This window comes from Pseudomonas sp. FSL R10-2964 (assembly GCF_009600035.1).
Taxonomy (GTDB): Bacteria; Pseudomonadota; Gammaproteobacteria; order Pseudomonadales; family Pseudomonadaceae; genus Aquipseudomonas; species Aquipseudomonas bubulae.
The window spans coordinates 1-96737 of record NZ_WIWH01000022.1; the positions used below are offsets into that span (position 1 = coordinate 1).

Consider the following 96737-nt stretch of genomic DNA (forward strand, 5'->3'; position numbering starts at 1 on the left):
TAAGGGGTCAATGTGTCGTATTAAAAGTGTTCGCGATGTCTCCGAACATTGTGTTCGCTATGTCCCCGGTCCATACACTCCCGGAGGGAGAGGGGACGGATTGATGGTGTTCTTGAAACCGCGTGCGGTCTGCTCCCTCTCCCTCCGGGAGAGGTACGCACGGGCTCAAGGCGCGAACGGCATCTCACGCTTGTGGTGGGTCTTTTCGTACGTCTTGCAGATGATATTGAACGCTTCTTCGCTCACCGGCTCGCCATGCAAGAAGGCATCGATCTCGGCATAGGTCACGCCGTGGGACGCTTCGTCCGGTTTGCCGGGCTCTAGGTCTTCGAGGTCGGCAGTCGGGACTTTCTCCACCAGCGATTCCGGCGCACCAAAATGCCGAGCAATGGCCCGCACCTGATTTTTCACCAGCCCGCTGAGCGGTGCCAGGTCGCAGGAACCATCACCGAACTTGGTGAAGAAGCCCATCACCGCTTCCGCCGCATGGTCGGTGCCGATCACCAGCCCGCCAGTCGCCCCGGCAATAGTGTATTGCGCCACCATGCGCATACGCGCCTTGGTGTTACCCAGTACAAAGTCCACGGTGGCGGCAGGCTTGCCTTCAAACGCGGTCACTTCAGCCGCCAGGGCCTTGACCGCAGGGCCGATGTTCACGGTCTGGCGCTCGTCCGGGTTGATAAAGTCGACCGCCGCCGTGGCGTCCGCTTCGTCATGCTGCACACCGTAAGGCAGGCGCACGGCAATAAAGCGATAGGCCTGGTCACCGGTCTGTTCGCGCAATTGCTGCACCGCACGTTGTGCCATCAGGCCTGCGGTCAGGGAGTCGACCCCGCCGCTGATGCCCAGTACCAAGGTCTTGAGCCTGGCGTTGTGCAGGCAGCACTGAATGAAAGTGATACGCCGGGCAATCTCGGCCTCAAGGGCTGCGGTGTCTTTGAACGGCGGCTGGACCTTGAGGTCTGCAGCAATCTGACGCTGTACGGCCTGCATGATTCACTCCTTGGGAGAATGTTCAGGAACTTGGAAAACGTGGCGTAAATAGGCGGCGAAATTGGGGTCGGAGCAATGGGTCTTGCCCGGTTCATCGGAAATCTTGGCCACCGGCGAGCCATTGCAGGCGTTCATTTTAAGCACGATGCTCATTGGCTCAACCCCCGGAATGTCGCAGGTCAGGTTAGTCCCGATACCGAAGCTGACGTTGATCCGGCCGCGCAGTGACCGGAAAATCTCCAGCGCCCGGGGCAGGGTCAGGCTGTCGGAGAACACCAGAGTCTTGCTCATGGGGTCGATGCCCAGCTTGTGGTAATGAGCTATGCATTTTTCGGCCCACACCACAGGGTCGCCGGAGTCGTGGCGCAGGCCGTCGAACAGCTTGGCAAAGTACAGATCGAAATCTTTCAGGAAGGCATCGGTAGTAATGCAGTCCGTCAGCGCGATGCCCAGCAAGCCGCGGTACTCGCGCACCCAGCAGTCGAGCGCGGCACTCTGGCTGTCGATCAGCCGTGGGCCCAGTTGCTGGTGCGCCATGATCCATTCGTGGGCCATGGTCCCTAGCGGCTTCATGTCCAGCTCGCGGGACAGGTTGACGTTGCTGGTGCCGACAAAACGCCCGGGGAAGTCGTGCTTGAGCACACTGACGACTTCTTCTTGCACGCGGTACGAAAACCGTCGACGAGTGCCGAAATCGGCGACTTGCAGTTCAGACAACTCTTCAGCGCTGGCATTGGCCTGCAGCCAGTCAAACTTGCGATACAGCTGCTCCCGGGCCTGTGACAGCACGGTATCGGCATAGCGCGAACGGTTGCGTACTTCGCTGACAATCGCCAGTAACGGCACTTCAAACAGGATCACATGCAGCCACGGCCCGCGCAGGCGGATAACCAGTTCGCCGTTTTCGATGCCGGTGTGTACATAGCGCATATTGAAGCGAAACAGCCCCAAAAAGCGGATGAAGTCGGGCTTCATAAAGGTGATGCGTTCCAGAAACCCCAGCTGGTCCTGAGTCATGCTCAGTTCGCACAGGCGTTCGATCTGGTGACGAATTTCGTTGAGGTATGGGCGCAGATCCTCACTGTTGCGGCAGCGGAATTCCCATTCGACTTCGACGTTGGGGTAGTTGTGCAGCACCGCCTGCATCATGGTCAATTTGTAGAAGTCGGTGTCGAGCAGGTTCTGCACGATGCGATCGGCAAATACACTCTCGCTCATAGCGGCAATCTCCATGCTGCCCGTGCCTGATAGCCACGGCGTTCAGCTTTTTCAATGAATGGCGCTAGTGGCGCATATCTGCAGGCGGTTTTGCCAGCGGTTTTTGTGGTCGTGGCCTGTTTCTGCCCGCTCCCACAGGTGTTATCGCGCATCCAGCTGCTCCATGAACCAGCTCACGAATGCCTTTACCTTGGGTACGCCTGCCGTATGTTCAGGATAGGCCAGGTAGTAGGCATCGCGGCTCGGCATCAAGTGCTGCCAGGCGATGACCAGTTTGCCGTCGGCCAATTCCTCTTCCACCAGGAACCTCGGCAGCAGTGCCACGCCACAGCCAACCTGGGCTGCGCGGATGCACATGTAGAAGGTGTCGAAGCGCGGCCCATGGTAGCTGTGATCGGTATGAAACCCCTGATGCTCAAACCACTCGTGCCAGGCCTGTGGCCGCGAAGCGTTCTGCAGCAACACCAGACCTGTGAGTTGGGTCGGGTCGGTCAGTGCCGTGCCCGGCAAGCTTGCTGGCGAACATACGGCGACCAGTTCTTCACTGAACAGCTTCAGGCTCTCGGTGCCGGGCCGTGAGCCCTGGCCGAAGTAAAACGCCAGATCGCTGCGCCCTTGCAGCAAATCGTCGCCTTGCTGCTCATTGCACAGATCCAGATGAATATGCGGATGGCGTATGCCCCAACCCTTGAGGCGCGGCACCAGCCAGCGGGCGCCAAAAGTGGAAGGGGTGGAGACCCGTAGCACTTCTGTTTCGCCGCCATAGGAACGCAGGGTGTGGGTCGACATCTCTACCTGGGTCAGGATTTTTCGGACTTCTACCAGATACAAATCCCCTGCAGGCGTCAGTTGCAAACGGCGGCGCACCCGGCGAAACAGCAAGTGCTGCAACAGCTCCTCGAGCTGTGCGACCTGTTTGCTGACCGCGCTCTGGGTCAGATTCAGCTCTTCGGCCGCGCGGGTGAAACTCAGATGACGGGTCACCGCTTCAAAACACTGCAACGCCGTGATCGAAGGTAGATGGCGCTTGTTGAGCATAGAAGGCCTCTGATTGTTGTTGTCAGGCAACGTTACCAGTGCAGCATGAATTTTCGGAATGATATCTCGCTTAAAGGTCGTTTGTTGCCGCCATGCCAGCCAGCTACAACTAAAGGCCTGTGAATCATTTTTTAAAGCTCAAGGAGTGCCTTCAATGGTTGCTGCATTACTGGATCGTCTTGGTGTGAACCCCGCGCTGTACCAGCAGGGCAATCAGCCGGTGTATACGCCGATTGACGGTAGCCAGATCGGTGCGGTGCACTGGGAAGGGGCTGCCGAGGCCGAGCAGCACGTGACCCGCGCCGAACACGCATTCGAGGCATGGCGCAAGGTGCCTGCCCCGCGTCGTGGGGAACTGGTGCGCCAGTTCGGCGATTTGCTGCGTGAGTACAAGGCCGATCTGGGCGAGCTGGTGTCATGGGAAGCGGGCAAGATCACCCAGGAAGGGTTGGGCGAAGTGCAGGAAATGATCGACATCTGCGACTTTGCAGTTGGCCTGTCGCGTCAGCTCTACGGCTTGACCATCGCCTCGGAGCGACCAGGCCACCATATGCGTGAAACCTGGCACCCGCTGGGTGTGGTGGGTGTGATCAGCGCATTCAACTTTCCGGTGGCCGTGTGGGCGTGGAATACCGCGTTGGCGCTGGTATGCGGCAACGCGGTGATCTGGAAACCATCGGAAAAAACCCCGCTGACGGCGCTGGCCTGTCAGGCCTTGTTTGATCGTGTGTTGAGCTCGTTTGAGGGCGCGCCCAAGTACCTGGCCCAGGTGGTGATTGGTGGTCGTGAAGCGGGCGAAGCCCTGGTTGACGATCCGCGAGTCGCGCTGATCAGTGCCACCGGCAGCACGCGCATGGGCCGCGAAGTGGCACCTAAAATCGCCGCACGCTTTGCCCGCAGTATTCTGGAGCTGGGCGGCAACAATGCGATGATTTTGGCGCCGAGTGCCGACCTGGACATGGCCGTGCGTGCCATCCTGTTCAGTGCTGTCGGTACTGCCGGGCAGCGCTGCACCAGCCTGCGCCGGCTGATTGCCCACGACTCGGTCAAGGAAGAAATTGTCACCCGGCTCAAGGCGGCCTATTCCAAAGTGCGTATCGGTCATCCGCTGGAAGGCAATCTGGTGGGGCCGCTGATCGACAAAAGCAGCTTTGAAAACATGCGTGATGCGCTGGAGCAGGCCCTTAGCGAAGGCGGGCGGGTATTTGGTGGCGAGCGGCAATTGGCGGGCCAGTACCCTGGCGCTTACTACGTGGCCCCGGCGATTGTGGAAATGCCCGAGCAAAGCGACGTGGTGTGCAGCGAGACCTTCGCGCCGATTTTGTATGTGGTCGGTTACAGCGACTTTGCCGAGGCCTTGCGCCTGAACAACGCGGTGCCGCAGGGGCTGTCATCGTGCATCTTCACCACCGATGTGCGCGAGGCCGAGCAATTCATGTCGGCCACTGGCAGTGATTGCGGGATTGCCAACGTCAATATCGGGCCCAGCGGTGCGGAAATCGGGGGTGCCTTTGGTGGTGAGAAAGAAACCGGGGGCGGTCGCGAGTCGGGGTCAGATGCATGGCGTGGATATATGCGCCGGCAGACCAATACCGTCAACTACTCGCTGGAATTGCCGTTGGCGCAAGGGATTACGTTCGATTGAGGTGATGCAAGCCCTCACCCCCAACCCTCTCCCGGAGGGAGAGGGAGCTGATCTGCTTTTGCCTTTAGTCCCCTCTCCCTCCGGGAGAGGGCCAGGGTGAGGGGCTTTGATTTTGGTTGGGTTTCATTTCTGGAGCTTGGCAATGCCTTTACAAGAACAATGTCTGTGGGAAACCCTTACCCCCCAACGCCCCCAAGCGCCAACCTTCAAGGGCGAGTTGAGCGTTGATGTGTGTGTGATCGGTGCCGGCATCACCGGTTTGTCCGCCACCATCCATTTGCTCGAGCAGGGCAAAAGTGTCTGTGTGCTCGAAGCCTATCGCACCGGTCATGGCGGCTCAGGCCGCAACGTAGGATTGGTTAATGCCGGGATGTGGATACCGCCCGACGATATCGAAGCCGGTTTCGGCGAGGCTGTCGGCAGCCAGCTCAACCGCATGCTCGGTGCCGCCCCGGGACTGGTGTTCAGCCTGATCGACAAATACCGCATCGACTGCCAGTTGCGCCGTGAAGGCACCCTGCACATGGCCCATAATGCCCGTGGCGAAGCCGATTTGCGCAGCCGTGAAGAACAATGGAAGCGCCGTGGCGCCCCGGTTGAACTGCTCACCGGCGCCGCCTGCGAAGCCGCTACCGGCACCACAAAAATCGCCGCCGCCTTGCTCGACCGTCGCGCCGGCACCCTCAACCCTATGGCCTACACCTCGGGCCTGGCCAAGGCAGCCTGTGATCTGGGCGGGCAGCTGTTCGATCATTCCCCGGTCACCGGACTTGAACGCCAAGGCCCACGCTGGTCAGTGCAAACGGCCCACGGTGCGGTAAGTGCAGAGCAGGTGGTGCTGGCGTCCAATGCCTACACCGAAGGCGAGTGGACTGACTTGCGACGTAACTTTTTCCCCGGTTATTACTACCAGGTCGCCTCCAAACCTCTGACCGACGCCAGCGCAGCGCGAATCTTGCCAGGCGGCCAAGGGTCGTGGGACACCCGCCAGGTATTGAGCAGTATCCGTCGCGATGCCGACGGCCGTTTACTGCTCGGCAGCCTGGGCAACGGCAATCAGAAGCCTGCGTGGTTTCTCAAGGCCTGGGCCGACCGCGTGCAGCAGCATTATTTCCCGTACCTCAAGGGCGTGGAATGGGAGTGCACCTGGACGGGCTGCATCGCATTTACGCCCGATCATCTGATGCGCTTATTTGAACCGGCGCCCGGTTTGGTGGCAGTCACCGGCTATAACGGTCGCGGTGTAACCACAGGCAGCGTGGTCGGCAAGGCCTTTGCCGACTATTTGTGCAGTGGCGATGCCAAGGCCTTGCCAATCCCCTTTGCACCGATGCGGCCGCTGTCTGGCACGGGGTTGCGCAGTTGTTTATACGAAGCCGGTTTTTCGCTGTATCACGCCGGCCAATGTTTAAGAATTGTGATCTGACGCGGTTTTTTCCTGGGCGCCCCGACGTTTTGCCTGGCAGCGGCTAGCCTTAAGTGGTGCGGCCTGTAGCAGTCCTGCACCGAGAGTGTGCAGTTCGGTGACGCAAGTGGTTACAGGACGTTTGCGCAACCCGGGGCAACCTGGTTGCAATACCGGCTGCGGCAGGGGGCGCCTGTAGAAACATAGCGGTTTTACCTTCCTCGGTTTAGACGGTTGCACGCCCAATGAAAATGGGCTCGAAACAGTCGATATAACAACAATAGAACGACTTTTTTAAGAATAAAAAGCCAATGGCACGCGGCTTGCTCAGCGCTTTAGGTGAAGTCGAAGTGCCATCTAATAAAACCTCAGGAGCACCACCTCATGTCGCAGACGTTCTACAAGAAAGGTTTTCTGGCCCTCGCCGTAGCAGCTGCATTGGGCGTTTCTTCGTTTGTTCAGGCTGATCTGAAAATTGGTGTTGCGGGCCCGATGACTGGCGCCAACGCAGCTTTTGGCGAGCAGTACATGAAGGGTGCCAAGGCAGCGGCAGACAAGATCAACGCCGCCGGTGGGGTCAACGGCGAGAAGATCGTTCTGGTGGCCGGGGACGATGCCTGCGAGCCGAAACAGGCCGTAGCCGTCGCCAACCGTTTGGTCGACCAGGACAAAGTGGCCGGTGTAGTAGGGCACTTCTGTTCTTCATCGACCATTCCGGCGTCTGAGGTGTACGCCGATGCCGGTGTGATTGCGATCACTCCTGGCTCCACCAACCCGGCGGTGACCGAGCGTGGCCTGAGCGCGATGTTCCGCATGTGTGGTCGTGATGACCAGCAGGGCATTGTGGCGGCGGATTACATTGTTGATGTGCTCAAAGGCAAGAAAGTGGCCGTTTTGCACGACAAGGACACCTATGGCCAGGGCCTGGCGGACGCCACCAAGGCGCAACTGATCAAGCGCGGCGTGACCCCTGTGTTGTACGAAGGCCTGACCCGAGGCGAAAAAGACTTCAGTGCCGTGGTGACCAAAATCCGCTCCAACGGGGCCGACGTGTTGTATTTCGGTGGCCTGCACCCGGAAGCCGGCCCGCTGGTACGCCAACTGCGTGAGCAAGGCCTCAAGGATGTGAAGTTCATGTCCGATGATGGTGTGGTCACCGACGAACTGGTTACCACCGCAGGCGGCCCGCAGTACGTTGACGGCGTTTATATGACCTTCGGTGCCGACCCGCGCCTGTTGCCAGACAGCAAGGTGGTGGTTGAAGAGTTCCGTAAGGCTGGCACCGAACCAGAGGGCTACACCCTGTACGCCTATGCTTCGGTCCAGGCCCTGGCTGACGCCTTTGCCGGCGCCAAATCCAACAAGGGTGAAGATGCTGCCAAGTGGCTCAAGGCCAACCCGGTTAAAACCGTGATGGGTGAGAAAGCCTGGGACAGCAAAGGTGACCTTAAAGTCTCCGACTACGTTATGTACCAGTGGGACAAAGACGGTAAATATCACCAACTGGAAAAACAGAAGTGAGATGAGTCACCTACCTGATGCCAGCTTCGGCGGGCATCAGGTAGGGATGGATCTGCACCACCTGTCTTCTTTTCCAGGAGTCGCGCACACCCTGCCAGCCAAGCTGTCCTGTGACGGCGTGGATGGCTTGCGTCTGCGCAAAGGCTCCAGTGCGTGAGATTGCGTTATGGATGGTATTTTCCTACAGCAACTGCTGAACGGCCTGACCCTCGGGTCTGTCTACGGCCTGATCGCCATCGGCTACACAATGGTCTACGGCATCATCGGCATGATCAACTTCGCCCACGGCGAGGTGTACATGATCTCTGCTTACCTCGCGGCGATCAGTCTGGCTCTGTTGGCATACTTCGGTATCGAATCCTTCCCGTTGTTGATGTTGGGCACCCTTATTTTCACGGTGGTGGTCACGGGCGTGTATGGCTGGGTGATCGAGCGCGTGGCCTACAAGCCGCTGCGCAATTCCACACGGTTGGCGCCGCTGATTAGCGCCATTGGTATCTCCCTTATCCTGCAGAACTATGTGCAAATCGCCCAAGGCTCACGTCAGCAGGGCGTGCCGACGTTACTTAGCGGGGCGTGTCGGGTCGATATCGGCTCAGGCTTCGTACAGCTGACCTACACCAAAGTCTTTATTCTGCTCGCCGCCTTTGTGGGCATGGGCCTGCTTACTTACATCATCAAGTACACCAAGCTGGGCCGCATGTGCCGCGCCACCCAGCAGGATCGCAAGATGGCGTCGATCCTGGGGATCAATACCGACCGGGTGATTTCCTACGTGTTCGTGATCGGTGCCGCCATGGCCGCGCTGGCCGGTGTGCTGATTACCATGAACTACGGCACGTTCGACTTCTATGCCGGTTTCATCATCGGGATCAAGGCCTTCACCGCAGCGGTGCTCGGCGGCATCGGTTCACTGCCGGGGGCCATGCTCGGCGGGATCATCCTGGGTATTTCCGAGTCGCTTTTTGCCGGGTTGATTAACTCGGATTACAAGGATGTATTCAGTTTCTCACTGCTGGTGCTGATTCTGATTTTCCGTCCTCAAGGCCTGCTGGGTCGTCCTCTCGTGGCGAAGGTGTAAGTATGTCTGTAGCCATTAATAAACCGATTGATATCAAAAAAAGCGTAGTCGACTCGATCCTGGCCGGGTTGATTTCATTGATTGTGTTCGGGCCCATCGTAGGGGTGGTGCTCGACGGTTACAGCTTCAACCTGCAACCGGCCCGGGTAGGCTGGCTGGTGGCTATCGTTATGGTCGGGCGCTTTGCCCTGAGCCTGTTTTTACAGACTGCCAAAGGGCTGAAAATCCTGCAGGGCTTTGAGTCCACAGGCTCGGGCGTGCATGTGCTGGCACCGGACTACAAGTCGCGGCTGCGCTGGATCGTGCCGTTGCTGATCGTGATTGCCATCGTGTTTCCGTTTTTCGCCAATAAATACATTCTGACCGTGGTCATCCTTGGGCTGATTTACGTGCTGCTGGGCCTGGGGCTGAATATCGTGGTTGGCCTGGCGGGGTTGCTCGACCTGGGGTATGTGGCGTTCTATGCCATCGGCGCTTATGGTCTGGCGCTGGGCTATCAATACCTGGGGCTGGGTTTCTGGACGGTGCTGCCGCTGGCGGCCATTGCGGCGGCGATGGCGGGATGCATTCTGGGGTTTCCGGTGTTGCGCATGCACGGTGACTACCTGGCCATCGTGACCCTGGGCTTTGGTGAAATCATCCGTCTGATCCTCAACAACTGGCTGTCGTTTACCGGCGGGCCAAATGGCATGCCGGTGCCATCGCCGACCTTTTTCGGCCTGGAGTTCGGCCGGCGCGCGAAAGATGGCGGGGTGCCATTTCATGAGTTCTTCGGCCTGGAATACAACCCCAATATCAAGTTCCTGTTTATCTATATCGTGCTGTTTCTGGTGGTGCTGCTGGTGTTGTACATCAAGCACCGCCTGACCCGCATGCCGATCGGCCGCGCCTGGGAAGCGCTGCGCGAAGACGAAATTGCCTGCCGTTCCATGGGCCTCAACCATGTGCTGGTCAAGCTGTCGGCGTTCACCATTGGTGCCTCCACGGCTGGCCTGGCCGGGGTGTTCTTTGCCAGCTACCAGGGTTTTGTTAACCCTTCCTCGTTCACCTTCTTCGAGTCGGCGCTGATCCTCGCCATTGTGGTGCTCGGCGGCATGGGCTCGACAGTGGGCGTGGTGATCGCCGCATTCGTGCTGACGGTGGCTCCTGAACTGTTGCGCAGCTTTGCCGAGTACCGGGTGCTGCTGTTTGGTGTGTTGATGGTGTTGATGATGATCTGGCGACCGCGAGGCCTGATCCGCATCAGCCGTGTCGGAGTTGCGCCACGCAAGGGGGTTGCGCCATGAGCGAATTGTCAAAAGACGACGTGGTGCTCTCGGTCGACAAACTGATGATGCACTTTGGCGGGATCAAGGCCCTGAGTGATGTCAGCCTCAAGGTCAAACGCAACTCGATCTTTGCCCTGATCGGCCCCAACGGTGCCGGTAAAACCACAGTGTTCAACTGCTTGACCGGCTTTTACAAAGCCAGCGGCGGCAGGATCGAACTCAATGCCCGCGGTACTCGTACCAACGTGATCAAGCTACTGGGGGAGCCGTTCAGGCTGAGCGACTTTGTATCGCCCAAGGCGTTTGCCAGCCGGCTGTATTACAAAATGTTCGGCGGAACACATCTGGTCAACCGCTCGGGTCTGGCGCGCACGTTCCAGAATATCCGCCTGTTCAAGGAAATGTCGGTACTGGAAAACCTGCTGGTGGCCCAGCATATGTGGGTCAACCGCAACATGCTCGCCGGCATCCTCAATACCAAGGGCTATCGCAAGGCTGAAAGCGATGCGCTGGATCATGCCTTCTACTGGCTGGAGGTGGTTGACCTGGTGGACTGTGCCAATCGCCTGGCCGGTGAATTGTCCTATGGCCAGCAGCGACGCCTGGAGATTGCCCGGGCCATGTGTACGCGGCCGCAAATCATCTGCCTGGACGAACCGGCGGCAGGCCTCAACCCGCAGGAAACCGAAGCGTTGAGCGGGATGATCCGCCTGCTGCGCGACGAACACGACCTGACGGTGGTGTTGATCGAGCACGACATGGGCATGGTCATGAGCATTTCCGATCACATCGTGGTGCTCGACCACGGCAACGTGATTGCCGAAGGCGGGCCTGAGGCCATCCGCAACGACCCCAAAGTGATTGCGGCCTACCTTGGCGCAGACGAAGAGGAGCTGATATGACGGGCACGATCCTCGAGCTCAAGGAACTGGACGTTCACTACGGGCCGATCCAGGCCCTGAAAAAAGTCTCGATGCATATTGAGGAGGGCGAAACGGTAAGCCTGATCGGCTCCAACGGCGCGGGCAAATCCACGTTGCTGATGTCGATTTTTGGCCAGCCCCGGGCCAGCGGCGGGCAAATTATCTACCAGGGTGTGGACATTACCCACAAGTCCTCGCACTACATCGCCTCCAACGGTATCGCCCAGTCGCCGGAAGGCCGTCGCGTGTTTCCGGACATGTCGGTGGAAGAAAACCTGCTGATGGGCACCATCCCCATTGGCGACAAATATGCCGACGAAGACATGCAGCGCATGTTCGAGTTGTTCCCCAGGCTCCTGGAACGGCGCAATCAGCGGGCCATGACCATGTCGGGTGGCGAACAGCAAATGCTCGCCATTGCCCGAGCGCTGATGAGCCGGCCCAAGCTGCTGTTGCTGGATGAGCCCAGCCTGGGGTTGGCACCGATTGTGGTGAAGCAGATTTTTGCCACGCTGCGGGAGCTGGCAGGCACTGGCATGACCATCTTTCTGGTGGAGCAGAACGCCAACCACGCCCTGCGGTTGTCGGACCGGGCCTATGTGATGGTCAACGGTGAAATCCGTCTGACCGGCACCGGCAAGGAACTGCTGAGTAACGAGGAGGTGCGTAACGCTTATTTGGGCGGGCATTAACAGGCATTTCACATCTCTCTGTGTGGGAGCGAGCCTGCTCGCGATGGCATCACTGCGGTTTGTTTGAATCACCGCGTCGATCCCATCGCGAGCAGGCTCGCTCCCACATGTCTTTTTGTCAGACAATTCCACCCCGCCCGTCCTCGCCGCAAATTGTGGAAAACAATATTACAACGCTGTGAAAGCGCGACATAAAGCCGCTGCAATTACCTGTTTTGTCATCATTTTGACTTGTCCCCGTTTGCTGTGGAGGTGGCTGTGGGTAACGTGGGAGTAGTTGGCTGTAGCCCTTTATTTACAAGGTGTCCAGCTGGGTGGTTATTTTTCGACCAGCGGCTTTTGCGCAGCCGTTGCGCCGATTTGTCAACAGGTTTGTACGGGTGTAAAGAGCGTCTGGAAATAATGACTAACCTGTGGATAAGTCTGTGGTTAAACTCTGGAAAGAATGCTCCAGGCAGCGTAATTACTGGCCTCTGGCTATCTGGCGGATTTTCCACGGTTGCACCTTTTTGGGGCGTCTGCATGCGGGGTGTGCCCGGGTCAAGTAAAAAAGTCTTACCGATGCTCTCTATCCCTTGTGGATCGGGGCTTTGCGCTTTTTGGAGTTGCCCCCAAAGACTGTGGACGGGCCTGTGGATAAGGTGAGCGCATATGGCTCCAGCCCTTGTTCGTCGTGGCTTGTCGCGTGCTGGTTGTTTTTTGTACAGACTTGTTTTGAAAACACCGCAGGTTGCCGCTGAACGCTAGCCGGGGCATTCTGCTCAACGTCCAATTCAACGGCGGCCGATGCCCGCCAGCCAAGGAGAACATGATGACTTCCACCCTGTTTATTACGGGCGCGACTTCCGGATTTGGTGAAGCATGTGCACGCAAGTTTGCACAGGCAGGCTGGAAACTGGTGTTGACGGGGCGACGCGAAGACCGTTTGAAAGCATTGTGCGAAGAGTTATCCAAGCAAACCGAAGTACACGGCCTGGTGGTGGATGTGCGCGACCGTGCCGCGATGGAAGCGGCGATTGCCGGTTTGCCACCTTCGTTCAGCACATTGCGTGGGCTTATCAACAACGCGGGCCTGGCCCTGGGTACCGACCCAGCGCCCAAATGCGACCTCGACGATTGGGAGACCATGGTCGACACCAATATCAAGGGCCTGCTCTACACCACCCGCCTGCTGTTGCCACGACTGATTGCCTACGGCCGTGGTGCCGGGATCGTTAACCTGGGTTCCATCGCGGGTAGTTATCCTTACCCCGGCAGCCATGTGTATGGCGGTACCAAGGCGTTTGTAAAACAGTTCTCCCTGAACCTGCGCTGCGATTTGCAGGGCACGGGCGTGCGGGTCAGCAACGTTGAGCCGGGCCTGTGCGAGAGCGAGTTCTCGATGGTGCGCTTTGGCGGCGACAAGGCTCGCTACGACGCGACCTATCAGGGCGCCGAACCGATTCAGCCAGAAGACATCGCCGAGACCATTTTCTGGGTGCTCAATACTCCGGCCCACGTCAACATCAACCGCCTTGAGCTGATGCCCGTCACGCAGTCCTGGAGCGGTTTTGCCATCGAACGCCACGCCAAGGAGTAAACTCACCCCTGGCAGCCCACCTGCGACCTCCTGAGGGGGTCGCATTCAATCGGGCTGAAAAGGAGTTTGTGTGAGTAACCGTGGTGAGCAGAAACTGCTCAAGCAATCGACCGTTCTAATGTTCGCGGTGGCCATTGCCGGCATCGTGACGGGTTTTATTTCGGGTTCCGAATCCATCATGTTCGATGGGTTTTTCTCTCTGATCGCGACTTTTATCAAAGTGCTGATGCTGATTACGGCGCAACTGATCGCCAAGGAAAGCAACCAGCGTTTCCAGTTCGGTTTTTGGCACCTTGAGCCCATGGTGCTGCTGATTGAAGGCAGCTTCCTGTTGTTGATTGCGATCTACGCCTTTCTCAATGGCGTGTTCGGCATTATCAATGGCGGGCGCGATATCGAGCTGGGGCTGGTGATCGTCTATGCGGCGGTGTTCACCGTTGTTGAATTTGCCTACTACTTCTGGGTAAAGCGCAAAAATCGCAAGCTCAAGTCAACCCTGATCCAGTTCGATAATGTCAGCTGGCTGGTGGATGCCATGTTGTCGGTGGGGCTGTTGATAAGTTTTGTCACGGCGTTGCTGTTGAAGCAGCAGGGTTATGCACAGTGGGCTGCTTATGTTGACCCGGCGATCCTGATTTTGCTGGCGCTGAGCATGCTTGCGCCGGCGTTCAAGATCCTCAAGCCGGCCTTGCGTGATGTGCTCGGGATTGTCCCGGATGCGCTGGATGACAAGGTGCGGGATGTGCTCGAGGAAATGTCGGCGCGGCATGGTTTTGAAGGCTACAAAACCTATGTGCAGAAGCACGGGCGGGCACGGTTTATAGAGATTCATATCGTGTTGCCGGCAGGTTATCCACTGACCAGCGTGAAGACCCTTGATGCACTGCGCGAAGAGATCTCCGGGTTGCTGGGTGCCGCGGACAGTGCGCGCTGGCTGACCATCAGCTTTACCGGTGATCGTAAGTGGATTGCCTGAGCCAGCCTTGAGTGGTGGGAGCGGGCTTGCTCGCGATTCAGGCGGCGCGGTTTGTCAGGACTATTTCGGTGATGCCATCGCGAGCAAGCCCGCTCCCACAGCTGTTGGTGTTAGCTGAGGTATTGCACCAAACCGCTGTAACAGGTGGCCAGATGATAAGGCGTGGTCGACGGCATATCCTCGCGGCTGACCTTGCCCGCGCCATCGCGGCATTCGTACCAGCCACCGGCATGTAGAAACTTCTGCTGCAGCGCCAGCAATTGACGCTGCACCTGTGCCTGGCTGTTCGGGCGCAAGGTCAGGGCGCGCAGGTACTCGGCCTGTGCCCAGATACGCTGGGTACCATCGCGCAGGCTGCCATCAGGGGCCAGCATGCCGCACACCGCGCCGCTCTGCGGATCGACCCCCACCTGCTCGGCAAACCCGAACGCCCGTTCCAGCGAACCGTGCAACGGCGTCTGGCGCAGCAGTGGCGAAGACTCCAGCAAAAAGAACCACTCGAATTGATGCCCCGGTTCAAACCAGTTATCCACAGCTCCGAGCGGCTTTTCCAGCATGACGTTATGCACAGGCTCGATAAAGCGTTGTTGCATACCCTCGGCCAGGGCCAGCAAGGCCGTCTGCACTGGCTTATCGTCACGTACCGACAAAGTGGCCAGGAACGCTTCGGCCAAGTGCATCAACGGGTTTTGCAGCGGGCCGCTGCCCAGTGGCGACCAATCCCGCTCCAGGCTGGCTTCATACAGGCCGTTGCCGTCATTGAAACGTTCAGCCACCACTGCCAGTGCGCCATTGAGCGCCGACGCCACTTGTGGTTCGCGCACTTTCGCCCAGTAATGGGCACAGGCAAAGATGATAAAGGCGTGGGTGTAGAGGTCTTTGCGTTGATCCAGCGGCGCGCCATCGGGGCCGATGCTGTAGAACCAGCCACCGTGCTCGGCGTCATGAAAATGCAGGTGCAGCGAGCGGAACAGTTCAGCAGCGCGTTCGGCGGCACCGGGGAACGCCGGGTCGTCGATCAGGCTGGCGAACAGGTACAGCTGCCGTGCGCAAGCCATGGCGCGATAGCGCTGGGGTGGCAGCGGCTGGTGCGTGGGGCTCAAGGCTTCGAAGGGCAGTGCGAGTTCGGCATTCCAGCCGGGGCCTTGCCAGAGCGGCACGATGACCTGGCGAAAATGCTGCTGTACTGCCGCAAATTGGGCGGTCAGTTCAAGCGGGAAGTCGGAGCTGGCTACATCAGGCATCGGTGGGTGTCGTCACGGCTGGGGCGATTGCGCGACATGATACACCGTGATTCCCCGGATGATCTCAACTCTGTGGGAGCGAGCCTGCTCGCGATGGCATCGCTGCGTTTTTCTGATGTACCCCGTCGCGGCCATCGCGAGCAGGCTCGCTCCCACAGATGATTTCACCGCTATTGGATCAACAATCCCTGACGCTCGATAAACGCCACGATGGTGTCCAGGCCATGTCCGGTCTTCTGGTTGCTGAACACAAAGGGTTTTGCACCGCGCATGCGCTTGGTGTCGCTGTCCATCAGTTCCAGCGATGCGCCCACCAGCGGCGCAAGGTCGATTTTGTTGATCACCAGCAGGTCCGATTTGCAGATCCCCGGCCCGCCCTTGCGCGGCAACTTGTCCCCGGCGGACACGTCGATCACGTAAATCGTCAAATCGGACAGCTCCGGGCTGAAGGTGGCCGACAAGTTATCCCCACCCGATTCCACCAGAATCAGGTCAAGGCCGGGAAAGCGTCGGTTCAACTGATCCACAGCCTCCAGGTTGATCGAAGCATCTTCACGAATCGCTGTGTGCGGGCAGCCGCCGGTTTCTACACCGATGATCCGCTCTGGCGCCAGCGCCTCATTGCGCACCAGAAAGTCAGCATCTTCACGGGTGTAGATATCGTTGGTGACGACGGCCAGGTTGTACTTTTCCCGCAGGGCCAGGCACAGGGCCAGGGTGAGCGCAGTTTTGCCGGAGCCTACCGGGCCACCGATGCCAACACGCAAAGGCTGTGTGTTCATTGCTTTCTCCTAGGAACGAAACAGGCGGCTGTACTGGCGCTCGTGGGCCATGCTCGCCAAAGACAGGCCGAAAGCGGCACTGCCAATGTGGGATAAGTGGAGGCTACTGGCGTGTTGCTGGGCCTGCTGCAACGCAGCCGACAGTTCGCTGGTCATGCGCTGGGCCGCTTGCTGGCCCAGGGGCAGGGTTTTCATCAGCACTGCCAATTGGTTTTCCAGCCAGCTCCAGAGCCAGGCGGCCAATGCGTCCTGTGGGTCGATGCCCCAGGCGCGGGCGGCCAATGCCCAGCCCAGCGCCAGATGGGGCTCGGCCTGTTGTGCGAGAAACTCGCGTGCGGGGTCATCCAGCTCCGGTAAGCCGGTGAGTAACTGTTGCAGGGAATACCCCATTTGCCGGCTTTCCTGATGCAGTTCGCGGGTTTCACGGCTGGCGCGATGCTCGTCACACAAACGCTGCAAAGCGTTCCAGTCTTGATCCGCTGCGGCCTGACAGTGGGCGAGCAACAAGGGCGCCTCGAAGCGGGCGAGGTTGAGCAGCAATTGATCGCGGATCCAGCGCGCTGCCGTGGCCGGGTCAGCCACGCGGCCGTTTTCAACGGCCATTTCCAGCCCCTGGGAATAGCTGTAGCCGCCAATGGGCAGCTGCGGGCTGGCCAGGCGCAAGAGCGCCCAGGCCGGGTTCACAAGCGCACACCAAACTGATGCAACCGCGGGGCGTAGTTGAAGTCCTCTTCGCCCGCACGGGAGTGGTGATGGCCACCGCCATAGGCGCCGTGTTCGGGCTGAAACGGTGCTTCGATGGCCTCGATATGGGCACCCAGTTGCTCCAGCATGGCCTTGAGCACGTAGTCGTCAAGCAGGCGTAACCAGCCATCACCCACTTGCAGGGCGACGTGGCGGTTGCCCAGGTGATAAGCGGCGCGGGTCAGTTCAAAAGCATTGCAGCAGGTGACATGCAGGAGCTTTTCGGGGCTGGCACAGACGCGCACGATGCGCCCGTCCTGAGCCTGCAGAAATTCGCCATCAACCAGCGGTGACTGGCCACGGTCAAGGAACAGGCCGACATCTTCGCCGCTGCTGCTGAAACAACGCAGGCGACTTTTGCTGCGGGCTTCGAAGTTCAGGTGTAACTCGGCGCTCCACACGGGGTGGGACTGGACTCTGCGATGAATCACCAGCATCGGAAGGCTTCCTGCAATGGACATTACTCCAACCACAGCAAGGGGCTTGCCAACCCGGTCGGAGGCTGCAAATGCAGGCCCAAAAAGGGTGCAGAAAGATGAAGATGTTCTATATAAGTGCGCAATCTGCGCATCGGCGCACCAATAGGGTGCGCTTGCGATTATTCGGTACTGCCCAGGCCTTTCCAGTGCTTGAGCCCGATAAAAATAAAGCGCAGTTGCTGACTGATCTTGGCCTGGGGCTGCAGGTGATCGGGCAGTGAATCTGCAGGCGGGTCGATCACGTCGGGCAAGGCGGCAAATACGCTTTTGACCACCAGATCGGCGATCACGGTAAGGCCGGCATGATTCAGGTGCGCTAACTTGGGCTTGGAGCCAAGGTCGGCCGCCAGATCCGAAGTGATGTCTTCGCGCAGGGCGCCAATGGCCTGGCGAACCGGTTGCGAACCGCCGTATTGCTCGCGGGCCAGAAACAGAAACTGCGAGCGGTTGGCTTCTACCACGTCGAGAAAAATTCGTACCGAGGCGTTGATCACACCGCCCATAAACAGTTCGTTGTGACGCACCAGACGAATGGTTTCACGAAAGGTCTGGCCGACTTCACTGACCAGGGCCAGGCCCAGTTGGTCCATGTCGCTGAAGTGGCGATAAAAACCGGTCGGCACGATGCCAGCGGTCTTTGCGACTTCGCGCAGGCTCAGGCTGCCAAAGCCGCGACCCGACTCCATCAAGTGGCGGGCAGCATCCATCAGCGCAAGGCGGGTTTGTTGCTTCTGTTCGGCACGAGGCAGCATCGGGGCTGGTATTCCAGACAAGTACAGCGGCGCACTCTAGCAAATCGGCTTTGATGACGTCGAACGGTGTACTGCACAAAGTGTGGGGGCGGGCTTGCTCGCGATGCAGGTTACGCGGGCTAGCGGATCAGCGGCAGGGATGCATTGGCGAGCAAGCCCGCTCCCACACCTGCGAAAGGCTTAGCTCGCATGCTTGTTGCGTTCTGCCAGACGATCGGCGCCACCTTCGGCGACAAACTGGCTGCCCGGAGTGCGATCGTAGCCATCTTCGGCATAGCTGTTTTGTTGGTCCAGGGTACGTTGTGCGCCGTCTTCGGCAACCGGGTTGAGCGGCTGGCTCAAGGAGCTCGATGCTGGTTGGGCCATTGGGGTCGGCTCTTCATCGGCAGGCATGGCGAAGGCGTTGAAGGCCATCAGTGAAAGGGAAAGACCAAACAGGACTGGGCGTTTCATGGTGTGTGCTCCGTAGCAATGCAACTAAGTAGGTGTGATGGCAATGCTACGCTTGGCTGCCGGATATCAAAGTTCATACGGCCAATGGTGATAATCGACAAAATTGATTGTTCAGGCTGGGAGGCTCTAGCCCGGGGCTTTTGAAATTTTTTATACGAAAGCCGTACCGGGGTTAAACCTTCCGGCGTCTTTGCCAGTCGTACATTTATGGCGTCGTAACTGGGACGTTCTGTGGAATTCAAGGAGCCGTGACATGACGCGCACCCGTAAGACCCTTGCCTGGGCAGGCGGTATTTTCGTTCTGCTGGTGGCCGTGCTGGTGGTGATCCTCGCTACCTTCGACTGGAACCGCATCAAGCCGACCATCAACAGCAAAGTGTCTGAAATTCTCCACCGCCCGTTTGCTATTAACGGCGACCTGGCTGTGCGCTGGCAGCGCGAAGAGGATCAGGGCGGCTGGCGGGCCTGGGTGCCGTGGCCCCATGTGATTGCTCAGGACCTGACCCTGGGCAACCCCGAGTGGGCGAAAACTGCGCAAATGGCCAGCCTGAAAAAAGTCGAGCTGCGCCTGTCGCCGCTGGCGCTGTTGACCCAAACCGTGGATATCCCGCGCATCAATCTGACAGAGCCCAGCGCCAGTCTTGAGCGCCTGGCTGATGGCCGGGCGAACTGGATCTTTACCTTCGACCCCAAGGACCCGGACGCCGAGCCTTCAGCCTGGACGCTGGACATCGGTGCTATCGGCTTCGACAAGGGGCATGTGACCCTCAATGACCAGACCCTGAAAACCCGACTGGACGTGTTGATCGACTCGTTGGGCAAACCCATCCCGTTTAGCGAGATCGTCGGCGAAACAGACGCGAAAAAGGCCCTGGAGAAGGGCGGCAAACCGCAAGACTATGCGTTCGCCCTCAAGGTCAAAGGCCAGTACCACGGTCAGCAGCTCAACGGCAGCGGTAAAATTGGCGGTCTGCTGGCATTGCAGGACGCGACTCAGCCTTTCCCGTTGCAAGCCCGGGTCAGCATTGCCGACAGCCATGTCGAGCTGGCCGGGACCTTGACCGATCCGCTCAATCTGGGTGCCCTGGACCTGCGCCTGAAATTGGCCGGCACCAGCCTGAGTAACCTCTACCCGTTGACCGGCGTGACCTTGCCGGATTCGCCGCCGTACTCCACCGACGGCCATTTGACCGCCAAACTGCGTGAAGCCAGTGGCGCGACCTTCAGCTATGAAAATTTCAACGGCAAAATCGGCAGCAGTGATATCCATGGCGATTTGAAATATGTGGCCAGCCAGCCGCGGCCCAAGCTGTCCGGCAAGCTGGTGTCCAACCAGTTGCTGATGGCTGACCTGGGGCCGTTGATCGGTGCCGACTCCAACACCCAGCAAAAAGCCCGGGGCAGCGAGAGCAAGCAGCCTGCGGGCAAGGTGCTGCCGGTGGAAGAGTTTCGCACCGAGCGCTGGCGCGATATGGACGCAGACGTAGAACTCACCGGCAAACGTATTGTGCAAAGCGCCGAGCTGCCGTTTACCGACCTCTACACCCATGTGGTGCTCAATGATGGCGAACTGAGTCTTGAGCCGCTGCGTTTTGGCGTGGCAGGTGGCAAGCTGGATGCGCAGATTCGTCTCAACGGCCGTGCTGCGCCCCTGAAAGGCAGCGCCAGGCTGACCGCGCGCAACTTTAAACTCAAGCAACTGTTTCCCACCTTTGAGCCGATGAAAACCAGCTTCGGCGAACTCAATGGTGATGCCACGATTACCGGTACCGGCAATTCGGTGGCCAAGTTGTTGGGCACCTCCAACGGTGATCTGAAGATGATCATCAATGACGGCGCTATCAGTCGCAGCCTTATGGAAATTGCCGGCCTGAACGTAGGCAACTATGTAGTGGGCAAGATTTTTGGCGACGAGGACGTGAAGATCAACTGCGCGGCAGCGGACCTGGGGATCAAGAACGGGCTGGCCAGTACCCGATTGTTTGTGTTCGATACCGAGAACGCGATTATCTATATCGATGGCACGATCAACCTTGCCACCGAACAGCTGGACTTGAAGATCACTCCAGAGTCCAAGGGCTTGCGTCTGTTTTCGTTGCGTTCACCGCTGTATGTACGCGGTACCTTTGCCAACCCGTCAGCGGGTGTGCAAGCCGTGCCGCTGCTGTTGCGTGGTGCGGGCATGGTGGCATTGGGTGTGATTGCGGGGCCGGCGGCGGGATTACTGGCGTTGGTCGCCCCAAGCGGTGGCGAACCCAACCAGTGCGCGCCGCTGCTGCAACAAATGCAGCAGGGCAAGGTGCCGAAGACGGTGAAGTAGATCAAAAGTCCCTCACCCTCACCCTCTCCCGGAGGGAGAGGGGACTCAAGGCAAAAGTGGATCCGGGCAACGCCACCAGTTGACTCCCTCTCCCTGCGAAGGCTTGAGCCGGACATCGAAAGCGGGCAGGGAGAGGGCTGGGGTGAGGGCTAAATCACGCCACCCGCAACGGCGTAGTCCAGCGCTCCGACAGAATCACTCCGCCCAAGGTCAACGCCCCGCCAATCAGGTGATAGGCATGTAGTTGCTCTTTGAGCACCACCGCTGCGATCAGCGCGGTAATCAACGGCAGCAGGTTGAAGAACAGCGTGGTACGGCTCGGGCCAAGGCTGGCCACGGCTTTCATCCAGGCCAGCGGTGCGATCATCGACGCCAGCACGCAGGCGTAAAGCACCAGCCCCATGTTATGCACCGTCGGGCCGACCTTAGGTGAGGCCAGATACAGCGGAAACAACACCACAATCGCCACCAGCACCTGCATATACAGCATCTGCAGCGGCGGCAGGCGCAGTTGCCACTTTTTCAGCAAGGTGCTGTAAATCGCATAGGCCAGGGTGGCGACCAGCATCATCGCGTCACCCAGGTTGAGGCCGTGATCAAGCAAGGCTGCCAGGCTGCCGCTCGACACCACCACCAGTACCCCGACAAACGATACGACCGCGCCCACCAAGGCCCCGGCAGTCAGGCGCTGCCCCAGGCTGATAATCGACATGCTCAGCACCATCAGCGGCATCAATGACAGGATAATGCCCATATTGGTCGCCGACGTACGGGCCGCCGCGTAATAGGCCAGGCTCTGGTACACCGCCATGCCGAGCACGCCGAGAATGAAAATCTTGCCCAGGTTGGGGCGGATGATCGGCCAGTTGCTCATCACCGGCTTGAGCATAAAGGGGGTAAACAGCAGGCCAGCCAGCAGCCAGCGATAAAAGCCGATCTCGGACGGGAAGATCGCTCCCACCGCAAGCTTGTTGATAACGGTATTGCCGGCCCAGATCAAAATGGCCAGTAGCGGGTAAGCGTATTGCATCGGTGACAACCACAGGGTTAATGAGCGGCGATTATCCGCTTGTCTGTCTGCGAGCCTATACTGCGATCCAGCCAACCTCACCCCGTATCCAGACAGCATGCATAAGAATCTGATCAACGTCCCCGAGTTCGACGGTCTGCCAGCGCCGGTTTACTTTCGCTATGCCGAGATTGAGGCCCACAGCCATGCCGTGCCCCATACCCATGCCTGGGGCTCACTGGATTATGTGGCCCACGGTGTGATGCGCTTTGAAGTCGATGGCCGGCGCTTTATGTCGCCGCCGCAATACGCGGTCTGGGTGCCGCCCAACACCGAGCACAGTGCCTACAACGCCCAGGCGATTGTTTATCGCTCTGTGTATCTGGATGCCGTGCATTGCCAGCACTTGCCGACCACCCCGGTCACCCTGGCTATCAGCGATATTCTCAAGGCCATCCTCAGCGACTTTGCCCGCCGCGATATCAATATCCCGCAAAGCGAAGCCGATATAAGGCTGGCCCGGGTGCTGGTCGACCAATTGCGCCAGGCACCGGCGCATCAGTGCTTCTTGCCTTATGCCAGCCATCCGGGCCTGTTGCTGGTGTTGGAAGCGCTGCAACAGAGCCCAGGCGACAACCGCCCGTTGGGCCAGTGGGCGCAGCAGGTGCATGTCAGCGAACGTACATTGGCGCGGGTGTTTGTTCGGGAACTGGGCATGAGCTTTGGCGAGTGGCGTCAGCGTCTGCGGTTTCTGGCAGCGATTGAGGCGCTGGAATCGGCGCGCAGCGTGCAGGAAGTGGGCTTCGACCTGGGTTACAGCACCTCGTCGGCGTTTATCGCAATGTTCCAGCGCCAGGCCGGATGTACCCCGGAGCAGTATCGACGTCAGGCACGAGTGCTGTAACAGAGTTTGTCTACACTTCAGGAATCGCGCTGCCCGTTGGCGCGCCAACAAGGAGAAAACTCCATGAAGATGCTGCGTGTTCCTTTGCTGATGATAGGTCTGATCCTGTGTTCCCAGGGCTTTGCGGCCACGGCCCAACAAAACAAAATGACCACCTGTAACGCTGACGCCAGTGCCAAGGCCCTCAAGGGCGATGAGCGCAAAGCCTTTATGAGTACCTGCCTCAAAGCCAAGCCGGCGACGCAGCAGGACAAGATGAAAACCTGCAATGCCACCGCAGGCACCCAGGCCCTCAAGGGCGATGCGCGCAAAGCCTTTATGAGTGATTGCCTGAAGAAAAAATGATCGGCACTGTGGGAGCGGGCTTGCTCGCGATGGCCTCACTGCGGTTTAACTGACATACCGCAGCGCTTGATTCGCGAGCAAGCCCGCTCCCACAGGGTGTATGCCGTCCCGCCAGTCACAAATTCTAGTGCTCGCAGCTGAAGGCTGGCAGACTGCTAGTCCTTTCACGCTGTCAGTTTTGAGGCTGTATGCCATCGTTTTCTCAGCGTCACATCGTCTTGGCCAGCTACATCATTATTGCTGGCGGCCTGCTATTGGTTTTCCCGTTGCGTTTGTTGCCCAGCCTGCTGGCGGGCTTGTTGGTGTTCGAACTGGTCAATATGCTCACCCCGCAATTGCAGCGTCTGATTGCCGGGCGCCGTGCGCGCTGGCTGGCGGTGGCTTTGCTAGGTACGGTGATTGTCAGCGTACTGGCGCTGATCTTTGCCGGTGCCATCAGTTTTCTGTTGCATGAGGCGGAAAACCCCGGCGCTTCACTGAATAAATTCATGGCCGTAGTCGATCGGGCCCGCGGCCAGTTGCCGCCGTTCCTGGACAGCTACCTGCCAGCCAGTGCTGCCGAGTTCCGGATTGCCATCGGGCAATGGATGAACAAGCACCTCAGCGATCTGCAACTGGTGGGCAAAGACGCCGCGCATATGTTCGTGACCCTGCTGATCGGCATGGTGCTGGGGGCCATCATGGCCTTGCAGACCATTCCTGATATCAGCCGCCGCAAGCCGCTGTCGGCTGCGCTGTTCGAGCGTCTGCACCTGCTGGTACAAGCCTTTCGCAATATCGTTTTTGCGCAAATCAAGATCGCGCTGCTCAACACGGTATTTACCGGGATCTTTCTGGCTGTAGTCCTGCCGCTGCTGGGCGTGCATCTGCCGCTGACCAAAACCCTGATCGTGCTGACCTTCCTGCTGGGTTTGCTGCCGGTGATTGGCAACCTGATTTCCAACACCCTGATCACTATCGTCGGTTTGTCGCTATCGATCTGGGTGGCGATCGGGGCGCTGGGTTATCTGATTGTTATCCACAAGCTGGAATACTTCCTCAACGCCAAGATCGTCGGCGGGCAAATCAGTGCCAAGTCGTGGGAATTGCTGCTGGCGATGCTGGTCTTTGAAGCAGCCTTCGGCCTGCCGGGCGTGGTGGCGGGGCCGATCTACTATGCATATTTGAAGAGTGAGCTGAAGCAGGTGGGGTTGGTGTAACGGCTTGCCCCAACCCTCTCCCGGACGGAGAGGGTTGGGGCGAGGGTATTAGCCGTAACGCTTTTTAGCCTCAATCGCCAGACCGCTGCCGATGCTGCCGAAGATGTTGCCTTCAACATGCTGCGCATTCGGCAACATGGCCGCGACGCTCTGGCGCAAGGCCGGAATCCCGCTCGAACCACCGGTGAAGAACACCGTATCCACCTGCTCGACACCCACGCCGGCATTGCCCAGCAATTGCGTCACGCTGTTGCGGATGCGTTCCAGCTGGTTGTCGATGGACTCTTCAAACATCGCACGGCTCAGGTTTACGCTCAACCCCGCTTCAACCCGGTCCAGTGGCACATGGCGGCTGTCGTTGTGGGTCAGTTCGATCTTGGTCTGCTCGATTTCCATCGCCAGCCAGTGTCCGGCACGCTGCTCGATCAGTTTGAACAGACGGTCGATACCGCCGGTATCCTCAATGTCGTAACGCATGCTGCCCAGCGACAGCTGGGATTTTTGCGAGTACACGGAGTTGATGGTGTGCCAGGTCGCCAGGTTCATATGATGGCTGGTAGGCATGTAGGCACCGCTTTTCATGCGGCTGCCGTAGCCGAACAATGGCATCACGCCTTGCAGGCTCAGCTGTTTGTCGAAATCCGTACCGCCCACGTGTACGCCGCCGGTGGCCAGAATATCGTCCTGGCGGTTGTCCAGGCCACGGCGCTCGGGCGACAGGCGCACCAGGGAGAAGTCGGACGTACCACCGCCGATATCGACAATCAGCACCAGCTCTTCGCGCTCGATGGTGGACTCATAGTCAAATGCCGCGGCGATCGGTTCGTACTGGAAGGACACTTCCTTGAAGCCGATGGCGCGGGCCACGTCAGTCAGGGTGTTTTCGGCTTCCTGGTCGGCCAGGGGGTCGTCGTCGACGAAAAATACCGGGCGACCGAGTACCACTTCTTCGAATTCACGACCGGCGGTCGCTTCGGCGCGCTTTTTCAGCTGGGCGATAAACAGCCCCAGCAAGTCCTTGAACGGCATCGCCGTGCCCAGAACGCTGGTGTCGTGCTTGATCAGCTTGGAACCCAGCAGGCTTTTGAGCGAGCGCATCAGGCGGCCTTCGTAGCCTTCCAGGTACTCATGCAGCGCCAGACGGCCGTACACCGGGCGGCGTTCTTCCATATTGAAGAACACCACCGAGGGCAGGGTGATCTTGTCGTCCTCCAGCGCAATGAGGGTTTCCACGCCTGGACGCAGCCAGCCGACGGTGGAGTTTGACGTGCCGAAGTCGATACCGCAGGCACGTGCTGGAGAGGCGCTTTTCATGTCTTTCGTGTTCCGGTCAAAAAACGGCCGCGCAGTGTATGTCAGACCGCCGCAGAATCGAAGCACGACTAATCGTTAAATCGCAGGTTTTAATCCACTTGAAAGACTATCCTTGATCCCCAAACTTCCAGTCATTGGCGTGGCAGTCTTTAGGCTGCCGATAAACATTGGCAGCGCTGTTCTTGAGGCCGGTCAAATGACAGGCCGGGCAACCAGAGCATTCTGGTGACCTGAGCTGCGCGATATTGATAACGGATGGTGATCCTTACATGGACTTCAAAGACTATTACAAGATCCTGGGTGTCGAGCCCACGGCGGACGATAAGGCGATCAAGACCGCCTATCGCAAGCTGGCGCGCAAGTATCACCCGGATGTGAGCAAGGAAAAGGACGCCGAGAGCAAGTTCAAGGATGTCAACGAGGCGTATGAAGCCCTTAAAAGCGCCGAAAAACGCGCTGAATACGACGAAATTCGCAAATACGGCCAGCATGGCCAGCCGTTCCAGGGGCCGCCGGGCTGGCAAGGCCGTTCCAGCGGCGGTTTCGAAGACAATGGCGATTTTTCGGACTTCTTCAGCTCGATCTTCGGTTCGCGTGGTGGCGGTTTTGGTGGGCAATCAGGCCGCAGTGCGGGCCGTCGCGGGCAGGATGTTGAAATGGAATTGCCGATTTTCCTTGAAGAAACCCTGTCGGGTGAGTCCAAGCCCATCAGCTTTCAGATAGGCGGGGTCAGCAAGACCCTGAACGTGAAGATCCCGGCCGGTGTGACCGACGGTGAACGCATTCGCCTTAAAGGCCAGGGTGGCCCTGGCGTGGGTGGCGGGGCCAACGGTGATCTGTACCTGATCATCCGTTTTGCACCGCATCCGAAGTTCGATGTTGAAGGCCATGACCTGGTTATCACGGTTCCTCTGGCGCCGTGGGAAGCTGCGCTGGGCACCAAGGTGGCGATACCGACCCTGACCAGCAAGGTGATGATGACCATTCGCCCTGACAGCCAGAGCGGTCAGCGCATGCGCATCAAGGGCCACGGCCTGGTGGACAAGCAAGGCCAGCGTGGTGATTTGTATGCGCAACTGAAAGTGGTCATGCCGACCCATGGCGACGAGGCCACCAAGGCCCTGTGGCAAGAACTTGCCGACAAAGCAGCATTTGATCCGAGAGCCCAATGGAGTAACTGATCATGAGCAGCACCCTGATCGTTCAGCTGGACATGGAAAGGTTCTGCGAAGAGGCCAATATCCCGGCCACTTACGTGATAGAGATTGTCGAACACGGAATTATCGAACCTCAGGGCCGCACGCCTGACGTGTGGCGTTTTGAAGACTACGAACTGGTCATCGCCAGACGCGCGGCCAAGCTGCGTGATGATCTGCAGATGGAATGGGAGGGCGTGGCGCTGGCGCTGGACCTGCTCGAGGAAGTGCAGCAATTGCGTGCTGAAAATCAGCGATTGAAGCAGCAGTTGGGGCGGTTTGTGACGCAATAGATGAAGCCTGCCTAAAGGCTCTGTGGGAGCTGGCTTGCCTGCGATGGCCTCGGTGCGGTGTTCCTGATAGACCGCGGCGACTGCATCGCGAGCAAGCCCCTCCCACAGATGGCGTTTGCCCAGGGCTCAGGCGTTTTTGGGCAACACCACCGTAAACGTCGTGCCCTCGGCTTCGGTCGAGGTCACGTCGATGCTGCCCTGGTGGGCGTCCACCACTTCCTTGATGATAAACAACCCCAGGCCCAGGCTGGTGGATGTACCCGGCTGGGTCAGGTCTTCGCTCGGGCTGCGCACCAGCGGGTCGAACAGGGTGCCCAGGGCGTCTTCGGCGATGGGCATGCCCAGGTTGTGCACGCGCAAGGTCACCGCTTCGCTGTCCCCGCTCAGGTGCAATGTCACCTTGCCCCGGCGCGCACCGTGCTGCAGGGCATTGCCGATCAGGTTTTGCAGCAGTTGCCCCAACCGGCGCGGATCCCAGTGCCCTTGCACATCACCTTCGACCTGCAGTGCCGGCGCGCAATCCGGTTGCCCGGCGCAGGCTTCATCCAGCGCCGCCTGGCAGGCCTGGGCAAGGTCCATCGGCTCGGGCTCGATCGGCAGGCTGGTGCCCAGACGGCTGCGCACAAACTCCAGCAGGTCATTGACCATCGCGCCCATATGCCGCGTGCCGTTTCTGATGGCCAGCAGATAAGGCTGCGCCGCAGGGTCAAGGCTGGTTTTGCGCTCCAGCATTTCACTGGACATGCTCACTGCTTGCAACGGTGCGCGCAGGTCATGACCCAGGATGGCAAGGAAGATGTCGCGTGAGCGATTGACCTGTTCGGCATAGGCCGCGGTGGACTCGGCCAGGGCCTGGTCAATGGCTTCGTTGAAGCGGATCATGTCGAGCAGGTGCTCGTGGGCCGGGGCCTGGATGCTGGCGACCCACAGGCGGATGACGCAGGCGCGCAGGTGGCGGAACTCCGAAGTCATCTGCACCAGATCAAAACCCACGGTATGGCGCAGTTCGCCGTGGCTGGCAGCTGCTTCATCCAGCGCAGGGCTCGTTTCGGGGCCTTCACCCTCGGCCTTGGCCTGCTGCTCGCTGGCCGTTTGCGCGGTGTTCATGTCCCGCGAAGCAGCCAGCAGGATTTCCCTGGCATGGTCGCGCAGCGCGACGCTGTTCATGGATTCGGCTGCCGGGGTAATGGTTTCGGCAAACTGCTCCCATTCATCGACGATGCGATCTACATTGAGCACGATGAATTCAGATAGGCCCATGGCCACACGCCTTGCTGCAAGAGCGGTTGTAAAAAATGGAGCCGCATCTTAACGCCAAATGCAGCGTTCCAGTACAACCGCCAATCCCCCTGCAAATACGGGGTGTCAGAACAGGAAGTAGCGCTGTGCCATCGGCAGGACCTCGGCCGGTTCACACCACAGCAATACACCGTCGGCCTTGACCTGATAGGTCTGCGGGTCGACTTCGATCGCGGGCAGATAGCCGTTGTGGATCAGATCCTTTTTCTGCACATCCCGGCAGCCCTTTACCACCGCGATTTGCTTTTGCAAACTCAGCGCTGCGGGGACGCCCGCGTCAAACGCGGCCTGGCTGATAAAGGTCAGGCAGGTGGCGTGGCGCGAGCCGCCGTAGCTGGCGAACATCGGGCGATAGTGAACCGGTTGCGGCGTGGGGATCGAGGCGTTGGCATCGCCCATCAGGCTTGCCGCAATGGCCCCGCCCTTGATGATCAACGTCGGTTTGACGCCGAAAAACGCCGGGCGCCACAGCACCAGGTCGGCCCACTTGCCGACTTCGATCGAGCCCACTTCATGGCTTACGCCATGGGTGATCGCCGGGTTGATGGTGTATTTGGCGATATAGCGCTTGGCGCGGAAGTTATCGTTGCCCGGTGCATCCTCAGGCAGCGGCCCGCGCTGTTTTTTCATCTTGTCGGCAGTTTGCCAGGTGCGCGTGATCACTTCACCCACCCGGCCCATGGCCTGGCTGTCGGAGCTGATCATCGAGAACGCGCCCAGGTCATGGAGGATGTCTTCGGCGGCGATGGTCTCGCGGCGGATCCGGCTTTCGGCGAAAGCCACGTCCTCGGCGATGCTCGGGTCGAGGTGATGGCAGACCATCAGCATGTCGAGGTGTTCGTCGATGGTGTTGCGCGTAAAAGGCCGCGTCGGGTTGGTGGAGCTGGGCAGCACGTTGGTCAGGCCGCAGGCCTTGATGATGTCCGGCGCATGCCCGCCACCGGCACCTTCGGTGTGATAGGTGTGGATGGTGCGGCCCTTGAAGGCGGCGAGGGTGGTTTCGACAAAGCCCGACTCGTTCAGGGTGTCGCTGTGGATCGCCACTTGCACGTCATAGAGGTCGGCAACGGTCAGGCAGTTGTCGATGGACGCCGGGGTGGTGCCCCAGTCTTCGTGCAGCTTGAGGCCGATGGCTCCGGCTTCGACCTGTTCGATCAGCGGTTGCGGCAGGCTGGCGTTGCCCTTACCGGTAAAGCCCATGTTCATCGGGAACGAATCGGCGGCCTGAAGCATGCGCGCCATGTGCCACGGCCCCGAAGTGCAGGTGGTGGCATTGGTGCCGGTGGCCGGGCCGGTACCGCCGCCGATCATGGTGGTCACGCCGCTGTTGAGCGCTTCTTCGATCTGTTGCGGGCAGATAAAGTGGATATGGGTGTCGATGCCGCCTGCGGTGAGGATCATGCCTTCGCCGGCGATCACTTCGGTGCTGGCGCCGATGGCGATGGTGACGTTGGGCTGGATATCCGGGTTGCCGGCCTTGCCGATGGCGTGGATGCGCCCGTTCTTGAGGCCCACATCGGCTTTGACAATGCCCCAGTGATCGATAATCAGCGCATTGGTGATCAGCGTGTCGACCACTTCACTGGCGAGCAGTTGGCTCTGCCCCATGCCGTCACGAATCACCTTGCCACCGCCGAACTTCACTTCTTCGCCGTAGGTGGTGAAGTCGTGCTCGACCTCAATCCACAACTCGGTGTCGGCCAGGCGGATCTTGTCGCCGACGGTGGGGCCGAACATGTCGGCGTAAGCCTGACGGGAGATTTTCATGGTGAGTTCCTAAAAATTGGTCCGGACCCTGTGGGTCAATCCAGATTGCCCATCACCCGCCCGGCGAAGCCGAACACCCGGCGCAGACCGGCCAGCTCCACCAGTTCCACTTCACGGGTTTGCCCCGGCTCGAAGCGCACGGCGGTGCCAGCCGGAATGTTCAGGCGCATGCCGCGACTGTCGCCACGGTCAAACATCAGGGCGTCGTTGGTTTCAAAAAAGTGATAATGCGAGCCGACCTGGATCGGGCGGTCGCCACGATTGGCTACGCTCAGGACCAGGGTGCGGCGGCCGACGTTCAGTTCGATCTCGCCCGACTCAATGCGGTATTCGCCCGGGATCATTGCGGCTCACTCAGGGTCTTGAAGTAGATGGCCGTGGGGCTGTAGTGGCCGTCGGGGCTTTGGCAGTAGTTGGGCAACTCGCCCACGCGGGTGTAGCCCAGGGCACTGTAGAAGTTCTCCGCCGGGGAGCCGGCTTCGGTGTCCAGGTGCAACAGGCCGCGCTTTTGCTCGCGGGCGCCTTGCTCCAGGGCGTGGATCAGTACCTGGCCCAGGCCGCGGCGACGCACTTCATTGAGCACCAGCAGTTTTTGCACCTCGGCACGGTTCAGGCCGTTGGCCTTCTGGCACAGCACCAGTTGCACGCTGGCCAGCACGCGCTGGTCTTCGACCAGTACCCACAGCAGCAGATTGCCTTGTTCCAGTTGCCCGTGAACTTCGTTGAAGTAACGGCTGGCCTGAGGCTGATCCAGGTCGTTCATGAAACCCACCGATGCACCGTGCCCGACCGCATCGAGCAGCAGCACAATCAAGTCATCGCGGTATTGAGCAAAGCTCTGCGCCGTCACGCGTACCACCTGTTCGGCGTTCATTGTGCGAGCTCCTTGGGCGGCAGGGCGCCGGGGTTAAGCATCAGTTGCATAAAAGTCAGGTCTAGCCAGCGGCCGAACTTGATCCCCACTTGCGGCATGCGCCCGCTGGTGACAAAGCCCAGTTGCCTGTGGACATGGATCGAGGCCGCGTTGGCGCCTTCGATGGCGGCGACCATCACATGCTTGTCACAGGCACGGGCGCGTTTGATCAACTCGGCCAGCAACTGTGGCCCGAGTTTTTTGCCGCGCTGCTCGGGGTGGATATACACCGAGTGCTCAACGGTATGGCGAAAGCCCTCGAACGGCCGCCAGTCGCCGAACGAGGCATAGCCCAGGGCGATATTGGTGTCGTCGACGATCACCAGAATCGGGTAACCCTGGGCCTGGCGTGCGTCGAACCACTGCTGGCGGTTGTCCAGGTCTACGGTGCTTTCGTTCCATATGGCCAGGGTGTTGAGCACCGCATCGTTGTAGATATCGCGAATCGCCGGCAGATCCGCCGCGACTGCATCACGAATGACATAAGACATGCTCGGCCTCAGGCGATGGGTTGGTGGACGGTGACCAGCTTGGTGCCATCCGGGAAGGTGGCTTCGACCTGGATATCGGGGATCATTTCCGGAATGCCTTCCATCACCTGGTCGCGGGTCAGCAGGGTGGTGCCGTAGTGCATCAGCTCGGCGACGGTGCGGCCATCGCGGGCACCTTCGAGCAGGGCTGCGGAGATATAGGCGATGGTTTCCGGGTAGTTGAGAATCACACCGCGGGCCAACCGCCGCTCGGCCAGCAGGCCGGCGGTGAAGATCAGCATCTTGTCTTTTTCGCGTGGAGTCAGGTCCATGGTCGGGTCCGTGTTCGGCAGTTAAAAATGAGTCGGGCCTTGGCCCTCACCCTAACCCTCTCCCAGAGGGTGAGGGGCTCTTCAGGTACTCCAGATGCGTGGCGCCAACGCCTCGCGCCCCAGCAATGCCGGGCGCAGCAAGCGCCATAAATCGATCAGCCAGCTGCGCGCCTGCAAGGCTTCACTGGCCAGGCAGCGCGCTACCAGTAAACCCGGTAATTGAGTCAAATCACCGCGTACCGGGTTGGCCAGCGCGCGGCAGCGTTCCAGCAGCTCGGCACTGACTTCACCCGTTACCAGCAAGGTGGCAAACACCGGGTTGCCATCCAGGCCGATGGGCGAGTCCAGCAGCCCGTCGCCGCCTGCAATGCGCTGGCGTTCATGCCAGAGCAACTGGCCGTCGCGGCGGATATCCAGGCGTGACTGAAAATGCCCATGTTCAAAACGCTCGCCGCTGGCCAGCCGCCCCAACGCCACCATGTCCCAGTAAAACAGCCGTGCATCGCCTGCAAGTTCGATACGGGTGGTGAGTTCGGCCTGGGCTGCGCTGAACACGATGGTTTCTTGCGGCAGCCATTCCAGGGTCGCGCCGGCAGCCACGTTCAATTCGACTGTCTGGTAAGCAGGGCCCGCCGCGCGATACCACTTGGCCGCGCCGGGGCTGGTCAATTGCGCCCAGGCATCGGGGCCGACGCTGGCGCTGATATTCAGTTGGTCACCCCCGGCAATCCCCCCCGGCGGGTGGACGATGATGTGCTGGCACACCTCGGGGCCTTCGGCGTACAAATGCTTTTGCACCCGCAACGGGCCGAGGTGGCGCCGCAGGGTAGGGCGGGTGCTGTCGCCAAAACGGCCATAGCCCAGCTCCAGCTCGGCGAGCCAGCTGGGGGTGAACAATGCGGTATTGGCCGGCAGGTTCATATGTAGGACTTCTTTGTAAGAAAAGCACCAGGAAAGAGGGACAGATTAAATCGTCACCAGCCCGCGCACACCCTCTGTTTGCATATTTTCGCCACGCCCCTGTTGCACGATTTCACCTCGCGACATCACCAGATACTGATCGGCCAGTTCTTCGGCAAAGTCATAAAACTGCTCCACCAGCAAAATCGCCATATCGCCGCGGGCGGCGAGCATTTTGATCACTGCGCCGATCTCCTTGATCACCGAGGGCTGGATGCCTTCGGTGGGCTCGTCGAGGATCAGCAGACGCGGGCGGCTGGCCAGTGCGCGACCGATGGCCAGCTGTTGCTGCTGGCCGCCGGACAAATCTCCGCCGCGCCGGTGTTTCATTTGCAGCAGCACCGGGAACAGTTCGTAGATAAACGCCGGCACTTCCCTGGCCTCGGCGCCGGGAAAGCGCGACAGGCCCATCAGCAGGTTTTCTTCCACTGTCAGGCGCCCGAAAATCTCCCGGCCCTGGGGCACATAGGCGATCCCGGCGTGGACCCGCTGATGAGGCTTGAGCGTGGTGATGGGCTGGCCCTCCCACTGCACGCTGCCTTCCTTGACCGGCAACAGGCCCATCAGGCATTTGAGCAGGGTGGTCTTGCCCACGCCATTACGGCCGAGCAGGCAGGTGACTTCACCGACTTTGACCTCGAAGGACAGGCCGCGAAGGATATGGCTGCCGCCGTAGTATTGGTGCAGTTTTTCGACGTTAAGCATGTTCAGTTCTCTCCATGCCCCTGTGGGAGCGGGCAGTTTTCAGCGACCCAGGTAGACTTCGATCACCCGTTCATCCGCCTGCACCTGCTCCAGCGAGCCTTCGGCCAATACGCTGCCCTGGTGCAGCACGGTGACGTGGTCGGCAATCGAGCCGACAAAGCCCATGTCATGCTCCACCACCATCAGCGAATGTTTGCCCGCCAGACTCTTGAACAGCTCGGCGGTGAATTCGGTTTCGGCATCGGTCATGCCCGCCACCGGCTCGTCGAGCAACAGCAGTTGCGGGTCCTGCATCAACAACATGCCGATTTCCAGAAACTGTTTCTGCCCGTGGGACAACAGCCCCGCAGGCCGCAGGGCCGAGCCGGTCAGGCGGATGGTATGCAGCACTTCGCCGATACGGTCCTTTTGCTCTCCTGTCAGTTTCGCGCGCAGGCTGGCCCACACCGACTTGTCGGTCTTCTGCGCCAGCTCCAGGTTCTCGAACACGCTCAGGGCCTCGAATACCGTGGGCTTCTGGAACTTGCGGCCAATCCCGGCCTGGGCGATCTGTACTTCGCTCATCTGGCGCAGGTCGAGGGTTTCGCCAAACCAGGCCTGGCCTTCGCTGGGCCGGGTCTTGCCGGTGATCACATCCATCATGGTGGTCTTGCCCGCACCATTGGGGCCGATGATGCAGCGCAGTTCACCGACGCCGATATACAGGTTGAGGTTGTTCAGGGCCTTGAAGCCATCGAAGCTGACGCTGATGTCTTCCAGGGTCAGGAGGGTGCCGTGGCGGGTGTTCAGGCCCGGCCCGGCGGCTTGTCCCAGGCCGATGGCGTCGCGACTGCTGCCAGCGTCCAGCACCGGTTCGAGCATGAATTCGGCGGTCGGTGTGATTCTCATTGTTCGCCCCTTTTCTTCAGCAGGCCGATCACGCCTTTTGGCAGGTACAGGGTCACGACGATAAACAGCGCCCCGAGAAAGAACAGCCAGTATTCGGGGAAGGCCACGGTAAACCAGCTTTTCATGCCATTGACCACGCCTGCCCCCAGCAGCGGGCCGATCAGGGTGCCGCGCCCGCCGAGGGCGACCCATACGGCGGCTTCGATGGAGTTGGTCGGCGACATTTCACCCGGGTTGATAATGCCCACCTGGGGCACATACAAGGCCCCGGCCAGGCCGCACAGCACGGCGCTCAGTACCCAGACGAACAGCTTGAAACCGCGTGGGTCGTAGCCGCAGAACATCAGGCGGTTTTCCGCGTCGCGCAGTGCGGTCAATACCCGGCCGAACTTGCTGCGCGCCAGTCGCCAGCCAAGGAACAGGCTGGTCACCAGCAGCAGCACGGTGGCCAAAAACAGCGCCGCGCGCGTGCCCGGCTCGGTGATGCCAAAGCCCAGAATACTGCGAAAATTGGTGAAGCCGTTGTTGCCGCCAAAGCCGGTTTCGTTGCGGAAAAACAGCAGCATTCCGGCGAAGGTCAGGGCCTGGGTCATGATCGAGAAGTACACGCCCTTGATCCGCGAGCGAAAGGCGAAAAAGCCGAACACCAGGGCCAGCAGGCCGGGGGCCAATACCACCAGACACATTGCCCACCAGAAATGCTCGGTACCGACCCAGTACCATGGCAGCTCGGTCCACGACAAAAAGGTCATAAAGGCCGGCAACTCGTCGCCCGAGGCCTGGCGCATCAGGTACATACCCATTGCGTAACCGCCCAGGGCGAAGAACAGGCCATGGCCGAGCGACAGCAGCCCGGCGTAGCCCCAGACCAGATCCAGGGCCAGGGCGACAATGGCGTAGCAGAGAATCTTGCCCACCAGCGTCAGCGTGTAGGCCGAGACCTGCAACGGGCTGTCGGCGGGCAACAGCGAGAGCAGCGGCAGGGCCAGCAATACCAGCAGGACCAGAACGCCCACCAGTGTAGTGACCGCAGGTCCGGCCTTTTGTGCAGCAGTGACCATCAGAGGCTGATTCATCAGTCGATCACCCGTCCTTTAAGCGCGAAGAGCCCCTGCGGACGCTTCTGGATAAACAGAATGATCAGTCCCAGGATCAGGATTTTGCCCAGCACGGCACCGATCTGCGGTTCGAGGATCTTGTTGGCGATACCCAGGCCAAAGGCCGCATACACAGTACCGGCCAATTGGCCGACGCCGCCCAGCACCACCACCAGAAACGAGTCGATGATGTAGCCCTGTCCCAGATCCGGGCCCACGTTGCCGACCTGGCTCAAGGCCACGCCGCCAAGTCCGGCAATCCCCGAGCCCAGGCCGAAGGCGAGCATGTCCACGCGCCCGGTGGGTACACCGCAGCAGGCAGCCATGTTGCGGTTCTGGGTAACGGCGCGCACGTTGAGGCCCAAACGGGTCTTGTTCAGCAGCAGCCAGGTCAGTACCACCACGGCCAGGGCGAAGACGATGATCACCAGACGGTTATACGGCAACACCAGGTTGGGCAGCACTTGCAGCCCGCCCGACAGCCAGGCCGGGTTGGCCACTTCGACGTTTTGCGCGCCGAACAGCACACGTACCAGCTGGATCAGGATCAGGCTGATGCCCCAGGTGGCAAGCAATGTCTCCAGCGGGCGGCCGTAGAGGTGACGGATGATGGTGCGCTCCAGCAGCATGCCCACGGCTGCGGTAACGAAGAACGCCACGGGCAGGGCCAGCAGCGGGTAGAACTCGATGGCGCCGGGAGCAAAGCGCTGGAACAGCAACTGCACGCAGTAGGTGGAATAGGCGCCGAGCATCAGCATTTCGCCGTGGGCCATATTGATCACCCCCAGCAGGCCAAAGGTGATGGCCAGGCCGAGTGCAGCCAGCAGCAGGATCGATCCGAGGGACAAACCGCTGAACGCCTGCCCCAGCAGGTCGCCGATCAGCAGCTTGCGTTTGATTTGCACCAGGCTGGTTTCGGCGGCGGTGTGCACGCTGGCATCGGTTTCTACCCCTGGTTGCAGCAGGTTTTCGAGGCGGGTGCGGGCCAGCGGTTCGCCAGTTTCGCCCAGCAGGTGCACGGCGGCCAGACGCACGGCAGGGTTGGGGTCGACCAATTGCAGATTGGCCAGCGCCAGGCTTAATGCGCTGTGCACATCGCTGTCCTTTTCAGCGGCCAGTTGTTGGTCGAGGAAATTGAGTTGCGCCGGTTTGGCGGATTTCTGCAATTGTTGCGCTGCGCTCAAGCGCAGCTTGGGGTCGGCTGCCAGCAGTTGATGGCTGGCCAGTGCGGTATCGATCAAGCCGCGCAAGCGGTTGTTCAGGCGCAGGGTTTTAACCTGGCCGTCTACGGTGACCTGGCCCTGTTGCAGGCTGTTGATCAGTTCGATGCGGGCGGGCGCGGGTTGTGCGGCCCAGCTTTCCAGGAGTTGGGCTTGCTGGGCGTTATTGGCTGCGGCGAAGTCGCTGGCGTCGTCGGCGTGGGCGGCCAGGGGCAGCAACAGCAGTAGCGCGACGATAACGCGGTAAAGGGCAGTGGGCATAGTTATGGCCTTGCACAGATAGAAGCAATTCAACACACCTGTGGGAGCGGGCTTGCTCGCGATGCAGGCAACGCGGTCTTTCAGTCAAACCGTGTTGACTGCATCGCGAGCAAGCCCGCTCCCACAAAAGCACAACGATGAGGCTGGCCTCAGTTACTCTTCACCGCGTAATCCGGCTTCTTGTCATTGCCCGGGATGTAAGGGCTCCACGGCTGGGCGCGGATCGGCCCTTCGGTCTGCCATACCACGCTGAACTGCCCGTCCGGCTGGATCTCGCCGATCATTACCGGCTTGTGCAGGTGATGGTTGGTCTTGTCCATCGTCAGGGTGTAGCCCGAAGGCGCGGCAAAGGTCTGGCCCGCCAGGGCTTCGCGCACCTTGTCGACATCGGTGGACTTGGCTTTTTCGGCCGCCTGGGCCCACATGTGAATGCCCACGTAGGTGGCTTCCATCGGGTCGTTGGTCACGGCCTTGTCGGCGCCCGGCAGGTTGTGTTTTTTGGCGTAGGCTTTCCAGTCAGCCACGAATTTGGCGTTGACCGGGTTCTCTACCGACTGGAAGTAGTTCCACGCCGCCAGGTTACCCACCAGCGGTTTGGTGTCGATGCCGCGCAGCTCCTCTTCACCCACCGAGAACGCGATCACCGGCACGTCGGTCGCTTTCAGGCCCTGGTTGGCCAGCTCTTTATAGAAGGGCACGTTGGAGTCACCGTTGACCGTGGAGATCACCGCTGTCTTGCCGCCCGCCGAGAACTTTTTGATATTGGCCACGATGGTCTGGTAGTCGCTGTGCCCAAACGGGGTGTAGACCTCTTCGATGTCCTTGTCGGCCACGCCTTTGGAATGCAGGAATGCGCGCAGGATCTTGTTGGTGGTGCGCGGGTACACGTAGTCGGTGCCCAGCAGCACAAAACGTTTGGCGCTGCCGCCGTCTTCGCTCATCAGGTATTCCACCGCTGGAATCGCTTGCTGGTTCGGCGCCGCGCCGGTGTAGAAGACGTTGGGCGACATCTCTTCGCCTTCGTATTGCACCGGGTAGAACAGCAGGCCGTTGAGTTCTTCAAACACCGGCAGTACCGATTTGCGCGACACCGATGTCCAGCAGCCGAACACCACCGCAACCTTGTCCTGAGTCAGCAACTGGCGGCCCTTTTCGGCAAACAGTGGCCAGTTGGAGGCCGGGTCGACCACTACGGGTTCGAGCATCTTGCCGTTGACACCGCCCTTGGCGTTGATCTCGTCAATGGTCATCAGGGCCATGTCTTTGAGCGAGGTTTCGGAGATCGCCATGGTTCCGGACAACGAATGCAAAATCCCTACTTTGATGGTCTCGGCGGCTTGCACCGTCCAGGTCATGCCCATGGCTGCGATGGAGGCGCTCAGGGTGAAAGCCTTGATCAAGCTACGACGCTTCATGGTGCGATCTCCAGGTCTCTGATTTTTTAGTGATGAATTCAATGACTGGAGAGGTCTTTAGCAAAGGCTGTGCCTATACCTGAAAAGGGCTCTGGAACAGTATTTTGCGCGAAGAGTGGGCGCGACGACGCACCCGTTTGGTGCCGCCGGGAAGGGGTGGTGCGGGGTTGTGCTTCACCTTGGTGCTTTGCGGGTTTGACTCACTACCGCCCTGTCAGGCGGTGTTAGCGTTTGCGCATCAACCCGATAAAAAACAGCCCGCCAATCGCCGCCGTGGCCACGCCTATGGGCAGGTCTTCGGGGGCGATCAGGGTGCGTGCCGCCACGTCGACCCAGACCAGGAACACACTGCCCAGCAAGGCGGATACCGGCAGCAGACGTCGATGCTCCGCGCCCACCAGGCGGCGGGCGATATGCGGAATCATCAGCCCGACAAAACCAATGGAGCCACTGATGGCCACCAGCACGCCGGTCATCAGCGAGGCGATCAAAAATACTCGCAGGCGCACATTGCGCGCATTCAAGCCCAGGGTCACGGCGGTTTGTTCGCCGGCCATCAGGGCATTCAGCGGGCGTGCCATACCCAGCAGCAACACCAGCCCCAGCAGCACGCTGGCGCTGGGGATGGCCAGCAGCTCCCAGCGCGCCAGTCCCAGCCCGCCGAGCATCCAGAACAGCACCGCGGAACTGGCCCGGTGGTCGCCCAGAAACAGCAGGGTATTGGCCACGGCCATCATCACAAAGGATACGGCCACGCCGCACAGCAGCAAACGGTCGCTGTCGAGCCGGCCGTGTCGGCTGGCGATGGCCAGTACCAGAGCCATGCTCAACAGCGCCCCGATAAATGCGGCAATGGGCAGGGTCAGCAGCCCGACGATTTCGCCCACATGCAGCACCACAATCACCGCCCCCAGCGTGGCGCCGCTGGTCACACCCAGCAGGTGCGGGTCGGCCAGGGGGTTGCGGGTCACGGCCTGCAACACCGCGCCGATCAGTGCCAGCCCTGCGCCCACCAGCGCCCCCAGCAACATGCGCGGCACGCGGATCAGCCACACGATATGTTCCTGGCCCGCGCTCCAGTTAACGTCGCCGATGCCAAACAGCTTGTGCAGCAGAATCTGCCACACCACGTCCACTGGCACCCGCGCCGGGCCAAAACCCAGCGAAACCACACACGACACCAGCAGCAATGCGCCAAGACCAGTCAGCAACAGGGCGTAGCGGCTGGCCATCATTGCGGGTGAAAGCCTTTAGCCAGGGTTTCGATGGCGAGCACGTTGTCGATGCCCGGCGTGGCCTGCACATAAGGGATAACGATAAAGCGCTTGTTACGGATCGCGTCTACCGATTGCAGCGCCGGGTTGGTTTCCAGGAAGCGTTGTTTCTGCTCGGCGGTGACCTCGCTGTAATCAACGATCACGATGACTTCGGGGTTGCGCTCGACCACGGTTTCCCAATTGATACGGGTCCAGCTGGCGTCGATATCGCTGAGGATATCGTTGCCACCGGCGGCTTCGATCAATGCGTGGGGGATACCCAGTTTGCCCGAAGTCATGGCCCGGTCTTCACCGCTGTCATACAGGAAAACCCGGGGCTTCGAGGTGGGCAGGGTGTTTTGGACGTCTGCAATTTTTGCCTGCATCTGGGCGATCAACGCACTGGCGCGATCCTGCACGTCGAAGATCCTGCCCAGGTTGCGCAGGTCGTTATAGGTGTCTTCCATGCTGGCGGGCGGGCGCTTCATCACAAATGCGCAGGACTCGGTCAGCTCATACACATTGATGCCCAGCGGGGTCAGGGTTTGCGGCGTGAGGTCGCCGCCCACGCGCATGCCGTAGTCCCAGCCGGCGAAGAAGAAATCGACGTTGGCATTGAGCAGGGTTTCCACTGACGGGTATTTGCTCGCCAGTTCCGGCAGACCATCGAGGATCACTTTCATCTGCGGGGTCACGGCCTTCCACCCGCTGATCCCGCTGTAGCCGGCCATGTGTGGCTTGAGACCGAGGGCGAGCATCATCTGGGTCATGTTGATGTCATGGCTGACCGCGTGTTTGGGGGCCTGGTCGAAGGTCACGTCGCGATTGCAACTCTTGATAGTCAGCGGGTACTGCGTGGCCTCGGCAAAGGCCAGGGGCGAGGCGAGCACTGCGCCCAGGCAGAGGGCGAAACGAATCAGGTTCATGCGTGGGTTATCCAGGTTATGCGCGGGTAGCCGGACAGCGGATGGTCGTCGATCAGGGCCGCCACGCCAAACACGTCGCGCAACAGCTCCACAGTCAAGACTTCACGGGGCGTGCCGCTGGCGATGATCTTGCCGTGGTCAATGACGTACAGCCGGTCACAAAAGGCAGCGGCCAGATTGAGGTCGTGGATGCTGGCCAGGGTGCCGATGTTCAGGCGCTTGACCAGTTGCAGCAACTCCAGCTGATAGCGCGGGTCGAGGTGATTGGTGGGCTCGTCGAGGATCAGCAGTTCGGGTTGCTGGGTCAGGGCACGGGCCAGGATCACCCGTTGTTTTTCGCCGCCCGAGAGGGTAGCGAAAGCGTGGTCTTCAAAACCCTGCAGGCCGACGGATGCGAGGGCGTTTGTGGCCAGTTGGCGATCAGCTTGGGTGTCGCCATCGAACAGGCCTTTGTGCGGGGTACGGCCCATGGCGACCACTTCATCGACGGTCAGGCCGAAAGTGTCGGGGAATTCTTGCAACACCACGGCGATGCGTTGCGCGCACCAGCGGGGTGATTGCTGCCAGAGATTGTGGCGGTCGAGCTGGACAGTGCCCGATTGCGGCTTGCTGAAACGGTAGGCGCAGCGCAACAGGCTGGTCTTGCCGCTGCCGTTGGGCCCGATCAGCCCCACAAACTCACCCGCCGCGACATGCAGGTTGGCATCACGCAGCTGGAACTGGTGATGGCAATGGCCGTGGCCCAGAGGGCTCCAGGCGAGCTGGGTGAGGGTGAGGCGGGTCATAAAAGTCCGGTTGTTCTTTAAAGTCAAAAGCCCCTCACCCTAGCCCTCTCCCTCCGGGAGAGGGTTGGGGTGAGGGCCAGCGGTTAAAAGGTGTAATCAGCCGTCACGAAAAACGAACGCGGTTCGCCCATGATCCATTGCTGGCCGCCATTGTATTGGGTTACGGCGTACTGGCGGTCGAACAAATTGTTCAAACGCAAACCCAGGGTGGTTTTGGGCATCGCTTTCCAGCTCACGCTGGCGTCTACCACGGTGTAGCTCGGCAGCTCGACGTTGTTGGCCATGTCGGCATAACGCGAGTCGACATAGCGCACGCCGGCACCGGCACTTACATCATCGTTGATGGCCTTGCTCAACCACAGATTGGCGGTGCGACGGGGTACGTCGGTGGGACGGTTGCCTTTGCGCGATACGCCTTCATCGTCGAACTTGTCGTACTGCGCGCGCACCACCGAGGCGTTGGCTTGCAACGCCCAGCGCTGCGGCAGTTGCAGGTCAAGGCTGGCTTCCAGGCCGCTGGAGGACTGCTCGCCCACTTGCAGCGTATTGCCCGGGATATTCGGGTCGGAGGTCAGCAGGTCTTTTTTGACGATGTGATAGGCCGCCAGGGTCCATTCGCCGCGCTGATCCCAGAACATCTGCTTGAAGCCGATTTCGGTCTGGCGCGCATGGGCCAGTTCGAAGTTTTGCTGCTTCTCGCTCAGGCTGATCAAGCCGCCCACGCCATCAACGCTGGTGGCTTGCTGGGCATAGATCGACATGTCCGGGGTCAGTTCGTATACCAACCCGACTTTCCAGCTGTTGGCCGACAGGCTGCGGTCAGTTCGAGTGGCGTCGCCATTGACCGCGAAGTCATCGCGGTCCAGATGCACGATATCGCGGCGCACCCCGGTGACCAGCGACAGTTGATCGTTCAGCTCGGTGCGGTTTTCGGCGAACAGCGAAACCTGTTGCGTGGTGGTGGTGTATTGATCGCGGTACGGCGAGTCACTTTCAAATTCGCCACGATCCGGGTGGTACAGGTCAATCGGCTGACCGTTTTCATTCACGTCTTTATACGGCGAGTTGCTGTGCAGGTTGAAGTGGATGCGGTTGTAATCCGCGCCCACCAGGGTTCTGCTTTCAAGGCCGAACAGGTCGTGGTTGAGGGTGAAGGTCTGGCGGTCGCCGACCTGTTCCTGCTCGTGCTTGATGCTGAAGTAGCCCCTGCGCAGCAAGGTCTGCTGGCTTTCATTCCAGGCGTGGTTTTCGGCGTTCTGCCAGCGGCGTTGGGCCTTGAGGTAATACAGCTCGTTGTTGGCACTGAGGGCGTCGTTGATCTGCCATTCAGTATTGAGGCGCGTCCACTGGTCGTTGTAATGCAGTTTTGCATCGCGCACGTTGTAGTTCTTGTCCCGCAGGCTCTCGTGATACCGGCCATTGATCAGGGGTACGCCGAAATCGTTTTGCGGCTCCTGATCGCCATAGTCGTGGCTCAGGGTAAACGCCAGGTCATCGCTGGCCTGCCAGCGCAGAGCGGCGCTGACAAAGGTGTTTTCGGAGTCGCCGTGGTCGATCCAGCCATTGCTCTGGACGTGGTTGATATTCAACCGATAGCTCAGGGTATCGGTCAGCGAGCCGCCGCTGTCGAGTGCCTGCTGGCGGGTGTCGTACGAGCCGTAGCCCACACGGACATGGTTTTCTATGGCACCGGAGAAGGGTTTTTTCGGGATTACGTTAATCACTGCGCCGGTAGCGCCTTCGCCATACAGCACCGAGGCCGGGCCGCGCAGCACGTCGATGCGTTCCACCGACCAGTCGTCCACCGGGAAGGTCACGGTGCCCGCGCCGCTGTACATGCGTACGCCGTCATAGAGCTGCATCACCGAGCCTTCGCCGACAAAGCCCCGGGCCGAATAGGCGGAGCCGCCGTTGCCCGGTGTGCCGGTGTTGCTGATGCCGGTGGTGCGGGTCACGGCGTCCTGCACGCTGCGGTCGCCACGGGCGCGGATTTGCGCGCCGGTCAGGCTTTCAACGCTGGCAGGCGTTTCGAGGCCGGTAAGGTTCAGGCGTGAACCGGCGCTGGTGGCGGTCTTGAGGTCGATGCTTTCAATCTCGACTTCAGGCGCGGTAACGCTCGCGGCAGGCAGCATCAGAGAGGGGGCGGCGTCATCGGCCTGGGCGCTGTTCAGCGCCAGCAGGCAGAGACTGGACAAAAAGTACTTGTTCATCAGGGCAGTGAGTCGCTTATTTCAGAGGGTGTCCCCGCTGCCTCCTGGCGGCGGGTGATGGAGCTTAAATGGTTTTGTTATACAGTAACACTTATTTCGCGCATGATATTGGCGTGCCATTATAGGGGTGGCTCTGCAATGCGCCTCTCGGATGGTTCATGCTGGTTATGAAAGGCGCTCATCCGGCCGTAGTTTGCGCACCATCAGCCATAACCGGTCGAGCCCCCACACTGCGATCAACGAGGCGCCCACCAGCGGGAATACGATAGCCAGAGCGAGCATGATGGCAACGCCGGCCTTCCAGGTCGGCAGGTCGTGACGCAGCGGCGGAACCCCCAAACCGCCTTGCGGGCGACGCTTCCACCAGATCACCAGGCCGCTTACGGAACTGAGCAGGATCATCAGGCACACCAGCAGCATCACGATCTGGTTGAGCGGGCCGAACAGCTTGCCTTCGTGCAGCATCACGCCCATTTCGGTGGCGCGGGCGACATTGCTGTAATGCTGCCAACGCACGTCGGCCAGTACCGTGCCGGTGTATTGATCGACATGCAGGGTGGCGTCGTTACGCGGGTCGTCGGCGAATACGGCAATGGTGAATACGCCGGTGGCGGTGGTCGGCAGGGTGATGCTGTAGCCGGCCTCGACCTGGCGGGCCGTGGCGGTGTCGACCACCGCTTGCAGGGTGATGCCGGGGGCGGCGGGGCCTGAGGTGTGCGCGGCGTGGGCCATATGTTCGGCGTGGGCGCCGGAGACCGGCATCGGTGTGTTTTCCATTGCCCAGGGCACGGTCTGGCGATTGGCGGTATTGAGGCTGCGGGCCTCGATATCAGACTTCGGCACGTCGTTCCACATGGCTACCGGGAAACGGTTCCACAGGTCGGCATATTGCTTGCCCCAGAAGCCGGTCCAGGTCATGCCGCTGATCAACATGAACAGCAGCAAGGCGGCCCCCCAGAACCCTGTGACAACGTGAAGGTCGCGCCATAGCACGCGCCCGCGCCTGCTCAGGCGCGGCCATAGAATTCCGGCAGCCGATTGCCCCCGCGGCCACCACAGGAACAGGCCGGACACCACCAGCACCACGCCCCAGCCAGCGGCCAGTTCCACCAGCCGGTCGCCGAGGGTGCCGATCATCAATTCGCCGTGCAGGGCGCGCGCCACGGCTTGCAGGTTGAGCTTGGCATCCTGCTCGCCCAGCACCTGGCCGGTGTAGGGGTTGATAAACACATTGAGCTCGTGCCCGTCGTTGTGAACCACGAACTGGCCGCTGCGTTGCGGATTGATCGGCGGCAGGTACTGGCTGATATGGCCCTGTGGATAAGTGGCCTGCACACGGCTGAGTTGCTCATCGGCGCTGAGGCTGTGATGGGCCGGGGTGACGTTGAGCAGATGGTCGTACAGCAGTGGATCAAGCTGGGGTTTGAACAGGTAAATGATCCCGGTCAGGGCAAGCAGGATCATAAACGGGGCGACAAACAACCCGGCGTAGAAATGCCAGCGCCAGGCCAGGTTGTAGAAAGACGGTGTTGGTCGGCTCATGTGAGCGGCTCCGCAAGGTTGAAATTGTTGTCGTCAGCAAAGACCCTCACCCTAGCCCTCTCCCAGAGGGAGAGGGGACTGACCGCTGCGGGTTCAAGCACGGCGCAAATCAGCTCCCTCTCCCTCCGGAGAGGGTTGGGGTGAGGGCTAGCGGTTTGTCAGAAACTCACATCCACCTTGGTCCACAGCGTGCGGCCTGGTTCATTGATGGCGCGCGGGTCATTGGCCGGGTAGCCGTACCCGGCGTTGCCCGCCATGTTCAGGTGCTCGCTGTAGTTTTTGTCCAGCAGGTTGTCGACCCCGGCGCTGACCTTGAGGTTTTTGTTGATGCGGTATGCACCGTTCAACGAGAACACGCCAAAGCCGGCACTTTTGCCGAAATCCTTGCCGACCACATTGCCCGCGTTGCGGTCTATGCGGTCCTGGCGCGCCACGACGCGCCACAGGGCGCCGGCACTCCAGTCGTCCTCGCTGTAGGTCAGGCCCAGGCGGGTGTCCAGCGGCGGCATTTGCGGCAGGGCCTTGCCATCGCTGGTGTTCTTGCCCCAGGCGTAGGCCAGGGTGGCGTCGGCTTTCCAGTTTGACGTCAACTGATACGCCGCGCCCAACTCGCCGCCCATGACCCGGGCGTTGATGTTTTGCGCTTGGGATGAGCCCTTGGCATAGTCGAACAGGATGTAGTCGCGAATCTCGCCGGCGTACACCGAGGCCCAGGCCTCCAGGGTGTCGGTCTTGTATTGCAGGCCCGCATCGAGCTGCGTGGTTTTCTCGGGCTTGATGGCGTCGAATGCATTCACCGAACCGGTCGGGCCGGAGCTCGGCGAAAACAGCTCCCAGTAATCGGGGAAGCGCTGAGTGTGGCCCAGCCCGGCGTACAGGGTGGTCGGGCTGTCGCTCAGGTCATGCTCGTAACGCACAAAACCGCTGGGCAGGGTGTCGGCGCGGGTCTTGTCCAGGGTCGGGTTGGGCTTGCTCATCATCCCCGAGCCGAGTCGGGCGCGGTAATCCTTGGCGGATGCGCGGTCAAGACGAGCACCGGTAATCAGCCGGTCGCGCTCGGCGGCGTACCAGGTCAACTCGCCAAAGGCGCCGTAGTTGTGGAAATCGGCGTCCTTGCTCCAGTTCTGGTCCTTGTAGGTATCGATGCCCATGCCCATGCGTTTGCGGTGTTCGTTGGTCTGCGCATCGATGCCGCTGATCAACTGGTAATCGGCCCAACGCCAGGTGGCCTTGATCCGCGCACCGAGGGTGCGGCGGTCGACGTTGGACGCCATCGGCCCGGCCATCATGCCGGTGCCCGACGGGGTACGCAGTGTGTAGTTGTCCATCACATGGTCGGCGTAGTTGTAGTAGACCTGGGCTTCGATCTTGTCGAGAACGTCGCCGATATTGGACTTTTCAAAACGCAGTCCCAGGCTTTCGCGCTTGTACTGGCTGCCGTCCATGCCGCGTCCGGCCGAGCGCGCTTCACCGTCGCCCTTGCCGGCGGTGAGTTCCAGCAGGGTGTCGGCGTCCGGGGTCCAGCCCAGGGCAATGTCGCCGTTCCATTTGTCGTAACGCGACGGCACGGTGTCGCCGTTGCCGTCCTTGTAGTCATCGGCATGGGCGGTGTTGCCGATGACCCGCACATAGCCCAGCGGGCCACCGGCGGCGGCATCGATGGTTTTGTCGAAACGGCCGTTGGAACCCGCCAGCAGGCTGGCATTGACCCGTGTGCCCAGTTCGCCGAAGTGCTCGGGCTCGCGTTCGAAGAGGATGGTGCCCGCCGAGGCGCCCGGGCCCCAGAGCACGGTTTGCGGGCCTTTGATCACCGTGAGCTGGTCGTAGGTTTCCGGCGAGATGTAGGAGGTGGGTGCGTCCATGCGCCCGGGACAGGCGCCGAGCATCATGCCGCCGTTGGTAAGGATATTCAGGCGCGAGCCGAACATGCCGCGCAGCACCGGGTCGCCGTTGGTGCCGCCATTGCGGATCAGGGCGAAGCCGGGGATGGTCTTGAGGTAGTCGCCGCCGTCACTGGCAGGCACGGGCTGGCGCGGGTCCTTGGGGTTGGTGACGATGGTCAGCGGTGAGCTGGGGGCGATGGCGGTGATCACCAGCGGGCTCAGCTCATTGCTGTGCCCGGCATGTTCGTCGGCCACAGCGGTGGTTGCCAGAATCGCACAGCACAGGGTGCTGAGGGTAAAGGGCAAACGGGAGGCAGCAGTAAAGCGGGACATAGACATTCCAATAGTCAGACGAATACAACTCGGCCACGCACCTGCGACTGTCTGAAACAGTGCATGCAGGTCGGCCAGATGATGTGTTGTGGTGTCGGTAGCTAAAGGAATACGGGAGGCGCGCGGGAGCGGGAGCCGGGGAAGACCGGTTGCCGGGCATGGCCCAGGCGGGGATTGGCGGCCAGGTAACTGCGGGGTTCTGGTGAGTTATAGAGGGTCAGGCCCGGGGTGCCGGGCAAGGCCGGGCAACTGAACAGCAGTGTGCAGTAGCCGCACTTTTCCCAGATGGCATGGTGGTCGGCTGAAGGCTGTTCATGTTCGGCATGCGCAGACATGCCCATGCCCATATCCATCGACATGGGCATGGAGGCGTGATGATCCATCGGCATCGCCTGGGAAATCAGCGGGCCGATAAAAATCATCAACATGGCAAACAGGCTCAGCCAACTGCCGCGAATGTGCGACATGGAGTGCCTGGCGCGAGGTTCGCGCACGGGGATCAGCAACCTTGGCCGTTAGTGGGCGTGCATGTGTTCCATGCTGTCTTCAGGTGCCTGCTTCTGCACATTGACCTCAACCGGCACGGCGCCGGCTTTTTCAAAATGCAGGGTCAGCGGGAAGTGCTTGCCGTCCTGCAGCAGGCTGCGGTCCTTGAGACCGAACATCATCACGTGGTACGCCATGGGCGCAAAGGTGGCGGTGCCGCCGGGCGGCACTTCGACGCTGGCCACGGGCAGCATCTTCATCAAGTCGCCTTCCATGATGTGCTGGTGCAGTTCGGCCTTATCGGCAATCGGCGTGTCGACACTGACCAGCCGATCGGCCGTGCTGCCGGTGTTGTGAATGATGAAATACGCGGCCACGGTGGGCGCATTGGGCGGCAGCTCCTGGGACCACGGGTGGGCGATTTCGAGGTCGCCGCTTTTGTATTCGTGGGCGTTGGCAAAACAGGCAGGCAGCAACACAGCCGCCGCAATCACGACGTGCTTGAACAGGGAAAGGTTCAACATGGCAATTCTCCGGAACGATTCAAAACGCAAAGGGGTTGCGAGGAAGAATCAGACCAGGGGCGATGCGCGGGGGTTGAGGCTCGGCCATTGCTGTCGCGGGGTGGGGCGCTTGAGGTGATCCGGGACCAGGCTGTGGCCCCGCTCGATGGCGGCAAAGTAGAGCTTGGGAATATGCGCGGGCAGCGCCACCACCGGCGCGGCGCCCGAGCAGCACCAGCAATGCTGCATGGTGGAATGATCGTCATGCTGGTTGTCGGCGGGCTCGAACGTGCCCAACGATACGGCGACCATCTTGGTGCCGGTGGAGGAGCAGAAGCTGCTCCACATGAACTGCTCGGTGGGCCCTCGCTCAACGGATTGGGTCGCTCCGGCCATCGACATGGCGAGCATGTTGAACAGCACTGCAAAGCAGGCGATCCAGGCAAATGCAAACCGTTGTCGGGACATGACGAATTCCGTGAGTGGAGCGATCAAGGGGCTATTTAGCCTGAATGCTCGGCGTAAGTAAAAAGTGCGGGTGTGGCGAAGTGTCGCGATCGGCCAGTACGCGCAAATTTCAGGCTGCTGTGGCATGCAGCTTGAGCCCCAGCGCCTTCATCACTTTGATGATAGTCGCGAACTCGGGGTTGCCCTTGCTGCCCAGGGCCTTGTACAGGCTTTCACGGCCCAGCCCGGCTTCGCGGGCGATTTGAGTCATGCCTTGGGCGCGGGCGATATCGTTGAGCGCCGCTCGGATCAGACTGCCGTCGCCGGGGTCCTCTTCGAAACAGGCGTCCAGGTAAGCCGCCATATCCTCCGGGGACTTCAGGTAGTCAACGGTATCGAAACGGGTAAGTTGCTCGGTCATGCGTCAGTCCTCATTACCCAGTGTGTGTGCCATTTGTTTTGCGCGTTTTATATCTCGTGTCTGGGTGGTTTTATCGCCGCCAACAAGCAGCAGGTAGAACACTTCGCCTTTGCGGGTGTAATAGACTCGATAACCGGGCCCGCAGTGAATCCGCATTTCGTAAACACCGCCACCGACGCACTCGCAGTCGGCGAAGTGACCCAAACCGGCTGCTTTCAGGCGAGCAAGAATGCGGGCTTGCCCGGTTTTGTCTTTAAGTGCGCCCAACCATTTGGCGAATTCGCGTGTTTGTTCGAAAGTGATCATGGGGCATGATCGTATTCTGAAGGATACACCATCGCCAGCTTTTACACATTCACAAATAATTCCCCTGCGCCAACCCTTCCATCAGCTCCTCGACCGTCCGGAACTCCCGATCCACCTGCGCCAGCGTCGGCCGCTTGAGGATCAACACCGGCACTGCGCGCTCGCGGGCAACTTGCAGCTTGGGTTCGGTGGCGCTGCTGCCGCTGTTTTTGCTGATCAATACGTCGATGCGCCGTTGTGCAAACAACAGGCGTTCGTCATCGATGAGGAACGGCCCGCGTGCGCCAATCACGTCGCAGCGTGCAGTGCCGGGGTAAGCGTCGAGGGCGCGCAGGGTCCAGAACTGCTCTGGCGGAATTTCGTGCAGGTGCTCCAGCGGCTCACGGCCCAAGGTGAACAAGGGGCGCTGGAAGGTGGCGAGCGCTTCCACCAGTTCGCTCCAATCTGCCACTTCACGCCAGTCATCGCCCGTCTGCGCCACCCAGGCCTGGCGGCGCAGCGCCCAGCACGGGATGCCACTGGCAGCAGCAGCGAGGGCCGCGTTATGGCTGATTTTCGCCGCGTAGGGGTGGGTGGCGTCCAGCAGCATGTCGATGCGCTGTTCGCGGATGTACTGCGCCAAACCTTCAGCGCCGCCATATCCGCCCACCCGTACCTCGCAGGTCAGGTCCGTCGGCACCCGGCCAACCCCGGCCAGGCTGTAGACATGCTGCGGGCCCAGGGTACGGGCAATGGCCAGCGCCTCGGTGACGCCGCCCAATAACAAAATACGTTTCATGCAAAGGCTCCGGCGTGACCGACAATCCCGCCCTGGCGGTCGATGGCAAACACTTCGACCTGTACCTGGGCCGGCACCACGCTGCGGGCAAAGTCCAGAGCGTGCTGGCACACCACATCGCCCAACGCGATACCGGCCGCACTGGCCATCGCCAGGGCTTGCTGGCTGGTGTTGGCCTGGCGGATGGCCTCCTGGAGTGGATGGTCGGCCCCGATATCCGCTGCCCATTGGGCCAGTTGCGGCAGGTCGATGCTGGAATGGCGACTGTGCAGGTCCATATGCCCGGCGGCCAGTTTGCTGATCTTGCCGAAACCGCCGCAAATGCTCAGTTTATCCACAGGCACTTTGCGCAGATGCTTGAGCACTGCGCCGACAAAGTCGCCCATTTCGATCAGGGCGATTTCCGGCAAGTTGTAGACCCGGCGCATGGTGTCTTCGCTGGCATTGCCGGTGCAGGCGGCAATATGCAGGTAACCGTTGGTCTTGGCGACGTCTATGCCCTGGTGGATAGAGGCGATATAAGCCGCGCAGGAAAACGGCCGCACGATGCCGCTGGTGCCCAGGATCGACAGCCCGCCGAGAATCCCCAGGCGCGGGTTCATGGTTTTCAGGGCCAGGGCTTCGCCGTCCTGTACGTTGACAGTCACTTCAAAGCCACCGCCGTAACCCAGTTCGGTTGCCAGTTGCTGCAGGTGCTCGGTGATCATTTTGCGTGGCACCGGGTTGATCGCCGGCTCGCCTACGTTCAATACCAGACCCGGGCGGGTTACGGTGCCGACACCTTGCCCGGCAACAAAGCCAATACCCGGTTCAGGTCGCAAGCGCACCCGTGAATAGAGCAGTGCGCCGTGGGTCACGTCGGGATCGTCGCCGGCGTCCTTGATGGTGCCCGCTTCGGCGCCGTCTTCCCACAGACGGCAGAACTCCAGGCGCATTTGCACCTGTTTACCCTTGGGCAAAGTGATTTGCACGGCGTCGTTACACACGCCGCCCAGCAGCAGGCGGGCAGCGGCCAGGCTGGTGGCGGTGGCGCAGCTGCCGGTGGTCAGGCCGCTGCGCAGGGGGGCGGGTTGTTCGGCAGTTTCGTCACGCATCGAGAGGCTTGGTCATGTCCAGAAGGGTAATCGGCAACGCCTGACGCCAGGTGTCGAATTCACCCAGGGGCTGGGCCTGGGCAATATGGATGCGGGTCAGTTCGCCGCCGTGGCGCTCGCGCCAGCTCATCAGCAGCATTTCGCTTTGCAGGGTGACGGCATTGGCCACCAGCCGCCCGCCGGGCTTGAGTCGCTGCCAGCAGGTGTCGAGCACGCCTTCGCGGGTTACGCCGCCACCGATAAAAATCGCGTCCGGGGGCTCCAGACCGTCAAGAGCCTGGGGTGCCTTGCCGCGAATCAGTTGCAGGCCGGGCACACCAAGGGTATCGCGGTTACGTTCGATCAGTTGCTGGCGGCCTTCGTCGGCTTCAATCGCCAAGGTGCGGCAACTCGGCCAGGTACGCATCCACTCGATGCCGATCGAACCGCTGCCCGCGCCTACGTCCCACAGCAATTGGCCTGGCAGTGGCGCGAGGCGGGCGAGGGTTACGGCGCGCACATCGCGCTTGGTCAACTGGCCATCATGCTCGAACGCGCTGTCGGGCAGCCCACCGATACGTGACAGCGGCCGGGCGCTGGCGTCGGCCAGGCAATCGATGGCGACCAGGTTAAGCGCCGCGACGGGCGGGTCACTCCAGTCGCAGGCGCGGGTGTCGATCCTGCGTTCAGCCTGGCCGCCCAGGTGTTCCAGCACCGTCATGCGGCTGGGACCAAATCCCTGCGCGCTCAGCAGACGGGCGATGATGGACGGGCTGCTGCCATCGTTGCTCAGTACCAGCAGACGTACACCGCTGTGCAGGTGGGCATTGAGGGCGACGACGGGGCGTGCCACTACCGACAGCGTGACTACGTCCTGCAGGGCCCAGCCCATGCGTGCTGCGGCCAGGGAAAAGGACGATGGCGCTGGCAGCACCTGCATTTCATCCCGCGCTACCCGTCGCGCCAGGCTGGCGCCGACACCAAACAGCATGGGGTCGCCGCTGGCCAGTACGCAGGTCGGCGTGTTGCGCAGGGCCAGCACTGGGGCCAGTGAAAACGGGCTCGGCCAGGTCTGGCGCTCGGAGCGAATGCAGGCGGGCAGCAGGTCGAGCTGGCGCTGGCTGCCGATTACGCGGGTCGCGCCCAACAAGGCGCGGCGCGCATTTTTGCCCAGCCCGGCAAAACCGTCCTCACCGATTCCCACAACTGTTAGCCAGGGCGACATGCCGATCCTCTTGATAAACGCCGGGTTGTTCCTCCGCTACCGGGCGAAGGCCCTGCGGATACAGGTGCGCATGATAACGCGCCTTGCCCTGCACCAGAGTTCATCTTTACAGGTGGTAGCCGGTTAATGCCGTTGTACCGGAGATTCGGGCCAAGATTTGCCTTCCGTGGGTTCTGAGGCAGTCGCCAGTGACAGATGATCAGCTTGAGCCGGATGACTGGCTCGCCGCCATGCAAACAGGGTATCTGGACAACCTGGCGCGGCTCGATGCCGCGGGGCAACTCACGGCGCAAGAGTTTATCTGTCTGCAGCAGGTCATTGCGGTGCAACCGCAGCATGTCTATGCCCTTGAGCTTGGCGCGGACAACGGCCCGGCCGCCGATCTTGCCGGCCATTTCATCGTAACCCGGGCAGACAGCAACCCGCCGGGCGCATTCCTGTATTCCCCTCTCGGTGGATTGGAGCGCATCGCCAATTCAACCGCGCTGCGCACAACCCTCAAGCGGCGTCTGGCCGACCCGCTGGTACGTGACACCTTGCTGCGCTTTATGCCGATCGAGGTGCGTGAAGACCTGAAAAAACTGCGCTCCCTGAGGATCAGGCGGTGCTTGATTGAGGGTCGGGTATTTGAGCATCGCACACGCTCGTTGCAGGATCTGCGTTTGCACAACCTTGAGTTGTTGAGGGCGCGCCTGCTCGATCTTCCGTCCCTGCGCGGGGTGCTCAATGCACAGCTCACGCTGGCCCTGGAGCACGAGTTCCAGGGGTTGGGCCTGTCTGCTCAGACGCTGCAGGTCAACAGCTATGCGATGGCGACGGCTGGCAGCCAGCCACCGTTGTCGAGCATGAGCCTTCTGGATCTGGCACTGGCGTACCTGGGCAAAGGCGAGTGGCCGGGTAATCACATCCGCGAGTATCTGAGCCCGACCGTAGCCTTCGATGCAGCTCAAGCACGATCACCCACGCTGGATGTGCGCATGTACCAGTTGGTCAGGGAAATTGTCGGGGGCATTCAGGCCGTGATGCAGCAGCAACTCGAAGCCTGGTGGTATCTGGACATAAAAGGGTTGAGCCTGAGGGTGCTGGCTGTTCAGTTTATGGGCGACCGGTTTTTCAATGGGTTGTTACAGGCTCGTCACGAGGGGCGGATTGATCCCGTGCAGTTCGATGCACTGCTGGCTGTGGGGCGCTCGCGCCTGAATGATGATCGATATGCCCATGGGCAATGGCGGCCCGCCCGGCTGTCATTGCTGGGGCAGGGGGGCGCCAGGGTAGAACTGGCCGGGCTGTTCAGTGTGTCTGTACCGGTCTCCACTCCCGAGCTGTTTTTGTTCAGCGAACAGGCTGCACTTGAGCGCTTTGACAATGACGAGACGCTCAAGGGTCAGGTGCTCGCACGGCTCAAGGAGCCCCGCGACAGAGACAACCTGCTCGGTCATGTGTCACGGGATCAGCGGCCGGTATTGCGCCTTATGCTTGACCCGGTCCTGAGTGTCGAGACCATCGAGGGTGATCTGTTCGAAAACCGTGTGCGCTCCATCATCGACAAGCAGGCGCGGGATTTTACCTTTCTGCTCGGTGCCATACGTGGCAAGGACTGTAATGTGAATGCCGTGGTGGATCACGGGCTGGATGTGCGTGCGCTGCTCGACCCACGCTTGACGGAGCCCAACCAGCAAGGGCGCTGGAGTACCCGGCTGGCGCTTGATGGCCCGGCGACAGCTGCGGCTACGGCAGGTGACAGCGCTACGTTACCTTTGATCCAAAGCAAACTGCAGGTGCTCAACGGGCAGGTAGCCCTGATGCTGCTGGGCCGGCCCGAGCTCAGGGGCTTTGCCCACCGACGGCTCAAGCAGCATCTGGCGTCGCCTGGTTTGAGCCATTTGATCCCCGGGGATCTGGTGCTGCGTATTTATGGCACCGCGGCTTTGCGCAAGCAGTTGGAGCCGTTGCGGGTTATCCCGCTGGTCGATGCGTTGCTGGATCGGGTCACAGGCTGGAGTCCGCTCCCGGTCGATGGCGCGCGAATACGTCTTGGCGTGCAAAAAAACAGCCCGGACATCAAGCCGATCCATTACCCCGATGGCGCAGCCGTCCTGGCCTTGCTCGACCGCGCTTCTGTGGGCCTCGTTGCGCAATTCATGCAGCAACTGCACGGTTTTTACTATATGGGGATGGCCGCATTGGCGGGTTCGACCGTGATTAGCCGACTGGCCCGGTTCCGGGGCTCGGCGCTGCGTTACGAGGCATTCGTCAGGCAGATGGACGGACGCCTGGACAGTAACGGGAGTGCCATTGTCAGGGCTGTGCTGGAGCATTCGACTTACCTTGCACGACGGGCGCTCAACGGGTTTATCCCCGATGTCTGCGAGCTGGCGTTAACCCTGCCCGGCAGACGCCCAAGCATCACGCTGCGCAACTGCCTTGTGATGACCGGGCGCGGTGGCACTGACAGCGTCAACTCCGGGCAAGCCGTCTTGTGGACGGCAGCCTGGAGCCTGGAATGTTTCGATTCACTGGCATCATGCCTTGAGACCTTGCAGGCCCGCTTGCGGGATCGTGTTGAACAATGGCATCTGTTGCGCTGTATCAGCTTGCGTGAGCGCGAAAGGGTGCAGGCCGCCGTTGATGTGAAATGGACTGCCAGCGTGATCGACACCGACTGGCTTGAAGCCTGCCAGCGCCGGGAGACAGAAAAACACCTCAGTGATATCGGCTTCCTGCTGGAGCGAGGTGTGGTGCAGCAGGTGTCGGCACCGGAACTGGTCAACCAGGTGGATTGCTACTGGTCGGAGCAGGCGCAGTTCAATGTTGACGCAACGCTCGCCGCCGCCCGCCAATGGCAGTTCCGTGAGGGTTTGCCTGACTGGCTCAAGCACGCGGCGACCAGTGACCAGCAAGCCTACGGTCGGATCCTGCTGCGAATTCAACAGGCCGGGAGCGAGGGGTATTCGCAAGACGTGCCCGAGCTGCTCGACTATGCCCGCGAGCGGTTGTTGGCACGCTTGAAGGCTGACTTTCCGGGCGTGGCAATTGACCCGGACAAGGTCGAAATCAGCGTGGTGCAATACAGCGGACCGGCTGGCGGAGAGATCGCCGGAGGCGCAGCAGTCTCCAGGCTGAGGCGATCGCTGACGTATTTTGCCCTGAGTCATTTTTTCAATGTGCACTCTGGCGTGCGCAGCTATCGCTCACTGGGCGAAGAACCTTTGCCTGCGGGGCTGGATGACCACTATGTGAGTGAGCTGGTGCGTTCGCTGGATCTTGGCGAAAGCTATCAGGCCCTGCTGGTCGAAAAACTCACCCCGGGCCATGAGGGTGCTGCACGGCGTCAGGGCTTGTTCTGTCAGCAGCTGCCTGCGCAGGTGCTCGAATACGCGCTGCAAGCCCGAATCAAGGGCGCATTGAGCCAGACGGCCCATGATTTCGTTGAGCATGTACTGAACAGCCCGGACGCCAAAGCCCGCGAACGCTTCAAGGGCATCGAGCTGGTTGTGCGGCCACTGGCTTTTCGCGCCGTAACCGGTCGTCATCCCGACCGGGCGCAGGGCATGTACCTGATTGGTCCGGCTGCTCTGGATAGCGGGCCGCAGGTGTTGTATGTGCTCTACGGCAAGGGGCCTGCGCTTCGAGAGTACAGCAGCCAGTCCGATTTTCTGCATCGGTTGCACGGTTCTGGAGCCTTGCAGGACGAGGTGCTGGAGCGGCTGGAACCCCGGGTTCGTAAAATTTATGAATATGGGGGATTTCGCGAGCCGCATATCGGCTATGTCGATCCGACCTTGAGCTCGCCGCAGGTGGCCAATCCTCCCGCCAGCCTCGATCCCGGCCAGTTGACCGGTAACTGCCTGAACAGGTTGTACGTCGATACCCTCAATGTGCGGCTGGCCCTGGCTCGTACCCAGGCCCGCAGCGCAGCGCAGGCGGACTGGGCTTCCCTTGTGTATCTGCTGTCGCTGCTGGCGGACACTGCTTTGCTGATTCTGCCGGGCAAGCTGAGTGTGCCCTTGATGATCTGGCAGGCCCAGACCAGTGCACAGTCAGCTGTTCAGGCCGTGGCAGATGATCGCTGGGGGCAGGCTGTGTTTGATTTTGCCACGGCGTTGTTGATGATCGCGGGTAGCCATGGCGCACTGAGGCGCACAACCGGGGAACCTCACGTCGTTGCTGCCTTCGAGGCCCCCTTTGGAGACCATGACCCGTGAGCAGCAGGCCAGCTTGCGGCCCTATGCGGCCAATCATGTGTCGTTGGATAGTCTGCATGAAGACACTGGCTCCGGGTTGTTTACTGACCCCGAGTCAGGCCACCGCTTTATCGTTCTGGACGGGCAGGTGTTTCAAGTCGCAGCCTGGCAGGATCGATGGCGTATTCATATTGGTGAAGACCGCGATGGCCCTCTGGTCAAACGCAGCCCCCATCAGCGCTGGGTACTCGATCTCAAGGAACCGTTGCCAGGCGGTGGTCAGGCACTGGGCACGCGGTCGGGTACATCGGGGAGCGTTTCGTTTGGCCGGGAGCACACAGTTACGGTCCTGGGCATGCCTGCCATCGAACGTCTGCAGCCACGCAAGGCCCAGGTGATTCGGGAGGCGCACGAACAGGCTATTCGCTATCTGACTGATTGCAGGGCGCATCTGCAATCAGTCGGCTCCGCCAGCCAGCTGAATGCCCAGACCCGGCGCTTTCTTGCCAGGGTGTTCAGTGTGAGCCAAGTCGACGACCCCTTGCTCGACAAGCTCAAACGCATCGTCGACAAACTGCTGACGGCCCTGCAATCCACCGAGTTTTCACCACAGCACTCCAGCCGCTACGGCTTGTACTCACCGCCCAACCCGCGAGAAGTGGCGCGAGTTTCTTCGCTGGGCAGCGTGATCAAACGCAAGACCGTGCTTTTTTCTCAGGGTTACTTCGCCTCGGCCGACGAGATTTTCAGCCTGTCAGTGATGGGGGTGGACGGCCGCGAGTTCGACCGGGTCAAGCATTCGACGGCCACCATTCTGCTCCATGAATTCAGCCACCTGGTCATGGGCACCATTGATATCAATTATCTGGGTGTAAGCCATCCCTTCGAAGAGTTGCTGGTTCCCGAGCGTGACTGGGATGGTCAGATACGTACGCTTAAAAGGCAGATGCAGGATCACCGTTATCGTCAACTGACCACCGAAATTCGCAAGGCAGATCTTTTCAAGGAGAAGTACAGCAACCGGCGCAGTTACCTGCCCCTCCCTTTCAAGCTGGCACACAGCTTGATCCACAAGACTCGCAGCAAAAACATCGAAGAGGTGCGTGACCGGTTTTTCAGTGACCCGGTGTTTCGCGAGAGGGTGATCCTGATGAATGCCGACTCTCAGACGTTGTTGATTACCTGGCTCGGGTACTTCAAACCGGCAACTGTCGCTGTCGTTTGATCCCCCGGAAAGTGCCCGGGTATCTATGTAGTGCCGTTGTCGTCCGGGGGCGCGATAGCGTGTTGTGCATTGTCCGCAAGCGAAGAGAGATCACCCATGAAGGCAATCACTTCCACATTTAATTCCGGCTCTGCATCGAACGAAACCTTCAATGTCCGCCCGATGGCTGCTGGCAACGGCGGGCAGGCCGAGGGGCTGGTGATGCAGTTAATGAACATCGCTTCCCAGGTTGATGAATTGTTGCGGCCATGGCCTGCACCGTTTTCGTATGCGTATTCAAGGCTGGTGAAAGCGCTGGCCCGCGCGGGGCATGACGTGCTGGAGCTCGACCGTATGCGGTTACGGGTCGCTGGCTTGCGTGAGCCGGTGTCGCTGATGGAAGCATTGTTGCAACAGGTCACCGGACTACAGCCGCTGCCGCGTGATCCCGAAAGAATAGAGGCGGGCCTGCACTTGCTGGATACCCCGGATCTCAATCCACCCAAGCCACTTTCAGGCAGTGAACTAATCAACGTCATGGATCAGGCCGCAGCGGGGTTTTTCCAGGGGTATGTCAATCAGCTCCGTGCGTTTTTCTATACCCCGGCCCCACCGCCGAGGGCCGATACGTTGATCGACAGGCTGTGTACCCTGAGGTTGGCGATGCTACGGGCCGAATTGCAGCTGATGCAATCGGGCAACCGGCTTTCAGCGGCGGACCTGGCGGTGCTGGGCGCGGTGCTGAGCCAGCCGGTGAGCGCCCGGCGTCGAGCATTGGCAGGGTTTGTTCCCGATGTGTTTGCCATTGCACTATCAATCAATGGCGCACAGGCCGGGCTGGATATCGTCAACTGTCTGTTGTTCACCGAGCGCGGTGGTCAGCAGCCTGCAACTGCCGGCCGGGCCATATTCTGGAGCCCGGGTTCGGGGTTCGAAGGCTTTGCGTCGGTGGGCGAGTGCACCACCCAACTGCAAGCTCGCCTGGCGGACAAGGCACGGCGCTGGGAACTGCTGAGCCATGTCAGCACGGGCACGCAGCCGCAGGTTACGGCCTGGCTGGACAGCACCGCTAACGGGAAAATTGGCGGGCTTCAATTCGAACGTGTTGAACACGACTTTGTCCGAGAGACCCAGCTACGGGCTATTGCCAAGGTGCTGGCGGACGCCGGCTTTGCCTGCCGTACGGCTCAAGCCATCCCCTTGTCGGCGCAAGCCTTTGAAAATCTTATCCACAGTGAACTGGTACAAGGTCGGGCAGGGCTGGTGTTGGAGCCTGTGGTTGAAATGGCGCGCCTGCAAGCGTTTGAGGCGGCAATACCGCAGTGGTTGAAAAACGCCTCGAAGGCAGACAAGTTGGCTTATGCCGGGTTGTTGCAGCGCTATCCAGGGGCAGGGCAGGAACAGCAAAACTACCTGCATGATATCCCGCCGCTTGCCGAGTACGCCCGCGCGTTACTGAAACTGCGTCTGGAGCTCGACTTCGCGGGGCAGGCGCCAGACCCGGATGCGATCGAGGTGGTGATCGACACCTATGTGCCTTCCCCGGTACCGGTTGGTAGCACGCCCTCTTTTTTGCCAGCGGCGACGACGCGCACTGTTCAGACCCTCACGCAATTTTCGCTTAACGGTTTTTACCGGCTCAATGCAGGCGCGATTTCCCTGCGAGCCCCTAATGGCAGTGCGTTGCCGACGGCCTTGAATGCGACGTATGTAAAACGACTGACCCGACAACTGGAAATCGGCGCGCATTACCGTGCTTTGTTGCAAGACAAGCTGGCGCCCGGAAAACCGGGGGTGACCTTGCGCCAACAACAATTCTCCGAGCAGCTCTCGCTGCAGGTGATGGAACAGGCCCTGCGGGAAAAACTGATCGACCCTGGCCAGGAGATGGCGTATCGGTACATACAGCAGGTCATCAACATGCCAGATGGAGCGGCCCGCCTGACGTTGGACAGAATGCCGATCATCGTCCGGCCATTTGAGCTGGTAGCCGAGCCCGAAGCCGATCCTGATCGGGCCAGGGGGCTCTACATCATTGGGCCTGTGGAGTCAGGCGCCGGGCCGCAGATCCTGTGGGTCAACTACAGCGAGCGCTTTACATTCAAAGCGTACAACAACGAAGCCGCCTTGCTCGACGACCTGCGTATCAACACGGACCTGCAGGCGCTGGTGCTCCAGCGTCTTGAGCCCGAGGCCCGTAAAACCTACAACTATGGCGGTTTTGTGGAGCCCCATATCCCGCAGTATGTGGACGCGTCCCTCGGCAGTTTCATGCTCAGGCCGGCCCCCCCGACCCTGGCGCCAAGGCCCATCGCGGGCAATCTGTTTGAACAGTTGTATGTCGACAACTACCACCTGTTGCTGGACATGGCCGCCGCCCAGTCGAAGACCTCCGCCGAAGCCGACTGGGAGTCATTCAAATACCTGTTTTCGTTGATTGCATCGACTGCGTTGATGTTTTTGCCTGCCAGGCTGAGTATTTCCATGGTGGTCTGGCAAACGGCGGGTTTTGTGCAGCAGGGTTTCGAGGCCGCGCAAAAAGGCGAGTGGGGTGAAGCCGTGGCTGATTTTGCCTCGTCGCTGGCACAGATAGGCAGTGGTTATCTGACACTGCGCCAACTGAAAACAGTGACTCCGACAGTCTTGCGTCAGCCGCAGTCCGAAGTGGCGGTGCACCTCACGCCTGAGCAGGAGATCGGCTTGCAACCCTTTCAGGCCAATGATGTGGCCTTGCTGGAGCTCAAGCAGGACAGCCTGACCCGGTTGTACCGTCACCCGGGCACAGGTCTTCACTATGTGCTGCTGGGCGGGCATGTTTTTCAGGTGCAGGCCTGGCGCGAGCGCTGGCGCATTTTTATCGGAGAAGGCCGCGAAGGGCCGCTGGTAAAAATCAACGAACGTGAGCATTGGGAGCTTGATCTCAAGGAACCGCTACTGGGGGGCGGCCCTGTGCTGTCGACCACGGCTTCGATATCCGACCGCCTGACCCATGAGATGCAGGCCATCGGCATGGCCAGCATTGAGCGGCGTTTTCCTGACAAGGCACAGGCCATTCGCGAGGCCCATGCCCAGGCCGTCACCTACCTGCAGCGCAGTCAAAGCGCCCTGCACACCTTGCTCGAACCGGGGACGCAGAATGCCCGGAACCGAGCGTTGATACAGACGTTCTTTGATGTGGAACACGTTGATCAGCCGTTGCTTGACCGACTCAATGAAACGGTCGGGCCCCTGCTTGCGAGGTTTTTGCATCCCGATCTGTCGCCGCTGACTTCCAGTAAATACGTGGTCTGCCGCTCCCGGTTCAACGACAAGGCCGTCGCCTGGATACACCGCTGGGATTTGCACAAGCGCCTGTACTTGAGTGAGCATTTTTTCAGCACTCTATTTGAAACACCCTACGCCTTGAGCCAGGCGTTTGTGAAAGCCACCCAGCCACCTTTCAGGACCAACGTGCATTATCGGGCGGCCTTTATGCTGCATGAGATCAGCCATCAGGCGCTTGATACCGAGGACATCAACTATCTGAATCCCGGCTTTCCTTACGAGGACCTGCTGGATGAATCAACCCCCCTGGGCAGCCAGATCAAGTCGTTTAACCAGATCGTCCAGAGTTGCCATTCACCCTATATCTCGACCGAGCACCTGTTTCAGCAATTTGATCCTGAAGAGCGCACCTGGGCGGATATACCCGCTAACCCGGGCAAGGCCAAAATCAAGGCGCTTAGCGGTGTCAGGACCCTTGAGCAAGCGCGGCCGATCTTTAAACACGATGCTCGTAAACGCATTGACCTCATGCTGGCCAATGCCGATTCCGTGGTGTTGTTGATCACCCGTCTGGGCCGGGATCATCCACAACTGCCCGAGGTTAATACACGGGAGTAGTCATTCCGTCCGGCAGGCTTTTCATGCACTCGCCCAAAGCAGGCATAATGCGCGACCTGCAATAGCGTATTGCCTGCTCTGGATAGCTCCTTGAACTTGCCACCTGAACTTTCTGTCACGACGCCTGTGCGCCCTTCGGCTTGCCCGGGGTTACTGCGTATCGTCCAGGCAATGGATGGCGGTATCTGTCGGGTCAAGCTGGATGGCGGCGCGATTAACGCCGATCAGGCTCGCACGGTGGCAGATGTGGCTCAGCGGTATGCCAGTGGTGTGATCGAAGCGACCAACCGTGGCAATTTGCAAATCCGTGGTGTGGGGCCGCAGCACAGTGCATTGATTGCGCCCTTGCTGGCGGCCGGGCTTGGGCCTGCTACTGCCGCCAGTGACGACGTGCGCAACTTGATGCTCAGCCCGAGTGCCGGCATTGATCTGCAGATGCATATCGATACGTGGCCGCTGGCCCGGCAGATACTGGCCAGCCTGCAAAGCACGCCAAGGTTCACCGAGCTGTCGGCCAAGTTCGCCGTGCAACTGGATGGCGGCGAGGCCCTGGCCATGCTGGAGCATCCGCATGATCTGTGGTTGTCGGCATTTGTGCGTAATGGCCAGACGCTGTTGGCTTTTGGCCTGGCCGGGTGCCCGGCGCACGATTGCGCGTTGGCAGCCGTACCCGTGGAGTACGGGCATGAGCTGGTGTTGGCCGTGCTGATGCAGTTTCTGGATCTGGCGCGACCTGAGCAAACCCGCATGCGTCATCTGCTGGAGGAGGTCACCACTGAGTCATTTGTCGGGCAGCTGGCACAGCGAATCAGCGTGGCACTGTTGCCTGCTGGCGACTGGCAGTGCAGGGCCATCTCGGCGTCCATGCACCTCGGCATTTGGCCACAGCAAGCGCCTGGTCGGGTCTATATCGGCGGGGCGCCGGCACTGGGGCGGCTGGATGCGGCGATGCTCACGGGGTTGGCCGAGCTGGCCGAGCGCTACGGCGATGGCACTTTACGGTTCACGCCATGGCAGAGCGTCTTGTTGCCCAACATAGAGGCCGCTCAGGCCGCTGCGGTGATGAGCCAGTTGATGGTGCTCGGCTTGATCGTAGAGGCTGGCAACCCGCTGGCGCATCTGGTGGCCTGTACCGGCTCCAGTGCCTGTGCCAAAGGGCTGGCCGATACGAAGCAGGATGCCCGTCAGTTGGCCGCGTTGCTGCCAAAGCCTTTGAATATTCACCTGACCGGCTGCCAGCGCTCCTGCGCGGCAGCCCACGTCGCGCCGGTCACTTTACTGGCCGTGGCGCCCGGTCATTACGACCTCTATTTACGCACCCCGGAGCACGCCGGTTTCGGTGTTCTGCGCGAGCGCAATCTTACAATTGAAGCGGCGGGTGCCTGGCTTGAGGCCCGCCAATGGAGCAACACCGATGATTGATTACATCCGCGATGGTCAAGAGATCTATCGCAATTCGTTCGCCATTATTCGTGCCGAGGCCAACCTCGACAGCATCCCGGCGGACCTCGAAAAACTGGCCGTGCGTGTGATCCACGCCTGCGGCATGGTCGATGCCATTGAAGACCTGCGTTTTTCGCCGGGTGCCGGCAAGGCCGGGCGTGATGCGCTGGCGGCAGGTGCTGCCATTCTGTGCGATGCGCGGATGGTTTCCGAAGGCGTCACCCGTACCCGTTTGCCGGCCAACAACCCGGTGATCTGCACCCTGCGCGAAGAAGGCGTACCTGAGCTGGCGCTGGAGAAGGGCAACACCCGTTCGGCGGTGGCCCTTGAGCATTGGCGCCCGTACCTGGAAGGCAGTGTAGTTGTGATCGGAAACGCGCCCACCGCGCTGTTTTACCTGCTGGAAATGATCGATGCCGGCGCTCCCAAGCCGGCACTGATCCTGGGCTTCCCGGTGGGCTTTGTCGGCGCCGCGGAATCCAAGGCCATGCTTGCGGCAGACAGCCGTGGCGTGCCGTTTGTGATCATGCAAGGCCGCCGTGGCGGTAGTGCGATGGCGGCTGCGGCCGTCAACGCCCTGGCCACGGAGATCGAATAATGGCGCAACCAGGACGTTTGATCGGCTTGGGCGTAGGCCCCGGCGACCCTGAGCTGATCACGGTTAAAGCCCTGCGCCTGCTGCGCGAATCGCCGGTGGTGGCGTATTTCGTGGCCAAGGGCAAGAAGGGCAATGCGTTCGGCATCATCGAAGCCCATCTGCAAGACGCGCAAACCCAGATGCCGCTGGTGTACCCGGTGACCACCGAGGTGTTGCCGGAGCCGTTGTCCTACGAGCAGGTGATCAGTGATTTCTACGATCAGGCTGCGGTTGAAGTGGCCGTGCATCTGGATGCCGGCCGTGATGTGGCAGTGATCTGCGAAGGTGATCCGTTCTTCTACGGCTCCTATATGTACCTGCACGACCGTCTGGCCCAGCGTTTTGAAGCACAAGTGGTACCGGGCGTGTGCTCGATGCTGGGCGGCGCTTCGGTATTGGGCGTGCCGTTGGTGTATCGCAACCAGAGCCTGTCGGTGCTCTCGGGTGTGCTGCCCCACGAAGAACTCAAGTCGCGGCTGGCGGTTGCCGATGCGGCAGTGATCATGAAGCTGGGGCGCAACTTTCATAAAGTGCGCGAAGTGCTGGGCGAGCTGGGGCTGGCCGAGCGGGCGTTGTATGTCGAGCGCGCCACCATGAGCAATCAGAAGATCGTGCCGCTCAATGAAGTGGAGCCGATGTCTTCGCCGTATTTCTCGCTGATTATCGTCCCAGGCGAAAGGTGGCAGGGTTGAGTCGCCCGGCACCGGCCATTGTCATTCTGGGCAATGGCAGCCTGGACACTGCACGCCGTATCCAGCAGTTGCTGCCCGGCGCTTCTGTCCTCGGGCTGGCAGGGCGGGTAGACGGCGGTGATCGCAGTTACAGCGATTTCGGCGACACCCTGCGTCAGCTTTATCAGCAGGACACACCGATTATTGCGCTGTGCGCTGCGGGTATTGTGATCCGCACGCTGGCGCCGTTGCTGCTGGAAAAAGGCGCCGAGCCACCGGTACTGGCGGTTGCCGAAGACGCCAGCGCGGTGGTGCCGTTGCTGGGCGGGCTGGGTGGGGTGAATGATCTGGCGCGGGTCATTGCGGCGGGTCTGGGCATTGCTCCGGCGATCACCACCAGCGGCGAACTGCGCTTTGGCACCTGTCTGCTCAATCCGCCTGCGGGCTATGTGCTGGCCGATCTGGAGCTGGGCAAACGCTTTGTTTCGGACCTGCTGGCCGGCGAATCAGTACGTATCGAAGGCGATGCGCCTTGGCTGGCGCGGGCGCAACTGCCCGAAAGCGGGCAGGCGCGTCTGGCGATCCATGTGGGCAGCGCCGAGCGCCTGCCAGTGGCAGACGAGTTGCTGATTTATTCGCGCAATGTACTGGCGCAGGTGTGTGCCGAGGTTTCGCCACAGTCAATCCTCGAATCGTTGTACCAGGCCGGGCTGGCACGTCAGTCGCTGGCGTGCATCGTCGCACCGGAAACCTTGATGGCCAGTGCAGCGCTGCGTGAAACGGCCCTTGAGCTGGCGGTTCCGTTGCGGTTTGTGGGCAGCGATGCAGCGTTGCTGCCTGTTGCCTGGTGTGAACCGGGCAATGGCGTGGTGCTGGGTGTTGCCGCGGCGCCGCTGGAACCTGAAACGATTGGCCGGGCCCGTGGCCGTCTGGCTGTAATTGGCCTGGGCCCCGGCGCTGCCGAACTGATGGTGCCTGCGGTCAAGGCCGAGCTGGCGCGGGCCAATGATGTGCTGGGTTATGAAACCTATGTGCGTATGGCTGGCCCGTTCCGCGACGATCAGGTGATGCATTGCACCGATAACCGCGAAGAGATGCAGCGCGCCCGCCACGCCTTCGAGCTGGCGGCGCAGGGGCGTTCGGTGGTGGTGGTGTCTTCGGGGGACCCTGGGGTTTTTGCCATGGCCGCGGCCGTGCTCGAAGCCTTGCATGAGTCTGTGGACCCGCAGTGGCACAGCGTCGATCTGGAGATCCTGCCGGGTGTGTCAGCTTCACTGGCAACGGCCGCGCAGGCCGGGGCGCCGCTGGGGCATGACTTCTGCGTGATGTCGCTGTCGGACAACCTCAAGCCGTGGAGCATTATTGAGAAGCGTCTGGACCTGGCTTGCGAGGCGGATCTGGCGTTGGCGTTCTACAACCCGATTTCCCGTTCACGGCCATGGCAGCTGGGCGTTGCGCTGGATATCGTCAGGCGCCATCGCACGCCGCAAACGCCGGTGGTGCTGGGTCGTGACATTGGCCGTCCGGGCCAGACCCTGCGCACCCTGACCCTGGGCGAGTTGACCCCGGAGCAGGTGGATATGCGCACCATGGTGCTGGTGGGGTCGTCGACGACGTGCACCTTTGCCCGTGCTGACGGCATGCAATGGGTGTACACGCCGCGCTGGTATGGCGAAAAACCCTGAGCCCTGTGGGGGCGAGCCTGCTCGCGAAGCGGCTGTCAGAGCCTTTCGCGAGCAGGCTCGCTCCCACAGTTCTATGTGTTTTCAGGGGACCATATAGCCCCTGATCCCGGTAAAGATGATCTGCGCTGCAAGGGCGCAGACAAACAGGCCCATCAGGCGGCTGACGATCTGCAAACCCTGCTCACCGAGAATCCGTTCGATTCGGTTGGACAGGTAAAGCACCACGCCCACCGTCAGGCTGGCCAGGGCAATACTGACAATCGCCATCAGCTTGTCATCCCAGTGGGGCTGGCTGACGCCCATGACCAGCAACGCACCGATCGTGCCGGGCCCGACAGTGAGCGGGATGGTCAAGGGCACAATCGTCACGTCCTGCTGCACATTGTCTGTTTGCACCGCAGACTTGCCTTGGGCCATGCCCAGCGCCGAGATAAACAGCACGCTGCCGGCACCGATGCGGAATGCATCGACGGTGATGCCGAAGACGCTGAAGATCGTGCGCCCGAACAGGTACAGCAATACACTGGAGATCAGCGTGGCCAGGGCCACTTTCCAGGCCAGCCGGCGGCGTTCCTTGTTCGAGTAACCCCGGGTCAGGCTGATAAAGCACGACAGCACGAAAAACGGGCTGTAAAGCACCAGCATCTTCAAGTACACACTGAACAGCACATGGAGCATGGTCTGAGCTCACATCGATAGGGGGCGCCGAAAGTCTATCAGGGGGATTGGCTGTCTGTTAGGACAGTTGCGTACGGGATTGACGCAGCTCACGTTGTTCGACCCAAAACTCCACCAGTTCGCGCAGTTGCGACAGTTCCACGGGTTTGGACATATGCCCGTCCATACCGGCCTGCCGGGCGCGTTCCTTGTGTTCGGTAAGGATGTGGGCGGTCAGGGCGACAACCGGAGTTCGTACCCGCTGGTGGCTGACTTCCCAGGCGCGCAACTGCTCGGTGGCGGAAAACCCGTCGAGTACCGGCATCTCACAGTCCATCAGCACCAGGTCATAGCGCTGGGTCTTCATCGCCTTGAGCGCTTCGGCACCATTGCAGGCCGTGTCCGGGTTCAGGTTGAGCTTGCCCAGCATGCCGCGGATAACCTTGGTCGAGATGTTGTTGTCTTCGGCCACCAGAATGCGGAAGTCGCCGGGCACGGAGACCGCAACGGCAGCGGGGCCATTGGCGGTGGTTTGTGCGGCGGCATGGCCTTTGTTGCGCTGGGTCAGTTCGTCCGCCAGGGTGGTCTTGAGGGTGTAGCCGGCCACCGGCTTGGCGAGGATGCGCTTGATCCCGCAGTTACGCGCAATGATCTTGCTAGGGGCATTACTGATACCGGTGAGCATGACCAGCAGGATGTCGTGGTTCAGGCTCGGGTCTTCCTTGATCTTGGCGGCCAGTTGCATGCCGGTCATGCCGGGCATGTTCTGGTCCAGCAGGACGATGTCGAAGTAGTCTCGCAAGTGCGCCTTGGTGCGCAGCAAGGCCAGGGCTTCCTTGCCCGAGGCGGCGGCGCTGACATTCAAGCCCCAGGCGGAGCATTGCTGCACCAGCACTTTGCGGCAGGTGTCGTTGTCGTCCACCACCAGTACCCGCGCGCCTTTGAGCGGGCTGTCGAGGTCCGAGGTGGGGTGTTCCAGGTGTTGCGGGTCCAGGGGCAGGGTCAGCCACAGGTTGCTGCCGGTGGTTTGACCGGACTTTATGCCGAATTCGCCGCCCATCAGCATGATCAGCTGGCGGGCGATCACCAGCCCCAGGTGGCCGCCCAGGCGGGTGGCGGCAAGGAAGTTCTTGCTGTGCAGTTCGGCGTGCAACAGGGCGTCACGCTCCTGCTCATCCATCGGCTGGCCGGAGTCCTGGATGGCAATGCGCAAGCGTGGCGGGCCATTGCGCTCCTCAAGGGCCACGACGATCAGGATCTCACCCTCGTCGGTCTTTTTCAGGGAGCTTTCGAGCAGGCTGAGCAGGGTCTGGCGCAAGCGCGTGGGGTCGCCGCTGATCACCCGTGGCACTTGTGGCTGGATAAAGCTGATGAGTTCGACGTTCTGCTGTTCGGCCTTGGTGCGGAAGATGCTCAGGCAATCCTCGATCAGGGCATTGAGGTCGAACTGCACGTCATCCAGTTCGATCTGCCCTGACTCAAGCTTGGAAATGTCGAGGATTTCGTTGATCAGCGTCAGCAGCTCATTACCGGCGCTGTGGATGGTCTGTACGTAGTCGCGCTGCTTGACCGAAAGCGGTGTGCCCAGCAGCAGCTCGGTCATGCCCAGCACGCCGTTCATGGGGGTGCGGATTTCATGGCTGATCTTGGACAGGAACTCGGCCTTGGCATTGACCTCGGCCGTGCTGGCCGCCAATTCGCGGCTGATGCTGAACTGGGCCTGGGTGATGCTGCGGTTGCGTTCGCTCAGGGCGAAGCTCATCAGCAAGCCGCTGATGCAAACCACGCACATCAGCGCCACCACCAGCTCCTGCGGTGCGATCAGGGTCAGGCCCAGCAGCGCCGGGAGAATCACCAGGGTACCGATATTGAAAATCACCATCGCCATGGCAAACATGCGTGCCGGTTTGTAGCCCTTTTGCCAGTGGTAAACCGATACGGCCAGAATGCTGACACTTGCCAGTCCGACCAGGGCATAGGTAATGAGGTTCAGCGGCAGGTTGTCGATAAACAGCAGCAACAGGCCACCGAGGGCGATAATAAGAATGTCCAGCAGCAGCAGTTTGAGCAGCCGATGGGCACCGCGACTCGCGAAAAAGGTATAGGTGAACATCAGCCCGCACGGCGCGGTCAGCAGCAGTGTCAGGTAGGCGCCCGGGGTTTGCAGGCTGTGCCACTGCCCCAGCCAGGGGTCGAGCAGGTTCAGGAACAACACTGAACTGGCCATGAGCAATGCTTCGCAGATCGCCAGCCACAGGCTGCTGGGCGAGCGGCTGAAGGCAAAGCGCACAATGTTGTGCAGCAACAGCATCGTCATGCAGCCCAGCAACAGGCCATAGAGCAGGGGCTTGCTCTGGCTGGCGGCCAGCATCACGGCAGTGTCGAGAGTAATGTGGGGGCGCAGCTGGTGGTCAGAGACCATGCGCAGGTAAACATCCAGCGGTTCGGCGCTTTGCGGCAGGGGCAGCAGGTAGTCACTGCTGGGCACCGGTTTGCGGTTGGTGGGCAATGCCGAGCCGGTGTTGATTTCGCTGATCAGTTTTTGATCATCGAATACATACATGTCCAGGCGCGCCAGGTCAGGGGCAAACAGCCGCAGGATCTGCTCGTGCTTGTCGGGTTGCAGGCGTACGCGCAGCCACAAGGCTTCGCCGGGTTCAGCAGCACCAATGCGGTCAAGGTCGACAGGGCTGAACTGGCTGGACAGGCGAGGGGAGCGTACATCGCTCAGTTGCAGGCTGGCCTGCGGGTCTGACAGAACAGACCAACTGGTCACTGTAGCGGCTTGCGCAGGCATCATGCCAAGCACAGTGGCCAGTAGGGCGGCGGTAAAAGCTATGGCGATCCTGAGCCAGCGCACGGCGAAATCCCTTCATGGATTGAAGCTAGACGGTAACTATGCGCGGGCCTGGAACGGTTAGGCAAGGGCGCAGACGCCCCGCCTATCCGTATGGAGTGTTTACTCCTGAGGTTCACCACGTTCGCGAGCAATGGCGCGGTAGCCGATATCGTTACGGTAGAAGCAGCCGTCCCACTCGATGGCCTTGGCCAGCTCGTAAGCCTTGTGCTGTGCCGCTTCTACGGTGTCGCCCATGGCGGTTGCGCACAACACGCGACCCCCCGAGGTCACCACCTCACCGGCTTGATTGAGTGCAGTACCGGCATGGAACACTTTGCCTTCCAGCTTGGCGGCTGCGTCCAGACCCTGGATGACAGTGCCTTTGGCGTAATCGCCAGGGTAGCCACCGGCGGCCAGCACGATACCCAGGCTCGGGCGCGGATCCCATTGCGCTTCAACCTTGTCCAGCGCTTGAGCCAGAGCCGCTTCAACCAGCAGCACCAGGCTCGATTGCAGGCGCAGCATCACCGGTTGGGTTTCCGGATCGCCGAAGCGGCAGTTGAACTCGATCACTTTCGGGTTACCGGCCTTGTCGATCATCAGCCCTGCGTACAGGAAACCGGTGTAGACGTTGCCTTCTTCGGCCATGCCACGCACGGTTGGCCAGATGACCAGGTCCATGACGCGCTGATGAACGTCAGCGGTGACCACCGGGGCAGGGGAGTAAGCGCCCATGCCTCCGGTGTTCGGGCCGGTGTCGCCGTCGCCGACACGCTTGTGGTCCTGGCTGGTGGCCATCGGCAATACGTTCTTGCCGTCGACCATCACGATAAAGCTGGCTTCTTCGCCGTCGAGGAACTCTTCGATCACCACGCGCGAACCGGCTTCGCCAAAGGCGTTGCCTGCGAGCATGTCACGCACGGCGTCTTCGGCTTCGGCCAGGGTCATGGCGACGATAACGCCTTTGCCGGCAGCCAGGCCATCAGCCTTGATCACGATCGGCGCGCCGACTTTCTGCAGGTAAGCCAGAGCCGGTTCGATTTCGGTGAAGTTCTGGTAGTCGGCGGTCGGGATCTTGTGACGCGCCAGGAAGTCTTTGGTGAAGGCCTTGGAGCCTTCCAGCTGGGCAGCGCCAGCGGTCGGGCCGAAGCAGTCCAGGCCACGGGAGCGGAACAGGTCAACCACACCGGCAACCAGCGGGACTTCCGGGCCCACGATGGTCAGGGAAACGTTTTTCTCGGCAAAGTCTGCCAGTTGCTCAAGGGCCAGCACGTCGATGGCGACGTTCTCGCATTTGGCTTCAATGGCGGTGCCGGCGTTGCCCGGGGCAACGAATACTTTGGCGACACGTGGGTCCTGAGCTACTTTCCAGGCCAGTGCGTGTTCGCGGCCACCGCTGCCAATGATCAAAACATTCATTTCAAAAACCTCGGATGACGCTGAATTCTGATGAGCACCGCTGAGGTGCCTGAAGGCCGGGCTTTTGTGGGAGCCGGGCTTGCCCGCGATACAGGCACCTCGGTGTTTCAGACACTACCGAGGTGTTGCTGTCGCAGGCAAGCCAGCTCCCACAAAAGCCGGTGCCTACATGGGATCGTGCTGTTAGTGACGGAAGTGACGCATGCCGGTGAACACCATGGCAATGCCCGCTTCGTCAGCGGCTGCAATCACTTCGTTGTCACGCATCGAGCCGCCTGGCTGGATCACGGCAGTGATACCGGCCTTGGCTGCGTTGTCGATACCGTCACGGAACGGGAAGAATGCGTCCGATGCCATGACCGCGCCCTGCACTTGCAGGCCGGCGTGTTCAGCCTTGATCGCAGCGATACGGGCCGAGTTTACGCGGCTCATCTGGCCTGCGCCGACACCGATGGTCTGACGACCCTTGGCGTAAACAATGGCGTTGGACTTCACGTACTTGGCCACTTTCCAGGCAAAGATCAGGTCGTTGATCTCTTGCTCGCTCGGGGCGCGCTTGGTCACGACTTTCAGGTCTTCGCTGCCGATCATCTCGATGTCGCGGCTCTGTACCAGCAAACCGCCGTTAACGCGTTTGAAGTCCCAGGCCGGGGCGCGATCTTCGCTCCACTGGCCGCAGGCCAGCAGGCGCACGTTGGCTTTGGCGGCCACGATGGCGCGGGCTTCTTCGCTCACGGACGGGGCGATGATCACTTCAACGAACTGACGCTCGACAATGGCCTTGGCCGTTTCGGCGTCCAGCTCACGGTTGAAAGCGATAATGCCGCCGAAAGCCGACTCGGTATCCGTGGCGTATGCCAGCTCGTAGGCTTGGCGAATGCCGCCTTCGGCGTCCGGGCTGACGGCAACGCCGCACGGGTTGGCGTGCTTGACGATGACGCATGCCGGTTTGACAAAGCTTTTTACACATTCCAGCGCGGCATCGGTATCGGCCACGTTGTTGAACGACAGTTCCTTGCCTTGCAGCTGGGTTGCAGTGGCAATGCTGACTTCGGTCGGCTTGGCTTCAACGTAGAACGCCGCTTTCTGGTGCGGGTTCTCGCCGTAGCGCATTTCCTGGGCCTTGATGAACTGGCTGTTGAAGGTGCGCGGGAACAGGCCGCGGTCTTCGGTGCTCAGTACTTCAGCGGCCTGGTTCACGGTGCCCAGGTAGTTGGCGATCATGCCGTCGTAGGCGGCAGTGTGTTCGAAGGCCTTGAGCATCAGGTCGAAACGCTGCGCGTAGGTCAGGCCGCCGGCCTTGAGGTTTTCCAGAACATTGGCGTAGTCGCTGGCATTGACCACGATGGCCACGTCTTTGTGGTTTTTCGCTGCCGAGCGAACCATGGTCGGGCCACCGATATCGATGTTCTCGATGGCAGTCGGCAGGTCGCAACCTGGTTTGGAGATGGTGGCTTCGAACGGGTAGAGGTTGACCGCGACCAGGTCGATCGGCTTGATGCCGTGCTCGTTCATGATGTCGTCGTCGATGCCGCGACGGCCCAGGATGCCGCCGTGGATTTTCGGATGCAGGGTTTTCACCCGACCGTCCATCATTTCTGCAAAGCCGGTGTAGTCCGCGACTTCAACAGCGGCCACACCGTTGTCTTGCAGCAGCTTGAAGGTACCGCCAGTGGACAGGATCTCGACGCCGAGGGCTTCCAGTTCACGGGCGAAATCAAGGATTCCGGTTTTGTCGGAAACGCTGATTAGAGCGCGGCGGATCGGCAGGCGGGTAGTCTGATCGGTCATCTCGATTTCCATCAAAAGCAAAGGAGTCAGCAAAAAAGGCGGCCTGTTTTATCAGGACGCCTTTCAGGTTTGATTGAATGCTTACAGCAGATCGTACTGTTTGAGCTTTTTGCGCAAGGTGCCGCGATTGAGGCCCAGCAGCTCGGAGGCCTTGGTCTGGTTGCCCTTGACGTAGTTCATGACGCACTCGAGAAGGGGAGCCTCGACTTCGGAAAGTACCAGGTTGTAGACGTCCGTGACTTCAGCGCCCTCCAGATGGGCGAAATAATTGTGCAGCGCCTTCTCGACACTCCCGCGAAGGGTCTGGCCTTCTTCGCTCGGTGTATTGAGGTGCTGTTTCAAGTTGACGTTGTCGCTCACGGGCGTTGTTCCACTCACTAATGTCTCGGTCATCATCGTCATGCGGCCACCCATCCTTCGTCCCCTGTCACCAGGCTCTTGTGTCGTTCGGCGAAAAACGCCTGAACGTTGGCGCATTGTGCTTCCGTATCTTCCAAACGATTGAAGTGGGCGCGAAACTCCTTGGCGCCCGGCAAGGTTGCCAGATACCACCCGACATGCTTACGGGCGATACGTACGCCCAGCACCTCCCCATAGAAGGTGTGCAATGCAGCCAGGTGCTCTAGCAGAATACGTTCCACTTCGATCATCTCCGGTGCCGGCAGCAGTTGCCCGGTACGCAGAAAGTGATCGACTTCGCGGAAAATCCAGGGCCGCCCCTGGGCCGCCCTGCCAATCAACAGTCCGTCAGCCCCGGTCGCGTTCAGCACGTGCAGGGCCTTTTGGGGTGAATCGATATCGCCGTTGGCAAACACCGGTATCGACACGGCCTGCTTGATCGCGGCAATGGTGTCGTACTCGGCATCACCGGTGTACAGGTCGGCACGGGTTCTGCCGTGCACCGCCAGTGCGCTGATCCCGGCTTGTTCGGCGATCTTTGCCACCGTGATGCCGTTCTTGTTGTCCCGGTCCCAGCCGGTGCGGATCTTCAGGGTAACCGGCACATCAACCGCAGCCACGACGGCCTGCAGGATCTCGTTTACCAGTGCTTCGTCTTTCAGCAACGCGGAGCCGGCGGCCTTGTTGCAGACCTTCTTTGCCGGGCAACCCATGTTGATATCAATAATCTGTGCGCCCAGCTCCACATTGGCTCTGGCGGCGTCTGCCAGCATTTGCGCATCACCGCCGGCGATCTGTACCGAGCGTGGCTCGGGATCACCGTCGTGAATCATGCGCAGGCGCGATTTGCGACTGTTCCAGAGACTCATGTCACTGGTGACCATTTCCGAAACAACCAGGCCTGCACCCATGCGTCGGCAAAGCTGACGAAAGGGCTGGTCGGTGACACCCGCCATGGGGGCGAGAATCAAACCGTTGTTCAATGTATATGGGCCGATGCGTACCGCCGACATAGGACTTCCCTGTTGTGGGGCCGGATCTTGGGAGTTCGAAAAAGGGTTGGCATGATACCCGCTCTCGATGACTGGTTAAAGCTGCAATTGAGTGAATTTTGAACAATAAGCAGCAAGTTTCAAGGGTCAAGCGGCAAGCCGGTGCGCTTTAAACGTGTCGGTTACAGCTTAAAGCTAGCAACTTGTGCGAAACCCGCTCATTCGGGCGAGTGAAAACTCAGGCTGTAGTTCACGGCCTTGGGGCCCGGGTCGAGGATGTCCAGAGCAATGTGGATAGGGGTTTGCGGTGGCATTTCGGCTTTGGCCAAGTCACCGCTGAGGTATTCGCCAGGTTTAAACCGACGACTGGCGATCATTTTGCCGTTGAGATCGGCAAATCGCAGTTCCAGCAGCGGGAAGGGCTGAGAGAACGGTGCGCGATTGTAGAGGATTGCATCCACCACCAGCGCACCGGCGAATTCCGGATGGCTGCGTACCACCAGATTGCTGCTCTTGATCCGGTCGATATCGACCTTGGAGGGCACCGTACAGCCGATCTGCGGGCACAGCTGCTGGAAGATCGGGCGGTACTGGTCCTGGCGTGCCAGTTCGTCGAAGTGGTTGGCAATGTACTGCCCGGCCAGTGCGGCTGCGGCCAGGAGTACCAGCAAGCTCCAGAGCAGGCGTTTGCCCCAGGGCGTACGGCGTTTTTGCCAGTCCAGCTGCAGCGGATCGTCCACCAGATCCATCAGCGGGTCTTCGCCCATGGCCGGTTCATTGCGTTTGCGTCTGTCCTTGCTGACGGGCGCAGGCTCAGGGAGTGCGTCGTCCTCGTCCTCGGTGGCAGACAGTCGTTCGCCTGTCAGCGGCGGTTCGAGGTCGTCGTCCAGGGAAAGCTGAAGCGGCGGGGTATCGTCGGGTTCATCGAGGTCCAGTGACAATGACGGCTCGGTGCGTCCGGTTTGCGCAATCTCAGCGGCTTGCCCGGCAACCTTGGCGGATTCGGCGCGGTCTGCCGCAGATTCGCTGAACAGGCTGTCTGACCACTCACCTTCTTCTGCGTCAGAGGTTTCGCGACGAGCGCTTAGCGACGTGGTTTTGGGCTTGTGCGGTTGGCCAAAGCTTTTGCTGGGCTGGATTTCACGCTCTTCGAGCTTGGCCAGTTCTTCGTCCAGATCCAGATGGTCGAGATCGATCGTGCTGGTCTGCCACGGTGCCGGGTTGACCGGCACGGTTGGGGCAGGTACTTCGACAGGGGCAGGTTCGATCACTTCGGGCGCGGCGACGACGGGCATCTCCACGGCGGGCGGCTGCCCTGTTTCAGTGCTCTGGTTCAGCAGCTGCTGCGCGGCATTGAACACTTGCAGGCAGGCGCCACAGCGCACCACACCGCGCGCCATGCCCAACTGGGCATGGCTGACGCGAAAACTGGTCTGGCAATGTGGGCACTGGGTAACGAAGCTATCGCTCATGCGGCCATCCGGATTGGGCATGGTTTCATTCTAGCGCCGACGGCCGCTGATGCGCACCCAGCCATCGCGATTGGCAATCGGGTCCAGATCGAAGTCCTGGGCGTAAGCGGCGGCCACTTCTTCGCCCTGTTCGGCGAGGATGCCCGACAGTGCCAGGCGACCACCCGGTTTGACCAGGCTCGACAGTTGCGGGGCCAAAGCAACCAGTGGGCCGGCGAGGATGTTGGCGACCACGACATCGGCCTGCACTTGTGGCATGTCTTGCGGCAGGTACAGCGGGAATAGGGCCGGGTCGATGCCGTTGCGGTTGGCGTTGTCGCGTGAGGCTTCCAGCGCCTGCACGTCGATATCGGTGCCGACGGCTTCCTTGGCTCCCAGCAACAGGGCTGCGATGGCGAGGATGCCCGAGCCGCAGCCGAAGTCCAGCACGTTGCAGTCTTTCAGGTCCTGACCGTCCAGCCATTCCAGGCACAGGGCGGTGGTCGGGTGGGTGCCGGTGCCGAAAGCCAGGCCCGGATCGAGCAGCAGGTTGACGGCATCCGGCTCGGGAGCCGCGTGCCAGCTTGGCACGATCCACAGGCGCTGGCCAAAACGCATCGGGTGGAAATTGTCCATCCAGCTGCGTTCCCAGTCCTGGTCTTCGATCACTTCGGCGTGATGCTCAGGCAGTGGCGAACCGGTCAGCAGTTCCAGATGGGAGAGTACGAGTTCGGCTTCGGTGCCGCCTTCGAACAGTGCCAGCAAATGGGTGTGCGACCACAGCGGGGTGGTGTTGAGCTCAGGTTCGAAGATCGGTTGGTCTTCGGCGTCCATGAACGTAACCGAAACGGCACCGACTTCGAGGAACGCGTCTTCGTAGGTTTCGGCTTGTTCCGGGCTGATGGCGAGGCGTACTTGCAGCCAAGGCATGGCGGGCACCTTTGAAAAATTGGAGTGTGCAGCCGGTCGGGCCGCGAGAAGCGCGCAAGTTTACGCGAGCGTAGGCATGGGGGGTAATCAAAAAACGATGAATGCAACGGATCCCTGGTGGGAGCGGGCTTGCTCGCGATACAGGCGACCTGGTCTGGCAGGTTGGCCCGTGTGAGGCCATCGCGAGCAAGCCCGCTCCCACAAGGGCAGTTGCCTGCCTTGCAGAAACAACAAAGCCGCTCGAAAGCGGCTTTGTTGATCAGAATACAAACTTACTGGTTAGCCAGTTTGTGTTCCAGGTAGTGAATGTTGACGCCGCCTTTGCAGAAGCCTTCGTCATTCACCAGATCACGGTGCAACGGGATGTTGGTTTTGATCCCGTCGACCACGATTTCGTCCAGGGCATTGCGCATGCGCGCCATGGCTTCGTCACGGGTCGAGCCCCAGGTGATCAGCTTGCCGATCAGGGAGTCGTAGTTGGACGGAACCTTGTAGCCGCTGTACAGGTGCGAATCGACGCGAACGCCGTTGCCGCCCGGAGCGTGGAAGTGCTTGACCATGCCAGGGCTCGGCATGAACGTCGCCGGGTCTTCCGCGTTGATCCGGCACTCCAGCGAGTGACCGTGAATGTTCACGTCAGCCTGGGTGAAGGACAGCTTGTTGCCGGCTGCGATGCTCAACATCTCTTTGAGGATGTCGATGCCAGTGACCATTTCGGACACCGGGTGCTCTACTTGCACACGAGTGTTCATCTCGATGAAGTAGAAACGACCGTTCTCGTACAGGAACTCGAAAGTACCCGCGCCGCGGTAGTTGATGTCCACACAGGCTTGAACGCAACGTGCCAGAACTTCGGCGCGTGCGGTTTCGTCGATGCCCGGTGCCGGAGCTTCTTCCAGCACTTTCTGGTGACGACGTTGCAGCGAGCAATCGCGGTCGCCCAGGTGGATGGCATTGCCCTGGCCGTCGGAAATGACCTGAACTTCCACGTGACGCGGATTGGTCAGGTATTTCTCGAGATAGACCATCGGGTTGCTGAACCAGGCGCCGGCTTCTTCGCGGGTCTGCTTGGCAGCTTCGATCAGGTCTTCTTCACGGTGCACAACGCGCATGCCGCGACCACCACCGCCGCCAGCGGCCTTGATGATTACCGGATAGCCGACTTCACGGCCAATGCGCAATGCGGTTTCAGGGTCTTCCGGCAGCGGGCCGTCAGAACCTGGAACGGTCGGAACGCCTGCTGCGATCATGGCGTGCTTGGCCGATACCTTGTCGCCCATCAGGCGAATGGTGTCGGCTTTCGGGCCGATGAAGGCAAAACCGGATTTCTCGACCTGTTCGGCGAAGTCGGCGTTTTCAGCCAAAAAGCCGTAGCCCGGGTGAATCGCCGTGGCACCGGTCACTTCCGCGGCCGCGATGATGGCCGGAATGTGCAGGTAAGACAGGTTGGCCGGTGCCGGACCGATGCAGACGGTTTCGTCTGCCAGGCCCAGGTGCATCAGCTCTTTGTCGGCAGTGGAGTACACCGCGACAGTCTTGATCCCCATTTCCTTGCACGCCCGCAGGATGCGCAAAGCAATCTCGCCACGGTTGGCGATCAGGACTTTTTCCAGCTTCTGAGGCTTCAACATCGTTGGCTCCCCGTGGTTCAAACGATGGTGAACAGCGGTTGGTCGAATTCAACCGGCTGACCGTTTTCTACCAGGATGGATTCGATAACACCGGCTTTTTCGGCGGTGATGTGGTTCATCATTTTCATCGCTTCCACGATGCAAATGGTGTCGCCGACCTTGACGGTCTGGCCCACTTCAACGAAGGCAGGCGAGGTAGGCGCCGGGGTGCGGTAGAAGGTACCGACCATTGGCGACTTGACCACAAAACCGTTCAGTTTCGGTGCAGCAGGCGCTTCGGTCACGGTGGCAACCGGGGCAACAGCCACTGGCGCTGCAGCAGGCGCTTGCATTGGGGCTGGCGCGTAGTACTGCTGGGCAGGTGTCTTGCTGTGACGGCTGATACGTACGGACTCTTCGCCTTCTTTGATTTCCAGCTCGTCGATGCCGGACTCTTCCAGCAGCTCGATCAGTTTCTTAACTTTACGGATATCCATGAATCGTCAACTCCCAATGGGTCGGTCAGGGGCGTTTAGCTTGTAGTTCAAGCTGTTCCAGGGCGGCCTCCAAGGCCAGTCGATAACCGCTGGCGCCAAGGCCGCAGATCACACCTACCGCAACGTCGGAGAAGTAGGAGTGATGGCGGAAAGGTTCGCGTTTGTGCACGTTAGACAAATGCACTTCGATGAATGGGATGCTCACCGCCAGCAGCGCGTCACGTAATGCCACGCTGGTGTGGGTAAAAGCCGCCGGGTTGATCAGAATAAAATCCACCCCTTCGTTGCGGGCAGCGTGTACGCGGTCGATCAATTCATACTCGGCGTTGCTTTGCAGGTAGAGCAAATGGTGGCCGGCATCACGGGCCCTTTGTTCCAGATCCTGATTGATTTGCGCCAGGGTGGTAGCGCCGTAGACGCCCGGCTCGCGGGTGCCGAGCAGGTTCAGGTTGGGGCCGTGTAGTACCAGGAAAGTCGCCATCTGCTGTTCCTTATTATCTGTGTGCAGTTGTCAGTGCCGGGCGACTATGCCGAAAAGCGGATTCGCTGTCCAGTTAACTGCAATAGCCAGCACGATGACCGATGTTCGCGAAAAGTTTGTGACTGAGGCTCTAGATCTGGTCATTCGCGATCGCAACACGTTCGGCGAAGTCCGCGGCATTGATCTCGCCGATGACCCGTTGGTCACTTATTTCGGCTCCCTCCTTGCCGAAGAACATCAGTGCCGGAGGGCCGAACAATTTGTAGTGATCGAGCAGGGCGCGTTGTTCGGCATTGCTGGCAGTCATATCGAAACGCACCAGTCGGTAACCCTTGAGCAGATCCAGCACCCTGGGGTTATTCAGCACCTCATGTTCGATCACTTTGCAACTGATGCACCAGTCGGCGTACCAGTCCAGCAACAGTGGTTGCCCAGCGGCTTTGGCCTGGGCCAGTGTGCTGTCCAGTTCGGCCGGGGTGCTGACAGTGAGCCATTGGCCTGCTGGTACTGCAGAACCATTTGCGGCGCTGGCAACCGGTTGGGAATGGCCGATGGGGTTGAGCGGATCGCTCTGACCGCTCAGGGCGCCAAACCAGCAGGCCAGGGCATAGACCAGTAAAAACAGGCCCAGCAGTTGAGCCAGACGCTGGCGCGGGGCTTTGCTGGTGAACTCGAGGGTGCCAAGGAACAAACTGACACCCGCCGCCAGCGCGCCGATCAGCAGCAGCGTGACCGGCCCGGGCAGCACGCGGCTGAGCAGGCCGATTGCCAGGCCGAGCAGCAGTACGCCAATCGCGTTTTTCACACTGACCAGCCACGGTCCGCTTTTTGGCAGCCAGGCCGCACCACCGGTTGCGACCAACAGCAACGGTGCGCCCATCCCCAGGCCCAAGGCGAACAGCTTCAAGCCGCCACCCAGCGCATCGCCACTGGCGCTGATGTACAGCAGCGCCCCGGCCAGCGGCGCCGATACACAAGGAGAAACCAGCAGGCTGGAGACCACGCCCAGCACCGCCGCGCCCCACAGCGAGCCACCCTGGGTGCGATTGGCGACACGGTCGAGGCGATTGCTGATGGCTTGCGGCAGTTTAAGTTCAAATACACCGAACATGGCGAGGGCGAAAATGGCGAAGAACAGCGCGAAAGGCACCAGCACCCACACCGATTGCAAACGTGCCTGCAAATTGAGTTGCGCACCGAACATGCCCATCAAGGCGCCCAGCAGGGCAAAGCAGGCCGCCATCGGCAACACGTAGGCCAGCGACAGGCTGAAGCCGCGCAGCCCGCCCACCTGGCCGCGCAACACCACGCCCGACAGAATCGGCAGCATCGGCAGTACGCAGGGAGTAAATGTCAGGCCCAGGCCGGCCAGGAAAAACAGCGCCAGTTCGCGCCAGTTCCACGCGGTTGCCGGTTCGCCGGTGCTGGTGGCTGTGCCGCCATCGATGCTCAGGCGCTCGGTTTCCGGCGGGTAGCACAGGCCCTTGTCGGCACAGCCCTGGTAGGTGACCACCAGGGTGAAGGGGCGCTGGTCTTTGGCCGGGCGCGGGATATCGACGTCAAGAATGCCGTGATAGACCTCGACATCGCCAAAGTACTCATCGTGTTTGGCTTCGCCGGGGGGCAGTTGCGCGGTACCCAGGGCGATATCGGCGGGTTCGGTCTTGAAGGCGAACTTGTGCCGGTACAGGTAATAGCCTTCGGTGGGCACGAAGCGCAGCTTGATCGACTCGGGTGTGCTGCTGATGAGGTTGAGCTTGAAGGCTTCGCGTACTGGCAGAAAGTCGCTGCTGTTATTGATGGCGCCCAGGGTTGCGCTGGGGCGGTTATCCAGCAAGCCCGCGCCCATGGCAGGCACGGCAAACAGCAGACACAGGAGCAAAAGCAGGCGGCGCATAGGAATCTCGCAAAGCAAACGTGCGGGCATGATAGCGCGGTGCATGGGTATGTGGGTGTGTGGGAGCGGGCTTGCTCGCGATTGCATCACCGTGGTAATGCAGGTAGACCGAGTCGTCGGTATCGCGAGCAAGCCCGCTCCCACAAGGGGGGCGGGTTACACCCGAAACGCCTGCACCGCGGTGTTGAGTTCTGACCCCAGCGTCAGTAGCTGCTGGCTCTGGTCGCGGGCAATGCCGATACGTTGCAGGTTTTCGTCCCCCAGTACGTGAATCCGTTCACCGTGATCGCGGATCTCACCGACCGCCCCCGTCTGCTGCGCGGTAACGTCGGCGATGCGTACGGCGGTAGTGGAGATGGTGGCAATCGCCCCGACAATTTCATCCAGTGCCCCATCTGCGTCCTGGGCTTGCTGGGCGGTGGCCCGGGCGTGGGTCACTTGTGCGCGGATGCCCTCAACCGATTGGCGGGCGGCCAGTTGCAGGCCGCCAATCAGGGTCTGGATTTCGTTGGTCGCGCCTGCGGTGCGCTGTGCCAGCGAGCGCACTTCTTCCGCGACCACGGCAAAGCCGCGGCCCATTTCACCGGCGCGGGCCGCTTCGATAGCGGCATTCAGGGCCAGCAGGTTGGTCTGGTCGGCAATCGATCGAATCACCGTCAACACGCCACCGATGGTGGCCGACTCTTCGGCCAGGCGTTCGATGGTTTGCGCGTTACCTTGTACTTCACCGACCAGGGCATGCAGCCCGGTCAGGCTCTGGCCAATCACCCGTTGCCCCTGGGCCACCGCAAGGCCGGCACTGCGGCTGGCATCGGCAGCCTGGCTGGCGTCGCCCGCCACCTGGGAAATGGTGGCCTCCAGCTCACCCAGCGCGTCGCGGATTTGTGCGCTATCGCCGGCCTGGCGCTCGGCGCCGCTATGCAGTCCGGAGCTCAGCTCGGCCAGGGTCCGGCTGCTGCAGGCCACTTGCTCGGCATTCAGGCGCAAGGTGCCCACCAGGTTCACCAGATAGCTGCGCAGGCGGTTTAGTGACGCCTCGATATCACGCAATTCCCGGTTGGTTTTACCCAATTGAATGTCGCGGCTGAAATCACCTTCGGCCCAGGTCGACAGCAGCGGTGCAAGGTAGGTCAGTACCCGCGCCAGTTTGCGCTGCAAGGTGTCGATCAGGAGTGCGATCAACAGGATAAGGCCAATCATCAGGCCCTGGATCAGCCGCACTTCATTCTGGATTTGCCCGTGTTCGGCGCGCACAACGGGCTCCAGCCCGGCAATGGCCTGCTGTACAGCGTTGAGCTTGAGGTGGGTGGCGGCGCTGAGCTGGCTGCGTTGTTCGATCTGATCCCGGGTGCGCTTGAGTTCTGCGGGGTAGCGGCTTAGCAGGCTGTTAAGTTCGCGCTTGAGAGCAATTCCTGCATCTTCGGCTTGGGTTGTTTCGGTGGGATCAAGGCCCATCATCGCGGCAAAATCATCGGTGCCCGAGGCACTTTTACTGCTCACGCCCAGCAGGGGCAGGGCGTCGATTTGCCTGGCCTGGAGCTCAATGCTGTCCAGCTCACGTTCCACATCGCCGGCCAGTTCACTGCGTCCGCTACTGACCAGTTTTTCGCGGGCGAGGGACAGCTTGGCCAGGTGTTGCGAGGCAGTAAACAGCAGGGGCAGATAAGCGCGGGCCTCGTTGGAAGTGGCGTCACTGGCATATTGGCCGAGTTGTTCCAGGCCGGCGCTCAGCTCGCGTTCGGCCTGTAGCAGTAAGGCCTGGGGGTCGCCGGCCAGTTTGCCAGCGGCCAGCAGTTCGGAATTGCTGTAGGTGCTGAGGTTTTCCAGGCTGGGGCGCAGTGCATCGGCCAGTGCGGGCGGCAAAGGAGTGAGTTCGCTTTTGAGAGTGTCGAGGGCGCTGTTGGCATCACTCAGGCGCAGGGCGTCACCGCTGGCCAGGTAGTCCTCGATATTGCGTGCCACTGTGTTGTGGAACTGCTGCGAAAGGCTCAAGTAGCGTTCCATCAGCAAAAATGGGCGTTCCAGGGCCTGTTGTGACCACCACAAGGTTGCACCCAGCGCGAGGCACACGGCGACCAGCAATAGCGTGTTGAGGTTGGTTAGCAGCTTGAGGCGCATGTGAGATTTTGCCTACTACACAGTCAGAAGCGGCAAAAGTTATTGCACTTAAGTTACAGCGTTGTGACGAAAACTCGGGATCAGGGGCAAATAGTGGCAATTGGCCTTGTCTGGTGAAAGGGTTGTACCTGATTGCGCCCATTGTTCTTGGCGCGGTACAGCGCCTCATCGGCCTGGGAGGCCATTTGCAGGCTGTCGGCTTCGCCCTGCATCTGCACCACGCCTGCGCTGAAGGAGCACGACAGATCTGCGGGCTGGGCCGGGTAGTGGATTTCGGCAAAGCGCTGGCGAATCTGATTGAGTACCTTATAGGCCGACTCTTGATCGGTGTCAGGCATCACAATCGCGAATTCCTCGCCGCCGTAGCGGCCAATAAAGTCGCTTTTGCGCAGGCGCTGCTTGAGAAACAGCGCCAGGCTCTTGATCACCCGGTCGCCCATGGGGTGGCCGTAGCCATCGTTGACGTGCTTGAAGTGATCGAGGTCGAGCATGGCAAAGCTCAAGGGGCGGTTCTCGCGGCGGGCGCGAAAGGTGCAGTCTTCGAGCAGTTGCAGGATATGGGTGTGGTTGTACAACCCGGTCAGGCTGTCGCGCACCATCCGCGCCTTGAGATGGCGGGCGCGCACGGCACGGTTGCGTACGGTGGTGATCAGATGGCGCGGCTGGATTGGCTTGGTCAGGAAGTCATCGCCGCCCTCGCTCATGGCATCAAGCTGCTTGTCCATATCGTCTTCGGCCGACAGATAAATGATTGGCACGCTGACGTAGCGGTCGTTGTGGCGGATGACCTTGGCCAGCTCGGTGCCGGTACAGGAGGGCATGTACATGTCGAGGATGATCAGGTCTGGCTGGAAGTCTGCCAGCTCGGCCATCGCCTGGATCGGATCGATCAGGGTGCGGGTAACAATGCCTGCGCTGTTGAGCAGGCGCTCGGTGTGCAGCGCCTGGGCCCGGGAGTCGTCAATGATCAGCACTTTGTAGGGCTCATATTGGGCGACACAGGTCAGCACCTCGATTTTCTCCATCAGGCTGGAGGCTTCCAGGGTGCCGGTCAAAAACGCCTGCCCGCCTGCGCGCACCGCTGCAAGGCGGGTCGGGGTGTCGGTTTCATGCAGGCTGAAAAACAGCAGCGGCAATTTTTGCTCAAGACCGGCCTGGGCCTGGGCGGCCAGTTCAAGGCCAAAACCGGGGCTGGCAAAGTCCACGTCCATCACAATGGCGGCCGGATGACGCTCGGCCATGGCCTGACGAAATGCTGCCGGGCTGCTGATCGCCTGGGCGCTGAGCTCGAAAAACTCCAGCTGCCTGGCTAGTCGGTCGGCGCGCGGCAGGTCTTGCAGCAGGATATACACCGGCTTGCGCAGCGGTGGCAGGTTGATATTTCCCATCAAGTCGCCCTGACGCAGGCCGGTGCGTGACAGGCGCTGCATAAGGCGATTGAGTTCGGTGATGATCGAGCTGCTCAGGCGGCTCTGGTTGGCGGCCATGTCCTGCAGCGCCAGGCCGATGGCCCGCGCCAGCGCGGTATGCTCCGGTTGCTCGAAGCGCTCGGCAAAGCGCAGCAGGCGCAAATTGGCGTCGTCGAGCTCGGCCAGGCCGGCAGGCGACCACTCATTGGCCTGCAGACGTTGCCAGATCTCAAGGATCTGGCGGGCCTGGTGGGTGACACGCTGGGCAAAGTGGTTTTTCAGACGCTCGCGACTGGGATCTTCTTGCTCGGTCATAACCTGGCTGCTGGGTAGGGAGGCATGCTGCAATCGAATGATGGCTCTATGCTAGCAGCTCATTGCAAATCTACGAGTTTCTCCTTGAAATTAACTGTCGGGCAGCCATATTGCCCATCACCTGTGCGCTTGTTCTATAGTGCCGGGCGTAGTGGCCCCCTGAGATAAAAAGCGTGCATGCAAGGCACGATGGGTTAGGGTTGTGGTCGAACCGTTGAATCAAGCATATGAAAGGATATAGCCATGCTGGACTGGAAAAAACGTGAGGGCACAGCCCGCGAATCGGTCAAAGAGCCCAAAATACAGTCGCGTGGCTATTTCAAGAGCATCCTGCTGAGCCGTTCCATCGCGGTGCTGGTAGGGATTTTTGTGCTGGTGAACCTGGGTCTGGGCTGGTACTGGAGCCAGGAGCCGGATCTGTTCCCGGTGCAGCAAAACGCGCAATTGGCGGCCGAAAAAGAAGGCAAGCAGATGGTGCCTGGCTTCACCACCGTCGAAACCCTCAAGACCGTGGCCGGCACATTGCTGAGCAAGCCGGGCGGTTACCTGTCCAATGACCGTTTTCCACCGGGCATTTTTCTGGACAACATCCCTAGCTGGGAATACGGCGTTCTGGTGCAGGTGCGCGACCTGACCCGCGCCCTGCGCAAAGACTTCGCCCGTTCACAGTCGCAGTCTGCGGAAGATGCCGATCTGGCCAAGGCCGAGCCGCGTTTCAACTTTGACAACAAAAGCTGGATGCTGCCGTCCAGCGAATCCGAATACCAGGAAGGCATCAATTCCCTGAGCCGTTATCAGGCACGCCTGTCTGACCCGAATCAGAAAAACGCCCTGTTCTATGCCCGCGCCGACAACCTCAACAACTGGCTGGGCGATGTGGGCACCCGTCTGGGCTCCCTGTCGCAACGCCTGTCGGCCAGCGTGGGTCGGGTCAAGCTCAACAGCGCGCTGAAAACCGAAAGCCTGCAACCGGGTCAGGTGCCGGTGGTGGATGAAGAGGTGGTAGAAACCCCGTGGATGCAGATCGACAACGTGTTCTATGAAGCCCGTGGTCAGGCCTGGGCGCTGTCACACTTGCTGCGTGCCATTGAGGTCGACTTTGCCGATGTGCTGGCGAAAAAGAACGCCACGGTCAGCGTGCGCCAGATCATTCGCGAGCTGGAAGCGGCGCAAGAACCGGTCTGGAGCCCGATGATCCTCAATGGCAGCGGCTATGGCGTGCTGGCCAACCATTCGCTGGTCATGGCCAACTATATTTCCCGCGCCAACGCGGCGGTCATGGACTTGCGTCAATTGTTGTCGCAAGGCTAAGCAATGGCCATTTCAGCCTTGGAGGCCGCACACCGTGCGGCCTCTGATGTCGAGCAAGTTGCCTGGGTGGATCGCGATGATCGCCTGCTGGGTGGTCTGCCCCGTCATGAATTGCGCGAGCGCGGCCTGATCGGGCGGGGTACGTTCATTTTGCTGTTCAACTCTGCCGGGGAGCTGTGCGTGCATCAACGCACCCTGAGCAAAGCGCTGTACCCGGGGTTCTGGGATGTGGCAGCGGGCGGCATGGTCGGGGTGAATGAAACCTACGCCGAATCGGCGGCCCGTGAGTTGGCCGAAGAACTGGGTGTGAGTGGTGTGCCGCTGACGGCCCATGAGCGCTTTTACTTCGAGGCTCCGCAAAACCATCTGTGGTGCGCAGTGTTTTCAGCGGTGTGGGACGGCCCGTTGCAGGTGCAGCCCGAGGAAGTGCAGCAAGCGTGCTTTATGCCGGTGGCCGAGGCATTGCGCCTGAGTACGCAACTAGACTACTGCCCTGACTCACTGGATGCGCTCAAGCGTTATATGACCCAGGGCTGACGTTGATTCCCCCTGTGGGAGCGGGCTTGCTCGCGATTCAGTCGACCCGGTTTTTCAGTTGCACCGCTGCGATCCCATCGCGAGCAAGCCCGCTCCCACAAGTTCGTGGCTGGCGCTTTAAAAAATGCCGCCGATTGGCTATTGGGATGCAGCGATTTTGTCGTTACACTGCGCGACCTTTTTCAGGCTCAGGCGGTTTTCCCTCCTGAGTTGCGCTGCCCCTGCCAGAGTGGGGCTTCGCGGTCGGTACACCCTGGCGCAACAGCGCCAGGCACCGGCCAATTATTTGTCCTCCGAATGAGGATTGCCGGTGGCCAAAAAAGCCGCATCCTTCGCCGCCCTGGGTGGCCTGGTATTTTCCACCGACGCAGGTCGTCACTGTCCGGACTGCCGTCAGCCGGTGGATGCCTGTACCTGCAAACAAACCCTGATCCCCGAAGGTGATGGCATCGCCCGTGTGCGCCGCGAAAGCAAAGGCCGTGGCGGCAAGACGGTGACCACCATCACCGGCGTGCCGTTGGCTGAAGACGCACTCAAGGAACTGGCCACGACGTTGAAAAAACGCTGCGGCACCGGTGGCGCGTTGAAAGACGGCATCATCGAGATCCAGGGCGACCACGTCGAACTGCTGCTGGCCGAGCTGGTCAAGCTCGGTTTCAAAGCCAAGAAGTCGGGCGGCTAGCAGCCTCTGTGAAAGCCACCGCACAGCCGTTCTGGCGCCCCTCGAAGGCTGGTCAGAGCGTGCTCGCCATGGTTTTCACAGAGCCTGTTATCACCGGTTTCTAAACTCGGCGCTATTGTCAGGGTCTGACTAATCGTCACGTTCACACTTTAGACTGCGCCAGCCTGCTTTCAGGCTGGGCTATTTGACTTATTTATAGGGGACTTCGATGTCCGTACGACGCACACGCAAAGACGATGGCAGCCAATGGACAGTTGCGGACAGCCGCAGTGTTTACGGGATTCGCCATTGGGGGGCCGGGTATTTCGCGATCAATGAAGCCGGTCGCGTAGAAGTCCGTCCGAACGGCCCGAACAGCTCGCCCATCGATTTGTACGAGCAGGTCGACGAGCTGCGCAAGACCAGCGGTTTGTCCTTGCCGTTGCTGGTGCGTTTCCCGGATATCCTGCAAGACCGTGTACGCCAGCTGACCGGCGCATTCGATGCCAACATCGCGCGCCTGGAATACCAGAGCGAATACACCGCGCTGTACCCGATCAAGGTTAACCAGCAGGAAGCGGTGATCGAAAACATCATCGCTACCAAGAACGTGTCGATCGGTCTTGAAGCCGGCTCCAAGCCCGAGCTGCTGGCCGTGCTGGCCCTGGCGCCCAAGGGCGGCACCATCGTCTGCAATGGTTACAAGGACCGTGAGTTCATCCGCCTGGCGCTGATGGGCCAGAAGCTGGGTCACAACGTCTTTATCGTGATCGAGAAAGAATCCGAAGTAGACCTGGTGATCGAAGAAGCGGCCTCGCTCAAGGTCAAGCCACAGGTTGGCCTGCGCGTGCGCCTGTCGTCCCTGGCGTCGAGCAAGTGGGCCGACACCGGCGGTGAAAAATCCAAATTCGGTCTTTCTGCCGCGCAATTGCTGTCGGTGGTTGAGCGCTTCCGTGCGGCCGGTCTGGACCAGGGCATCCGCCTGCTGCACTTCCATATGGGCTCGCAGATCGCCAACCTGGCGGACTACCAGCACGGTTTCAAGGAGGCGATCCGCTATTACGGCGAACTGCGCAACCTCGGCCTGCCGGTTGACCATATCGACGTGGGCGGCGGTCTGGGTGTGGATTACGACGGTACCCACTCGCGCAACGCCAGTTCGATCAACTACGACATGGACGATTACGCCGGTGTGGTCGTGGGTATGCTCAAAGAGTTCTGCGATGCGCAGAGCCTGCCGCACCCGCACATCTTCTCCGAGAGTGGCCGTTCCCTGACCGCGCACCACGCCATGCTGGTGGTGCAGGTGACCGACGTCGAGAAACACAACGACGACGTGCCGGTGATCGAAAACAAGGAAAGCCTGCCGGAAACCGTGCAATGGCTGGTGGACCTGCTGGGGCCGACCGACATTGAGATGGTCACCGAAACCTACTGGCGCGCCACGCACTACATGAGCGATATCGCTGCCCAGTACGCTGATGGCAAAATCACCCTGGCGGAAAAGGCCCTGGCCGAGCAGTGCTACTTCGCGGTGTGCCGTCGCCTGCACAACTCGCTGAAAGCGCGTCAGCGTTCCCACCGTCAGGTGCTGGACGAGCTCAACGACAAGCTGGCCGACAAGTACATCTGCAACTTCTCGGTGTTCCAGAGTCTGCCGGACACCTGGGCGATTGGCCAGGTACTGCCGATCCTGCCGCTGCATCGTCTCAACGAAGAGCCGCTGCGCCGCGCCGTGTTGCAAGACCTGACCTGTGACTCCGACGGCAAGATCAAGCAATACGTCGACGAGCAGAGCATCGAAACCAGCCTGCCGGTGCACGGGCTGAACGAAGGTGAAGACTACCTGCTGGGGATCTTCCTGGTGGGCGCTTACCAGGAAATCCTCGGTGACATGCACAACCTGTTCGGTGACACCGACTCGGTGAACATCTACCAGAACGAAGACGGCAGCGTGTACCACGCCGGTATCGAGACCCATGACACCATCGAAGACATGCTGCGCTACGTGCACTTGTCGCCTGAAGAGCTGATGAACCACTACCGCGACAAAGTGGCCAGCGCCAGCATCAGTGCCAAGGAGCGTACCCAGTACCTCGACGCACTGCGCCTGGGCCTGACCCGCTCGTCGTACCTGTCGAGCCACTGATCCCCACGGGCTTCAGAGCTGACCGAAAAACGCCGGCCTGTGCATTGCACGGGCCGGCGTTTTTTTTCGCCTCAGTGTCAGGCGCCGAACCACTGATTCTTGCGCTGCATCTGCCATGCATACACGCCCAGGGTCAGGCTGCGCAGCACCATAAACAGCAGGAAACTTATCCACAGCCCGTGGTTGCCATAGCCGTGCAGGACCCAGGCGGCGGGGAAGGCGATGGCCACGCTGATCACCATGGCGTTGCGCATTTCACGAGCGCGGGTAGCACCGATAAACAGCCCGTCAAGCAAGTAGCTCCACACTGCAATCAGCGGCAGCAGGGCCAGATAGGGCAAGTACTGGAAAGCGGTTTCGCGCACAACGGGAATATCGGTCTGCATTTGCACAAACAGATGCCCGCCGAACATAAACAGCAGCGCAAAACCCAGGCTGGCCAATAGTGACCAGCCGCAGGCCACCACCATCGAGCGGCGCAACGCCTCACGGTCGCGGGCGCCAATAGCGTGTCCGCACAGTGCCTCGACGGCGTGGGCCAGACCGTCCAGGGCATGGGCAGCCAGCAGCAGGCCATTGAGCAATAACGCATTGGCAGCCACGGTGGCATCGCCCAGGCGGGCGCCTTGCAGGGTGATGGAGAAAAACACCAGTTGCAGCATCAGGCTGCGGATAAAAATATCGCGATTGACCCCCAGTAACGGCTTCCAGTTGTGCCACATGCCCAGGGCGGCCCACACTACCTTGCCCGGATATCGACGCAGGGCACCGCGGGTCAGCCACAGGCCGAGCAGGGCGCCGCTCCATTCGGCAATCACCGAAGCCCGGGCCGAGCCTGCCACCCCCCAGTCCAGCCCGAGGACGAACCACAGGTTCAGCGCGATATTCACCAGATTGGTCGTCAGCAGGATCGCCAGCGGTGCGCGGGCGTTTTGCGTGCCCAAAAACCAGCCTACCAGTGCATAACTGGCCAGTGCGGCGGGCAGGCCAAATAGCCGTGTGTGGAAGAACTCCAGAGTCAGCGCGTGCAGTTCGGTGGAGGGCTGCATCAGGCTCAGGGCCACGCCGCTAAAAGGAATCGCAATGGCCCCCAGCAGCATCGACAACAGCACGCTGAGCAACAGGCCCTGCAGCAGGATTTGCCGCAGCGCGGCGCCATCACCGCGTCCGGCGGCCTGCGCGGCGAAGCCGGTGGTGCCCATGCGCAGAAAACCCATCATCCAGGCCAGGAAGATATACAGGCTGGCGCCCACGGCGACGGCGCCCAGTTGATGGGCGTGGGGCAAATGGCCGATGACAGTACTGTCGACCAACGCTACCAGCGGCACGGAGATATTGGACAGGATCATGGGGGCCGCCAGCGCCCACACCCGGCGATGGGTAGGACGGTCGCGCCAGTCGGCTAACAGGGAAGATGACATGCAGGCTCCTTGGGGGAGCGCGATTGTAGCCGCAAAGCCTGCCCTCACCCCAACCCTCTCCCGGAGGGCGAGGGGGCTGATCTGCGCTTTTGTCCCCTATCCCTTCGGGAGAGGGCTAGGGTGAGGGGCTCTTGATCTTCATCCAGCTGTTATATAGTCAACCCTTAACTGCCCGGTAAACGAGTACACCATGCTGAACAAAGGACTGCTTTTGGCCTGCACGCTGGCGCTGCTGAGCGCTTGTGATTCTTCCAGCGTCGACAAACCCGCCACGCCACAGGTGGCCACGAGCCAGCCGGCTAAACCGGTACAGGACGTCAAAGTGCTGGCCGAGCGTTATGCCGGGCGCGAGTTGAGTGTGGTAGACGTCTCTGAAGTGCAGCTGGACGGGGCCAGCACCTTGTCCGTGAGCTTTTCAGTGCCGCTGGACCCGCAGCAGAACTTTGCCGACAAACTGCATCTGGTGGACGCCAAGGCCGGCAAGGTCGATGGCGCCTGGGAGCTGTCGGACAACCTGATGGAGTTGCGCCTGCGCCACCTTGAGCCGCAGCGCAAGTTGATCCTTACCGTCGACCCCGGCCTGCGCGCCGTCAACGATGCCAAGCTCGCCGCCGAATACGTCAGTCGCCTGGAAACCCGCGACCTGCAACCCACGGTCGGCTTCGCCAGCCGTGGCAACCTGCTGCCCACGCGCCTGGCCGAAGGTCTGCCGGTGATCGCGCTGAACGTCGACAAGGTCGATGTCGAGTTCTTTCGGGTCAAACCCGAGTCGCTGCCGGCGTTTCTCAGCCAGTGGGGGCGCAACAGCAGCCTGCAAAGCTACGAAGCCAGGGATCTGCTGAATATGGCCGATCTGGTTTACAGCGGCCGTTTTGACTTGAACCCGGCGCGCAATACCCGGGAAACCCTGATCCTGCCCACGGCCGGGATCAAGCCCTTGCAGCAGCCGGGAGTTTATCTGGCGGTGATGACCGCCTCCGGCAGTTACAACTATTCGACCCCAGCCACCTTGTTTACCCTCAGCGATATCGGACTTTCGGTGCATCGCTACCAAAAGCGCCTGGATGTGTTCACACAGGCCCTGGAAGGTGGCAGTGCACTGAGCGGCATCGATCTCGAGTTGCTTGATGGCAAGGGCAAGATGCTTGGCCGGGGCAAGACGGGCAAGGACGGGCATGCCGAGCTGGCCTTGCCACCCAAGGCCGAAGTGCTGCTGGCGCGCCAGGGCGACCAGACCAGCCTGTTGCGCTTGAACACGGCGGCGCTGGATCTGGCCGAATTCGATATTGGCGGCCCGCAGGCGCATCCGTTGCAGTTCTTTGTATTTGGCCCCCGTGATCTGTATCGCCCCGGCGAAACCGTGCTGCTCAATGCCTTGCTGCGCGACCGCGACGGCAACCCGGTCAAGCCGCAGCCGGTCAGCGTCGAGGTGCGTCGCCCGGACGAGCAGGTGAGCCGCAAGTTCGTCTGGACGCCGGATGCTTCCGGTCTGTATCAGTACCCGCTGCAACTGGCCGCCGAAGCGCCGACCGGGCGCTGGCAGCTGGTGTTCGACTTTGGTGACGGCAAGCCGCAGCTGTACGAGTTTTTGGTCGAGGACTTTTTACCCGAGCGCATGGCACTTGAACTCAAGGGCAGCGATACCCCGCTGAGCCCCGAGCAAACCGCTGAAATCCAGGTTGCCGGGCGTTACCTGTACGGTGCTCCGGCAGCCGGTAACCGCTTGAGCGGGCAGGTCTATGTGCGGCCATTGCGCGAGGCGGTCAGTGCCTTGCCGGGCTATCAGTTCGGTTCGGTGACAGAACCGGAGCTGACCCAGGATCTGGAGCTGGACGAAAGCGTGCTCAACGCCGACGGCAAGCAAACCCTCAGCATTGACAGTCAATGGAGCGATGCCAAATCGCCGTTGCAACTGATTGTGCAGGCCAGTTTGCAGGAGTCGGGCGGGCGCCCGATTACCCGTCGCCTGGTGCAGCCGGTATGGCCGGCAGACCGTCTGCCGGGGCTGCGCGGCCTGTTTGACGGTGCTGAAACCGATGGCGACGGCCCGGTTGAGTTCGAGCTGCTGGTTGCTGACAGCCAGGGCAACAAATTGGCGGCCGACAACCTCAAGGTGCGTCTGGTGCGTGAACGCCGCGATTACTACTGGAACTACTCGGACAACGACGGCTGGAGTTATCACTACAACGAGAAGTTTCTGAACCTCAACGAAGAGACCCTCAGCCTCAAGGCGGGCGAAACCGCCAAGGTCAGCTTTCCGGTGGAGTGGGGCCCTTACCGCGTAGAGGTTGAAGACCCGCAAACCGGCTTGATCAGCAGCCTGCGTTTCTGGGCCGGTTATCGTGCCCAGGACAACGCCGAAGGCGGTGCCGTGCGCCCCGACCAGGTCAAGCTGGCGCTGGACAAGGCCGCTTATGCCGATGGCGATACGGCCAAGGTCACGGTCACGGTCACGCCACCTGCGGCTGGCAAGGGCTACTTGCTGGTTGAAGGCAGCGATGGCCCGTTGTGGTGGCAGGAAATCGAAGTGCCGGCCGAGGGCAAGGCCTACGAAATCAGACTCGACCCGAGCTGGGCCCGGCATGACTTGTATATCAGTGCACTGGTGATCCGCCCCGGTGAGCGCAAGACCAATATCACTCCCAAGCGCGCTGTAGGGGTGCTGCACCTGCCCATCGATCGCAGCCAGCGCAAGTTGGCTCTTACGCTGGATGCCCCTGAAAAAATGCGTCCCAAGCAACCTCTGACGGTGAAGCTCTCGGCTAAAAATGCCGATGGCAGCATTCCCAAACAGGCCCATGTACTGCTGGCTGCCGTGGATGTGGGCGTGCTCAATATCACTGAGTACCCGACCCCCGACCCGTTCGCCAGCCTGTTCGGGCGCAAGGCCTATGGGGCGGATCAGCTGGATATTTACGGGCAGTTGATTGAGGCCGGGCAGGGCCGTCTGGCCAGCCTGGCGTTCGGCGGCGATGCGGCACTGGCCAAGGGCGGCAAGCGACCTGCCACCAGTGTCACCATCGTGGCGCTGCAAAGCGCACCGGTGACGCTCAACGAGCAGGGCGAAGGTGAAGTCAGTGTGGATATCCCTGACTTTAACGGCGAGTTGCGCTTGATGGCACAAGCCTGGACCGACGATCGCTACGGCATGGCCGAGGCCAGAACCGTGGTCGCAGCACCATTGGTGGCCGAGCTGGCTGCGCCGCGCTTTCTGGCCGGTGGCGACGAGACGCGGCTGGCGCTGGACCTGTCCAACCTCACCGACAAGCCGCAAACGCTGCACGTGAACCTTAACACCGAGGGGCAACTGAGCCTGCTGGGTGACGCGACACAGAACCTGACACTCAGCCCCGGCCAGCGCAGTACCTTGCAGGTTCCGGTCAAGGCGCTGGGCGGGTATGGCACCGGTGTGGTCAAGGTGACGGTCAATGGCCTGGACCTGCCGGGTGAAACCCTGGCGCCGTTCACCCGCGAATGGACGTTGGGGGTGCGCCCGGCGTATCCAGCATTGCTAAAGCATTACCGTGCTGTGCTCAACGACCAGCCCTGGAGCCTGCCCGAGGGCGAGCTGCAAGCCTTTGAACCGGCCGGGCGTGAAGCCTTGCTCAGCTTGTCGAGCCGCCCGCCGCTGAATCTTGGCGAGCAGATTCGTGCGCTCAAGGCTTACCCGTATGGCTGTTCCGAGCAAACCACCAGCGGCCTGTACCCGGCTCTGTATGCCGATGCAGCCCTGCTCAAACGCCTGGGCCTTGAAGGCGAGCCGGACACCGAGCGCAAACGCAAAATCGAGTTGGGTATCGAGCGCCTGCTGGGCATGCAGCGCTACAACGGCAGTTTTGGCCTGTGGGGCGCGGACGGTCAGGAAGAGTACTGGCTCACGGCCTATATCACCGACTTCCTGCTGCGCGCCCGCGATCAAGGCTACGCGGTACCTCCCGAGGCGCTGAAAAAGGCCAGCGAGCGGTTGCTGCGTTATGTGCAGGAACGCAACCTGATCGAGGCCGACTACAGCGACAACCTCGACCACACCCGCTTTGCCGTACAGGCCTATGCAGCGCTGGTCCTGGCCCGAAGCCAACAGGCGCCGCTGGGTGCGCTGCGCAGCATTTTTGAGCGCCGCAGCGATGCCCGTTCCGGTTTGCCTCTGGTGCAGTTGGCCATTGCCCTGCAGAAAATGGGCGATCAACCGCGCGCCGATCAAGCGTTGGTGGCGGGGTTGGCGGCGAAGCGCAAGGCTGATCAATGGCTGGGCGACTACGGCAGCCCGCTGCGCGATCAGGCGTTGATTCTGGCCTTGCTGGAAGAGAACAACCTGATGAGTGGTCAGCGTGAACAGCGACTGTTCGACCTGTCCGATCAACTGGCGGCGAGTCAGTGGCTGTCGACCCAGGAACGCAATTCACTGTTCCTCGCCGGTCGCGATTTGCTGGGCAAGCCTGAGGCCAGCTGGAGTGCGCAACTCACCAGTGGCGATCAGACCCGCGAGCTGAACAATGCCCGCTCAGGGCTTAAGCTCGACGGGCCGCTGCTAGCTTCGCCCCTGAGCCTGCGTAACGCAGGCAGCGCGCCGATTTATCAACAGCTGACGATTTCGGGTTATCCACAGCACGCCCCGGCGGCGGGCGGCGAAAACATGAGCATTCGCCGCGACTACCTGGGTATGAACGGTGAGCCGCTGGATCTCAAGGCGCTGAAAAGTGGTGATCTGGTGCTGGTGCATCTGGCCGTGACGGCCAAGCAGCAAGTGCCTGATGCGCTGGTGGTGGATTTGCTGCCGGCAGGCCTGGAGCTGGAAAACCAGAACCTGGGGCAGAGCGCGGCCAGCCTTGAAAACGCCAGTACTCAAGTGAAGCAATGGCGCGAGTCGATGCAGAACGCCAGCGTGCAGCATCAGGAGTATCGGGATGATCGTTATGTGGCGGCAGTCAAACTGGATGGCTACGGCACTACGCACCTGCTGTACCTGGCCCGTACTGTGACACCAGGTACCTATCGGGTGCCGCCGCCGCAAGTGGAGTCGATGTACCGGCCCAACTGGCAGGCCGTGGGGGATGCGGTGGGGGAGATGGTGATCAAGGGGCGTTAGGTCTGTGGCCGCGGTAGGGTTTAGCAGGTACACCGGGTACATATCCGGCATTCGCGTTTGAACGGGATATTGGTTTCGCCCTTACGGCGAGTCACTTTTTCCAGACGCCGTGTACGGACCGGACACATGGTGGACACACGTGCGGGGACATGGTGGACACATTATGCCCCGTAGTCAGGTTTGCTCA

At 60.7% G+C, this 96737-nt stretch carries 80 protein-coding genes; 28 read left to right on the forward strand and 52 right to left on the reverse strand.

The window, feature by feature from the left end; translation table 11 throughout:
- Nucleotides 1–165: 165 nt before the first annotated feature.
- From nadE to GHN92_RS13875, 3 genes are all read right to left on the reverse strand, one after another.
- On the reverse strand, nt 166–993 hold the full coding sequence (gene nadE, locus GHN92_RS13865; protein ID WP_095000971.1) for an ammonia-dependent NAD(+) synthetase: 828 nt from the start codon (nt 991–993) through the stop codon (nt 166–168).
- Nucleotides 994–996: 3 nt separating this feature from the next.
- Entirely contained in the window at nt 997–2211 is a 1215-nt protein-coding gene (gene pncB, locus GHN92_RS13870) for a nicotinate phosphoribosyltransferase (protein ID WP_095000972.1), read from the reverse strand.
- Nucleotides 2212–2352: 141 nt separating this feature from the next.
- Complete coding sequence (locus GHN92_RS13875; RefSeq protein WP_095017674.1) at nt 2353–3249, reverse strand: LysR family transcriptional regulator; 897 nt, start codon at nt 3247–3249, stop codon at nt 2353–2355.
- A gap of 154 nt (nt 3250–3403) precedes the next feature.
- Here GHN92_RS13875 and GHN92_RS13880 point away from each other — a divergent pair, with 154 nt between their 5' ends.
- The 10 genes from GHN92_RS13880 (at nt 3404) to GHN92_RS13925 (ending at nt 14339) form a co-directional block, all read left to right on the forward strand.
- Nucleotides 3404–4894 carry an aldehyde dehydrogenase family protein gene (locus tag GHN92_RS13880; protein WP_095000974.1) on the forward strand — a complete coding sequence of 497 codons (1491 nt, stop codon included), beginning with the start codon at nt 3404–3406 and terminating at the stop codon, nt 4892–4894.
- 142 nt (nt 4895–5036) lie between these two features.
- On the forward strand, nt 5037–6320 hold the full coding sequence (locus tag GHN92_RS13885) for an FAD-binding oxidoreductase (protein WP_153380385.1): 1284 nt from the start codon (nt 5037–5039) through the stop codon (nt 6318–6320).
- Nucleotides 6321–6683: 363 nt separating this feature from the next.
- Nucleotides 6684–7820, forward strand: coding sequence for a branched-chain amino acid ABC transporter substrate-binding protein (locus GHN92_RS13890; RefSeq protein ID WP_153380387.1), 1137 nt, complete (start codon nt 6684–6686; stop codon nt 7818–7820).
- A gap of 1 nt (nt 7821) precedes the next feature.
- The gene (locus GHN92_RS13895) at nt 7822–7977 is read left to right on the forward strand and encodes a hypothetical protein (RefSeq protein WP_153327708.1); all 156 of its coding nucleotides are present in this window, start codon (nt 7822–7824) and stop codon (nt 7975–7977) included.
- Nucleotides 7978–7986: 9 nt separating this feature from the next.
- Nucleotides 7987–8901: a branched-chain amino acid ABC transporter permease LivH gene (locus GHN92_RS13900; protein ID WP_153380388.1), complete on the forward strand. Its 915-nt coding sequence runs from the start codon at nt 7987–7989 to the stop codon at nt 8899–8901.
- Nucleotides 8902–8903: 2 nt separating this feature from the next.
- Entirely contained in the window at nt 8904–10187 is a 1284-nt protein-coding gene (gene livM / locus GHN92_RS13905; protein ID WP_095000978.1) for a high-affinity branched-chain amino acid ABC transporter permease LivM, read from the forward strand.
- Nucleotides 10184–11071, forward strand: a complete 888-nt coding sequence (locus GHN92_RS13910; protein ID WP_095017673.1) for an ABC transporter ATP-binding protein — start codon at nt 10184–10186, stop codon at nt 11069–11071. Before livM ends, GHN92_RS13910 begins: the two co-directional genes overlap by 4 nt.
- Nucleotides 11068–11784: an ABC transporter ATP-binding protein gene (locus GHN92_RS13915; protein WP_095000980.1), complete on the forward strand. Its 717-nt coding sequence runs from the start codon at nt 11068–11070 to the stop codon at nt 11782–11784. Before GHN92_RS13910 ends, GHN92_RS13915 begins: the two co-directional genes overlap by 4 nt.
- 811 nt (nt 11785–12595) lie before the next feature.
- Nucleotides 12596–13363 (forward strand): SDR family oxidoreductase, encoded by a 768-nt coding sequence (locus GHN92_RS13920; protein ID WP_095017672.1) that lies wholly within the window; start codon nt 12596–12598, stop codon nt 13361–13363.
- 70 nt (nt 13364–13433) lie between these two features.
- The gene (locus tag GHN92_RS13925) at nt 13434–14339 is read left to right on the forward strand and encodes a cation diffusion facilitator family transporter (RefSeq protein WP_095000982.1); all 906 of its coding nucleotides are present in this window, start codon (nt 13434–13436) and stop codon (nt 14337–14339) included.
- Nucleotides 14340–14449: 110 nt separating this feature from the next.
- Here the strand turns inward: GHN92_RS13925 and GHN92_RS13930 are convergent, their stop codons facing one another.
- The 6 genes from GHN92_RS13930 to GHN92_RS13955 all read right to left on the reverse strand — a co-directional run bounded on the left by GHN92_RS13930 (nt 14450) and on the right by GHN92_RS13955 (nt 18793).
- Nucleotides 14450–15583, reverse strand: a complete 1134-nt coding sequence (locus tag GHN92_RS13930; protein WP_095024338.1) for an AGE family epimerase/isomerase — start codon at nt 15581–15583, stop codon at nt 14450–14452.
- Between the two features lie 170 nt (nt 15584–15753).
- Nucleotides 15754–16365, reverse strand: coding sequence for an urease accessory protein UreG (ureG, locus tag GHN92_RS13935; protein ID WP_095000984.1), 612 nt, complete (start codon nt 16363–16365; stop codon nt 15754–15756).
- Between the two features lie 9 nt (nt 16366–16374).
- Nucleotides 16375–17049 (reverse strand): urease accessory protein UreF, encoded by a 675-nt coding sequence (locus GHN92_RS13940; RefSeq protein ID WP_095024337.1) that lies wholly within the window; start codon nt 17047–17049, stop codon nt 16375–16377.
- Nucleotides 17046–17546, reverse strand: coding sequence for an urease accessory protein UreE (gene ureE, locus GHN92_RS13945; RefSeq protein ID WP_095017669.1), 501 nt, complete (start codon nt 17544–17546; stop codon nt 17046–17048). Before ureE ends, GHN92_RS13940 begins: the two co-directional genes overlap by 4 nt.
- A gap of 161 nt (nt 17547–17707) precedes the next feature.
- Complete coding sequence (locus GHN92_RS13950; protein ID WP_095000987.1) at nt 17708–18340, reverse strand: TetR family transcriptional regulator; 633 nt, start codon at nt 18338–18340, stop codon at nt 17708–17710.
- Between the two features lie 180 nt (nt 18341–18520).
- Nucleotides 18521–18793, reverse strand: a complete 273-nt coding sequence (locus tag GHN92_RS13955) for a hypothetical protein (protein ID WP_095000988.1) — start codon at nt 18791–18793, stop codon at nt 18521–18523.
- Nucleotides 18794–19046: 253 nt separating this feature from the next.
- Here GHN92_RS13955 and GHN92_RS13960 point away from each other — a divergent pair, with 253 nt between their 5' ends.
- Nucleotides 19047–21113, forward strand: coding sequence for an AsmA family protein (locus GHN92_RS13960; RefSeq protein WP_153380390.1), 2067 nt, complete (start codon nt 19047–19049; stop codon nt 21111–21113).
- Between the two features lie 154 nt (nt 21114–21267).
- Here the strand turns inward: GHN92_RS13960 and GHN92_RS13965 are convergent, their stop codons facing one another.
- Nucleotides 21268–22143, reverse strand: coding sequence for a DMT family transporter (locus tag GHN92_RS13965; RefSeq protein WP_153380392.1), 876 nt, complete (start codon nt 22141–22143; stop codon nt 21268–21270).
- Nucleotides 22144–22240: 97 nt separating this feature from the next.
- On the opposite strand from GHN92_RS13965, the gene GHN92_RS13970 reads away from it, so the two are divergent.
- The 3 genes from GHN92_RS13970 (at nt 22241) to GHN92_RS13980 (ending at nt 24570) form a co-directional block, all read left to right on the forward strand.
- The gene (locus GHN92_RS13970) at nt 22241–23026 is read left to right on the forward strand and encodes a helix-turn-helix transcriptional regulator (protein ID WP_153380395.1); all 786 of its coding nucleotides are present in this window, start codon (nt 22241–22243) and stop codon (nt 23024–23026) included.
- 63 nt (nt 23027–23089) lie between these two features.
- Nucleotides 23090–23371, forward strand: a complete 282-nt coding sequence (locus GHN92_RS13975; RefSeq protein ID WP_153380397.1) for a PsiF family protein — start codon at nt 23090–23092, stop codon at nt 23369–23371.
- A gap of 188 nt (nt 23372–23559) precedes the next feature.
- Nucleotides 23560–24570, forward strand: a complete 1011-nt coding sequence (locus GHN92_RS13980) for an AI-2E family transporter (RefSeq protein ID WP_095000993.1) — start codon at nt 23560–23562, stop codon at nt 24568–24570.
- Between the two features lie 48 nt (nt 24571–24618).
- Here the strand turns inward: GHN92_RS13980 and GHN92_RS13985 are convergent, their stop codons facing one another.
- Entirely contained in the window at nt 24619–25884 is a 1266-nt protein-coding gene (locus tag GHN92_RS13985; protein WP_095000994.1) for an Hsp70 family protein, read from the reverse strand.
- Between the two features lie 269 nt (nt 25885–26153).
- On the opposite strand from GHN92_RS13985, the gene cbpA reads away from it, so the two are divergent.
- Nucleotides 26154–27065, forward strand: coding sequence for a curved DNA-binding protein (gene cbpA / locus GHN92_RS13990; protein WP_095000995.1), 912 nt, complete (start codon nt 26154–26156; stop codon nt 27063–27065).
- Nucleotides 27066–27067: 2 nt separating this feature from the next.
- A complete protein-coding gene (locus tag GHN92_RS13995; protein WP_095000996.1) occupies nt 27068–27373 on the forward strand; it encodes a chaperone modulator CbpM in 306 nt (101 codons plus the stop codon).
- A gap of 126 nt (nt 27374–27499) precedes the next feature.
- On the opposite strand, the gene GHN92_RS14000 is transcribed toward GHN92_RS13995, so the two are convergent.
- From GHN92_RS14000 to cbiE, 26 genes are all read right to left on the reverse strand, one after another.
- Nucleotides 27500–28633: a sensor histidine kinase KdpD gene (locus GHN92_RS14000; protein WP_095017665.1), complete on the reverse strand. Its 1134-nt coding sequence runs from the start codon at nt 28631–28633 to the stop codon at nt 27500–27502.
- A gap of 105 nt (nt 28634–28738) precedes the next feature.
- Nucleotides 28739–30439, reverse strand: a complete 1701-nt coding sequence (gene ureC / locus GHN92_RS14005) for an urease subunit alpha (protein WP_133144733.1) — start codon at nt 30437–30439, stop codon at nt 28739–28741.
- Between the two features lie 35 nt (nt 30440–30474).
- Nucleotides 30475–30783 carry an urease subunit beta gene (locus tag GHN92_RS14010; RefSeq protein ID WP_095000999.1) on the reverse strand — a complete coding sequence of 103 codons (309 nt, stop codon included), beginning with the start codon at nt 30781–30783 and terminating at the stop codon, nt 30475–30477.
- Nucleotides 30780–31313: a GNAT family N-acetyltransferase gene (locus GHN92_RS14015; protein WP_095017663.1), complete on the reverse strand. Its 534-nt coding sequence runs from the start codon at nt 31311–31313 to the stop codon at nt 30780–30782. The genes GHN92_RS14010 and GHN92_RS14015 overlap by 4 nt, the downstream gene beginning before the upstream one ends.
- Nucleotides 31310–31843: a GNAT family N-acetyltransferase gene (locus tag GHN92_RS14020; protein WP_153380400.1), complete on the reverse strand. Its 534-nt coding sequence runs from the start codon at nt 31841–31843 to the stop codon at nt 31310–31312. The genes GHN92_RS14015 and GHN92_RS14020 overlap by 4 nt, the downstream gene beginning before the upstream one ends.
- 8 nt (nt 31844–31851) lie before the next feature.
- Nucleotides 31852–32154, reverse strand: a complete 303-nt coding sequence (gene ureA, locus GHN92_RS14025) for an urease subunit gamma (protein ID WP_016783355.1) — start codon at nt 32152–32154, stop codon at nt 31852–31854.
- A gap of 81 nt (nt 32155–32235) precedes the next feature.
- Nucleotides 32236–33075 (reverse strand): urease accessory protein UreD, encoded by an 840-nt coding sequence (locus GHN92_RS14030; RefSeq protein WP_095017662.1) that lies wholly within the window; start codon nt 33073–33075, stop codon nt 32236–32238.
- Between the two features lie 45 nt (nt 33076–33120).
- Nucleotides 33121–33819 carry an urea ABC transporter ATP-binding subunit UrtE gene (gene urtE, locus GHN92_RS14035; protein ID WP_095024332.1) on the reverse strand — a complete coding sequence of 233 codons (699 nt, stop codon included), beginning with the start codon at nt 33817–33819 and terminating at the stop codon, nt 33121–33123.
- 39 nt (nt 33820–33858) lie between these two features.
- Nucleotides 33859–34707, reverse strand: coding sequence for an urea ABC transporter ATP-binding protein UrtD (gene urtD, locus GHN92_RS14040; RefSeq protein WP_095001004.1), 849 nt, complete (start codon nt 34705–34707; stop codon nt 33859–33861).
- Entirely contained in the window at nt 34704–35783 is a 1080-nt protein-coding gene (gene urtC, locus GHN92_RS14045; RefSeq protein WP_095020797.1) for an urea ABC transporter permease subunit UrtC, read from the reverse strand. The genes urtD and urtC overlap by 4 nt, the downstream gene beginning before the upstream one ends.
- Nucleotides 35783–37285, reverse strand: a complete 1503-nt coding sequence (gene urtB, locus GHN92_RS14050; RefSeq protein WP_153380402.1) for an urea ABC transporter permease subunit UrtB — start codon at nt 37283–37285, stop codon at nt 35783–35785. The genes urtC and urtB overlap by 1 nt, the downstream gene beginning before the upstream one ends.
- A 149-nt stretch (nt 37286–37434) precedes the next feature.
- Nucleotides 37435–38700, reverse strand: a complete 1266-nt coding sequence (gene urtA / locus GHN92_RS14055; RefSeq protein WP_095017659.1) for an urea ABC transporter substrate-binding protein — start codon at nt 38698–38700, stop codon at nt 37435–37437.
- A gap of 224 nt (nt 38701–38924) precedes the next feature.
- Entirely contained in the window at nt 38925–39935 is a 1011-nt protein-coding gene (locus GHN92_RS14060) for an iron ABC transporter permease (RefSeq protein WP_095001008.1), read from the reverse strand.
- Entirely contained in the window at nt 39932–40882 is a 951-nt protein-coding gene (locus tag GHN92_RS14065; protein WP_095001009.1) for an ABC transporter substrate-binding protein, read from the reverse strand. Before GHN92_RS14065 ends, GHN92_RS14060 begins: the two co-directional genes overlap by 4 nt.
- Nucleotides 40879–41667 carry an ABC transporter ATP-binding protein gene (locus GHN92_RS14070; RefSeq protein WP_095001010.1) on the reverse strand — a complete coding sequence of 263 codons (789 nt, stop codon included), beginning with the start codon at nt 41665–41667 and terminating at the stop codon, nt 40879–40881. Before GHN92_RS14070 ends, GHN92_RS14065 begins: the two co-directional genes overlap by 4 nt.
- A gap of 83 nt (nt 41668–41750) precedes the next feature.
- On the reverse strand, nt 41751–43877 hold the full coding sequence (locus GHN92_RS14075) for a TonB-dependent siderophore receptor (RefSeq protein ID WP_133144732.1): 2127 nt from the start codon (nt 43875–43877) through the stop codon (nt 41751–41753).
- Between the two features lie 165 nt (nt 43878–44042).
- Nucleotides 44043–45419, reverse strand: coding sequence for a PepSY domain-containing protein (locus GHN92_RS14080; RefSeq protein ID WP_133144731.1), 1377 nt, complete (start codon nt 45417–45419; stop codon nt 44043–44045).
- A gap of 158 nt (nt 45420–45577) precedes the next feature.
- Entirely contained in the window at nt 45578–47635 is a 2058-nt protein-coding gene (locus tag GHN92_RS14085; RefSeq protein WP_095017655.1) for a TonB-dependent copper receptor, read from the reverse strand.
- 101 nt (nt 47636–47736) lie between these two features.
- Nucleotides 47737–48102 (reverse strand): DUF2946 domain-containing protein, encoded by a 366-nt coding sequence (locus GHN92_RS14090; RefSeq protein WP_095026294.1) that lies wholly within the window; start codon nt 48100–48102, stop codon nt 47737–47739.
- Between the two features lie 48 nt (nt 48103–48150).
- Nucleotides 48151–48645 (reverse strand): copper chaperone PCu(A)C, encoded by a 495-nt coding sequence (locus tag GHN92_RS14095; RefSeq protein ID WP_095001015.1) that lies wholly within the window; start codon nt 48643–48645, stop codon nt 48151–48153.
- A gap of 48 nt (nt 48646–48693) precedes the next feature.
- Complete coding sequence (locus tag GHN92_RS14100) at nt 48694–49092, reverse strand: DUF2946 domain-containing protein (RefSeq protein WP_095001016.1); 399 nt, start codon at nt 49090–49092, stop codon at nt 48694–48696.
- Between the two features lie 109 nt (nt 49093–49201).
- Nucleotides 49202–49492: an addiction module antidote protein gene (locus tag GHN92_RS14105; protein ID WP_095024324.1), complete on the reverse strand. Its 291-nt coding sequence runs from the start codon at nt 49490–49492 to the stop codon at nt 49202–49204.
- 3 nt (nt 49493–49495) lie between these two features.
- A complete protein-coding gene (locus GHN92_RS14110) occupies nt 49496–49798 on the reverse strand; it encodes a type II toxin-antitoxin system RelE/ParE family toxin (RefSeq protein ID WP_095020804.1) in 303 nt (100 codons plus the stop codon).
- A gap of 49 nt (nt 49799–49847) precedes the next feature.
- On the reverse strand, nt 49848–50576 hold the full coding sequence (locus GHN92_RS14115; protein ID WP_095025272.1) for a cobalt-precorrin-6A reductase: 729 nt from the start codon (nt 50574–50576) through the stop codon (nt 49848–49850).
- Nucleotides 50573–51670 carry a cobalt-precorrin-5B (C(1))-methyltransferase gene (locus tag GHN92_RS14120; RefSeq protein ID WP_133144730.1) on the reverse strand — a complete coding sequence of 366 codons (1098 nt, stop codon included), beginning with the start codon at nt 51668–51670 and terminating at the stop codon, nt 50573–50575. Before GHN92_RS14120 ends, GHN92_RS14115 begins: the two co-directional genes overlap by 4 nt.
- Nucleotides 51663–52874 carry a precorrin-6y C5,15-methyltransferase (decarboxylating) subunit CbiE gene (gene cbiE, locus GHN92_RS14125; RefSeq protein WP_153380405.1) on the reverse strand — a complete coding sequence of 404 codons (1212 nt, stop codon included), beginning with the start codon at nt 52872–52874 and terminating at the stop codon, nt 51663–51665. Before cbiE ends, GHN92_RS14120 begins: the two co-directional genes overlap by 8 nt.
- A 188-nt stretch (nt 52875–53062) precedes the next feature.
- Here cbiE and GHN92_RS14130 point away from each other — a divergent pair, with 188 nt between their 5' ends.
- The 7 genes from GHN92_RS14130 to cobJ all read left to right on the forward strand — a co-directional run bounded on the left by GHN92_RS14130 (nt 53063) and on the right by cobJ (nt 66580).
- Nucleotides 53063–57079 (forward strand): dermonecrotic toxin domain-containing protein, encoded by a 4017-nt coding sequence (locus GHN92_RS14130; RefSeq protein ID WP_153380407.1) that lies wholly within the window; start codon nt 53063–53065, stop codon nt 57077–57079.
- Complete coding sequence (locus GHN92_RS14135; RefSeq protein ID WP_153380409.1) at nt 57069–58283, forward strand: DUF6543 domain-containing protein; 1215 nt, start codon at nt 57069–57071, stop codon at nt 58281–58283. Before GHN92_RS14130 ends, GHN92_RS14135 begins: the two co-directional genes overlap by 11 nt.
- A 96-nt stretch (nt 58284–58379) precedes the next feature.
- Nucleotides 58380–62144: a dermonecrotic toxin domain-containing protein gene (locus tag GHN92_RS14140; protein ID WP_133144728.1), complete on the forward strand. Its 3765-nt coding sequence runs from the start codon at nt 58380–58382 to the stop codon at nt 62142–62144.
- A gap of 90 nt (nt 62145–62234) precedes the next feature.
- The gene (gene cobG / locus GHN92_RS14145) at nt 62235–63566 is read left to right on the forward strand and encodes a precorrin-3B synthase (protein WP_306108745.1); all 1332 of its coding nucleotides are present in this window, start codon (nt 62235–62237) and stop codon (nt 63564–63566) included.
- On the forward strand, nt 63559–64185 hold the full coding sequence (locus GHN92_RS14150) for a precorrin-8X methylmutase (protein WP_016783380.1): 627 nt from the start codon (nt 63559–63561) through the stop codon (nt 64183–64185). Before cobG ends, GHN92_RS14150 begins: the two co-directional genes overlap by 8 nt.
- Nucleotides 64185–64916, forward strand: a complete 732-nt coding sequence (locus GHN92_RS14155; protein WP_086798974.1) for a precorrin-2 C(20)-methyltransferase — start codon at nt 64185–64187, stop codon at nt 64914–64916. The genes GHN92_RS14150 and GHN92_RS14155 overlap by 1 nt, the downstream gene beginning before the upstream one ends.
- Nucleotides 64913–66580, forward strand: coding sequence for a precorrin-3B C(17)-methyltransferase (gene cobJ / locus GHN92_RS14160; RefSeq protein ID WP_133144726.1), 1668 nt, complete (start codon nt 64913–64915; stop codon nt 66578–66580). Before GHN92_RS14155 ends, cobJ begins: the two co-directional genes overlap by 4 nt.
- A gap of 81 nt (nt 66581–66661) precedes the next feature.
- On the opposite strand, the gene GHN92_RS14165 is transcribed toward cobJ, so the two are convergent.
- The 14 genes from GHN92_RS14165 to GHN92_RS14230 all read right to left on the reverse strand — a co-directional run bounded on the left by GHN92_RS14165 (nt 66662) and on the right by GHN92_RS14230 (nt 85385).
- Nucleotides 66662–67258, reverse strand: coding sequence for a MarC family protein (locus GHN92_RS14165; RefSeq protein ID WP_095001023.1), 597 nt, complete (start codon nt 67256–67258; stop codon nt 66662–66664).
- 58 nt (nt 67259–67316) lie between these two features.
- On the reverse strand, nt 67317–70097 hold the full coding sequence (locus tag GHN92_RS14170; protein WP_178102632.1) for a hybrid sensor histidine kinase/response regulator: 2781 nt from the start codon (nt 70095–70097) through the stop codon (nt 67317–67319).
- Nucleotides 70098–70196: 99 nt separating this feature from the next.
- Nucleotides 70197–71495 carry a phosphoribosylamine--glycine ligase gene (gene purD, locus GHN92_RS14175; RefSeq protein ID WP_133144724.1) on the reverse strand — a complete coding sequence of 433 codons (1299 nt, stop codon included), beginning with the start codon at nt 71493–71495 and terminating at the stop codon, nt 70197–70199.
- A 183-nt stretch (nt 71496–71678) separates the two neighbouring features.
- On the reverse strand, nt 71679–73286 hold the full coding sequence (gene purH, locus GHN92_RS14180) for a bifunctional phosphoribosylaminoimidazolecarboxamide formyltransferase/IMP cyclohydrolase (RefSeq protein WP_153380412.1): 1608 nt from the start codon (nt 73284–73286) through the stop codon (nt 71679–71681).
- Nucleotides 73287–73367: 81 nt separating this feature from the next.
- Complete coding sequence (fis, locus tag GHN92_RS14185; protein WP_003439210.1) at nt 73368–73688, reverse strand: DNA-binding transcriptional regulator Fis; 321 nt, start codon at nt 73686–73688, stop codon at nt 73368–73370.
- Nucleotides 73685–74698: a tRNA dihydrouridine synthase DusB gene (gene dusB / locus GHN92_RS14190; protein ID WP_095001027.1), complete on the reverse strand. Its 1014-nt coding sequence runs from the start codon at nt 74696–74698 to the stop codon at nt 73685–73687. Before dusB ends, fis begins: the two co-directional genes overlap by 4 nt.
- Before the next feature lie 197 nt (nt 74699–74895).
- Nucleotides 74896–76149 carry a DUF3426 domain-containing protein gene (locus GHN92_RS14195; protein ID WP_095020836.1) on the reverse strand — a complete coding sequence of 418 codons (1254 nt, stop codon included), beginning with the start codon at nt 76147–76149 and terminating at the stop codon, nt 74896–74898.
- A 30-nt stretch (nt 76150–76179) separates the two neighbouring features.
- Entirely contained in the window at nt 76180–77058 is an 879-nt protein-coding gene (prmA, locus tag GHN92_RS14200; RefSeq protein ID WP_095019748.1) for a 50S ribosomal protein L11 methyltransferase, read from the reverse strand.
- Between the two features lie 272 nt (nt 77059–77330).
- On the reverse strand, nt 77331–78689 hold the full coding sequence (gene accC, locus GHN92_RS14205; protein ID WP_095001029.1) for an acetyl-CoA carboxylase biotin carboxylase subunit: 1359 nt from the start codon (nt 78687–78689) through the stop codon (nt 77331–77333).
- A gap of 17 nt (nt 78690–78706) precedes the next feature.
- Entirely contained in the window at nt 78707–79165 is a 459-nt protein-coding gene (gene accB, locus GHN92_RS14210) for an acetyl-CoA carboxylase biotin carboxyl carrier protein (protein WP_095001030.1), read from the reverse strand.
- Nucleotides 79166–79190: 25 nt separating this feature from the next.
- A complete protein-coding gene (gene aroQ, locus GHN92_RS14215) occupies nt 79191–79646 on the reverse strand; it encodes a type II 3-dehydroquinate dehydratase (protein WP_048360251.1) in 456 nt (151 codons plus the stop codon).
- Nucleotides 79647–79776: 130 nt separating this feature from the next.
- Nucleotides 79777–81543 carry a protein-disulfide reductase DsbD gene (locus GHN92_RS14220; RefSeq protein WP_133144722.1) on the reverse strand — a complete coding sequence of 589 codons (1767 nt, stop codon included), beginning with the start codon at nt 81541–81543 and terminating at the stop codon, nt 79777–79779.
- Between the two features lie 156 nt (nt 81544–81699).
- Nucleotides 81700–83661, reverse strand: coding sequence for a methyl-accepting chemotaxis protein (locus tag GHN92_RS14225; protein WP_133144721.1), 1962 nt, complete (start codon nt 83659–83661; stop codon nt 81700–81702).
- Between the two features lie 80 nt (nt 83662–83741).
- On the reverse strand, nt 83742–85385 hold the full coding sequence (locus tag GHN92_RS14230) for a PleD family two-component system response regulator (protein WP_095001033.1): 1644 nt from the start codon (nt 85383–85385) through the stop codon (nt 83742–83744).
- 243 nt (nt 85386–85628) lie between these two features.
- Here GHN92_RS14230 and GHN92_RS14235 point away from each other — a divergent pair, with 243 nt between their 5' ends.
- The 4 genes from GHN92_RS14235 (at nt 85629) to speA (ending at nt 90043) form a co-directional block, all read left to right on the forward strand.
- A complete protein-coding gene (locus GHN92_RS14235; RefSeq protein ID WP_095001034.1) occupies nt 85629–86696 on the forward strand; it encodes a DUF2333 family protein in 1068 nt (355 codons plus the stop codon).
- Nucleotides 86697–86699: 3 nt separating this feature from the next.
- Nucleotides 86700–87233, forward strand: coding sequence for an NUDIX hydrolase (locus tag GHN92_RS14240; protein WP_095001035.1), 534 nt, complete (start codon nt 86700–86702; stop codon nt 87231–87233).
- A gap of 310 nt (nt 87234–87543) precedes the next feature.
- Nucleotides 87544–87915 carry a translation initiation factor Sui1 gene (locus GHN92_RS14245; RefSeq protein WP_133144719.1) on the forward strand — a complete coding sequence of 124 codons (372 nt, stop codon included), beginning with the start codon at nt 87544–87546 and terminating at the stop codon, nt 87913–87915.
- A 208-nt stretch (nt 87916–88123) separates the two neighbouring features.
- Nucleotides 88124–90043 carry an arginine decarboxylase gene (speA, locus tag GHN92_RS14250; RefSeq protein WP_095001036.1) on the forward strand — a complete coding sequence of 640 codons (1920 nt, stop codon included), beginning with the start codon at nt 88124–88126 and terminating at the stop codon, nt 90041–90043.
- 77 nt (nt 90044–90120) lie between these two features.
- On the opposite strand, the gene GHN92_RS14255 is transcribed toward speA, so the two are convergent.
- Complete coding sequence (locus tag GHN92_RS14255) at nt 90121–91464, reverse strand: MATE family efflux transporter (RefSeq protein WP_133144718.1); 1344 nt, start codon at nt 91462–91464, stop codon at nt 90121–90123.
- A gap of 190 nt (nt 91465–91654) precedes the next feature.
- On the opposite strand from GHN92_RS14255, the gene GHN92_RS14260 reads away from it, so the two are divergent.
- Entirely contained in the window at nt 91655–96550 is a 4896-nt protein-coding gene (locus GHN92_RS14260) for an alpha-2-macroglobulin (RefSeq protein ID WP_153380416.1), read from the forward strand.
- Nucleotides 96551–96737 lie beyond the last annotated feature (187 nt).

Coding starts and splice junctions, on each gene's coding strand:
- ureE (WP_095017669.1), bottom strand. CDS start 17,546: ATGCTGGTGATTCATCGCAGAGTCCAGTCCCACCCCGTGTGGAGCGCC.
- urtE (WP_095024332.1), bottom strand. CDS start 33,819: ATGCTTAACGTCGAAAAACTGCACCAATACTACGGCGGCAGCCATATC.
- GHN92_RS13950 (WP_095000987.1), bottom strand. CDS start 18,340: ATGCTGCCTCGTGCCGAACAGAAGCAACAAACCCGCCTTGCGCTGATG.
- GHN92_RS14255 (WP_133144718.1), bottom strand. CDS start 91,464: ATGTCATCTTCCCTGTTAGCCGACTGGCGCGACCGTCCTACCCATCGC.
- GHN92_RS13885 (WP_153380385.1), top strand. CDS start 5,037: ATGCCTTTACAAGAACAATGTCTGTGGGAAACCCTTACCCCCCAACGC.
- GHN92_RS14240 (WP_095001035.1), top strand. CDS start 86,700: ATGGCCATTTCAGCCTTGGAGGCCGCACACCGTGCGGCCTCTGATGTC.
- GHN92_RS14020 (WP_153380400.1), bottom strand. CDS start 31,843: ATGTCTTATGTCATTCGTGATGCAGTCGCGGCGGATCTGCCGGCGATT.
- GHN92_RS14010 (WP_095000999.1), bottom strand. CDS start 30,783: ATGATCCCGGGCGAATACCGCATTGAGTCGGGCGAGATCGAACTGAAC.
- GHN92_RS14195 (WP_095020836.1), bottom strand. CDS start 76,149: ATGAGCGATAGCTTCGTTACCCAGTGCCCACATTGCCAGACCAGTTTT.
- GHN92_RS13980 (WP_095000993.1), top strand. CDS start 23,560: ATGCCATCGTTTTCTCAGCGTCACATCGTCTTGGCCAGCTACATCATT.
- cbiE (WP_153380405.1), bottom strand. CDS start 52,874: ATGTCGCCCTGGCTAACAGTTGTGGGAATCGGTGAGGACGGTTTTGCC.
- aroQ (WP_048360251.1), bottom strand. CDS start 79,646: ATGGCGACTTTCCTGGTACTACACGGCCCCAACCTGAACCTGCTCGGC.
- GHN92_RS14260 (WP_153380416.1), top strand. CDS start 91,655: ATGCTGAACAAAGGACTGCTTTTGGCCTGCACGCTGGCGCTGCTGAGC.
- GHN92_RS13955 (WP_095000988.1), bottom strand. CDS start 18,793: ATGAAACGCCCAGTCCTGTTTGGTCTTTCCCTTTCACTGATGGCCTTC.
- pncB (WP_095000972.1), bottom strand. CDS start 2,211: ATGAGCGAGAGTGTATTTGCCGATCGCATCGTGCAGAACCTGCTCGAC.
- GHN92_RS14075 (WP_133144732.1), bottom strand. CDS start 43,877: ATGAACAAGTACTTTTTGTCCAGTCTCTGCCTGCTGGCGCTGAACAGC.
- GHN92_RS14230 (WP_095001033.1), bottom strand. CDS start 85,385: ATGACCGAGCAAGAAGATCCCAGTCGCGAGCGTCTGAAAAACCACTTT.
- GHN92_RS14105 (WP_095024324.1), bottom strand. CDS start 49,492: ATGACCGAGCAACTTACCCGTTTCGATACCGTTGACTACCTGAAGTCC.
- dusB (WP_095001027.1), bottom strand. CDS start 74,698: ATGTCGGCGGTACGCATCGGCCCATATACATTGAACAACGGTTTGATT.
- urtD (WP_095001004.1), bottom strand. CDS start 34,707: ATGAGAATCACACCGACCGCCGAATTCATGCTCGAACCGGTGCTGGAC.
- GHN92_RS13975 (WP_153380397.1), top strand. CDS start 23,090: ATGAAGATGCTGCGTGTTCCTTTGCTGATGATAGGTCTGATCCTGTGT.
- prmA (WP_095019748.1), bottom strand. CDS start 77,058: ATGCCTTGGCTGCAAGTACGCCTCGCCATCAGCCCGGAACAAGCCGAA.
- urtB (WP_153380402.1), bottom strand. CDS start 37,285: ATGCCCACTGCCCTTTACCGCGTTATCGTCGCGCTACTGCTGTTGCTG.
- GHN92_RS14100 (WP_095001016.1), bottom strand. CDS start 49,092: ATGTCCCGACAACGGTTTGCATTTGCCTGGATCGCCTGCTTTGCAGTG.
- GHN92_RS14115 (WP_095025272.1), bottom strand. CDS start 50,576: ATGAAACGTATTTTGTTATTGGGCGGCGTCACCGAGGCGCTGGCCATT.
- nadE (WP_095000971.1), bottom strand. CDS start 993: ATGCAGGCCGTACAGCGTCAGATTGCTGCAGACCTCAAGGTCCAGCCG.
- GHN92_RS13930 (WP_095024338.1), bottom strand. CDS start 15,583: ATGCCTGATGTAGCCAGCTCCGACTTCCCGCTTGAACTGACCGCCCAA.
- accB (WP_095001030.1), bottom strand. CDS start 79,165: ATGGATATCCGTAAAGTTAAGAAACTGATCGAGCTGCTGGAAGAGTCC.
- GHN92_RS13890 (WP_153380387.1), top strand. CDS start 6,684: ATGTCGCAGACGTTCTACAAGAAAGGTTTTCTGGCCCTCGCCGTAGCA.
- GHN92_RS13895 (WP_153327708.1), top strand. CDS start 7,822: ATGAGTCACCTACCTGATGCCAGCTTCGGCGGGCATCAGGTAGGGATG.
- GHN92_RS13900 (WP_153380388.1), top strand. CDS start 7,987: ATGGATGGTATTTTCCTACAGCAACTGCTGAACGGCCTGACCCTCGGG.
- urtA (WP_095017659.1), bottom strand. CDS start 38,700: ATGAAGCGTCGTAGCTTGATCAAGGCTTTCACCCTGAGCGCCTCCATC.
- ureC (WP_133144733.1), bottom strand. CDS start 30,439: ATGAAAATCTCCCGTCAGGCTTACGCCGACATGTTCGGCCCCACCGTC.
- GHN92_RS14155 (WP_086798974.1), top strand. CDS start 64,185: ATGGCGCAACCAGGACGTTTGATCGGCTTGGGCGTAGGCCCCGGCGAC.
- GHN92_RS13880 (WP_095000974.1), top strand. CDS start 3,404: ATGGTTGCTGCATTACTGGATCGTCTTGGTGTGAACCCCGCGCTGTAC.
- GHN92_RS13875 (WP_095017674.1), bottom strand. CDS start 3,249: ATGCTCAACAAGCGCCATCTACCTTCGATCACGGCGTTGCAGTGTTTT.
- livM (WP_095000978.1), top strand. CDS start 8,904: ATGTCTGTAGCCATTAATAAACCGATTGATATCAAAAAAAGCGTAGTC.
- GHN92_RS13920 (WP_095017672.1), top strand. CDS start 12,596: ATGACTTCCACCCTGTTTATTACGGGCGCGACTTCCGGATTTGGTGAA.
- purD (WP_133144724.1), bottom strand. CDS start 71,495: ATGAATGTTTTGATCATTGGCAGCGGTGGCCGCGAACACGCACTGGCC.
- accC (WP_095001029.1), bottom strand. CDS start 78,689: ATGTTGAAGCCTCAGAAGCTGGAAAAAGTCCTGATCGCCAACCGTGGC.
- GHN92_RS14095 (WP_095001015.1), bottom strand. CDS start 48,645: ATGTTGAACCTTTCCCTGTTCAAGCACGTCGTGATTGCGGCGGCTGTG.
- speA (WP_095001036.1), top strand. CDS start 88,124: ATGTCCGTACGACGCACACGCAAAGACGATGGCAGCCAATGGACAGTT.
- GHN92_RS14015 (WP_095017663.1), bottom strand. CDS start 31,313: ATGAACGCCGAACAGGTGGTACGCGTGACGGCGCAGAGCTTTGCTCAA.
- GHN92_RS13970 (WP_153380395.1), top strand. CDS start 22,241: ATGCATAAGAATCTGATCAACGTCCCCGAGTTCGACGGTCTGCCAGCG.
- GHN92_RS13960 (WP_153380390.1), top strand. CDS start 19,047: ATGACGCGCACCCGTAAGACCCTTGCCTGGGCAGGCGGTATTTTCGTT.
- GHN92_RS14065 (WP_095001009.1), bottom strand. CDS start 40,882: ATGAACCTGATTCGTTTCGCCCTCTGCCTGGGCGCAGTGCTCGCCTCG.
- GHN92_RS13915 (WP_095000980.1), top strand. CDS start 11,068: ATGACGGGCACGATCCTCGAGCTCAAGGAACTGGACGTTCACTACGGG.
- GHN92_RS14030 (WP_095017662.1), bottom strand. CDS start 33,075: ATGAACCTGCCGGCCAATACCGCATTGTTCACCCCCAGCTGGCTCGCC.
- GHN92_RS14070 (WP_095001010.1), bottom strand. CDS start 41,667: ATGACCCGCCTCACCCTCACCCAGCTCGCCTGGAGCCCTCTGGGCCAC.
- GHN92_RS14120 (WP_133144730.1), bottom strand. CDS start 51,670: ATGCGTGACGAAACTGCCGAACAACCCGCCCCCCTGCGCAGCGGCCTG.
- GHN92_RS14000 (WP_095017665.1), bottom strand. CDS start 28,633: ATGGGCCTATCTGAATTCATCGTGCTCAATGTAGATCGCATCGTCGAT.
- GHN92_RS14060 (WP_095001008.1), bottom strand. CDS start 39,935: ATGATGGCCAGCCGCTACGCCCTGTTGCTGACTGGTCTTGGCGCATTG.
- GHN92_RS13995 (WP_095000996.1), top strand. CDS start 27,068: ATGAGCAGCACCCTGATCGTTCAGCTGGACATGGAAAGGTTCTGCGAA.
- GHN92_RS13910 (WP_095017673.1), top strand. CDS start 10,184: ATGAGCGAATTGTCAAAAGACGACGTGGTGCTCTCGGTCGACAAACTG.
- fis (WP_003439210.1), bottom strand. CDS start 73,688: ATGACGATGATGACCGAGACATTAGTGAGTGGAACAACGCCCGTGAGC.
- ureA (WP_016783355.1), bottom strand. CDS start 32,154: ATGGACCTGACTCCACGCGAAAAAGACAAGATGCTGATCTTCACCGCC.
- GHN92_RS14150 (WP_016783380.1), top strand. CDS start 63,559: ATGATTGATTACATCCGCGATGGTCAAGAGATCTATCGCAATTCGTTC.
- GHN92_RS14165 (WP_095001023.1), bottom strand. CDS start 67,258: ATGCTCCATGTGCTGTTCAGTGTGTACTTGAAGATGCTGGTGCTTTAC.
- ureG (WP_095000984.1), bottom strand. CDS start 16,365: ATGAACACACAGCCTTTGCGTGTTGGCATCGGTGGCCCGGTAGGCTCC.
- GHN92_RS14220 (WP_133144722.1), bottom strand. CDS start 81,543: ATGCGCCGCCTGCTTTTGCTCCTGTGTCTGCTGTTTGCCGTGCCTGCC.
- GHN92_RS14080 (WP_133144731.1), bottom strand. CDS start 45,419: ATGAGCCGACCAACACCGTCTTTCTACAACCTGGCCTGGCGCTGGCAT.
- GHN92_RS14140 (WP_133144728.1), top strand. CDS start 58,380: ATGAAGGCAATCACTTCCACATTTAATTCCGGCTCTGCATCGAACGAA.
- GHN92_RS14090 (WP_095026294.1), bottom strand. CDS start 48,102: ATGTCGCACATTCGCGGCAGTTGGCTGAGCCTGTTTGCCATGTTGATG.
- GHN92_RS13985 (WP_095000994.1), bottom strand. CDS start 25,884: ATGAAAAGCGCCTCTCCAGCACGTGCCTGCGGTATCGACTTCGGCACG.
- cbpA (WP_095000995.1), top strand. CDS start 26,154: ATGGACTTCAAAGACTATTACAAGATCCTGGGTGTCGAGCCCACGGCG.
- GHN92_RS14085 (WP_095017655.1), bottom strand. CDS start 47,635: ATGTCCCGCTTTACTGCTGCCTCCCGTTTGCCCTTTACCCTCAGCACC.
- GHN92_RS14235 (WP_095001034.1), top strand. CDS start 85,629: ATGCTGGACTGGAAAAAACGTGAGGGCACAGCCCGCGAATCGGTCAAA.
- urtC (WP_095020797.1), bottom strand. CDS start 35,783: ATGAATCAGCCTCTGATGGTCACTGCTGCACAAAAGGCCGGACCTGCG.
- GHN92_RS13965 (WP_153380392.1), bottom strand. CDS start 22,143: ATGCAATACGCTTACCCGCTACTGGCCATTTTGATCTGGGCCGGCAAT.
- GHN92_RS14225 (WP_133144721.1), bottom strand. CDS start 83,661: ATGCGCCTCAAGCTGCTAACCAACCTCAACACGCTATTGCTGGTCGCC.
- GHN92_RS14135 (WP_153380409.1), top strand. CDS start 57,069: ATGACCCGTGAGCAGCAGGCCAGCTTGCGGCCCTATGCGGCCAATCAT.
- purH (WP_153380412.1), bottom strand. CDS start 73,286: ATGACCGATCAGACTACCCGCCTGCCGATCCGCCGCGCTCTAATCAGC.
- GHN92_RS14110 (WP_095020804.1), bottom strand. CDS start 49,798: ATGATCACTTTCGAACAAACACGCGAATTCGCCAAATGGTTGGGCGCA.